The sequence below is a fragment of the Thioclava marina genome, assembly GCF_002020135.1.
GTDB classification, from domain to species: Bacteria; Pseudomonadota; Alphaproteobacteria; order Rhodobacterales; family Rhodobacteraceae; genus Thioclava; species Thioclava marina.
The window spans coordinates 843,423-953,311 of the sequence record NZ_MPZS01000001.1; the positions used below are offsets into that span (position 1 = coordinate 843,423).

The 109,889-nt window shown below is 65.0% G+C and carries 110 protein-coding genes, 2 tRNA genes, 1 pseudogene and 1 riboswitch (2 of these 114 cut by a window edge); of the genes and pseudogenes, 42 read left to right on the forward strand and 71 right to left on the reverse strand.

The window, feature by feature from the left end:
• The 4 genes in view from BMG00_RS03990 to cbiE are tightly spaced (each overlapping or abutting the next) and all read right to left on the reverse strand, a layout consistent with a single transcriptional unit that may run on beyond the window.
• Nucleotides 1-1,024 carry the 5' portion of a cobyrinic acid a,c-diamide synthase CobB gene (locus BMG00_RS03990; protein WP_078573442.1) on the reverse strand. The gene continues 296 nt to the left of window position 1, outside the view, so only the first 1,024 of its 1,320 coding nucleotides appear in the window; its start codon is at nucleotides 1,022-1,024; the stop codon falls past the left edge of the window.
• Entirely contained in the window at nucleotides 1,021-1,818 is a 798-nt protein-coding gene (cobM, locus tag BMG00_RS03995; protein ID WP_078573443.1) for a precorrin-4 C(11)-methyltransferase, read from the reverse strand. Before cobM ends, BMG00_RS03990 begins: the two co-directional genes overlap by 4 nt.
• Nucleotides 1,815-2,144, reverse strand: a complete 330-nt coding sequence (locus BMG00_RS04000) for a cobalamin biosynthesis protein (RefSeq protein ID WP_078573444.1) — start codon at nucleotides 2,142-2,144, stop codon at nucleotides 1,815-1,817. The genes cobM and BMG00_RS04000 overlap by 4 nt, the downstream gene beginning before the upstream one ends.
• On the reverse strand, nucleotides 2,141-3,331 hold the full coding sequence (gene cbiE, locus BMG00_RS04005) for a precorrin-6y C5,15-methyltransferase (decarboxylating) subunit CbiE (protein ID WP_078573445.1): 1,191 nt from the start codon (nucleotides 3,329-3,331) through the stop codon (nucleotides 2,141-2,143). The genes BMG00_RS04000 and cbiE overlap by 4 nt, the downstream gene beginning before the upstream one ends.
• On the opposite strand from cbiE, the gene BMG00_RS04010 reads away from it, so the two are divergent.
• Nucleotides 3,330-4,100 (forward strand): cobalt-precorrin-6A reductase, encoded by a 771-nt coding sequence (locus tag BMG00_RS04010; protein WP_078573446.1) that lies wholly within the window; start codon nucleotides 3,330-3,332, stop codon nucleotides 4,098-4,100. The genes cbiE and BMG00_RS04010 overlap by 2 nt on opposite strands.
• Here the strand turns inward: BMG00_RS04010 and cobJ are convergent.
• The 7 genes from cobJ to BMG00_RS04045 are packed head-to-tail and all read right to left on the reverse strand — an operon-like array spanning nucleotide 4,058 to nucleotide 12,006.
• A complete protein-coding gene (cobJ, locus tag BMG00_RS04015) occupies nucleotides 4,058-4,810 on the reverse strand; it encodes a precorrin-3B C(17)-methyltransferase (protein WP_078573447.1) in 753 nt (250 codons plus the stop codon). The genes BMG00_RS04010 and cobJ overlap by 43 nt on opposite strands.
• Nucleotides 4,807-5,562 (reverse strand): precorrin-2 C(20)-methyltransferase, encoded by a 756-nt coding sequence (locus tag BMG00_RS04020; RefSeq protein ID WP_078573448.1) that lies wholly within the window; start codon nucleotides 5,560-5,562, stop codon nucleotides 4,807-4,809. Before BMG00_RS04020 ends, cobJ begins: the two co-directional genes overlap by 4 nt.
• A gap of 3 nt (nucleotides 5,563-5,565) precedes the next feature.
• A complete protein-coding gene (locus tag BMG00_RS04025) occupies nucleotides 5,566-6,195 on the reverse strand; it encodes a precorrin-8X methylmutase (protein ID WP_078573449.1) in 630 nt (209 codons plus the stop codon).
• Nucleotides 6,195-7,331: a precorrin-3B synthase gene (gene cobG, locus BMG00_RS04030; protein WP_078573450.1), complete on the reverse strand. Its 1,137-nt coding sequence runs from the start codon at nucleotides 7,329-7,331 to the stop codon at nucleotides 6,195-6,197. The genes BMG00_RS04025 and cobG overlap by 1 nt, the downstream gene beginning before the upstream one ends.
• On the reverse strand, nucleotides 7,328-10,579 hold the full coding sequence (gene cobN / locus BMG00_RS04035; protein WP_078573451.1) for a cobaltochelatase subunit CobN: 3,252 nt from the start codon (nucleotides 10,577-10,579) through the stop codon (nucleotides 7,328-7,330). The genes cobG and cobN overlap by 4 nt, the downstream gene beginning before the upstream one ends.
• The gene (gene cobW / locus BMG00_RS04040; RefSeq protein ID WP_078573452.1) at nucleotides 10,579-11,634 is read right to left on the reverse strand and encodes a cobalamin biosynthesis protein CobW; all 1,056 of its coding nucleotides are present in this window, start codon (nucleotides 11,632-11,634) and stop codon (nucleotides 10,579-10,581) included. The genes cobN and cobW overlap by 1 nt, the downstream gene beginning before the upstream one ends.
• A gap of 3 nt (nucleotides 11,635-11,637) precedes the next feature.
• Entirely contained in the window at nucleotides 11,638-12,006 is a 369-nt protein-coding gene (locus tag BMG00_RS04045) for a DUF1636 family protein (protein ID WP_078529039.1), read from the reverse strand.
• A gap of 106 nt (nucleotides 12,007-12,112) precedes the next feature.
• Nucleotides 12,113-12,341: riboswitch (cobalamin riboswitch) on the reverse strand.
• Nucleotides 12,342-12,378: 37 nt separating this feature from the next.
• Between BMG00_RS04045 and cobO the strand changes: the two genes are divergently transcribed.
• Together cobO and BMG00_RS04055 are read left to right on the forward strand one after the other, a co-directional pair.
• A complete protein-coding gene (gene cobO / locus BMG00_RS04050) occupies nucleotides 12,379-13,005 on the forward strand; it encodes a cob(I)yrinic acid a,c-diamide adenosyltransferase (RefSeq protein WP_078528976.1) in 627 nt (208 codons plus the stop codon).
• Nucleotides 13,006-13,268: 263 nt separating this feature from the next.
• Entirely contained in the window at nucleotides 13,269-14,714 is a 1,446-nt protein-coding gene (locus tag BMG00_RS04055) for a cobyric acid synthase (RefSeq protein WP_078574244.1), read from the forward strand.
• On the opposite strand, the gene cobD is transcribed toward BMG00_RS04055, so the two are convergent.
• From cobD to BMG00_RS04075, 4 genes are read right to left on the reverse strand one after another with little or no spacing between them, the layout of a single operon-like run.
• Nucleotides 14,715-15,668: a threonine-phosphate decarboxylase CobD gene (gene cobD, locus BMG00_RS04060; RefSeq protein WP_078528978.1), complete on the reverse strand. Its 954-nt coding sequence runs from the start codon at nucleotides 15,666-15,668 to the stop codon at nucleotides 14,715-14,717.
• A complete protein-coding gene (gene cbiB, locus BMG00_RS04065; RefSeq protein ID WP_078573453.1) occupies nucleotides 15,669-16,616 on the reverse strand; it encodes an adenosylcobinamide-phosphate synthase CbiB in 948 nt (315 codons plus the stop codon).
• Entirely contained in the window at nucleotides 16,613-17,419 is an 807-nt protein-coding gene (locus BMG00_RS04070) for a hypothetical protein (protein WP_078573454.1), read from the reverse strand. Before BMG00_RS04070 ends, cbiB begins: the two co-directional genes overlap by 4 nt.
• Nucleotides 17,416-17,994, reverse strand: a complete 579-nt coding sequence (locus BMG00_RS04075) for a histidine phosphatase family protein (RefSeq protein WP_078573455.1) — start codon at nucleotides 17,992-17,994, stop codon at nucleotides 17,416-17,418. The genes BMG00_RS04070 and BMG00_RS04075 overlap by 4 nt, the downstream gene beginning before the upstream one ends.
• Nucleotides 17,995-18,075: 81 nt before the next feature.
• Between BMG00_RS04075 and cobU the strand changes: the two genes are divergently transcribed.
• From cobU to cobS, 3 genes are read left to right on the forward strand one after another with little or no spacing between them, the layout of a single operon-like run.
• The gene (gene cobU, locus BMG00_RS04080) at nucleotides 18,076-18,579 is read left to right on the forward strand and encodes a bifunctional adenosylcobinamide kinase/adenosylcobinamide-phosphate guanylyltransferase (protein ID WP_078573456.1); all 504 of its coding nucleotides are present in this window, start codon (nucleotides 18,076-18,078) and stop codon (nucleotides 18,577-18,579) included.
• A gap of 3 nt (nucleotides 18,580-18,582) precedes the next feature.
• On the forward strand, nucleotides 18,583-19,587 hold the full coding sequence (cobT, locus tag BMG00_RS04085) for a nicotinate-nucleotide--dimethylbenzimidazole phosphoribosyltransferase (RefSeq protein ID WP_078528991.1): 1,005 nt from the start codon (nucleotides 18,583-18,585) through the stop codon (nucleotides 19,585-19,587).
• The gene (gene cobS, locus BMG00_RS04090; protein WP_078573457.1) at nucleotides 19,584-20,354 is read left to right on the forward strand and encodes an adenosylcobinamide-GDP ribazoletransferase; all 771 of its coding nucleotides are present in this window, start codon (nucleotides 19,584-19,586) and stop codon (nucleotides 20,352-20,354) included. Before cobT ends, cobS begins: the two co-directional genes overlap by 4 nt.
• A 72-nt stretch (nucleotides 20,355-20,426) precedes the next feature.
• Here cobS and BMG00_RS04095 read toward each other — a convergent pair.
• Nucleotides 20,427-20,503 (reverse strand) — tRNA-Ile (locus BMG00_RS04095).
• Nucleotides 20,504-20,637: 134 nt separating this feature from the next.
• On the opposite strand from BMG00_RS04095, the gene purM reads away from it, so the two are divergent.
• The 4 genes from purM (at nucleotide 20,638) to rnd (ending at nucleotide 24,374) form a co-directional block, all read left to right on the forward strand.
• Nucleotides 20,638-21,684, forward strand: a complete 1,047-nt coding sequence (gene purM, locus BMG00_RS04100) for a phosphoribosylformylglycinamidine cyclo-ligase (RefSeq protein WP_078574245.1) — start codon at nucleotides 20,638-20,640, stop codon at nucleotides 21,682-21,684.
• Nucleotides 21,681-22,268 carry a phosphoribosylglycinamide formyltransferase gene (purN, locus tag BMG00_RS04105; RefSeq protein WP_078573458.1) on the forward strand — a complete coding sequence of 196 codons (588 nt, stop codon included), beginning with the start codon at nucleotides 21,681-21,683 and terminating at the stop codon, nucleotides 22,266-22,268. The genes purM and purN overlap by 4 nt, the downstream gene beginning before the upstream one ends.
• A gap of 67 nt (nucleotides 22,269-22,335) precedes the next feature.
• Nucleotides 22,336-23,088, forward strand: coding sequence for an acetyltransferase domain-containing protein (locus BMG00_RS04110; RefSeq protein WP_158521673.1), 753 nt, complete (start codon nucleotides 22,336-22,338; stop codon nucleotides 23,086-23,088).
• Between the two features lie 122 nt (nucleotides 23,089-23,210).
• Nucleotides 23,211-24,374, forward strand: coding sequence for a ribonuclease D (gene rnd, locus BMG00_RS04115; RefSeq protein WP_078524696.1), 1,164 nt, complete (start codon nucleotides 23,211-23,213; stop codon nucleotides 24,372-24,374).
• An 89-nt stretch (nucleotides 24,375-24,463) separates the two neighbouring features.
• Here the strand turns inward: rnd and BMG00_RS04120 are convergent, their stop codons facing one another.
• Nucleotides 24,464-24,961, reverse strand: a complete 498-nt coding sequence (locus BMG00_RS04120) for a hypothetical protein (RefSeq protein ID WP_078573460.1) — start codon at nucleotides 24,959-24,961, stop codon at nucleotides 24,464-24,466.
• 126 nt (nucleotides 24,962-25,087) lie between these two features.
• Here BMG00_RS04120 and BMG00_RS04125 point away from each other — a divergent pair, with 126 nt between their 5' ends.
• The gene (locus BMG00_RS04125; protein WP_078573461.1) at nucleotides 25,088-25,516 is read left to right on the forward strand and encodes a SufE family protein; all 429 of its coding nucleotides are present in this window, start codon (nucleotides 25,088-25,090) and stop codon (nucleotides 25,514-25,516) included.
• Nucleotides 25,517-25,755: 239 nt separating this feature from the next.
• Here the strand turns inward: BMG00_RS04125 and BMG00_RS04130 are convergent, their stop codons facing one another.
• The 4 genes from BMG00_RS04130 to BMG00_RS04145 form a co-directional block, all read right to left on the reverse strand.
• The gene (locus tag BMG00_RS04130) at nucleotides 25,756-27,231 is read right to left on the reverse strand and encodes an NAD(P)(+) transhydrogenase (Re/Si-specific) subunit beta (RefSeq protein WP_078573462.1); all 1,476 of its coding nucleotides are present in this window, start codon (nucleotides 27,229-27,231) and stop codon (nucleotides 25,756-25,758) included.
• Between the two features lie 13 nt (nucleotides 27,232-27,244).
• Complete coding sequence (locus tag BMG00_RS04135) at nucleotides 27,245-28,819, reverse strand: Re/Si-specific NAD(P)(+) transhydrogenase subunit alpha (RefSeq protein ID WP_078524704.1); 1,575 nt, start codon at nucleotides 28,817-28,819, stop codon at nucleotides 27,245-27,247.
• Between the two features lie 286 nt (nucleotides 28,820-29,105).
• Nucleotides 29,106-29,558: a methyltransferase family protein gene (locus BMG00_RS04140; protein WP_245794947.1), complete on the reverse strand. Its 453-nt coding sequence runs from the start codon at nucleotides 29,556-29,558 to the stop codon at nucleotides 29,106-29,108.
• 9 nt (nucleotides 29,559-29,567) lie between these two features.
• Entirely contained in the window at nucleotides 29,568-30,029 is a 462-nt protein-coding gene (locus BMG00_RS04145; RefSeq protein WP_078573463.1) for a hypothetical protein, read from the reverse strand.
• Between the two features lie 120 nt (nucleotides 30,030-30,149).
• On the opposite strand from BMG00_RS04145, the gene moaA reads away from it, so the two are divergent.
• The 3 genes from moaA to BMG00_RS04160 all read left to right on the forward strand — a co-directional run bounded on the left by moaA (nucleotide 30,150) and on the right by BMG00_RS04160 (nucleotide 32,109).
• Nucleotides 30,150-31,157 carry a GTP 3',8-cyclase MoaA gene (moaA, locus tag BMG00_RS04150; protein WP_078573464.1) on the forward strand — a complete coding sequence of 336 codons (1,008 nt, stop codon included), beginning with the start codon at nucleotides 30,150-30,152 and terminating at the stop codon, nucleotides 31,155-31,157.
• Nucleotides 31,154-31,615: a hypothetical protein gene (locus tag BMG00_RS04155; RefSeq protein WP_078524710.1), complete on the forward strand. Its 462-nt coding sequence runs from the start codon at nucleotides 31,154-31,156 to the stop codon at nucleotides 31,613-31,615. The genes moaA and BMG00_RS04155 overlap by 4 nt, the downstream gene beginning before the upstream one ends.
• Before the next feature lie 86 nt (nucleotides 31,616-31,701).
• Entirely contained in the window at nucleotides 31,702-32,109 is a 408-nt protein-coding gene (locus BMG00_RS04160) for a universal stress protein (RefSeq protein WP_078524712.1), read from the forward strand.
• A 15-nt stretch (nucleotides 32,110-32,124) separates the two neighbouring features.
• Here BMG00_RS04160 and BMG00_RS04165 read toward each other — a convergent pair whose 3' ends face one another.
• The 7 genes from BMG00_RS04165 to BMG00_RS04195 form a co-directional block, all read right to left on the reverse strand.
• On the reverse strand, nucleotides 32,125-33,297 hold the full coding sequence (locus BMG00_RS04165; RefSeq protein WP_078573465.1) for a M20 aminoacylase family protein: 1,173 nt from the start codon (nucleotides 33,295-33,297) through the stop codon (nucleotides 32,125-32,127).
• 89 nt (nucleotides 33,298-33,386) lie between these two features.
• Nucleotides 33,387-34,226 carry a TonB family protein gene (locus BMG00_RS04170; RefSeq protein ID WP_078573466.1) on the reverse strand — a complete coding sequence of 280 codons (840 nt, stop codon included), beginning with the start codon at nucleotides 34,224-34,226 and terminating at the stop codon, nucleotides 33,387-33,389.
• On the reverse strand, nucleotides 34,223-34,636 hold the full coding sequence (locus BMG00_RS04175; protein ID WP_078573467.1) for a biopolymer transporter ExbD: 414 nt from the start codon (nucleotides 34,634-34,636) through the stop codon (nucleotides 34,223-34,225). Before BMG00_RS04175 ends, BMG00_RS04170 begins: the two co-directional genes overlap by 4 nt.
• Nucleotides 34,633-35,016 carry an ExbD/TolR family protein gene (locus BMG00_RS04180; protein ID WP_078524720.1) on the reverse strand — a complete coding sequence of 128 codons (384 nt, stop codon included), beginning with the start codon at nucleotides 35,014-35,016 and terminating at the stop codon, nucleotides 34,633-34,635. The genes BMG00_RS04175 and BMG00_RS04180 overlap by 4 nt, the downstream gene beginning before the upstream one ends.
• On the reverse strand, nucleotides 35,016-35,717 hold the full coding sequence (locus BMG00_RS04185) for a MotA/TolQ/ExbB proton channel family protein (protein ID WP_078573468.1): 702 nt from the start codon (nucleotides 35,715-35,717) through the stop codon (nucleotides 35,016-35,018). The genes BMG00_RS04180 and BMG00_RS04185 overlap by 1 nt, the downstream gene beginning before the upstream one ends.
• Nucleotides 35,718-35,738: 21 nt before the next feature.
• Nucleotides 35,739-35,814: transfer RNA gene (locus tag BMG00_RS04190), tRNA-Thr, on the reverse strand.
• A gap of 48 nt (nucleotides 35,815-35,862) precedes the next feature.
• A complete protein-coding gene (locus BMG00_RS04195) occupies nucleotides 35,863-37,551 on the reverse strand; it encodes an ABC transporter permease (RefSeq protein ID WP_078573469.1) in 1,689 nt (562 codons plus the stop codon).
• A 105-nt stretch (nucleotides 37,552-37,656) separates the two neighbouring features.
• On the opposite strand from BMG00_RS04195, the gene BMG00_RS04200 reads away from it, so the two are divergent.
• Nucleotides 37,657-38,532 (forward strand): hypothetical protein, encoded by an 876-nt coding sequence (locus tag BMG00_RS04200; protein WP_078573470.1) that lies wholly within the window; start codon nucleotides 37,657-37,659, stop codon nucleotides 38,530-38,532.
• A gap of 27 nt (nucleotides 38,533-38,559) precedes the next feature.
• Here the strand turns inward: BMG00_RS04200 and BMG00_RS04205 are convergent, their stop codons facing one another.
• Nucleotides 38,560-38,811, reverse strand: a complete 252-nt coding sequence (locus BMG00_RS04205; RefSeq protein WP_078524728.1) for a DUF2312 domain-containing protein — start codon at nucleotides 38,809-38,811, stop codon at nucleotides 38,560-38,562.
• Nucleotides 38,812-39,097: 286 nt separating this feature from the next.
• Here BMG00_RS04205 and BMG00_RS04210 point away from each other — a divergent pair, with 286 nt between their 5' ends.
• Nucleotides 39,098-39,313, forward strand: coding sequence for a hypothetical protein (locus tag BMG00_RS04210; protein ID WP_078573471.1), 216 nt, complete (start codon nucleotides 39,098-39,100; stop codon nucleotides 39,311-39,313).
• A gap of 10 nt (nucleotides 39,314-39,323) precedes the next feature.
• On the opposite strand, the gene BMG00_RS04215 is transcribed toward BMG00_RS04210, so the two are convergent.
• Nucleotides 39,324-41,270, reverse strand: a complete 1,947-nt coding sequence (locus BMG00_RS04215) for an enoyl-CoA hydratase-related protein (RefSeq protein WP_158521674.1) — start codon at nucleotides 41,268-41,270, stop codon at nucleotides 39,324-39,326.
• A gap of 154 nt (nucleotides 41,271-41,424) precedes the next feature.
• The gene (locus BMG00_RS04220) at nucleotides 41,425-41,763 is read right to left on the reverse strand and encodes a TraR/DksA family transcriptional regulator (protein ID WP_078524734.1); all 339 of its coding nucleotides are present in this window, start codon (nucleotides 41,761-41,763) and stop codon (nucleotides 41,425-41,427) included.
• 194 nt (nucleotides 41,764-41,957) lie between these two features.
• Between BMG00_RS04220 and BMG00_RS04225 the strand changes: the two genes are divergently transcribed.
• Together BMG00_RS04225 and BMG00_RS04230 are read left to right on the forward strand one after the other, a co-directional pair.
• Nucleotides 41,958-42,383, forward strand: a complete 426-nt coding sequence (locus BMG00_RS04225) for a YeeE/YedE family protein (RefSeq protein ID WP_078524736.1) — start codon at nucleotides 41,958-41,960, stop codon at nucleotides 42,381-42,383.
• Between the two features lies 1 nt (nucleotide 42,384).
• Entirely contained in the window at nucleotides 42,385-42,897 is a 513-nt protein-coding gene (locus BMG00_RS04230) for a DUF6691 family protein (RefSeq protein ID WP_342745834.1), read from the forward strand.
• Between the two features lie 3 nt (nucleotides 42,898-42,900).
• Here BMG00_RS04230 and BMG00_RS04235 read toward each other — a convergent pair whose 3' ends face one another.
• The 6 genes from BMG00_RS04235 to BMG00_RS17575 all read right to left on the reverse strand — a co-directional run bounded on the left by BMG00_RS04235 (nucleotide 42,901) and on the right by BMG00_RS17575 (nucleotide 49,291).
• The gene (locus BMG00_RS04235) at nucleotides 42,901-44,079 is read right to left on the reverse strand and encodes a FliM/FliN family flagellar motor switch protein (protein WP_158521675.1); all 1,179 of its coding nucleotides are present in this window, start codon (nucleotides 44,077-44,079) and stop codon (nucleotides 42,901-42,903) included.
• A gap of 158 nt (nucleotides 44,080-44,237) precedes the next feature.
• Nucleotides 44,238-46,949, reverse strand: a complete 2,712-nt coding sequence (locus BMG00_RS04240) for a sensor histidine kinase (protein WP_078573474.1) — start codon at nucleotides 46,947-46,949, stop codon at nucleotides 44,238-44,240.
• Between the two features lies 1 nt (nucleotide 46,950).
• Complete coding sequence (locus tag BMG00_RS04245; protein WP_078524742.1) at nucleotides 46,951-47,271, reverse strand: hypothetical protein; 321 nt, start codon at nucleotides 47,269-47,271, stop codon at nucleotides 46,951-46,953.
• Nucleotides 47,271-47,666: a response regulator transcription factor gene (locus BMG00_RS04250; RefSeq protein WP_078524744.1), complete on the reverse strand. Its 396-nt coding sequence runs from the start codon at nucleotides 47,664-47,666 to the stop codon at nucleotides 47,271-47,273. Before BMG00_RS04250 ends, BMG00_RS04245 begins: the two co-directional genes overlap by 1 nt.
• A 61-nt stretch (nucleotides 47,667-47,727) precedes the next feature.
• Nucleotides 47,728-49,050, reverse strand: coding sequence for a helix-turn-helix transcriptional regulator (locus BMG00_RS04255; RefSeq protein WP_078573475.1), 1,323 nt, complete (start codon nucleotides 49,048-49,050; stop codon nucleotides 47,728-47,730).
• 73 nt (nucleotides 49,051-49,123) lie between these two features.
• The gene (locus tag BMG00_RS17575; protein WP_158521676.1) at nucleotides 49,124-49,291 is read right to left on the reverse strand and encodes a hypothetical protein; all 168 of its coding nucleotides are present in this window, start codon (nucleotides 49,289-49,291) and stop codon (nucleotides 49,124-49,126) included.
• A 179-nt stretch (nucleotides 49,292-49,470) separates the two neighbouring features.
• On the opposite strand from BMG00_RS17575, the gene BMG00_RS04260 reads away from it, so the two are divergent.
• A complete protein-coding gene (locus tag BMG00_RS04260; RefSeq protein ID WP_078573476.1) occupies nucleotides 49,471-50,625 on the forward strand; it encodes a mechanosensitive ion channel family protein in 1,155 nt (384 codons plus the stop codon).
• A 36-nt stretch (nucleotides 50,626-50,661) separates the two neighbouring features.
• On the opposite strand, the gene BMG00_RS04265 is transcribed toward BMG00_RS04260, so the two are convergent.
• The 8 genes from BMG00_RS04265 to BMG00_RS04300 form a co-directional block, all read right to left on the reverse strand.
• The gene (locus tag BMG00_RS04265) at nucleotides 50,662-51,126 is read right to left on the reverse strand and encodes a hypothetical protein (RefSeq protein ID WP_078573477.1); all 465 of its coding nucleotides are present in this window, start codon (nucleotides 51,124-51,126) and stop codon (nucleotides 50,662-50,664) included.
• A gap of 107 nt (nucleotides 51,127-51,233) precedes the next feature.
• Nucleotides 51,234-52,217 carry an ABC transporter substrate-binding protein gene (locus tag BMG00_RS04270; RefSeq protein WP_078573478.1) on the reverse strand — a complete coding sequence of 328 codons (984 nt, stop codon included), beginning with the start codon at nucleotides 52,215-52,217 and terminating at the stop codon, nucleotides 51,234-51,236.
• A gap of 66 nt (nucleotides 52,218-52,283) precedes the next feature.
• On the reverse strand, nucleotides 52,284-53,132 hold the full coding sequence (locus BMG00_RS04275; RefSeq protein WP_078573479.1) for an ABC transporter permease: 849 nt from the start codon (nucleotides 53,130-53,132) through the stop codon (nucleotides 52,284-52,286).
• Entirely contained in the window at nucleotides 53,129-53,992 is an 864-nt protein-coding gene (locus BMG00_RS04280) for an ABC transporter permease (protein WP_078573480.1), read from the reverse strand. Before BMG00_RS04280 ends, BMG00_RS04275 begins: the two co-directional genes overlap by 4 nt.
• Before the next feature lie 102 nt (nucleotides 53,993-54,094).
• Entirely contained in the window at nucleotides 54,095-54,883 is a 789-nt protein-coding gene (locus BMG00_RS04285) for an ABC transporter ATP-binding protein (protein ID WP_078524759.1), read from the reverse strand.
• Nucleotides 54,880-55,302, reverse strand: coding sequence for a VOC family protein (locus tag BMG00_RS04290; RefSeq protein ID WP_078524761.1), 423 nt, complete (start codon nucleotides 55,300-55,302; stop codon nucleotides 54,880-54,882). The genes BMG00_RS04285 and BMG00_RS04290 overlap by 4 nt, the downstream gene beginning before the upstream one ends.
• Nucleotides 55,303-55,308: 6 nt before the next feature.
• Nucleotides 55,309-56,760, reverse strand: coding sequence for a dihydropyrimidinase (hydA, locus tag BMG00_RS04295; protein WP_078573481.1), 1,452 nt, complete (start codon nucleotides 56,758-56,760; stop codon nucleotides 55,309-55,311).
• 88 nt (nucleotides 56,761-56,848) lie between these two features.
• Nucleotides 56,849-58,099, reverse strand: a complete 1,251-nt coding sequence (locus tag BMG00_RS04300; protein ID WP_078573482.1) for a Zn-dependent hydrolase — start codon at nucleotides 58,097-58,099, stop codon at nucleotides 56,849-56,851.
• 129 nt (nucleotides 58,100-58,228) lie between these two features.
• Here BMG00_RS04300 and BMG00_RS04305 point away from each other — a divergent pair, with 129 nt between their 5' ends.
• Complete coding sequence (locus BMG00_RS04305; protein WP_078524767.1) at nucleotides 58,229-58,897, forward strand: TetR/AcrR family transcriptional regulator; 669 nt, start codon at nucleotides 58,229-58,231, stop codon at nucleotides 58,895-58,897.
• Here the strand turns inward: BMG00_RS04305 and BMG00_RS04310 are convergent.
• Nucleotides 58,894-59,676: a hypothetical protein gene (locus BMG00_RS04310; RefSeq protein ID WP_078573483.1), complete on the reverse strand. Its 783-nt coding sequence runs from the start codon at nucleotides 59,674-59,676 to the stop codon at nucleotides 58,894-58,896. The genes BMG00_RS04305 and BMG00_RS04310 overlap by 4 nt on opposite strands.
• A gap of 165 nt (nucleotides 59,677-59,841) precedes the next feature.
• On the opposite strand from BMG00_RS04310, the gene BMG00_RS04315 reads away from it, so the two are divergent.
• Nucleotides 59,842-60,423, forward strand: a complete 582-nt coding sequence (locus BMG00_RS04315; protein ID WP_078573484.1) for a VOC family protein — start codon at nucleotides 59,842-59,844, stop codon at nucleotides 60,421-60,423.
• Nucleotides 60,424-60,668: 245 nt separating this feature from the next.
• Here the strand turns inward: BMG00_RS04315 and aptA are convergent, their stop codons facing one another.
• On the reverse strand, nucleotides 60,669-61,994 hold the full coding sequence (aptA, locus tag BMG00_RS04320) for an omega-aminotransferase AptA (RefSeq protein ID WP_078573485.1): 1,326 nt from the start codon (nucleotides 61,992-61,994) through the stop codon (nucleotides 60,669-60,671).
• A gap of 194 nt (nucleotides 61,995-62,188) precedes the next feature.
• Here aptA and BMG00_RS04325 point away from each other — a divergent pair, with 194 nt between their 5' ends.
• Both BMG00_RS04325 and BMG00_RS04330 read left to right on the forward strand, forming a co-directional pair.
• Nucleotides 62,189-62,842, forward strand: a complete 654-nt coding sequence (locus BMG00_RS04325; RefSeq protein ID WP_425443995.1) for a TetR family transcriptional regulator C-terminal domain-containing protein — start codon at nucleotides 62,189-62,191, stop codon at nucleotides 62,840-62,842.
• Nucleotides 62,843-62,963: 121 nt separating this feature from the next.
• Entirely contained in the window at nucleotides 62,964-63,512 is a 549-nt protein-coding gene (locus BMG00_RS04330; protein ID WP_078573486.1) for a hypothetical protein, read from the forward strand.
• Nucleotides 63,513-63,522: 10 nt separating this feature from the next.
• Here BMG00_RS04330 and preA read toward each other — a convergent pair whose 3' ends face one another.
• Both preA and BMG00_RS04340 read right to left on the reverse strand, forming a co-directional pair.
• Nucleotides 63,523-64,821 (reverse strand): NAD-dependent dihydropyrimidine dehydrogenase subunit PreA, encoded by a 1,299-nt coding sequence (preA, locus tag BMG00_RS04335; RefSeq protein WP_078524778.1) that lies wholly within the window; start codon nucleotides 64,819-64,821, stop codon nucleotides 63,523-63,525.
• Between the two features lie 3 nt (nucleotides 64,822-64,824).
• Complete coding sequence (locus BMG00_RS04340; protein WP_078573487.1) at nucleotides 64,825-66,168, reverse strand: NAD(P)-dependent oxidoreductase; 1,344 nt, start codon at nucleotides 66,166-66,168, stop codon at nucleotides 64,825-64,827.
• Between the two features lie 289 nt (nucleotides 66,169-66,457).
• On the opposite strand from BMG00_RS04340, the gene accB reads away from it, so the two are divergent.
• Together accB and accC are read left to right on the forward strand one after the other, a co-directional pair.
• Nucleotides 66,458-66,961 carry an acetyl-CoA carboxylase biotin carboxyl carrier protein gene (gene accB / locus BMG00_RS04345; protein ID WP_078524782.1) on the forward strand — a complete coding sequence of 168 codons (504 nt, stop codon included), beginning with the start codon at nucleotides 66,458-66,460 and terminating at the stop codon, nucleotides 66,959-66,961.
• A gap of 10 nt (nucleotides 66,962-66,971) precedes the next feature.
• On the forward strand, nucleotides 66,972-68,315 hold the full coding sequence (accC, locus tag BMG00_RS04350; protein ID WP_078524784.1) for an acetyl-CoA carboxylase biotin carboxylase subunit: 1,344 nt from the start codon (nucleotides 66,972-66,974) through the stop codon (nucleotides 68,313-68,315).
• Between the two features lie 45 nt (nucleotides 68,316-68,360).
• Here the strand turns inward: accC and BMG00_RS04355 are convergent, their stop codons facing one another.
• A complete protein-coding gene (locus tag BMG00_RS04355) occupies nucleotides 68,361-69,071 on the reverse strand; it encodes a class I SAM-dependent methyltransferase (protein WP_078573488.1) in 711 nt (236 codons plus the stop codon).
• 71 nt (nucleotides 69,072-69,142) lie between these two features.
• On the opposite strand from BMG00_RS04355, the gene aat reads away from it, so the two are divergent.
• Nucleotides 69,143-69,781 (forward strand): leucyl/phenylalanyl-tRNA--protein transferase, encoded by a 639-nt coding sequence (gene aat, locus BMG00_RS04360; RefSeq protein ID WP_078573489.1) that lies wholly within the window; start codon nucleotides 69,143-69,145, stop codon nucleotides 69,779-69,781.
• On the opposite strand, the gene BMG00_RS04365 is transcribed toward aat, so the two are convergent.
• The 8 genes from BMG00_RS04365 to uraH form a co-directional block, all read right to left on the reverse strand.
• Entirely contained in the window at nucleotides 69,745-70,158 is a 414-nt protein-coding gene (locus BMG00_RS04365; protein WP_245794948.1) for a DUF2155 domain-containing protein, read from the reverse strand. The genes aat and BMG00_RS04365 overlap by 37 nt on opposite strands.
• Complete coding sequence (mlaD, locus tag BMG00_RS04370; protein WP_078524790.1) at nucleotides 70,155-70,625, reverse strand: outer membrane lipid asymmetry maintenance protein MlaD; 471 nt, start codon at nucleotides 70,623-70,625, stop codon at nucleotides 70,155-70,157. The genes BMG00_RS04365 and mlaD overlap by 4 nt, the downstream gene beginning before the upstream one ends.
• A 12-nt stretch (nucleotides 70,626-70,637) precedes the next feature.
• Complete coding sequence (locus tag BMG00_RS04375) at nucleotides 70,638-71,012, reverse strand: NADH:ubiquinone oxidoreductase subunit NDUFA12 (protein ID WP_078524792.1); 375 nt, start codon at nucleotides 71,010-71,012, stop codon at nucleotides 70,638-70,640.
• A 46-nt stretch (nucleotides 71,013-71,058) separates the two neighbouring features.
• Nucleotides 71,059-72,168 (reverse strand): acyltransferase family protein, encoded by a 1,110-nt coding sequence (locus tag BMG00_RS04380; protein ID WP_078573490.1) that lies wholly within the window; start codon nucleotides 72,166-72,168, stop codon nucleotides 71,059-71,061.
• Nucleotides 72,169-72,284: 116 nt separating this feature from the next.
• A complete protein-coding gene (clpX, locus tag BMG00_RS04385; protein ID WP_078524796.1) occupies nucleotides 72,285-73,550 on the reverse strand; it encodes an ATP-dependent Clp protease ATP-binding subunit ClpX in 1,266 nt (421 codons plus the stop codon).
• Between the two features lie 116 nt (nucleotides 73,551-73,666).
• Nucleotides 73,667-74,296 (reverse strand): ATP-dependent Clp protease proteolytic subunit, encoded by a 630-nt coding sequence (locus BMG00_RS04390; protein WP_038072301.1) that lies wholly within the window; start codon nucleotides 74,294-74,296, stop codon nucleotides 73,667-73,669.
• A 142-nt stretch (nucleotides 74,297-74,438) separates the two neighbouring features.
• The gene (locus tag BMG00_RS04395) at nucleotides 74,439-75,716 is read right to left on the reverse strand and encodes a urate hydroxylase PuuD (RefSeq protein ID WP_078573491.1); all 1,278 of its coding nucleotides are present in this window, start codon (nucleotides 75,714-75,716) and stop codon (nucleotides 74,439-74,441) included.
• Between the two features lie 125 nt (nucleotides 75,717-75,841).
• Nucleotides 75,842-76,198 (reverse strand): hydroxyisourate hydrolase, encoded by a 357-nt coding sequence (uraH, locus tag BMG00_RS04400; RefSeq protein WP_078524800.1) that lies wholly within the window; start codon nucleotides 76,196-76,198, stop codon nucleotides 75,842-75,844.
• A gap of 323 nt (nucleotides 76,199-76,521) precedes the next feature.
• Here uraH and BMG00_RS04405 point away from each other — a divergent pair, with 323 nt between their 5' ends.
• Genes BMG00_RS04405 through BMG00_RS04425 form a run of 5 tightly spaced genes read left to right on the forward strand, consistent with a single transcriptional unit; the run spans nucleotide 76,522 to nucleotide 81,248 of the window.
• Nucleotides 76,522-77,340: a UDP-2,3-diacylglucosamine diphosphatase gene (locus BMG00_RS04405; protein WP_075777168.1), complete on the forward strand. Its 819-nt coding sequence runs from the start codon at nucleotides 76,522-76,524 to the stop codon at nucleotides 77,338-77,340.
• A complete protein-coding gene (locus tag BMG00_RS04410; RefSeq protein WP_078574246.1) occupies nucleotides 77,337-78,473 on the forward strand; it encodes a ceramide glucosyltransferase in 1,137 nt (378 codons plus the stop codon). Before BMG00_RS04405 ends, BMG00_RS04410 begins: the two co-directional genes overlap by 4 nt.
• Nucleotides 78,474-78,477: 4 nt before the next feature.
• Nucleotides 78,478-79,053, forward strand: coding sequence for a DedA family protein (locus tag BMG00_RS04415; RefSeq protein WP_078573492.1), 576 nt, complete (start codon nucleotides 78,478-78,480; stop codon nucleotides 79,051-79,053).
• Entirely contained in the window at nucleotides 79,050-79,793 is a 744-nt protein-coding gene (locus BMG00_RS04420) for a glycosyltransferase family 2 protein (protein ID WP_078573493.1), read from the forward strand. Before BMG00_RS04415 ends, BMG00_RS04420 begins: the two co-directional genes overlap by 4 nt.
• A gap of 33 nt (nucleotides 79,794-79,826) precedes the next feature.
• Complete coding sequence (locus BMG00_RS04425) at nucleotides 79,827-81,248, forward strand: dihydrolipoyl dehydrogenase (RefSeq protein WP_078573494.1); 1,422 nt, start codon at nucleotides 79,827-79,829, stop codon at nucleotides 81,246-81,248.
• On the opposite strand, the gene BMG00_RS04430 is transcribed toward BMG00_RS04425, so the two are convergent.
• On the reverse strand, nucleotides 81,245-81,997 hold the full coding sequence (locus tag BMG00_RS04430) for a beta-keto acid cleavage family enzyme (RefSeq protein ID WP_078573495.1): 753 nt from the start codon (nucleotides 81,995-81,997) through the stop codon (nucleotides 81,245-81,247). The two genes, BMG00_RS04425 and BMG00_RS04430, sit on opposite strands and share 4 nt — an antisense overlap.
• Nucleotides 81,994-83,316, reverse strand: a complete 1,323-nt coding sequence (locus BMG00_RS04435; RefSeq protein WP_078573496.1) for an aspartate aminotransferase family protein — start codon at nucleotides 83,314-83,316, stop codon at nucleotides 81,994-81,996. The genes BMG00_RS04430 and BMG00_RS04435 overlap by 4 nt, the downstream gene beginning before the upstream one ends.
• A gap of 141 nt (nucleotides 83,317-83,457) precedes the next feature.
• Here BMG00_RS04435 and BMG00_RS04440 point away from each other — a divergent pair, with 141 nt between their 5' ends.
• From BMG00_RS04440 to BMG00_RS04455, 4 genes are all read left to right on the forward strand, one after another.
• Nucleotides 83,458-84,321, forward strand: coding sequence for a MurR/RpiR family transcriptional regulator (locus tag BMG00_RS04440; protein WP_245794949.1), 864 nt, complete (start codon nucleotides 83,458-83,460; stop codon nucleotides 84,319-84,321).
• Between the two features lie 50 nt (nucleotides 84,322-84,371).
• Nucleotides 84,372-85,346 (forward strand): TAXI family TRAP transporter solute-binding subunit, encoded by a 975-nt coding sequence (locus BMG00_RS04445; RefSeq protein WP_078524812.1) that lies wholly within the window; start codon nucleotides 84,372-84,374, stop codon nucleotides 85,344-85,346.
• A gap of 108 nt (nucleotides 85,347-85,454) precedes the next feature.
• Nucleotides 85,455-88,067, forward strand: coding sequence for a TRAP transporter permease (locus BMG00_RS04450; RefSeq protein ID WP_078573497.1), 2,613 nt, complete (start codon nucleotides 85,455-85,457; stop codon nucleotides 88,065-88,067).
• Nucleotides 88,064-88,495 (forward strand): universal stress protein, encoded by a 432-nt coding sequence (locus BMG00_RS04455; protein WP_078524816.1) that lies wholly within the window; start codon nucleotides 88,064-88,066, stop codon nucleotides 88,493-88,495. Before BMG00_RS04450 ends, BMG00_RS04455 begins: the two co-directional genes overlap by 4 nt.
• 223 nt (nucleotides 88,496-88,718) lie before the next feature.
• Here BMG00_RS04455 and BMG00_RS04460 read toward each other — a convergent pair.
• Nucleotides 88,719-89,240 (reverse strand): annotated as a pseudogene (locus BMG00_RS04460) (acyl-homoserine-lactone synthase); the annotation flags it as partial.
• 72 nt (nucleotides 89,241-89,312) lie between these two features.
• Complete coding sequence (locus BMG00_RS04465; RefSeq protein ID WP_078573498.1) at nucleotides 89,313-89,918, reverse strand: helix-turn-helix transcriptional regulator; 606 nt, start codon at nucleotides 89,916-89,918, stop codon at nucleotides 89,313-89,315.
• A gap of 97 nt (nucleotides 89,919-90,015) precedes the next feature.
• Here BMG00_RS04465 and BMG00_RS04470 point away from each other — a divergent pair, with 97 nt between their 5' ends.
• The 6 genes from BMG00_RS04470 (at nucleotide 90,016) to BMG00_RS17465 (ending at nucleotide 95,668) form a co-directional block, all read left to right on the forward strand.
• Entirely contained in the window at nucleotides 90,016-90,447 is a 432-nt protein-coding gene (locus BMG00_RS04470) for an autoinducer binding domain-containing protein (RefSeq protein WP_078524822.1), read from the forward strand.
• Nucleotides 90,448-90,879: 432 nt separating this feature from the next.
• Nucleotides 90,880-91,854 carry a UDP-glucuronic acid decarboxylase family protein gene (locus BMG00_RS04475; protein ID WP_078524825.1) on the forward strand — a complete coding sequence of 325 codons (975 nt, stop codon included), beginning with the start codon at nucleotides 90,880-90,882 and terminating at the stop codon, nucleotides 91,852-91,854.
• Nucleotides 91,855-91,925: 71 nt separating this feature from the next.
• Nucleotides 91,926-93,668 carry a glycosyltransferase family 2 protein gene (locus tag BMG00_RS04480; RefSeq protein WP_078573499.1) on the forward strand — a complete coding sequence of 581 codons (1,743 nt, stop codon included), beginning with the start codon at nucleotides 91,926-91,928 and terminating at the stop codon, nucleotides 93,666-93,668.
• A 32-nt stretch (nucleotides 93,669-93,700) separates the two neighbouring features.
• Nucleotides 93,701-94,615, forward strand: coding sequence for a glycoside hydrolase family 26 protein (locus tag BMG00_RS04485; protein ID WP_078524829.1), 915 nt, complete (start codon nucleotides 93,701-93,703; stop codon nucleotides 94,613-94,615).
• A 251-nt stretch (nucleotides 94,616-94,866) separates the two neighbouring features.
• Entirely contained in the window at nucleotides 94,867-95,163 is a 297-nt protein-coding gene (locus BMG00_RS04490) for a hypothetical protein (RefSeq protein ID WP_146642554.1), read from the forward strand.
• Between the two features lie 289 nt (nucleotides 95,164-95,452).
• Nucleotides 95,453-95,668 (forward strand): hypothetical protein, encoded by a 216-nt coding sequence (locus BMG00_RS17465; protein WP_146642556.1) that lies wholly within the window; start codon nucleotides 95,453-95,455, stop codon nucleotides 95,666-95,668.
• Nucleotides 95,669-95,826: 158 nt separating this feature from the next.
• Here BMG00_RS17465 and BMG00_RS04495 read toward each other — a convergent pair whose 3' ends face one another.
• From BMG00_RS04495 to BMG00_RS04530, 8 genes are all read right to left on the reverse strand, one after another.
• Nucleotides 95,827-99,210 carry an error-prone DNA polymerase gene (locus BMG00_RS04495; RefSeq protein ID WP_078573501.1) on the reverse strand — a complete coding sequence of 1,128 codons (3,384 nt, stop codon included), beginning with the start codon at nucleotides 99,208-99,210 and terminating at the stop codon, nucleotides 95,827-95,829.
• Nucleotides 99,207-100,688: a Y-family DNA polymerase gene (locus tag BMG00_RS04500; RefSeq protein WP_078524838.1), complete on the reverse strand. Its 1,482-nt coding sequence runs from the start codon at nucleotides 100,686-100,688 to the stop codon at nucleotides 99,207-99,209. Before BMG00_RS04500 ends, BMG00_RS04495 begins: the two co-directional genes overlap by 4 nt.
• A gap of 90 nt (nucleotides 100,689-100,778) precedes the next feature.
• Nucleotides 100,779-102,005, reverse strand: coding sequence for a glycosyltransferase (locus tag BMG00_RS04505; RefSeq protein WP_078573502.1), 1,227 nt, complete (start codon nucleotides 102,003-102,005; stop codon nucleotides 100,779-100,781).
• Complete coding sequence (locus BMG00_RS04510) at nucleotides 102,002-103,612, reverse strand: ABC transporter ATP-binding protein (protein WP_078573503.1); 1,611 nt, start codon at nucleotides 103,610-103,612, stop codon at nucleotides 102,002-102,004. Before BMG00_RS04510 ends, BMG00_RS04505 begins: the two co-directional genes overlap by 4 nt.
• Complete coding sequence (locus BMG00_RS04515) at nucleotides 103,609-104,721, reverse strand: ABC transporter permease (RefSeq protein WP_078573504.1); 1,113 nt, start codon at nucleotides 104,719-104,721, stop codon at nucleotides 103,609-103,611. The genes BMG00_RS04510 and BMG00_RS04515 overlap by 4 nt, the downstream gene beginning before the upstream one ends.
• Nucleotides 104,721-105,878 (reverse strand): microcin C ABC transporter permease YejB, encoded by a 1,158-nt coding sequence (locus tag BMG00_RS04520; protein WP_078524846.1) that lies wholly within the window; start codon nucleotides 105,876-105,878, stop codon nucleotides 104,721-104,723. Before BMG00_RS04520 ends, BMG00_RS04515 begins: the two co-directional genes overlap by 1 nt.
• Nucleotides 105,879-105,910: 32 nt before the next feature.
• Nucleotides 105,911-107,731: an extracellular solute-binding protein gene (locus BMG00_RS04525; protein ID WP_245794997.1), complete on the reverse strand. Its 1,821-nt coding sequence runs from the start codon at nucleotides 107,729-107,731 to the stop codon at nucleotides 105,911-105,913.
• Nucleotides 107,732-107,973: 242 nt separating this feature from the next.
• Nucleotides 107,974-108,519: a c-type cytochrome gene (locus BMG00_RS04530; protein ID WP_078573506.1), complete on the reverse strand. Its 546-nt coding sequence runs from the start codon at nucleotides 108,517-108,519 to the stop codon at nucleotides 107,974-107,976.
• Between the two features lie 205 nt (nucleotides 108,520-108,724).
• On the opposite strand from BMG00_RS04530, the gene BMG00_RS04535 reads away from it, so the two are divergent.
• A complete protein-coding gene (locus BMG00_RS04535) occupies nucleotides 108,725-109,582 on the forward strand; it encodes a prephenate dehydratase (RefSeq protein ID WP_078524852.1) in 858 nt (285 codons plus the stop codon).
• Between the two features lie 24 nt (nucleotides 109,583-109,606).
• Here the strand turns inward: BMG00_RS04535 and BMG00_RS04540 are convergent, their stop codons facing one another.
• Nucleotides 109,607-109,889, reverse strand: partial view of an SRPBCC family protein gene (locus BMG00_RS04540; RefSeq protein WP_078524854.1) — the 3' portion only. It continues 182 nt past the right edge of the window; 283 of the gene's 465 nt are visible here — the last part of the coding sequence; its start codon lies beyond the right edge, outside the window; it ends in the stop codon at nucleotides 109,607-109,609.

Here is a 109,889-nt window from a genome sequence, read left to right on the forward strand (position 1 = left end):
GCTTTCCCTCGGCGTCGACGATCCCCGCCCCAAGCGTCATGTAACCGCCGCATTCCCCGTGAACCGGACGGGTCTGCGCGAAGCGGCGGATCCCGTCGAGGAAGGTTCCATTGCCCGCAAGCTGCCCTGCGTGAAGCTCGGGATAGCCTCCGGGCAACCAGCAGCAATCGGCACTCGGATCGGGGGCCTCATCGGCCAGCGGCGAGAAGGGAAGGATCGTGGCGCCCGCCGCGCGCCAGCCCTCCATCAGGTGCGGATAGACGAAGGAAAACGCGGCGTCGCGAGCAAGCGCGATCCGGCTGCCGGGAGGCGGCACCGGGCGGCATGGCGAGGCGTCGGGTGGCGAGGCCTTCGCGCAAGCCAGGATCGCGGCGAGGTCACAGTGCTCGGCCACGATGCGGCCGGCCTCGCTCAGGAGCCGCGCAAGACCCCCCGTCTCCTCGGCTTGCACGAGGCCCAGGTGGCGCGAGGGCAATTCGATCCCTGCCGAACGTGGCAGCACGCCCAGCACCGGCACCCCGATCCCCTCGAAACCCTGTCGCACCAGCGCCTCGTGACGGGGCGAAGCGACCTTGTTGAGCACGACCCCCGCGACCGTGACGCCCTTGCGAAACCGCGCGAGGCCCTGCGCCACCGCCGCGGCCGTCTGCGCCTGCCCCGAGGCGTCGATCACCAGCACCACCGGCCAGCCCATCAGCGCCGCGATATCGGCGCTGGCCCCGGTGCCGGTCTCGCCCTTCGAGGCCACCCCGTCGAACAGCCCCATCGAGCCCTCGGCCACGACGATATCCGCCGCGCGATCCGCAAGGCCCGCGATCTGCGCGGGCGTCATCGCCCAGGCATCGAGATTGAACGAGGCCTGTCCCGCCGCCGCGCGGTGAAAGGCCGGGTCGATGTAATCGGGCCCGCATTTGAAGGGCTGGACATCCAGTCGCTGCGCGCGCATCGCCGCAAGAAGCCCCAGTGTCAGCGTCGTCTTTCCGGTCCCCGACGCCGGGGCGGAGATCACCAGTCCCGGTGTCATTCCCCCCGCTCCGGCGCGGTTTCGGGAAAGCGCGGATCGGAGCCGACGGGGCGGTAACGGCGGTCGTAATCGCCCGCGTAAAGGCGGCTTTCATCGAAATCCTCGGCCCCGATGGAGCGTCCGACAAGGATCAGCGCGGTGCGCTCCATCTCGGCGCCGATGGCGGTGCGCAACGTACCGAGCGTTGCGCGGACCACACGTTCATCGGGCCAGCTTGCGCGCCAGACGACGGCGACAGGGCAATTGGCGCCGTAATGCGGGCTAAGATCCGCGATGACCTTCTCGAGCACATGCACCGAAAGGTGGATCGCCAGCACCGCGCCCGTGCGCGCGAAATTCTCCAGCGTCTCGCCGGGCGGCATCGCCGTCGCACGGCCCGAGGTCCGCGTGAGCACCACAGACTGCACCACCCCGGGAAGGGTCAGTTCCGCGCTGAGCGTCGCCGCTGCGGCGGCAAAACTCGGCACGCCCGGCGTCACGTCATAGGGAATGCCCAGTTCGCGCAGGCGGCGCAGCTGTTCTCCCATAGCCGACCAGACCGACAAATCGCCCGAGTGCAGCCGCGCCACGCCCTGCCCCGCCGCATGGGCCGCCGCGATCTCTTCGATGATCTCGTCGAGGCTCAGCGGCGCCGTGTTCACGATCTTCGCCCCCGCCGGGCAATGCGCAAGCAAGGCCTGCGGCACCAGACTGCCCGCATAAAGGCAGACCGGACAGGAGGCGATCAGGTCGCGCCCGCGCAGCGTGATCAGATCGGGCGCTCCCGGCCCTGCTCCGATGAAGTGAACCGTCATCCCTCGTCTCCTTCTGCGACGGCGATGGTCACGCCGCCGATGATCTTTCGTGCCTGTATCAGTCGCGCACCCTGCCCTGCGGCCACCAGCGCCGCCGCCTCGGCCACGGATCCTGTGGCGTGCGCCGCAAACGACGCCTGCGATTGCGTCGGTGTGGCGACCCCTGTCACGTCGACGCCCTCGATCTCGCGTCCAATCGCCGCCGCCAATTCCCCGGCCTTCGGCGCTGCCGTCGCGACCCGGTCCACCGGCCCGACAGATACCAGCGCGGCACGCAGTGACGCCGCAGACGCGCCGCGCTGAAAACCGATCCCCGCAACCCTCATCGCGTGACGCTCCATTGCACCACGGGCCGCGCAGCCGACCAGCCGCGCATTGAGCCGAGTGGCTCGGCGCGCGACAGTTCAATTCGCAGAAGGCTGCCGCCGTGGCGGGATTGAAGCCCCGCAAGCAGCGCCTCGGTCTCGAGCGTCACGCCATTGGCGACGATCCGTGTCCCCTCGGGCAGATGCGGCCAAAGCCAGTCATAGAGTACCGTCGAGCCGCCGCCGCCGATGAAGACCGCATCGGGCGACGCCAGATCGGCCAGCGCGTCGGGCGCGCGCCCCTCGACGGTTTCCATCTGCCGCGACAGACCGAATGTCTCGATATTGGCGCGAATATTGGCGATCCGGTCGGCGCGGGGTTCGATGGTGATCGCGCGTCCTCCGGCAAGGCACCACTCGACCGAGACCGAGCCCGATCCGCCCCCGATATCCCAGAGCAACTCCCCCGGTCGTGGTGCAAGTGCTGCCAGCGTCAACGCCCGTACCGGAGACTTCGTGATCTGCCCGTCATGGACGAAGCGATCCTCGGACAGTCCCGGCGACTTCGGCAGACCGCTACCCTGCGGAAGATCGACCGCGTCGAGCGCCACCGCAACCGGAGCCGCGATATCCTCGAAAGAGAACCGATCGGCGCGGGCAAATCGGACGCGTTCATGCGCCCCCCCCAGACGTTCAAGCACATGGATCCCGACCGCCCCGAAGCCGTGCGCAACCAGCCATGCGGCCAAGGTCGCCGGGGCCTCTCCATCGCGCAGCGTCACGACCAACCTCGCCCCGCGATGAAGCGCCCGATGCAGCCCCCCGAACCCCGCCGCGTGAAGGGCGAGCGCCGAGACCTCCTCGATTTTCCATCCAAGCCGCGCACAGGCCAGAGACACGGTGCCCGCCACAGGATAGGCGCGCCATTCCCCCTGCGCGAGATGTGCGGCAAGCGAGCTGCCCGCGCCGAACCAGAACGGATCGCCCGAGGCGAGAACCGCGACCCGACGCCCGCGCAGGGCCAGAACCGGGGCGATATCGAAGGGTACGGGCCAGGCCCTGCCACGTTCGCCCGCCGCGACCAGATCGAGGTGGCGCGGCCCGCCGAAGATCACCTCGGCCTGCGCCAGCGCGCTTCGGCTTGCATCCGAAAGCCCGCTCAGGCCATCTTCGCCCAGACCCACGATGCTCAACCACGGATCAGCCATGACGCGCCTCCTGCTGCTCGGCGGCACCACCGAAGCCAGCCGCCTCGCCCGCCATCTGGCGGAGCACGGGATCGACGCGGTCTTTTCCTATGCGGGGCGCACCGACCATCCGTTGCCGCAGCCGCTGCCGACGCGGATCGGCGGGTTCGGCGGCGTGAAAGGGCTGCGCGATTACTTCCTGCGCGAGCGCATCACCCATGTCATCGACGCGACCCACCCCTTCGCCGCGCAGATGAGCCGCAATGCAATCGAGGCCTGCGGTCAGAGCAGCCTCCCCCTTCTGTCCCACGAGCGCATGCCGTGGCAGGCAAGCCCGGAAGATCGCTGGACGCGCGTGCGCGACATGACGGCGGCCTGCGCCGCCCTGCCCGAGAGCGGCGCGCGCGTGTTTCTCGCCATCGGCAAGCAGCAACTGGCCGAGTTCGCGGCCAAGCCCGCAAATCACTACCTGCTGCGCTTGGTCGACCCGCCAGAGGGTCCGCTGCCGCTGCCCGATGCGCATGCCGTGATCGCGCGCGGACCGTTCGACGTGGCGGGCGATACCGCGTTGATGCAGGACCATCGCATCACCCATATCGTCGCCAAGAACGCAGGCGGGCGCGGCGCGGAGGCCAAGCTGATCGCCGCCCGCGCACTCCGCCTTCCGGTGATCCTCGTTGACCGGCCAGCCCTGCCGCCGCGCGAGAGCCGCGACACGCTTGAAGGCGTTATGGAATGGCTCGCGGCTCATCCGGCGGCTCCGGCAACGGAAGTGCCGCGCGGCGTGTAGACCCAACGCCCGACGCGGCGGGTCTGCGAGTTTCCGACCAGAACGACGGTGCGCATATCTGCCATCTCGGGCGCGGCCTCGGCCAGCGTCACCACCCGCAGCGCCTCGTCCGGGGTCGAGACCGCGCGGGCGAAGATGATCAGCCGTTCGGGTTCACATTCCTCGCGCAAGACCTCGAGCACGCGGGCGAACTGATGCGGGCGCGACTTCGAGCGCGGATTGTAGAAGGCCATCGCGAAATCGCCCCGCGCGGCATGGCGCAGGCGGTGTTCGACCAGATCGAAGGGCTTGAGATTGTCGCTCAGGTTGATCGCGCAGAAATCATGTCCCAAAGGCGCACCCGCGCGGGCGGCCGCCGCCAGCATCGCGGTGATACCGGGCAGGATGCGGATCTCGGTGCCAGCGAAATCGGGCGCGGTCTCGAGCCGCTCGAACAAGGCCGAGGCCATCGCGAAAACCCCGGGATCGCCGGAGGAGACGATCACGACCCGCCGCCCCTCCCGCGCCATCTCCAGCGCATGAAGCGCGCGGTCCAGCTCGACCCGGTTGTCGCTCGCATAAAGGCGTAGCCCCGCGCGCGGGGCGACGCGCGCGACGTAGGGAATGTAGCCCACCACATCGGTCGCCTCGGCCAGCGCGGCGCGGACCTCCGGCGTCACCAGATCCTCCGCTCCGGGGCCAAGCCCGGCAACCGCGACCCAGCCGCTCAAAGCGAGGCCTCGACGAGCGAACGCGCGGGCAATTCGGGTCGACGCCCCCGCCCATGAACCAGCACGATCGCGAAATAGGGGCAGTCGGCCTCGTCGGTCTCGCAAAGCCGCACGATCCGCTCGCCCTTCATCGTGCCGCGCTCGACCAGCCAGGCCTCGTCTAGCCGCCCCGCACGAGCAAGCGCGCGTTTGACCTTGGGCAGATTGCGCCCGGTCTTCATCACGACCAGCGCATCAGAGGCCGCCATGCGCGTCACCATCTCGTCTTCGGGCATCGTCCCCATCAGCACGGTCAGCACATCGTCGCCCCAGGTGATCGGCGTGCCGGTCGCGGTCCAGCAACCGGTCATCCCGGTGATGCCGGGGATCACCTCGATCTCGACCGTGCCGCGCAGGCGCGTGTAGAGATGCATGAACGAGCCGTAGAAGAAGGGGTCGCCCTCGCACAGCACGACGATGTCATGGCTGCGCGCAAGCTCTGTCAGCCGCGCCGCCCAGTCGTCGTAAAAACGCGCAAGCTGCGTGATGTATTCTGGGCTGTCGAAGGGGATCTCGGTCGTGACGGGATACTCCATCGCAAGCTCGATCGCGCCCTCGTCGATCATCCCCTCGACGATCTGGCGCGCTTGACCCTTGCGGCCCTTCTTGCGGAAATAGGCGACATGGCTGGCGCCGCGCACCGCCCGCTCGGCGCGGCGCGACATCAGATCGGGGTCGCCGGGGCCGAGGCCCGCACAGATGATCCGTCCCATCGCTTACTCCTTGCGCGAGGCGAGCGCGTTGACCGACGCCACGGTGATTGCCGATCCGCCCAGCCGCCCCTGCACGATCATCGAGGGCACCGGGGCCGCCTGCATCAGCGCGTCTTTCGACTCCGCTGCGCCGATGAAACCCACCGGACAGCCGATGATCGCGGCCGGGCGCGGACATGCCGGATCTTCGAGCATGTTGAGCAGGTGAAAGAGCGCGGTCGGCGCATTGCCGATCGCCACCACCGCGCCCTCGAGATGCGGGCGCCACAGTTCGAGCGCCGCCGCCGAGCGCGTGTTGCCCATTTCGCGAGCCAGACCCGGTACCGAAGGGTCGTGCAAGGTGCAGATCACCGCGTTGTCCGCAGGCAGTCGTGCGCGCGTGATCCCTTCGGAGACCATCCGTGCATCGCACAGGACGGGCGCGCCCGCCTCCAGCGCGTCCCGCGCGGCAATGGCCATTCCGGGGGTGAAGCGGATGTCACGCTCCAGACCCACCAGCCCCGCCGCATGGATCATCCGCACCGCGACGACCTCTTCCTCGGGGGTGAAGCGGGCGAGATCGGCCTCTCTGCGGATCGTCGCGAAGGACTGTTCGTAGATCTTCGCGCCGTCCATCTCGTAGGTGTAGGGCATCAGGAAAACTCCGGCAGATCGGGAAGGGCGGCGGGCGAAATTCGGGTGTGCGCCGGGTGGTCAGAGGCACGCCCGTCACGGACGAGATCGAAGCCTTCGAGCGTGGCGATCAGGGTCAGATCGGCAGGCGCGGGCCAGGCACAGCCCTTGGCGCAGCCCGAGACATGCAGCGTCTGACCGGCGGCGACCCGGGGCGCGAGGACGCGTGCGATCTCGCGCGTGGGACGCGCGGCCTGCGGGCAACCAGGCGCGCCGGTGCAGGCGAAGACGCGGAGGCGCGGGTCGCCCGCTTCGGTGATCAGGTCGGGCAGGCCCGGCAGCGTCGAGAGCCCCTCGATGAGCAGCATCCGCCAGGGCGTGACCCGGATCGGGCCGAGAGAGGCCAGTGCCGCAAGCGTCTCGGCGTGCATCTGGCCGAACTCGAACCCGACCAATGCGCCTTGCACGGTCAGACCCGGCTCGGGCCTTGAAAGGGCCGTCGCAGGCGCGATCTGCGGGTACAATGTCCCCTCGGGGCTCACCCCCGACGCAATCAGCCGCGCCATGCGGCCACGGCCATCGACGACCCCACCCGCGCGCACGAACCATTCCGCCAGATCCAGCGCGGCTTCTGCCGCACGGCCTTCGGTCACGGGCGCGCCGAGATCGCAGCCCGCGCAACGCAGCAAAAGCTGCCCGTCCGGCGCGCGTTCAAAGCGAATATCGGCCTGCGTATCGGCCATCACCGGCGCCGAACCGCAATCGAGGAGGAAGCCGAACTTGCCCGGAAGCTCCGGCCCTGCCGCGAGCGCCGCCTGCAAGCTCTCCGCCAGCGCATAGGTCGCGGCATCGGCGAAGGGCGTCACGATGATGTTGCGCCGCGCTTCGGTCGCGATGTCCGGGTCGATCAACCCGAGCTGCGCCAGATCCGCGATGAGTGCGGGATGGCTCTCGGGCGTGACCCCGCGCAGTTGCACATTGGCCCTGCCCGACAGGTCGATCAGCCCGTTTCCATGCGCGCGCGCGGCCTGCGCGATCCCTGCCGCCTGAACCTGGGTCAGCCGTCCCGCAACCGGGCGCACGCGCACAACCAGACCGTCGCCTGATTGCATCGGACGCAGCGCGCCGGGGCACCAGCCTTTCACGGTGAAGCTCATGCGTCGCCCTCCAACCCGGCCGCGATGGAGTTGCGCCGTGTCTGCCACAGCCCCGCCTCGGCCAGCCGCGCGAAGAGGTCGCGCATCGCCTCGAGCGCCTGCGGGTTGGCCTCTTGCAGGAAGGCCACGAGATCGGGGCGACCAAGGGTGGCCTCGTGGTAAAGGTCGAAAAGATGGGCCGGCACGACCTGCGCCAGATGCGCGAAGGCCGCGAGGTGATCGAGGGTCGCGGCGATCTCCGCCCCGCCCCGGAAGCCGTGACGCATCATCCCCTCCGCCCAGGCCGGATCGGTGGCACGCGCACGCACGGTGCGGGCGATCTCTTCGGTCAGGCTGCGCGCGCGCGGGCGATCGGGCTGCGTCGCATCCAGATGATAAAGTGCGGCTTGCGGTGTGCCGAGCCGCGCAAGCGCCGCGGCAAAGCCTGCCTCATGCGCGGCGTAATCGGATGCGAGCAACACGTCGCTTTCGGGCAGGTCCTGCGCATGAACGAAACTGTCCGCAGAGCGCAGCCGCGCCTCGAGCGCGCCCCGGTTCGCCTGAACCTCACCACTGCGCGAGATGCTGTAGGACGATGCCACGAGCCACGCCTCCCCGGCGGCGGCGCGGGCCTCCGGCGTGAACTGGTCGAGCGCCTCTCCCATTCCGAGCCCGTATCGGCCGGGGCGCGGCGCGAAGACCCGGGCGATCCGGGTCAGGTAAGGATTGTCGGCGGGGTCCTCTTCGCGCAAGGCCAGAGCCTCGGCCCCGGTCTCGAACAGCTGCGCGAGGCTGGGGAAGATGTCGCGAAAGAGGCCCGAGACCCGCAGCGTCACGTCGATGCGCGGACGGTCCAAAAGCGCGAGCGGGATCACCTCGACCCCGGACACCCGCGCGGCGTTTTCATCCCAGACCGGCTTGAGCCCCGCGAGATGCAGCGCCATCGCGAATTCCTCGCCCGCCGTGCGCATCGTGGCCGACCCCCAGAGATCGACCACCAGCCCCTTCGGCCAGTCGCCATGATCCTGAAGGTGCTTGCGCAGCAACTCCTCGGCCAGTTTCACGCCCTGCGCATGAGCCGCGCGGGACGGCACCGCACGTGGATCGACCGAGAACAGGTTGCGCCCTGTGGGCAGCACGTCCGAGCGCCCGCGCGCCGGGCTTCCCGACGGACCGGGGGCAACGCGGCGGCCCGCAAGCGCCGCGATCAATCCCGCGCGTTCCTGTGCTCCGCACGCGCCCTGCCCCAGCACATGCAGCCCGTCGCCGAACTGGCTTTCCTTGATGTCGCAGACGAAGCGGTCGATCCGGGTGATCGCCTCGGCTGCGCTCGCATCGCGCGGGATGCCCAGATCCTCCGACACGCCACTCGCCCAGGCCTCGTCCTGAATATCCGCGATCAGCCGGTCGCGCCGCGCCGGATCGAGCCCGTCGGCGGTCGAATATTCGTCCAGAAGCCGCTCGAGATGCAGCATCCCCGCAGGCACGCTTGCCGCGCGCATCGGCGGCGGCATATGGCCAAGCGTGAGCGCCCCGATCCGGCGCTTGGCCTGCGCGGCCTCGCCGGGATCGTTCACGATGAAGGGGTAAATGACCGGGGTGGCGCCCAGCAGTGCCTCGGGCCAGCAATTCTCCGAGAGCGCCACGGCCTTGCCGGGAAGCCATTCGAGCGTTCCATGCGCGCCCATATGCACCAGCGCATCGATCCCCTGCCCGCGCAGCCAAAGATAGAAGGCGACATAGGCATGGCGCGGGGTGCGCCCCAGATCATGGTATTCGTCGTCGCGCATCGCGGGATCGCCGCGTTCTGGCTGGAGCGCGAGCGTCAGGGGGCCGCGCCGAAGTGCTGCGAAATGAAACGCCCCGTCCGTCACGGCGGTATCGTCCTCGGGCGCGCCCCAGACGGCGGTCAGATCGTCTTGCAAGGCCTGCGGCAAGGCGGCGAGTGCCACGCGGTAATCGGACAGCGGCCAGGCGACGCGCGCGGTCTCGAGGGCCTGCGGTCCCGCGCCCTCGGCGATGTCATAGCCCTCGCCTCGCAACGCCTCGACCAGCGCCTCGGTCGAGGCCAGCGCATCGAGGCCCACCGCATGCGCCATCTGCCAAGCCCGGCCCGGATAGGTCGAAAGCACAACCGCCAGCCGGCGCTCTGCGGCCGGGGTTCGGGCCAGCCGATGCCAGCCGCAGATCCGGTTGAGCGCGGCCTCGATCCTCTCGGGGTCGGCGCGGTGCGAAAAGCGGGAATATTCAAGATCCGGATCGCGCGGCTCGGGGGCCTTGAACGAGATCACACCCGCATGAAGCCGCCCGTCCACCTCGGGCAGCACGACATGCATCGCCAGATCGGCAGGCGACAGACCGCGCTCGGCCTGCGCCCATTCCTTGCGACGCGCCGTCGAGAGCGCGACCTGAAACACCGGGCAGCCATAGCGGTCGAACGGCGTGGTGCCATCGGGCGATTGCGCCGAAAAGGCCGTCGCATTGACGACCAGCGACGGGGCGCGTGTGCCAAGCGACCCGGCCAGCCAATCCGCAAATCCCGGCGCCTTGAGCGAGGACGCATAGACCCCGTAGGCTGCAAAGCCACGCGCCCGGAGCCCCGCGATCAGCGCATCCACCGGGGCAGTGTCAGCGGCGGTCACGTAGGAGCGGTAAAAGCTGACAAGGGCGAGCGGCTTATCGCACTCCGCCGCCAGAACCGGTGCCGCGACCGGCCCGAGATCGGGACAGTAAAACCCCTCCTCCGGCAGCCGCTTGTCGCCCGGAACCGGCCCCGCATAAAGCCCCGAGGCCAGCGCCAACTGCGCCAGCGCCGCCTGAGACGCGACCGCGCCCCCGGCATCGCAAAGTTCCTTCAACCGCCGCAGGGTCGAGACCGGAAGCGACGACAGCTGATCGAGCCGCGCATCCTCGCGCCCATCGGCGGGCAGCACCGCAAGCGCGATCCCCCGCCGCCGCGCGAGATCCTGAAGGCTCGCGAGCCCATAGGGCCAATAGGCCTCGCCCCCGATCAACCGCACCAGAATGCCCTTCGCCCCGCAAAGCGTGTTCTCGGCATAGGTATCGACCGAGACCGGGTGGCGAAGATTGACCAGATTGGCCAGCCGCAGCGAGGGCAGCCCGCCCTGAGCGCGTCGCCAGCCCGCCGCGAAAGCCCCGAGGTCGCTATCGGAAAACGACAGCACCACCAGATCCGCGGGCCGTTGCCCCAGATCCGTCGGCACCTCGGTTTCCTCAAGGCCGTGACTTTCGCGGAAGGTGACGTGCATCAGGCGGAGGCACCTTCGCAGGCGCCCAAAAGAACGGCGCGGATCGCGGCCTCGTCCACATCGTCATGCTCGGCGATCACCACCAGCGCCGAGCGACGCGGATCGGCACCCCAGGGACGGTCGAACTGATGGCGCACCCGCTCCCCTACGGCCTGCACCAGCAGGCGCATCGGTTTGCCCGCCACCGCGATGTGGCCCTTGACGCGCAAGATCCGCTGTTCGCGCGCAAGACGCTCGATCGCAGAGACCAGCGACGCCGGGTCCTCGATCTCGGGCAGCTCGATCACCACCGTGTCGAAATCGTCGTGCTCGTGTTCGTCGGCCCCGTCATGGTGGCTCGGGCGTGCGGCCAGATCGTCCTCGGCGGCGGCCTCGAGCCCGAGAACCACCTTCGCGTCGATCACCCCTTCGGTCAGCGGCAGGATCGGCAGCTTGCGCGGCGCTTCGGCCTCGATCACCGCACGCGCCGCGGCAAGACCTTCCTCGCCCGCCAGATCGGCCTTGGACAGAAGCACGAGATCGGCGCAGCCGATCTGGTCCTCGAACACTTCCGAAAGCGGCGTCTCGTGATCGAGGCTGTCATCGGCCTGACGCTGCGCATCCACAGCGGCCACGTCGGGGGCGAAACGACCCGCAGCGACGGCCTCGGCATCGGCCAGAGCGATCACGCCGTCGACCGTGATCTTCGAGCGGATCGCGGGCCAGTCGAACGCCTTGAGAAGCGGCTTCGGCAGCGCAAGGCCCGAAGTCTCGATCAGGATGTGATCGGGCTTTTGCGCACGCGCCATCAGCGCCTCGATCGTCGGGATGAACTCGTCGGCGACGGTGCAGCAGATGCAGCCATTGGCAAGTTCGACGATGTTCTCGTCGGGGCAGTTCTCGTCCGCGCATTGGCGCAGGATCTCGCCATCGACGCCCACGGTCCCGAACTCGTTGACCAGAACGGCCAGTTTGCGCCCGCCCGAATTGGCCATCAGGTGACGGATCAGCGTGGTTTTGCCCGCGCCGAGAAAGCCGGTGATCACGGTGACGGGGATCTTGGTCAGATCGGACATGAGTTACTCCTGCTCGGGTTCGGGAAAGGGGGGAATGCGCGCAAGGCTCTGCTTGCGGAAGATCACCGGGCGTTCGCGCCAAGGCACCAACCCGTCATCGGTCGCGGCATAGGCGGCAGCGCCCGCGAGGATGTCGGCGGCATCCTCGGAACTCATCCGGCCATAGACATAGGACCATTTTCCGGGTTCGGAGAGCGCAACCGCGCAGCCATTGGAACATGCCGAGAGACATTCGACCTCGTGGATCTCAACGCCATCGGGCACGCCCTGATCGCGCAATGCGCGCAGCAGATGCGTGCCCGGCCGCGTCTCGTCAGCCGGATCGGCATCCGTGCGCTTGCAGGTCGTGCAAACCGTCAAGATCGTTGGCATCGCGCCCATCCCTTTCGCTGTCGGCGGCAGGGGATCGAGCCAGAGGGACATGGGGTCATGCAAAGCGACCGGCATTGTCCACCCGGTCGCGAAACACCCCGTTCGCCCGTAATCATCAACGCTGGCAGGTCTCCCGGCTTGCGGATCCCGGACCCTTTGTCAGGGCCCTGCGGTCTCCTCTCCTTCCCGGCCCGAGAGCCAGTGGCTTGAGGCGACCTCTCCGGTCACGGTCGCGGGGGCGGCTGCGCTCAGGACCGATCCGTTTCGGATCGCAAACCTGTCGCATTCCCTCTTCGCCTGCCGTAATGACAGGAACCAGCGCGCCCCCTGATTGGGCGAGCGCCCCCCTTTTGTCAAGCGAAGGAGCGCAGCATGAGCATCGAAACCGACAGCCCGGAAACGCTGGCCCGCCACAGCGCGAAAATGGCCAAGAAAAAAGCCGCGCGCGACAAGATCATGGCGGGAAAATCGGGCGAAAAAGGGCTGATCATCGTCCATACGGGGCCCGGCAAGGGCAAATCTTCCTCGGGTTTCGGGATGATTCTGCGCTGTATCGCCCATGAGATGCCCTGCGCCGTGGTGCAGTTCATCAAGGGCGCTTGGGACACCGGCGAGCGTCGCCTTCTAACGGAAAATTTCGGCGACCTGTGTCAATTTCACGCAATGGGCGAAGGCTTCACCTGGGAGACGCAGGACCGCGAGCGTGACATCGCAGCGGCCCGTGCGGGATGGGAAAAAGCCAAGGAACTGATCCGCGACCCCGAGATCCGGATGGTCCTGCTCGATGAAATCAACATCGCGCTGCGCTACGATTACCTACCGCTCGACGAGGTGCTCGATTTTCTGCGCGAGGAAAAACCCGAGATGACCCATGTCGTCCTGACCGGGCGCAACGCCGCCGAAGGCTTGATTGAAGCCGCCGATCTGGTCACCGAGATGACCCTGATCAAGCACCCGTTCCGCTCGGGCATCAAGGGTCAGGCCGGGGTGGAGTTCTGAGCCATCCGCGCGGCCTTCCCGATGCTACGGTCGGTTTCAGGTATTTGAAGCAAGATGAAAGGTAAGGGATTGTTAACCTCGCTCTGCAAATCTGGCCGTGCGGTACAGGGAGAGGTCCCGACGACCGCGCAAGGTGAAAGCGTCGCGCTGCCCCCGGATGATCGGGCTGTGGCGCGGCGCCCCTCCTGCCCTTTCATCTTGCCCGGAAATACCTCCGCCGGAGGCTCCCGAACGCCTCGCAAATGCACGGTCGGTGCTTCGCGATGACGGCACTGATGATTCAGGGCGCCGGGTCGAATGTCGGCAAGTCGATGCTGGTGGCGGGGCTGTGCCGGGCGGCGCGGCGGCGTGACCTGAGTGTCGCGCCTTTCAAGCCGCAGAACATGTCGAACAATGCCGCCGTCACCGCCGATGGTGGCGAGATCGGACGGGCGCAGGCCTTGCAGGCGCTGGCCTGCGGGCTTGAGCCGATGGTCGACATGAATCCGATCCTGCTCAAACCCGAAAGCGATGTCGGTGCGCAGGTGATCGTGCAGGGCCGTCGGCTGACCACGACGAAGGCGCGCGATTACGCGGCGATCAAGCCGCAGCTGATGGGCGCGGTGCTGGAAAGCTTCAGTCGTCTGCGCGCGGCGCATGATCTGGTCATCGTCGAGGGCGCGGGCTCTCCGGCCGAGGTCAATCTGCGCGCGGGTGACATCGCGAATATGGGTTTCGCACGCGCGGCGGGCGTGCCGGTCGTGCTGGCGGGTGACATCGATCGCGGCGGGGTGATCGCGCAGATCGTGGGCACCCAAACGGTGATCGATCCCGCGGATGCGACGATGATCGAAGGTTTCCTGATCAACAAGTTTCGGGGCGATGTGAGCCTGTTCGAAGATGGCTACGCGATGATCGAGGCGCGGACCGGCTGGCGCGGCTTCGGCGTGCTGCCCTGGTTCGCGCAGGCACATCTGCTGCCTGCCGAAGATGCGCTCGACCTCACGCGCGCCCCGCGAGGCAGCGGGCTCAAGGTGGCGTGCCTCGCGCTGTCGCGGATCGCGAATTTCGACGATCTCGACCCTCTCGCGGCCGAACCCGGGATCGATCTGGTGATGGTCGGCCCCGGCCAGCCGATCCCGGGCGATGCGCATCTTGTGATCCTGCCCGGCACGAAATCGACGCGCGGCGATCTGGCCTTCCTGCGCGAACAGGGCTGGGACATCGACCTGGTGGCGCATTACCGGCGCGGCGGGCATGTGCTGGGGATTTGCGGCGGCTACCAGATGCTCGGCCGCTCGGTCGCAGATCCGGAAGGGATCGAAGGTGCGCCCGGCGTGACCGAGGGGCTGGGGCTGCTGGATGTGGAAACGGTGATGTCCTCCGACAAGCGACTGACGCGGGTGACAGCTGAGCACGCGGGCACCGGGCTTTCGGTCGAGGGGTACGAAATCCATATCGGACGCACCGAAGGCCCCGACCGCGCGCGGCCTTTCGCACGGATCGACGGGATTGACGAGGGCGCGATCTCGGGCTGTGGCCGGGTCACCGGCAGTTACCTGCACGGGCTGTTCGGGGCCGACGAGTTCCGCGCCGCCTGGCTGGGCGGGCTTGGGGTCAAAGCGAGCGGGCAGAGCCATGCGGGGCGCATCGAGGCGACGCTCGACGCGCTGGCCGATCACATGGAGGCGCATCTGGACGTCGACGGGTTGCTGGCGCTCGCGCGCTGATCAGGCGAGGGCGGCCTCGAGACGCGCCCATTCCCCTTCCGAGCCGGGCAGGCCGAGGCGCAGCCAGGTCGGCGACCACGGGAAGATCCGGCTCCAGATCCGGGCACGGGCAAGGCGGTCACGCACGGCGATCGCGTCGGGTGTCTCGTAGCTGCGGAAAAGATGGGTGCCGCCGATCACCTCCCATCCGGCGCGGGTGGCGAGCGCGTCGAGTCGCTCGGTCTCGGCACTCAGGCGGGCGACGGTTGCCGCGTGCCAGTCGCGATCGGCCAAAGCCCGGCGGCCGATCTCGAGCGCGGGACCGGCCACGGGCCAGGGCCCCGCCATTTCGGAGAGCTGCGCGACGGTCGCGGCATCGGCGAAGGCGAAGCCGAGCCGCAGCCCCGCAAGCCCCCAGAATTTCCCGAAGGAGCGGAGCACGATCAAGCGCTCTCCGGCAGCCCCGGCCACTGACAGCTCCGGCACCGGATCGGCAAAGCTCTCATCGACCACCAGCCGTCCGACATCGGGCGCGAGCGCGCGCAAGGCCTGTGCGGGATGGTGGGTGCCGTCGGGGTTGTTGGGGTTGACCACGATGGCCAGTTCGGCCCCGGCTAGATCGGCGAGGCGAGAAACCTCGTCGACCTGCCACCCGGCGCTGCGCAGCGCGGCGGCATGTTCGTTATAGGTCGGGGCGAGAATGCGGGCGCGGCCCGGCGGGACGAGACGCGGGATCAACTGAATCGCCTGCTGCGCGCCGGCGAGCGCCACGACGGGCGCGCGGGTCGCGAAGGCCTCCTGCGCGGCGGCGACGAGGGCCGATTTCGCGGCCTGCGTCGGCAGATCGGTCCAGACGTTCGGCGGCAGATCGGGCACGGGCCAGGGCTGGCGGTTGATCCCGGTCGAGAGGTCTATCCAATCCTCGCCGCCCCAGAGCGCCTTCGCCCGGTCGATATTTCCACCGTGATCGCGCATTCATCCCCTCCAGATCGCCCAGGCGACAAGGCCAAGCAGCACCGCCCCAAGTCCCATGGCCCGGGCGTAGAGCGCAAGCCCTCGCGCTAGATCGAGCGGCTCCGGATCGGGTGCCGCGCCGTTGAGCCAGGGTTCCTGCGCGATCCGATCCCCATAGATGCGCGGACCGGACAGCCGGATCCCCAGCGCCCCGGCAAGCGCCGATTCCGGCCAGCCCGCATTGGGCGAGCGATGCGCACTGGCATCGCGGCGCATCACGTCAAATGCGTCCTTCGCCCGGACACCGGAGGCCAGCGCGAAAAGCGCCCCCGTCAGCCGCGCGGGCAGCAGGTTCACCCCATCGTCGATCCGCGCAGAAGCCCAGCCGAAGGCTTCGTAGCGCGCATTGCGGTGGCCGATCATCGAATCGAGCGTGTTGATCGCCTTGTAACCCGCGATGCCGGGAAGCCCGAAAAAGGCGCCCCAAAAAAGCGGCGCGACGATCCCGTCCGAGCTGTTCTCGGCCAGGCTCTCGAGGGCGGCGCGCGCGACACCGGCTTCGTCAAGCCGCGCCGGATCACGCCCGACGATCATAGCGACTGCTTGGCGCGCGCCGGCCATATCGCCCGAGAGCAGCGGCTTCGCGACGCGCGCCACATGATCATGCATCGAGCGCAGCGCAACCAGCGGCCAGGCCAGTGCACCGCCGAGCACCAGACCCAGCCAGCCCTCGGGCAGGAGCGCTTGCACAGCCGCCCCGATCCCCGCTGCGATCCCCGTCACGAGCAGCGCCGTCAGAACGCCGCGCACGCGCCGGTTCGTTCCCACCCGGTTCAGCCGGGCCTCGAGCACGCCGATCAATGCGCCAAGCCAAGTCACCGGATGACCGATCCGCTCGAACAGGGCTTTCGGCCAGCCAAATGCGAGATCGAACGCCATGGCGACCAGCATCATCGCGGCAAAATTCATCGCTCGCCTCCGCGAAACTGGCGCAATTGGCGCAAGCCCGCCGCGCGCAACAACGCTGCGGCGCCATCGGGAACGGTGCCGGGCGCAAAGATCAGACCGCGTGCCGCTCCGGTATGGGCACGAAGCCAGCCGAGCGCGCCAAGATCACGCACGAGCCGCGGTGTCGGGTCTGCCTTTGGTCCGCGAAGATCGGTGCAACGCAGGGCGCTTTGCGTGGCGAGGGCTGCGAATTCCTCAAGCCCGCGCGCTTGGCGCCACTGCGCGACAAGATCCGAAATGTCGGCGAAATTCGTATCCTGCGGATTGGTGAAGCTCGGACCACCGCAGAGACCGCCAAGGATCTCGTATCGTGGCAGCGGCGGCAGATGATCCAATGGCCGCCCGATGCGCGACGCCCAAAGCATGCGCTCGGGCGCTGGGAAGGCCAGCGGATCGGCGGCCCCCTCACTCGCGATGCAGGCGGAGGACAATGCCTCGGGCGGTCCCTGCCAGCCGGCAACCCGCGCCAATCCGACAAGCCGCGCGGTCGATACACCCGTGCCGAGACCGAGAGGCGTTTGCGCGCGCATCCTCACGATACCCCGCAGGTCGAGCCCCAGCGGCCGCAGGAACCGGCGCACCTCCACCGGCCCCAGCCAGACGCCGTGAAGGTGCAGGCCCCGGCGCTGCGGGACGTGCCAGAGACGGACGTGATCCGCGACGGGCAGCGTGATCAGGGCCACGGGGCCTTGCGCGCCAATCCGTCCCTGCATCCATTCCCCGAAATGCCCCGGCACCGAAAGATGCGTCACGCGGCCGGTCATCCGATCCCGCCCTCGTTGACGCAGCCGATCGACCAGGCCTCACCGGCGAGAGCGGTGATCCGCGTGACCGAGAGCGGATCGACGCGGAAGGTCAGCCCCAAAGCCTCCTGCCCGAGGGCCAGGGCCAGGGCCGCGCGCACCACGCCCGCATGGGCCATGACGGCGACCCGTCCCCCCTGCCCCGCGATCTCCTGCAGGGCGGGCGCCACCCGGGCGCAAAGATCGGCAAAGCTCTCGCCCCCCGGTGGCCTGTGGCGTGCCAGATCCGCACCGGACATCGCGCCGAGATCGGGCAATCGGCCAAAGGAGACCCCCTCCCAGTCCCCGAAATCCTGCTCCCACAGGCGAGCGTCGGTGGCGAAAGCGAGATCGGGCCAGAGCACGCGCGCGGTCTGGACGCAGCGGAGCGCCGGGCTTGCGACGACTCGCGACGTGCCGAGCCTGTCGCGCAGCGCCCTGAGCGTGCCCTGATCGGGCAGAAGCGCCCCCACATCGCGCCGTCCGGCCAATGCGCCGCCATGATCTGCCGGTGCGTGCCGCAGCAAGATCAGCTCTGTAGGCGCCCTCTCCGCCATGGCGGTTTTTCTCCTTCCGTAACCGCGCCTTTTCTGCTTTGTCTGCACGCCGGTAACAAGAGACAACAGCGCGAACCAGCCATGGCACGCATTCATCTGATCACTGGCGGCGCGCGATCCGGCAAAAGCGCCCTGGCCGAAGCGGTCACGCTAAGCCTTCGAAATCACGCGCATTATATTGCCACCGCCCAGGCGTTCGACGATGAGATGAAGGCCCGAATTTCCACGCATCGCGCCCGGCGCACGGAGGTCTGGAAGACGCATGAGGCCCCATTCGAACTCGCCGCGACGCTACGTGCGACCGACGACGCGCCGCGCCTGGTGGACTGCCTGACGCTCTGGCTGAGCAACCTCATTCTGGCCGATCGCGACTGGGAAGCCGAGACGCGGGACCTGCTCGCGCTGCTGCCCGCTCTCGCGCATCCGGTGGTGTTCGTGAGCAACGAGGTCGGGATGGGCATCGTGCCGGAAAACGCGCTCGCGCGGGGGTTTCGCGACGCAGCGGGGCTTTTGAATCAACGGATCGCAGCAGCAGCCGACGAGGTGACCCTGGCGGTCGCTGGCCTGCCACTAAAGGTGAAATGACATATGGAAATTCTCTCCCTCTCCGAGATCGCATCGCTTGCCGAGCGCCTGCCCGCCTTCGACACCGAGATGGCGGATGCCGCGCGCGCCCGCCAGGACAGCCTGACCAAGCCGCCCGGGTCGCTGGGACGGCTTGAGGAGCTTGCGATCTTCATGGCGGGCTGGCGCGGCACGGCGCGACCGGACATCGTCAAGGCACAGGCGGTGATCTTTGCAGGAAATCATGGCATCTGCGCGCAGGGCGTGAACCCCTACCCGCAGGAAGTCACCGCCCAGATGGTGATGAATTTCGAGCATGGCGGGGCCTCGATCAACCAGCTTTGTCGCGCGAACGGGGCGGATCTGTCGGTCGTCGCGCTCGATCTCGATCGCCCGACCGCAGATTTCACCCAAGGCCCTGCCATGAGCGAGGCTGAAACGCTTGATGCGATCAATCGCGGGATCGCGGCCGTCGATCCCGAGGCCGATGTCCTGATCCTCGGCGAGATGGGAATCGGCAACTCGACGATCGCCGCGGCGCTGGCCTCGGCGCTGTTCGGCGCGACGCCCGCAGATTGGGTCGGCCCCGGAACCGGCTCGAACGCAGAGGGGATCCAGCGCAAGATCGCAGCGATCGAGGCGGGGCTGAAGCGTCATGGCGGCGCCTCCGCGATGGCGACGCTCGCAGCCCTCGGCGGGCGCGAACAGGCCGCGATTTGCGGTGCGGTCCTCGCCGCGCGCGCCCATCGGATCCCGGTCATCCTCGACGGTTTCATCTGCACCGCGGCGGCAGCCACCCTGTACGCCGCCGATCCGCGCCTGCTCGATCATTGCCTTGTCGGGCATGTCTCGCCAGAGCCGGGCCACCGTCGCCTGCTTGACGCGATGGGCAAGAAAGCCGTGCTCGAGTTCGACATGCGGCTGGGCGAAGGCTCGGGCGCGGCGCTTGCACTGGGCATCCTTCGTTCGGCCCTCGAATGCCATAACGGGATGGCGACCTTTGGCGAGGCCGGGGTCAGCGAGGCATGATCGCGCGCCGCGTGACAGAGGCGCATCTCGCGCTCGTGCTGCTCACGCGGCTTCCGCTGCCGCGCCTGCGTGACCCGGTGCCGAGTATCGGCGCAGCGGCCTGGGCGTTTCCGCTGGCCGGTCTTGCGGTTGCTCTGATCGCCGCCGCGATCTTCTGTCTCGGCCTCGCGCTGAACCTGCCGCTTCCGCTCGTCGCGGGGTTTTGTCTCGCCGCACAGGTGCTTACCACCGGCGCGCTGCACGAAGACGGGCTGGCGGATTTCGCGGACGGGCTCTGGGGGGGCACCACCCCCGAGCGACGCCTCGAAATCATGCGCGACAGCCGGATCGGGAGCTACGGCACGATTGCACTCATTCTGGGCCTGGGGCTGCGCTGGCAGGCCCTCGCAGCCCTCACCGCTCATCCCGCGATCATGTGCCTGGCTCTTGTGGCGAGCGCGATGGCGAGCCGCGCCGGTGCCTCGATCCTCCTCGCAGCGCTCCCGGCCGCACGATCAGACGGGCTTGGACACAGTGCGCGCGACGCTGGAAAGGGAGCGGCGATCACTGCCGCCTTAATGGCCGTGCCGCCATTCCTCGGTCTCGCCGCCTGGGCGGGTCCATTGGTCCTGCCCGCGATGGTCATCGCGACTGGCGCTGTTCTCTGGCTGGTGGCCAGCCTCGCCAAAACGCGGCTGGGAGGTCAGACGGGTGACGTTCTCGGCGCGACTCAGCAACTCATTGAAATTGCGGGGCTTGCAACCGTCGCGGCGGTTGTCGCCCTCTGAAACGCAGATCGCCCCGGTTCGCGCGGCCCTAAGCGCTGGAAACCATGCTGTGCAAGGAGAGCTGGGGGAAGATGGTAGGCCCGGCAGGACTTGAACCCGCAACCAAGGCGTTATGAGCGCCCTGCTCTAACCAATTGAGCTACAGGCCCACCATTGCCCCCTCCTCTACCACGGCGCGCGCGGGCGTCAAGAAAAGGCGGCGCGGGGCGCGGCTTGGCGTTGCGAGCCGTGCGCCATTACGCTAGGGCTTCGCCCCAAGGAATCCCTGATGGAGAGCGCCGCCATGAGCGAGACAAAACCGGGCCTGACCTATGCCGATGCGGGCGTCGATATCGACGCGGGCAATGCGCTGGTCGAACGTATCAAGCCGGCGGCGAAGCGCACGCAACGCCCGGGCACCATGTCGGGGCTCGGCGGCTTCGGCGCGCTCTTCGATCTGAAGGCGGCGGGCTATAGCGATCCGATCCTCGTGGGCGCGACCGATGGCGTGGGCACCAAGCTGCGCATCGCGATCGACACCGGCAACGTGGACACGATCGGGATCGATCTCGTGGCGATGTGCGTCAACGATCTCGTGTGCCAGGGTGCCGAGCCGCTGTTCTTCCTCGACTATTTCGCGACCGGAAAGCTCGAACTCGACCAGGCGACGCGGATCATTGAGGGCATCGCTGAGGGCTGCGCGCAGTCGGGCTGCGCGCTGATCGGCGGCGAAACGGCGGAAATGCCGGGCATGTATCACAAGGGCGATTTCGATCTTGCCGGCTTTGCCGTGGGTGCGATGGAACGCGGCGCGGACCTGCCCGCGGGCGTGGCCGAAGGCGATGTGCTGCTGGGCCTTGGCTCGAACGGGGTGCATTCGAACGGCTATTCCTTCGTGCGCAAGGTGGTCGAGCTGTCCGGCCTTGGCTGGGACGCGGATTGCCCCTTCGGCGAGGGCTCGCTGGGCGCGGCGCTGCTGGCGCCGACCCGGCTTTACGTCAAACAATGCCTCGCGGCGGTGCGTGCGGGCGGCGTTCATGCGCTGGCGCATATCACCGGTGGCGGGCTGACCGAGAACCTGCCGCGCGTGTTGCCCGAGGGCATGGGCGCTGAGATCGACCTCGATGCGTGGGAGCTGCCCGGCGTGTTCCGCTGGCTGGCCGAGACCGCGTCGATGGAAGAGGCGGAACTGCTCAAGACCTTCAACTGCGGCATCGGCATGATCGTCGTGGTCGCCGCCGACAAGGCCGACGAGATCGCGGCCCTGCTGGCAGGCGAAGGCGAGAGCGTGACCCGCATCGGCACCGTCACCGCCGGTCAGGGCGTCGCCTATGAGGGCAAACTCCTGTGATCCGGGTCGCGATCCTGATCTCGGGGGGGGGGTCGAACATGGTCCGCCTCGTCGAGAGCATGGTGGACGACCACCCTGCCCGTCCGGTCCTGATCGCGTCGAATGATGCGGGCGCGGCCGGGCTGGAGAAGGCCGCGCGCATGGGCGTGCCGACCGCCGCCATCGACCATCGCCCCTATGGCAAGGATCGCGCCGCCTTCGAGGCAGAGCTGCTCAAACCGATCCTCGCGGCGAAACCCGATATCCTTTGTCTTGCCGGTTTCATGCGCGTGCTGACCCCGGATTTCGTGGGCCGGTTCGAGGGACGGATGCTGAACATCCACCCCTCCCTGCTGCCGAAATATCCCGGCCTGCACACCCATAAGCGCGCCATCGAAGCGGGCGATACCGAGGCGGGTTGCACCGTCCACGAGGTGACACCTGTCCTTGATGACGGGCCGACCCTTGGCCAGGCGCGCGTGCCGATCGCGGCGGGCGATACGCCCGATGATCTCGCCGCGCGGGTGCTGGTGCAGGAGCATCGCCTGTATCCTGCGGTGCTGCGCCGCTTTGCCGAGGGCAATCGCGAACCACTTTACCTTTAAGCGCGCTCACGCCGAAATGCACCGGGCCCCGCTTGCGGGCGGGCGCGGCTTCGCGCATGAAAGTCGCATGGCAAGCACCGAGCATACGGCCCCGCGCGGGCGGATGATCGCACCCGACCTGATCCGGGCGGTCGCGCTGATCGGCATGGCGATCTTTCACCTGACCTATGATCTGGAGAATTTCGGCTTCCTCCCTGCGGGGACGGTCTTTCACCCCGCCTTCCTGGATTTCGCCCGCACCGTGGCGAGCACCTTCATCTTCATGGCCGGACTGAGCCTCGTTCTCGCCCACCGGGGCGGATTTCGCGCAGGCCCGTTCTGGCGGCGCATCGGCAAACTCGCAGGTGCGGCGGCGCTGGTGAGTGCGGCGACCTATGTGATGATGCCGGAATATTTCATCTATTACGGCATCCTGCATTCGATCGCGGTCAGCTCGCTGATCGGCGCGGCGCTGCTGGCCCTGCCCTGGCTCGTGCTGGCAGCGCTTGGCGTGCTCGCGATCTGGGTCAATCTCTATTACGCCTTCCCGGCCTTCGATCATGCATGGCTCTGGTGGATCGGCCTCTCGACCCATTGGCGCCCGTCCATGGATTTCGAGCCGGTCTTTCCCTGGATCGGTCCTTTCCTGATCGGGATGAGCGTGGCGAAGCTGGCCGAGCGCGTGCGCTATTGGCGCCGTGCGGCGCGTTACCAGCCCACGGAGGTCACGGGCGCGCTCAAAATCGCGCTTTTCGCGGGGCGCCACACCTTGCCGATCTACCTGATCCATCAGCCCGTGCTCTATGGGCTGACCTGGGCGGCCTACCTGCTCACCCACTGAACCTTGGCGCTTCTGCCACGCTGCGCGGCGCACGACACGCGCCGCCCTTCCCTTTCGCCCTCCGAGGGGCTAGGGAACTTTCAGATGCGCGGGATGACCCCGCACCCAAGTGAAAGCGCGACATGCAGACCATCTCCACGACCGAGGCCCTCGCGGCCTTCTGCGAAAAGGCCAAGGCCGAAGCTTACGTCACCCTCGATACCGAGTTTCTCCGAGAGCGGACCTACTGGTCCAAGCTCTGCCTCGTACAGATGGCGCTGCCATCGCATGGCGATCAGGAGGGCGAGGCGGTTCTGGTCGATCCGCTGTCCGACGGTCTCTCACTCGAACCGCTTTACGATCTGTTCCGACACACGCCGACCGTGAAGGTGTTTCACGCCGCGCGGCAGGATCTCGAGATCTTCTTCACCGACGCGCAGGTCTTCCCCGACCCGCTGTTCGACACCCAGATCGCGGCGATGGTCTGCGGTTTCGGCGAGCAGGTGGGCTATGAGACTCTGGTGCGCAAGATCGCCAAGCAGTCGCTGGATAAATCCTCGCGTTTCACCGACTGGTCGCGCCGCCCGCTGACCGAGGCGCAGAAGAAATACGCCATCGCGGATGTGACCCATCTGCGCGTGATCTACGAATTCCTCTCCGACCAGCTGAAAAAGACCGGCCGCGAGGCCTGGGTCGAAGAGGAAGAGGCGGTCCTGCTGAACCCCGAGACCTATATCAACCGTCCCGAGGATGCCTGGCAGCGTGTCAAGACACGCACCAATTCCGGCCGTTTCCTCGGCATCGTGCGCGAGCTGGCGCGGTTCCGCGAGGGCTACGCGCAGGCGCGCAACATCCCCCGGTCGCGCATCTTCAAGGATGACGCGCTGCTCGAGCTCGCCTCGACCAAGCCGAGCTCGATCGACGAGCTGGCCAAGTCGCGCCTCCTTCTGCGCGAAGCCCGCAAGGGCGAGATTGCCGAAGGGATTTTAAACGCGGTGAAGGAAGGGCTCGAGATGCCCTCCGAGAAACTGCCGCGCCCGGCGGATCAGGGCCAGCAATTGCAGGTGGATACCGCGCTTGGTGATCTTCTGCGGGTACTTCTCAAATCGAAATCGCAAGAGGCCGGGGTCGCTGCGAAACTGATCGCGACCTCATCGGATCTCGACCGGATTGCGGCGGGCAAGCGCGATGTGGCGGCGCTCAATGGTTGGCGCCTCGAAGTGTTCGGCCATGACGCTCTGCGCCTTGCCAAGGGCGAGGTGGCTCTGACGGCCGATAGCGGCGCGGTGAAGCTGATCGAAGTGTGAGGCCCGCGTCGCGGCTTACGCCTTGCTGGAAGAAACAAAAAGGCTCGGGAATCGCCCGAGCCTTTTCGCTATTGGAATATGATTTGTCCTCAGCGCCGCACGGAGCGGGCGTTTCCGGCGCTTTCCACCACGATCTTGCGCACGCCTTCGAGCTTGTAATTGCTCAGGAAGGCCGCGGCCGAGACCTCGCGCGATTGCGGCGTCATCACCCGGCGCGCGGCCGCGCTGTCGGCGGGCGGCGGGGCGACCATGAACATGTAGGTGAGGGTGCCGGTTTCGTCGGGCTTGCCGTCATTGAGCGGCACCAGATCGGTATCCCAGAACCCTTGCGTCGGGGGCAGGCCCATCGCGGTGATGATCGCACCCGAGGGGATCTTCTCGACCGTCAGGCTCGAGACTTGCGCGACGGGCTGCTGATGGGCCTTGCCCACCTTCGTCGGATAGCCGCCGCGCGGGGCAAGCGTCTGGCTCTGCTCGACGCGATCCTTGCCGAACCAGTTGAACGGATTGATCTTGCTGTCGCGGATACGGCCGCAGCCGGCGGTCGCGATAGTCAAGGCAAGTGCCGCGATCAAAGCTTTCTTCATGGTGGCTCCGATACTGTCCCTGCCCTCTGGTAGCCCATTGCGTCAGTTTTGAAAAGCCGCGTCTGGACCCTGCGCGGGAGAGCCGCTACCCAAGGGACAGACGAGAAGTGCAAGGATGGCAAACCCATGGCAAGCGAAGCCTTTGAAGAGATCGCCGAGACCTTCGAATTCCTCGATGACTGGGAGGACCGCTATCGTCACGTAATCGAGCTGGGCCGCGAATTGCCGCCCCTCGACGAGGCGGTGAAGGTGCCCGCAACCAAGGTGGAGGGATGCGCGAGCCAGGTCTGGCTCCTGCCGCGCATCGAGGGCACCGGACCGCAGGCAAGCTTCGATTTTCAGGGCGAGAGCGACGCGATGATCGTGCAGGGCCTGATTGCGATCCTGCATGCGCTGTATTCGGGCCTGAGCGTCGAAGAGGTTCTGAAAGTGGATGCCACGGCAGAGCTGGGGCGTCTGGGGCTGAACGACCACCTCTCGGCGCAGCGCTCCAATGGCTTGCGCGCGATGGTGGAGCGGATCCGCAAGCTGGCCGGTGAAGCGGCTGCGGCCTGATCTTATCGCCAAGCCGCGACGAGGGACGCACCCGACCCTTGGGTGGGCGCGTTACCGTCCTGCGTGGTCTGCGCTTTATCTCAAAAGCCCGCATGCCGGGTGAACCCGCGAGACCTCGCCAATGCGCCCTCCCGGGGGGAGGGTCGGGCGCGGCCCGGGGCTGGTCGCCCCGCGCCAGAGCTCAAAACGAAAACGGCCGGTCCATCGACCGGCCGTCTCCATTTCCATTCATCCGAAGATCAGTCGATCAACGGCAGAAGCTGGTTCACCGAGTCCTTGGCGTCGCCATAGAACATCCGCGTGTTCTCCTTGTAAAAGAGCGGGTTCTCGATGCCCGAGTAGCCGGTGCCCTGACCACGCTTCGAGACAAACACCTGCTTGGCCTTCCACACTTCCAGAACCGGCATGCCGGCGATCGGCGAATTCGGGTCTTCCTGTGCGGCGGGGTTCACGATGTCGTTCGAGCCGATCACGATCACCACGTCGGTATCGGGGAAGTCCTCGTTGATCTCGTCCATTTCCAGAACGATGTCGTAAGGCACCTTCGCCTCGGCCAGCAGCACGTTCATGTGGCCCGGCAGACGGCCCGCGACCGGGTGGATCGCGAAGCGCACGTCCTTGCCCTGCGCGCGCAGCTTGCGGGTCAGTTCCGACACCGCTTGCTGAGCCTGCGCCACGGCCATGCCGTAACCCGGCACGATGATGACCGAATCCGCGTCACGCAGCGCCGAGGCCACGCCATCGGCGTCGATCGCGACCTGCTCGCCCTCGACTTCCATCGCGGGACCGGTGGTGTTGCCGAAGCCGCCGAGGATCACCGAGACGAACGAACGGTTCATCGCCTTGCACATGATGTAGGACAGGATCGCACCCGAAGAGCCGACCAGCGCGCCGGTCACGATCAGAAGGTCGTTGCCCAGCGAGAAGCCGATCGCCGCCGCGGCCCAGCCCGAATAGGAGTTCAGCATCGAGACCACGACCGGCATGTCGGCGCCGCCGATCCCCATGATCAGGTGGTAGCCGATGAAGAAGGCCAGAAGCGTCATCGCGATCAGCGCCCAGGCGCCAGCACCGTTCATGAAGGCGATCAGCAGGACGACCGACAGGATCGCGGCGCCTGCATTGAGCATGTGCCCGCCCGGCAGCTTGGTCGCCTTCGAGGTGACCTTGCCCGCGAGTTTGCCGAAGGCAACGACCGAACCAGTGAAGGTCACTGCACCGATGAACACGCCAAGGAACAGTTCGACGCGCAGGATCGACAGTTCGACCGGCGATTTATGCGCGATCAGCGCCGCGAAGCCGCGCAGGCCCTTTTCATGCAGCGCCGCCGCCATGCCCGCCTCGTTGAGCGAAGGCGACATCGAGGCCTTGATCGACATCACGTTGGCCATCTCGATATAGGCGTTGTAGCCCACGAAGACGGCGGCGAGACCGACCAGCGAGTGCATCGCGGCAACCAGCTGGGGCATCTCGGTCATCTGAACGCGGTTCGCCACGAACCAGCCGATGATGCCGCCGGCAGCGATCATCACCACCGAAATCAGCCAGAGGCCCGAGCCGGGGCCGATCAGCGTGGCGACAACCGCCAGCGCCATACCCACGATGCCGTACCAGACCGCCCGCTTGGCGCTTTCCTGCCCCGAGAGGCCGCCCAGCGAGAGGATGAAGAGAACTGCCGAAACGACATAGGCAGCGGTCGAGAATCCGTTTTCCATTGTCTCGGCCCCCTTACGATTTCTGGAACATGGCGAGCATGCGCCGAGTGACCATGAAGCCACCGAAGATGTTGATCCCGGCCATGAAGACCGACAGCGCCGCGAGCACGATCACGAGCCAGCTGCCCGAACCGATCTGCAACAGCGCGCCCAGGATGATGATCGAGGAGATCGCGTTGGTGACAGCCATCAGCGGCGTGTGCAGCGAGTGCGAAACGTTCCAGATCACCTGGAAGCCGATGAAGCAGCTCAGCACGAAGACGATGAAGTGCTGCATGAAGCTGGCAGGCGCCACGAGACCGACACCCAGAAGCACGATCGCGCCCACGGCGATCAGCGTCACCTGGCTCTTGGTCTGCGCCTTGAACGCGGCCACTTCGGCGGCGCGCTTTTCTTCCGGCGTCAGTTCCTTCGGCTTCTCGGTCGGCTTCTTCGCCGCGATCGCAGCCACTTTCGGCGGCGGCGGCGGGAAGGTGATCTCGCCCTGATAGGCGACCGTCGCGCCCCGGATCACGTCGTCTTCCATGTTATGGACGACGACACCGTCCTTCTCGGGCGTCAGGTCCGTCATCATGTGACGGATGTTGGTCGAGTAGAGCGTCGAGGACTGCTGCGCCATGCGCGACGGGAAGTCGGTATAGCCGACGATGGTCACGCCATTGTCGGTCACGATCTTTTCGTCGGCCTTGGTCAGTTCGCAGTTGCCGCCGCGCTCGGCGGCGAGGTCCACGATCACCGAGCCGGGCTTCATCGCCTCGACCATGTCCTTCGTCCACAGCACCGGAGCGTCGCGGCCCGGGATCAGCGCGGTGGTGATGACGATGTCGATATCGGGAGCCAGCTCGCGGAACTTCTTGAGCTGGGCCTCGCGGAACTCCGGCGAGGAGGGCGCGGCGTAGCCACCGGTGGCGGCCCCGTCGGTCTGCTCTTCCGCAAAATCGAGATAGACGAACTCGGCGCCCATCGACTCGATCTGTTCGGCCACTTCGGGACGCACGTCGAAAGCGTAGGTGATCGCGCCGAGCGAGGTCGAGGCCCCGATCGCGGCAAGACCGGCCACACCGGCGCCGACCACGAGCACTTTCGCCGGGGGAACCTTGCCCGCCGCCGTCACCTGACCGGTGAAGAAGCGGCCGAAGTTGTTACCGGCCTCGATCACCGCGCGATAGCCCGCGATATTGGCCATGGACGACAGCGCGTCCATTTTCTGGGCGCGCGAGATCCGCGGCACCATGTCCATCGCGATCACATTCGCGCCGGTCTTCTCGGCGGCCTTCAGAAGCTCTTCGTTCTGGGCCGGGTAGAAGAAGGAGATCAGGGTCTGGCCGGGTTTCAGGCGCTTGACCTCGACATCGGTGGGGGGTCGTACCTTGACGACGAAATCCACCTCCTTGAAGAGCGCCGCGGCGGTCTTGATCACCGTCACGTTCGCGGCTTCATAAGCTGCATCGGTGAAGCCCGCCTTGAGCCCCGCCCCTGCTTCGATGAAGCACTCATGGCCCAGCTTCTGCAATTGCAGAGCCGAGTCGGGCGTCATGGCGACCCGCGCCTCACCCTCGAAAATCTCCTTCGGAGCTCCGATTTTCACTGTAACTCCCCCTTGATAGCGGCGCATTCGCCCAGCGGCTCGCACGCCCGGAATCTGGCGATGCCTTCCTTAGCATCGCGCAATAATGTTTCACAAGCACCGATGCGCCGTAAAACCTTGTTAATCTGTCGCAGCCGAGATCACGCAGTCGTGTATACCATTGGATACCGTTTTAAATCCGTTTTTTCGCATGAATTTCAAAGCCCTAAGCCACATCCCGTCGGGAAGCGCGGCAAATCCGCCCGCGCGACTTTTTTGCACGCGCAGCATTTTCGCCACATGGCGTTCAGAGCCAGCGGCGGGTGCGGGCGCGATAGGCGGCGTAGCTCTCGCCGAAATGCGCCGCGATCCGAGCCTCCTCGCCCAGAATGTAGCGACGGGTGATGAACGCCATGAAAAGCGGCACCAGCAAGAGCCCCAGGGGCGCGTGCCAGTAAAGCGCCAGCCCCCCAAGCACCAGCGCATCCCCCAGATAGATCGGGTTGCGCGAGAACGCGAAGACGCCGGTGGTCACGAGGTCCGAGGGATCGCGACGCGGAATGAAGGTCGTATGATGGAGCACCATCTGCGCCGCCGCGATCGCCATCAGTGCAAGCCCCAGCCCGATCAAAGCTCCCCCTAGAGCCCGGTCATAAGGCAGCGGCGTCGCGGCCACCTGCGCCAAGGCCCAGGTGATCGCAGCAAAGACCGCCAGCCAGAGCGGCGGCAAATCGATTTCGCGCAGAAGCCTTCTGATCATCGCAGGCCCTCAGAGCCGGTAGACCACGAGCTCGGGCAGCTCGGTCAGAGGAACCTCGAGCAGACGCAACGCGGGCAACGACACTTCCGAGCCTGACCCTGCGGGTTTGCCCGAGGGGATCAGCGTCACCTTGGCGGATTTGCCGGTTTTCGGATCCTCGATTCGGCCCTCGGCCTCGGCGCTCACCAACCCGGTACGCACCCAGAAACCGGGTTGCGTCGGGTCTCCAAGACTTGCGATCGTCGCGCCCAGCCGCTCTTCACCGCCGGAGGGTTTCTTCGCGGCCTCGGCCCGCTGCGCGGCAGTGGTAGTGTCGAGCGCCTCGGCACTGGTCGCGGTGGGCTTGGGCATCGGGGCCACAACCGGCGCCGGGGCGGGCGCGGGCGCTGCGGTTTTCGTGCTCGGCCCGAGCCCCAGCGTCGCGCAGCCCGCAAGCGGGCCGAGCAGGGCGGCCAGAAGGAAAATACGCATTCTCATCCTCCTCGATTTGCCCCGAGCTTAGGCGGCTTGGATCGTCGGCGCCATCCCTTGCCGCGCGCAAGCCCGCTTGACCCCTTGCCGCCCTGCGGCCCTCGGCTTACTTTCCCAGCCATGGAACACGCGCCCCTCATCGACCCTTTCGCCCGCCCGATTGACTATCTGCGGGTCTCGGTCACCGACCGCTGCGATTTTCGCTGCACCTATTGCATGGCCGAGCACATGCAGTTCCTGCCGAAAAAGGAACTCCTGACGCTGGAAGAACTCGACCGGCTCTGTTCGGCCTTCATCTCGCTGGGCGTGAAAAAACTGCGCATCACCGGCGGCGAGCCGCTGGTGCGGCGCGATATCATGACCTTTTTCCGCTCGATCGCGCGCCATCTCGACAGCGGCGCGCTGCGCGAGCTGACGCTGACCACGAACGGCTCGCAACTGGCGCGCTTCGCCGATGAGTTGGCCGATCTGGGGATGAAGCGGATCAATGTCTCGCTCGACACGCTGGTGCCGGAAAAATTCGCCGAGATCACCCGCTGGGGGCGGCTCGATCAGGTGCTCAAAGGTCTTGAGGCCGCGAAACGCGCGGGGCTGAGGGTCAAGATCAACACCGTCGCGCTGAAAGGCTTCAACGAGGACGAGCTGTTCCCGCTGATCGACTGGTGCGCCGCCGAGGGCCACGACCTGACCTTCATCGAGGTGATGCCGATGGGAGAGATGGGCGAGGAGCTGCGTCTCGATCAATATTGGCCGCTCTCGGATGTGCGCAAGGCGATGGCGGAGCGGTTCACACTGACCGAACTCGATGAATCCACGGGCGGGCCTGCACGCTATGTGCGCCTTGAGGAAACCGGGCAGAAGATCGGTTTCATCACGCCGCTCACCCATAATTTCTGCGAAAGCTGCAACCGCGTGCGCGTGACCTGCACGGGCGAGCTGTTCATGTGTCTCGGACAGGAAGACAATGCCGATCTGCGCGCGCCCTTGCGTGCGAGCGCCGATGACGCGCCCCTCATCGAGGCGATCCGTGCCGCCATCGCGCGCAAGCCCAAGGGCCACGATTTCGACTATTCGCGCCAGAAGGTCAAAGGCCAGATGTCGCGCCATATGAGCCATACCGGCGGATGAGCCCCAAGGCCCAGCGTGCAGCCCGCGCGTTTGTCGCGGGGCTGATCGGGGCAGCCATCATCGCGCTCAGTCTCTGGGCGCATCTGGTTATCGGCAATTTCGACGTGCTCTCCGGGCTCGGCTATGCCGGACCGGGATCGCGCCCGGTCACCGAACTCGGGCTCTTGCTGGACGCTGGACGTTTCAGCGCGTTTCTGGTCCTGCCGCTGGCGCTGCTGGCCGCCTTTTCCGGGCCCTGGCCATTGCGGGCGCTGCTCGCGGTGCTTTTCGCTTTCGGGTGGTACTGGGCCGCCGAGCGGGTCGCGGGCGGGTTCGCCTCGGCCACGGGAGGCGGCTGGTTGCCAGGCGAGGCGTTTGCCGCGCTGATTTATCGCGACACGCTCACCCCCGTTGTCTGGACGCTCGCGGTCCTGACTTTTCTCTTCGTGATCTGGCGGTTGTGCCGACGTCCCGGCTGAACCGCCAGCCTGTACCAAGTGACCCAAATCAATGCCCGCGTCGCTATTTTGCGCGATGCTTCAGCGAAGCGAAAGGAAGCCAGACCATGTATTCCAATATCCTCGTGCCCGTGGCCTTCGATGACGAACACAATCCAGACGCGGCGCTGAACGTGGCGCGAACGCTTGCCAGCGACGGCGCGCGGGTAACGCTCCTGCATGTGATGGAGGACGTGCCCGCCTATGCAATCAGCTACATGCCCGAAGGCTATGCCGACGAACTGCGCAAGGCGATCGAGCGCGACCTGAAATCGCGCGCGGCCGAGTTCGACAATGGCGCCTGGTCGATCGTCGAGGGGCAGGCGGGCCACGAGATCCTGTCCTGCGCCGAGGAGATCGGGGCCGATTGCATCGTCATCGCCTCGCATCGTCCGGGCTTCGGCGATTACCTCATCGGCTCGACCGCATCGCGGGTGGTGCGCCACGCGAAATGCGCCGTCATGGTGATGCGCTGAGGCTGGCGGGGGACGTCACTCGGAGGGCAGCCGCGCCTCGATCATGCCGACGAACCAGCTTGCCCCGGCGGGCAGGATCGCATCGTTGAAATCATATTGCGCATGATGAAGCGGCGCGGAGTCGCCGTTTCCGATGAAGCCATAGGCTCCGGGGCGGGCTTCGAGCATATAGGCGAAATCCTCCGCCCCCATCATCGGCGCGACCGCGCGATCCACATGGCCCGCGACCGCCTCGGCCACCTGCGCCGCCGCCTCGGCCGCCTGCGGGTCGTTGCGCGTCACCGGATAGCCGCGGCGATAATCGACGGTCGCACGCGCGTTATGGGTGACCGCCACGCCTTGAGCGATCTCGCGCAGACGGGTTTCGGCCAGATCGCGGGTCGCGGTGCTCATCGTGCGCACCGTCCCGCCAAGCGTCACCGAATTGCCGATCACGTTGAGCGCCTTTGACTCGGTCGCAAGCGTCGTGACCGAGAGCACGATTTCCTCGAACGGATCGGCGGTGCGCGCCACGATGCTTTGCAGCGCGAGGATCAGGTGCGCGGCGATCGGAACCGGATCGCTCGTCTCCTGCGGCTTCGCGGCGTGACCGCCCTTGCCCTCCAGCGTGATCTCGAAGAAGTCCGCCGCCGCCATCATCGCGCCGGGACGGATCCCGAAAGAGCCCGCCGCCATTCCCGGCATGTTATGAAGCGCGTAGACTTCCTCGATTTCGAACCGCTCCATCAGCCCGTCGCGGATCATCGCGCGCGCGCCTGCCCCGCCCTCTTCGGCGGGCTGGAAGATCATTACTGCGCGACCCGAGAACGCTCGCGTCTCGCAAAGATATTTCGCCGCCGCCAGCAGGGTCGCCGTGTGCCCGTCATGGCCACAGGCATGCATCTTGCCGGGTATTTCCGAGGCATAGGCCGCGCCGGTCTTCTCCTCTACTGGCAGCGCGTCCATGTCGGCGCGCAGCCCCACGCAGCGCAGGCCGCCCTGGCGCGCGCCCTGCCCCTCGATCACCCCCACGACGCCGGTCTTGCCGATCCCCTCGACCACCTCGTCGCAGCCGAAAGACCGCAACAGCCCGGCAACCCGGCCCGAGGTGCGCGGCAGGTCATAAAGCAGTTCCGGATTGCGGTGGAAATCGTGGCGCCATTCCACCGCCTCGGGCAGCATATGGGCAAAACGGTTCTTGATCGGCATAGGCTCTCTCCGGCATTGCGGCCACCCTGCCCCGCACGTGGCGCGCGTGCAAGCGGGACCGGGGCAAGAGGGGCCGCGGCAAGCGGAGCTTAACGGAAAGTTATCGGCAGGGTGAAACTGTAACGCGCTTTCGCAAGGCCCTGCGGGGCGGCTGGAAAGCGGCCCGCGCGGCGCACCGCATCAAGAGCAGCCTGATCGAGCGCAGCATTGCCCGAGCTTTTCGCGACCGCGGCTCCCAGCAATCGCCCGTCGCGTGCTACATTCAGCGCAACGACGACGCGCCCCGCACCGGCTCCTGCGGGCGGGGTTTTGTGTCGCTCCACCCGGGCGCGGATCTGCCCGCCCCAACTGCCCATGAGCGATCGGATCTGCCCCGCCGAGAGAGTGGCCGCCGGGGCGCTTTGATTGTCGCCCGCCGCGCCATTCGCGCCCTGCCCTGTTGCAAGCTGCTTGGGCTGGGCCCGCGAGGGCTGCGAAGGTTCGGGCTGGCGCGGGGCCGGCGCTTTCGGCCTCACCGGTTTCGTCTCGGGCTGCACGGGCTTCGCCAGCGGGCGCGGCGTCTCGGGCGGGGCCGGGTCCGCTTGCGCGGGCAAAGGCGCGTCGGGGGCGGGTGGCGCGGTCAGGGCCGAAGGGGCGGCGACCCGGGGCTGGTCCTGAGGTTGTGGTTCGGCGCTTTCGGGCTGCGCCTCCGGCGGAACGGGCTCGGCCATCTTGGGCTCTGAAGTTTCAAGCGCGGGCGGACGCTCCCACTGGGCGACCATCGCCTCCATCGCCGCCGAGGCGGGTGCGAGCGAGACCAGCGCCTCGCCCCCCTCGCCCGAAGATTGCGCGCCACCCGAAGGCGCGGGCTCCCAGATCGCAAGTACCCCGGCATGCACGCCAAGCGCCGCAAGGAGCGCTCCCGCAAAGGCCAGCCCCCGCGCGGTCATTTCCCGCGCACCACGAGTTTGAGGCTCTTGAAGCCAAGCGCGCTCAATTCCGGGACCAGCTTCGCCAAGGCCTCGCCCGAAACCTTCGAATCCGCCCGCAGCGTGAGCGTGTCGGCACACCCGCCACAGGCCGCCCGCGCGCTTTGCGCCGCAGCCCCCAGCACTGCAAGCGCCGCCGCGCCGCGCGCCTCACCAAAGCCCAGCTGGCCGTCCGCACCCACAAAGAGCGTCAGGTCGCCGGGGTCGGCCTGCTCCCCGCCCATGGCCTCGGGCGGAGAGACCTCGAACGGCGTCGGCTGGGCAAGCGTCGCGGCAAGCAGGAAGAAGATCAACAACAGGAAGACCACGTTGATCATCGGCAAAAGCGGCTCGGGCAAGCTGCGCCGGGGCGTGTCGGTGAACAGCTTCATGGGATCAGCACCAGCTGCGTGAGCCCCGCACCGCGCAGCGCGTCGAGCACCTGCGTCACCGCCCCCAGATCACCGCCCTTGGGGCGCAGCACGACAGGATCGGTCGCGGCCTCCATCAACGGCGCGAGATCGGCGGCCAGATCGCTCAGTGCGACCGGCTGGCCATTGAGCGCAAGCGCGCCATCCGTCCCGATATCGACCAGCCGCGGCGGTCCCGACCATTCCGCCTGTGCGCCGCCCCCGCCAAGGGTGAGATCAAGCGTGCGCTCCACGCCGAAACGCGAGGCGAGCATGAAGAAGACAAGCAGCAGGAACACCACGTCGATCATCGGCGTGAGCGCGGGACGGCGGCGCGGGCGGGATGGCCCGAAGGCGAACATCACTCGGCTGCGGCGCGCGGCCGCTCTCTGTTTGTATCCCCGTTCTCAGCGGGCGCACGCGCAAAGATCCGGGTCGCGGCATCTTCCATGTCATGGCGCAGCCGATCGACCACCGCGTCGAAACCCGAGAGCGCGATCTGCGCCGGAATCGCCACCGCCATACCGGCGGCAGTGGTCAGAAGCGCCTCCCAGATCCCGCCCGCAAGCGTCGCCGGATCGGCCTGCACGCCCGCCTCCTGCAACGCGCGGAAAGCCGCGATCATCCCCGCAACCGTGCCCAGAAGCCCCAGCAGCGGGCCGATCACCACGGCCAGCTCCAGCCCGCGCAACCCCGAGCGCGCCCGCGCCAGCAGATTGCGCGCCACCCGCGCGGTCTCGGCCTCGGCGCCAGGCCGGTCAAGCTGCGGATCACGCAGACTCGCCATCGCGGCGCGGGCGAGCTGCGCACGCAAGGACCGGCGATCCTTCAGCTCGGCCTCGGCCGCGCCGATATCCCCGCGCGCCCAGGCCTCGATCGCGGCCTGCGTACGCGCGCCGCCCGACCAGGCACCGGCGGCGAGAAGATCCCAGAGTTTCCAGAAGATCAGCGCCAATGAAAGCACAGAGAGCGCGGCAATCGCCCACATCGCGGGCCCACCAAGCACAAGCGCATCGACCATGCGGCCCGGGAGCGCCCCGGAGATCTGAGCGGTGCTGTCCATCGCGCCCCCCGAAAGGCTGACTGGTGCCGGCGGAGGGACTCGAACCCCCGACCCCCTGATTACAAATCAGACGCTCTACCAACTGAGCTACGCCGGCGTGACCGGCCCGCAATAGCGCGGCTGGAATTTTCGCGCAAGACGGGGCTCAGCGAGAACGGCCGAGATTGGCGCGCGCGAGGATCGCCACTGCGACAAGCCCAACGGCCGAGACCAGAAGGGCTGCCGGCGATGCGTCACCGAGATTCTCGAGGCTCGCCTTCTCCTGCGTGCGCGTCGCCAGCGTCTCGAAATTGAAGGGGCGCAAGAGCAGTGTCGCGGGCAATTCCTTCACGCAATCGACGAAGACCAACAGCAGCGCCGAGCCGACCGAGCCGCGCATCAAGGGCAGGTAAAGCTCGCGCAATACGCCTCCCGGCCCCCGCCCGAGCGAGCGCGCCGCCATCGGCAGCGAGGGCGGCACGCGGCCGAAAGCGCCATCCGCGGCCCCCTGCGCGATGGCGAAGAAACGCACCGTATAGGCGAGGATGATCGCGAAGGCCGACCCGGTCAGCATGAGCCCGGGGTCATAGCCCGTGAGCGCTGCGATCGTATCGGCCAGCGCGTGATCGAGCCCGGCGAGCGGGATCAGGATGCCGACCGCCAGCACCGCCCCGGGCGCCGCATAGCCCAGCGTCGTGAGCGGCAGCACCACGCGCGGCAGGCTGCGCCCCGAAAGCCGCACTCCGTACACCATGAAGAGCGCCAGCGTCACCGTGATCGCCGCGGCTACCCCTCCGGTGAAAATCGTGTGCCAGAGCGCAAGGCCAAGGCCGCGCCCGAACCAGGCATCCGGATTGGCGAGCGCATGGCTCCCCATCACCGCGACCGGGAGCACGAACCCCACCGCAACCGGCAGCGCACAAAGCAGGCTCGCGCCCCAGCCCGCCCAGCCGGTCAGGCGTTGCGGCAGAACCGGGCGCGATTGCCGCGCGGTCTGGAAATAGCGCACCTTTCGGCGCGAGAGCTTCTCAAGCGCGAAGAGCGCGAAGACGATCCCGAGGATCACCAGCGCCAACTGCGCCGCCCCCCCGGCATTGCCACCCGACAACCATGTCGTGAAGATCCCCGTTGTCAGCGTCTGGACGCCGAAATGATCGACGACGCCGAAATCCGCCACCGTCTCCATCATCGCGATCGCGGCGCCCGCAGCGATTGCGGGACGGGCGAGCGGCAGTCCGACGCGCCAGAACAACCCGAACGGTCCGGTGCCGAGAGCGCGCGCGACCTCGTAGCTCGCCCCCGATTGCTCGCGCAGGGCCGCGCGGGTGATCAGGTAGATATAAGGGTAGAGCGCCGCGGAAAGCACGACGACGGCAGCCTCGCGCGAACGGATCTCGGGAAACCAGTAATCGCGCGCCGAGGCCCAGCCGAACGCACCGCGCAGCGCCGTCTGCACAGGCCCGGAATAGTCGAGGAAATCCGTGAGCGCATATGCCCCCACATAGGCCGGGATCGCGAGCGGCAGCAGCAACAACCACTCCAGCACCCGATGACCGGGGAAGCGATACATCACGACGAGCCATGCAGCGCCCGCCCCGACGGCCGAAGCCAGCAGCCCGACCCCGCCGGTCAGCACGGCGGTATTGGCAAGATAGCGCGGCAGGGTCGTGGCAATCAGATGCGGCCAGATATTCTCGCGCGGATCGAGCGCCATCCAACCCACCGCAAGGATCGGCGCAAGCACCAGCCCCGCGATCACGAGAGCCCCCAGCGACCACAGCCCCGAACCCGGAACGTGTCTGCGGGCCGAGGGTGGGCGCGCGCCGATTACCTGAGTTGTTTGCTCGGATTTCATCCCTCCCCTCTATCCCGAAACGCGTTTGCCTGTCCAGAACTCTACGGCTAGAGTGACGCGCAATCATAAGAGCTTGGCCAGACTGAGCATATTGAGGCGCGCAGCATGAAAGTCGTTTTCCATCTCGGGGCCCATTCGACCGATGAGGACCGCATCGTTCGCGTGCTGGCTGGCAATCGCGACGTGCTCGAAACATACCGTATCGCGGTGCCCGCGCCGCGCCGTTACCGGATGGTGCTGCGCGACGCGCTGGTCTCGCTCAAGGGCGGCCCCGCGCCGCAAGACATTCAGGACGCTCTGCTCGAAGCCTGCACCGACCGCCCCGACATCGAGCGGCTCGTCTTCAGTCACGAGTTTTTCCTGTGCATCCCCGAACGCGTGGTGACGCAAAAGGGTTTCTACGTGATGGCGCCGGGCAAGCTAGGCCCCCTCGCCAATCTCTTCCCCAGTTCGGAAACCGAGTTCCACCTCGCGCTGATCAACCCCGCGACGCTGCTTCCGCAACTCGTCAGGCGCCTGCCCAAACGCAGCTACGAACAGATCATGCAGGGCCACGATCCGCGCGATCTGCGCTGGGAACCGGTGATCCGTGACATGGCCGCGGCCGCCGGCGGACGCCGTCTGGTGATCTGGTGCAACGAGGATCTGCCGATGATCTGGCCCGAGGTGCTGCGCGCAGTCGGCGGGCTACCCGAGAGCCAGGCGCTGGACGGCGAGTTGATGATCCTCGAGCAGATCATGCCGCCCGACGGGGTGGCGCGGCTGCGCAGCTATCTCCAAAGCCATCCGCCGAAATCGATCCTGCAACGGCGCAAGATCTTTACGGTTTTCCTCGACAAATACGCACGTTCCGAGGCGATCGAGATCGAGGCGCCGCTGCCGGGATGGACCGACGAACTGGTCGCCGAGATCACCGCGCAATATGATGCGGACGTTGCCGCGATTGCACGGATGCCGGGCGTGGAGTTCATCGCGCCCTGATGCGGGCGCGAGGATGCCCGCGAGGGCTCAGGACATGCCGAGCGCGGATTTGTAGAGATCGAGGATCGCCTCTTCCTCGGCGACATCGTCCTTGTCGCGCTTGCGCAGGGCGACGATCTTCTTGAGAACCTTGGTATCGTAGCCGCGCGCCTTGGCTTCGGACATGATGTCCTTCTGCTGCTCGGCAATGTCCTTCTTCTCGGCCTCCAGGCTCTCGAATTGCTCGATGAACTGGCGCAGCTCATCGGCGGCGACATTATAGGCGGCATCGCTGGGCATCGGGCTCTCTCCTGCTGCTCGACTGGATCGGCGCCTTCACTAGCCCGCCCCGCCCCGCGCATCAAGAGGCGCCGCGCGCGCCTCCGGCGTCGAGGGGGCGCTGCCCCCGTCCGCGACACGCGGACTCCCCCGAGATATTTGGGTCAGGAAGAAGGGCGATTTTCCGCTTCTTCTTGAAAAAAAATATCTCGGGGTGAATGCCGAAGGCAGAGGGGCAGCGCCCCTTTTCCTTGCCTTGCCCCGCGCGCTCGGCTAGGGCAGGCGCGCATCATCGCAGGAGGCAAGTATGGAATTTCTGATCTGGGCCGGAGCCGGCGTTTCGGTGCTGGGGCTGATCGGCATCCTCTATTGCATCATTGCGGTGGCGAAGGCCAAGCGTGCGGCGCTTCCCGACGACGCGCTGCGGGCAAAGCTTCAGAAGGTTGTCGCGCTCAACATGGGCGCGCTTTTCGTCTCGGTGATCGGGCTGATGATGGTCGTGGTCGGGATCTTCCTGGGCTGACGCGTTTGCGTCAGCGCCGGTCGAGATCAGCGAAATTCTTGCCGTTGCGGATCAGCACGTCCCAGAGCGTGACCGGCGCAAGCGCACCTTCCTCGGCGAGGGCGCGCAGCAGTTTGCGCGTCGCGATCAGCCCGGCCCGGTCGGCCGCGAACATCACCCCTCCGAGGCTCGCCGGCAAACCAAGCGCGTAGCGCGCGGCGAGGTCGATATCGCAGGCGCGATGGGCCTGGGCGCGCTGCAACAGAGCCGCACCTTCATTGGCGAGCTCAGCCAGGATCCGGGCGCGGATCTGTGCGGTGCCCAGACGGCGCGGCGCAATCCCGGCCTCGCGGCGCAGCGCGGCGAGGGCCTCGGCCTGATCGGGGATCGGACGCGCGGCGCGGTTCGACCAGTCGTAGAACCCCTGGCCGCTCACGCGGCCTTCCTGTCCTTCGAGTTCGAGGAGCCCGAGGAACGGCCCCGGCGCGCGGTGGATCTGCTCGAGCCCGGCGCAAACCCTCGAGATCCCAATCGTGTCGGCCAGCCGCAGCGGCGGGGTCGTGATCCCCAGTTGCGCAAGCGCCTCATCGACCTGGGCGACCGAAGCGCCGGCGATCACCGTACGTTCCGCCGCAGCGATATAGGCAAGGCGCAGATGGGTGACGATGCCACCGACCCCGGGCCCGCCGATCACAACGGGCTCATCCCCGAGACGCAGCAACGCCTCCAGCCGTGCGAGGTCTTCGGGCGTGGTCTCTGCGCCGGGAACCAGCTCGGCGATGCCGCCCGCGCGGATCAGCACCGATCCCGTCTGGTGGGGCAGCGCGCGGTCGAGCACGGACAGGCGCATCGGCACCTCCGGCACCGGCTGCGGCCCCGTCGCAATCACCAAATCACAGCCGACCAAACCGTCGCGCGTCATCGCCGCGCCGAGCCGCGCCCAATCCGTGTCGCGGGTTTCGGGATCGAGGCTGCCTTCCTGCACTTGCCGTTCCTGTTCGCGGGCGATGGCCGCGAACCCCGCCTCGATCGCGCCGGGATCGCTTGCCCCGAGCACCACCGCATGGCCGGCCGCCAGAAGCGCGCCGGCAAATCCCGGCGGTTGATCCCAGAGCCCGATCCGCATCGGCTCGGGATGCTCGGCTGATCGCACCCGCGACGTACAGCGTTCGGCGTGGCGCAGCGCTTGCGACAGCGGCGCGGCGCTCAGATCCTCGAGGGCAACGGCCTCGAAATCGAGCGCTTCCTCGAGTGACAGCAGCAGCGCGCCTTCGATCACCTCAAGCGCCCGCGCGCCCGGCTCGGCAAGCGCCCCCTTGCGCAAGCCGGCGCGGCGCGGCTCGATTGCGGCGAGATAGGCGGCAGGATCGGAGAGCGCGGCATCGGCTGGCGGCACGCCCTCGTCATGGAGCAATTCGAGCGCGGCGGCGATCTCGGGCGGCTCGGGATCGGAAAGGATTATCTCGCACAACCCAAGCCCCATGGCTTCCGTGGCCCCGAGCGGCGTCTCGCGGGTGAGCAATTCGAGCGCGGTCGCGCCGCCCGCGCGCCGCGCAAGCCTGACCAACCCGCCTGCGGCCGGGATCGCGCCGAGCGAGAACTCGGGCGAGAAGAACGTCGTTTCGGGATCGGCAATGCGCAGATCGGCGGCCTGGGACAGCGCGAGACTTCCCCCGGTGATCCGTCCCGACAGTCGCGCAAGCACCGGCAGCTCGAGTGTCGCCAGAGCCTGCGCAAGCGTTGCGAGATCGGGGGCCTCGCCCACGGTCGCATAATCCTCAAGCGGGTCCGGGGCGACGGGCCAACCCGCTACATCACCCTGAACGATCACGCCGCGCAGGGAGTGGTCGCGCGCCACGAGGTCGAGGAGCCCGCCAAGTGCGGCACGCAGATCAGGCGTGTAACCAGCAGGTGCGCCGCTTGCGTCGAGACCGCACAGCGTGATCCAAGCCAGCCCGTCCTGGGTCCGAAATCTCACCCGCTTTGCCATTGCCCCCGCCACTGCATCGACCGACCGAACGCTTCGCTCGCGCCGCAAGTCTAAGGCCGACGAGCTTCAAAACAAAGGGTTTTTACCCGTTGCGAACCGCAAACGGCAAGAAGGCGCGGATCGGGACCAAGGACAGGCGCGCTCAACCGCGCCCGGTCTTGGCGCCGGGGGCATGCTTGCGGCAGAAGGGCGTGGCGGGCAGCACATCGAGGCGTGCCTCATCGATGCGCTCGCCGCAGGTGACGCAAAAACCGTATTCCCCTTCCGCGATTCGCCCGAGTGCAGCCTCGATCGCGCGCAATTCCTGCTGCGCGGACTCGCCAAGGTCTTCAAGAACCTCATCTTGTTCCTGCTCGACCGCAGCGTCGTCCCAATCCTTCTCGACATGGCTGTCGAGCTCGGATTCGACCTGTTCCATCCGCGTCATCAACTGTGCGCGGCGTGCTTCCAACTCCGCTTGGCGGGTTTCGACCGATTTCATGCGCTCCTCCATCTGCTCGGCAAATCATAGCAGTTAAAGGGCTTTTCCAACGTTGATACAAGTCAACCGGAAAAACCGAAACATATGCGGATATCAAAATCCTTGCACGAGAGCCCCGCCGGGTTCTAGCATTGCAATTCAGACGGGTTTGGGAGACCCCGTCGTGTTTCAAAGTACGAGCACAGGGAGAGCTCATGCATCAGGATTGGATTTGGGGCCTCGTCGGCGGTCTGATGATCGGCGCGGGTGCCGGAGTATATCTATTGGTCAATGGCCGCATCATGGGCGCGAGCGGCATCATCGGCGGGCTGATCGACGGATCGGGCCGCGATACGGTTTCGGAACGCGTGGCTTTTCTGGGCGGGCTCATCGCCGTGCCACCGCTTCTGGTTCCACTCTACAAGGTCGTCGATACCCACGTGACAAGCTCGATCTGGGTGATCGTCGCGGCGGGCGTGCTGGTGGGTCTGGGCACGCGGCTTGCCAATGGCTGCACCTCGGGGCACGGGGTCTGCGGCATCTCGCGCTTCTCTCTGCGCGGTATCGTTGCGACGGCTTTCTACCTGCTTGGCGGGGGGCTTTCGCTGGTGATTTTCCGCCATCTGCTGGGAGTGATCTGAGATGCGCAATTTCTTTGCATTCCTCTCGGGAGGTCTCTTCGGCGCGGGGCTTCTGGTGGCCGGCATGGTTGACACCAAGAAGGTTCAGGGCTGGCTCGACGTGTTCGGCGACTGGGATCCGACGCTCGCCTTCGTGCTGACCGGCGCGGTGGGCGTTATGTTCTTTGTCTGGATGGTCGCGCAGCGGCGCGAGAAATCCATGCTCGGCTCGCCGATGCCGGGGGCATTTCCGCGTCTCGTTGACCGGAACCTCGTGCTTGGCTCGCTGTTGTTCGGCGCGGGCTGGGGCATGGCGGGGCTTTGCCCGGGTCCGGCTATGGGCTCGCTGAGCTTCAACGGCTGGCAAGGCTGGCTCTTCATCATCGCGATGGGCGTGGGCATGGCAATTGCGCCGCGGGTCAAGGACTGGCTCTCCGCCCTCGATCGCACGAAGCTCGAAGTGCCACCCTGTGAGAACATCCCCGAGGAAGAGCGCGCACTGGCAGGCAACACCTCGCGCGCCGTGGCTCGCTGAACCTTACAAACCCGATCCGATCTTGAGCGGCGGCAGGTCTCCTGCCGCCTCTTTCTCATTCGCGAGACCGCGCAGGCCATCCATTCCGCCCATCCCACCGAGCCCGTCACCCTCTTCGGGCAAGTCTTGCCCGCCCAACCCTGCGCCAATCTCAAGCCCTCCCAATCCACCAAGCGGATCTGGCGCATTGGCTGTCGTGCCGGACAGATCGTCGGGCGCGCCGTAGGCGGCGTTCATCGGGTCGCCCAGCGGACCCGGTTCAACGGGCAGATCGACCTTCGGGAAAGGCGTCTCCCCGGTCGCGACCAGAGCGCTGGGCTTGCGTTTGGGCACGGCCTCCAAACCACCAGTCTCATCAGCCTCGACCAGCCGCAGCGCCCGCATCCCCCGGCTTTGCCCGAGCCGCGCCTGTGAAAGCTCGCGGCGCCCCTGCCCTTCCAGCGCGATCTTCTCCAGGGCGTCCTCGGGGATCGGGATTTCCATGCCGGGGGCAAACCCCATCACGGCAGCCAGAGGCAAGGTCACGCGATGAAGCACCGCGTCGAGCGTGGCGGGGGCCGAGAGCACCGCGCGTTCGAGCGCCTCCTCCCAGTCCGGGCCGGGATCGGGTGCGACAGCCCCTTGAACGTCTTGCGCCCGCGCCCTTTTCAGCGCCACGCCCCGGCCCGATTGCGGCACCGCCCAAAGAAAGCCTCCCTCACGCTCGGCGCCCGCGCCAAAGGTGATCCGCGCCGACCAGACCCGGTAGCTGATATCTTCGAGCAGGAGCCCCAGCGGACGCGGATCATCGAGATGGGAGGCGTAGCGAAACCCGCCCGCCCAGGAAATCGCGTCATCCTCGCTCAAGAACTCCTCGATCATCGCAAGCAGCGCATCGATGAAATCCGCCGCCATCGCCGCGTCGATCCGCGTCGGCTTGCGCAGCCCCGGCGCGGATTTGCCAAGCCGCCTCATCGTCTGCATCTCTATCAGGACCGACAGAGTTGCGGGCGGCAGCGCAACCAGCCCCAGCCCTTCCCCCGGCCCCTCGATCACCGCGAGCAGCGAGAGGTCCTCCAGCATCTCGGGGAGGTCGGCGAGGCCCCGGCGGGTCTCGGTCAGTTCGGTCACGCGCAGGGGTAAGCCCAACATCTCCTGCGCGACCTTGGCGAGGCTTTGCGAGATCGCCTTCTCAGAGGTCATGGGGATGCCGTCCGGGGCGATCCTCCCCGCCTCGGCCTTCCTGCGCAGCACTGAATTGTCGCGCTCCTGAGCCATAACCTCCATCCGCCCGCCAATCGGGACATCCCCCAAGCCTTGGCAGAACGAGCTTTACAAATGGTTGAAATCGCTTGTCGCGTTCAGACCTGTGCGCCCACGGGCGGAGGTGTCGCCGGATCCTTCCGCCGGAGCGGCAGGCTCACGCGGAAGGCCGCGCCGCCCTGTCCGGGCAGATAGTCGATTGTGCCACCGAGATTGGCCATGATCTCGCGGCAGATCGCGAGTCCAAGCCCCGCGCTGCCTGCGCGGCTCTGGTCGGTGAGGCGTGCGAACTTCTCGAAGATCAGCTTTTGCGACTGTTTCGGAATGCCCGAACCGTTATCGAGGAAGTCGATCTGCACCCGCTTGCCGCGCTTTTTCACCTCGATGCGCAGCACCGCACGCTCGGCGTCGCAATACTTGCGCGAGTTCGAGATCAGGTTGATGAAGACCTGCACCAGCCGGTCGGTATCGGTGAAGATCGGCATATGCTCGGTCGGAAAATCGCGCTCGATCCGGAAAGCGCGCTCGGGCTGGGTCGAGGAGGCCGCCTGCACCGCGCGATTGATCAGGTCGTGCAGGTTCGCCACCGAGATATTGAGCTGCGCGCGGCGGTTCTCGAGCACCGACAGATCGAGCAGATCATCGAGCAGCCGGGTCAGGCGGCGGGCCTCCTCGTGGATGATCTCGGCGTATTGCGCGCGCATCGCATCTGGCAGGTCCGGCTCCATAAGGATCTCGGAAAAGGCGCGGATCGAGGTCATCGGTGTGCGCAGTTCGTGGCTGATCTGGCTGAGGAAGGCGTCCTTCTGGACCGACAATTCCTTGAGCTTGTCATTGGCCTCGCGCAACGCGCGCGCGGTCCGGGCCAGCTCTTCCGATTTCGCCTCGAGCCGGGCGGAGTATTCCTTCGCCTCGGCCGTCTCGCCCGCCACCGCGATCAGATCCTGCATCGAGACCGACGAGCCGCCGGTGAGCTGCGAGATCATCGCATGGGCCGTAGCCGCCCCCACCGAGCCCGCGAGCTTCCGTTCGAGCCGCGCAAGGAAATCGGGGGTAGTGTCGGGCAGGAACCCGGCCTTGCCCTGCCCCGCGGCCTGCGCCTGGAAGAAATGCTGTGCCGGTTCCGCCCCGAGGATACGCTGCGCCATCGAGAGCAGGTCTTCGGCCTCCGCCCCGCCCTGGGCCCAGGATCGGGTTGCCGGTCCCTGATCGTAGATATTGACGAAAGCCACGCCCTGAAGTCGCTCCATCGGCCCCGGGAAGGAGGTCATCGAGAAGATCAGGAAGGCGAGCGTGTTGAACAGAAGTGACCAGAACAGCGCGTGCAGAAGCGGATCGAGCCCGCCGATCCCGAAGAGCGCATGCGGCCGCAGCCAGCCCAGTCCCAACAGCCCATGGTCGAGCACCGCCTGCGGCAAGAGCCCCGCCTCGCCCACCGAAGGCAAGAAGAGCGTGTAGGCCCAAAGCGCAAAGCCAGTGATCAGCCCCGCCGCCGCGCCGACATGGGTGGCCCCGCGCCAGAACATGCCACCGAGCAGCGCGGGCAGGACCTGCGCCGCACCGACGAAAGCGATCAGGCCGATCGCCGCCAGCGCCTCGGAGCCGCCCGACATCCGATAATAGGCATAGCCCATCGCAAGGACCACGATGATCGAGACTCGCCGCGAGGCGAGCACAAGCCCGCGCACATCGCCCGGCGCCCGCGCATCCGAACGGCGCAGCGCCAGCCAGAGCGGCGTGACGATATGGTTCGAGACCATCGTGGCCAGCGCGATCGCGGCCACGATCACCATCGAGGTCGCCGAGGAAAATCCGCCGAGGAAAGCCAGCAGCGCGAGCTTGCCCTGCCCCTCCGACAGCGGCAGCGTCAGAACGAAGAGATCCGGGTTTGCACCCTCGGGCATCCGCTCTAGCCCCATCACCGCGATCGGCACGACGAAGAGGCTCATCAGCATCAGATAGGCCGGGAAGGCCCAGCTCGCGGTGGCAAGGTGGCGCTCGTCCACATTCTCGACCACCAGCACCTGAAACATCCGCGGCAGGGTCAGGATCGCTGCGGCGGAGACAAAGGTGAGACCGGCGAAACGGCCCGGGTTCAGCTCCCATTCCGCGATCTTCGAGGCGTCGATGCGCGAGAGCATGTCCACCGGCCCGCCGCCCAGCCCCCAGACCACGAAGACCCCGACCGCGACCAGCGCGACCAGCTTCACCACCGCTTCGAGCGCGATTGCCGTGACCACGCCGTGATGGCGCTCATTGGCGTCGAGATTGCGGGTGCCGAAAAGAATGGTGAAGATCGCAAGCCCGCCCGCGATCCAGAGCGCCGTCGCGCCCTGATCGGGAAGCGCCCAACCCTCGGGCGTGCCTGCCGCGAAGACGCCAAAGCTCAGTGTCACCGATTGCAGTTGCAGCGCGATATAGGGTGTCGCCGCGGCGACAGACATCAACGTGACGATGACACCAAGCGTGTTCGATTTACCGTAGCGGCTGGAGATCAGGTCGGCGATTGAGGTCACCCGATGGGTCCGGCCGATCCGCACCAGCTTGCGCAGCACCCACCACCAGCCGACGAAAACCAGCGTCGGGCCTAGGTAGATCGTGAGGAATTCCAGCCCCGAGCGCGCCGCATAGCCAACCGCACCATAAAACGTCCAGGCGGTGCAATAGATCGAGAGCGACAGCGTGTAGATCACCGGCGAGCGCAGGAAGCGCAACCGGCGGCGTTGCGCGCGGCGCTCTGCCACGAAGGCCACCGAGAAGAGCACGATCACATAGCCGAGGCAAACCGCGACGAGGATATTGAAGGGCATCTCAGCCCTCCGCTGCGTCGTCGGGATCAGCCCCCCGCACACGCCCGGCCGTCGCGAACCCTTCCGGCAGTTCCTCGACATCGAGCACCGGCCCGAGCCCGCGCGCGATCAGGAAAGCCGCGAGGATCAGCCCGATCCAGACCGCAAAGAGATAGAGACCTCCCCGACCGGTGTCAGGCGCCACGGTCTCCGCCGGATGCCAGAGCCCCGGCAGCAGGATCAGCACCACGCCCAAAACCGGCAACAACCGCGCCGCATCCATCAGGCGGCGGCGGCGATAGGATCTTCGGGCAAGAAAGAGCGGTTGGCCCGTTTGCGGCATCAAGCAGGCTCCCGGCGGGCCTCGCCGCCCCCGGTGATCGCCTCGAGCCGGGCCAGCACATCGGCATTGGCGAAAGGCTTGGCGAGGAAGGCGGTGGCCCCCGCGCGCTCGGCTGCCTCGCGGTCACGGCCCTGCCCGCGCGCGCTCAGCATCAGCACCGGCAAGCGCGAGAGATCGGCATCCGCGCGCAAATCCGACAGGATTTCGAGACCGGAACGCCCCGGCAGCATCAGATCCAGAATAATTGCGTCGGGCAGCACCTCGGCGATGCGCGACATCGCCTGCGCCCCGTCGCCCAGAACCGACACCGCCCAACCCGCGCGTGACAGGATGAAACGGATCGCCTCGGCGATATGCGGCTCGTCCTCAATCAGCAAAACCTGTTTATTCGGCATCGCCACTCCCCCTCGCCTGACTATCGCGGGCGGGCTGCGTGGTGTCAAACCCTTGCAGGGCTTATCCTGCACCAGAAACGATCGAGGGCTCACGCCGACCCGGGCAATCCGCGCGTGGACAGATCCGGCAGGAGGCACCGATCGCGCGGGCCGGAGCCTCGGTCGCCTCCGCCGGCGCGGGGAGGATCAGCATCGTCGCGCGCATCAGCAAAGGCCCGTCGAACCCGGTCGGGCGCGGCTCGCTGACCGCATAGGTCAGAAAACGTTGCGGCAAGCGGCCCGCCATGTCGACCAGTGCTCGGATCGGCTGGGTGGGACGCGCCAGCGCCTCGTAAAGCGGCCAGAGCGGACAAGCTGCGGCAAAGCGCGGCGGGGCGAAACCGGGCGCGGGACGGCGGAAGGTCAGGGTTCCCGAGCCGTCACAAATCACCAGCCCCGGCTGGCCGAGCCCCGGCTGACCGGGCGGTAGCGCCGCAAGGCGACGCAAAACCTGCGCCAGGAGCGCGCCGGTGCGCGCAACGATTGCACCCGGATCGGGGCCGAGATCGGCCAGCGCCGCGTGCATCGTCTCGAGCGGCAAGGCGCGGGCATCGTTGGTCAGCTGTGCCAGATGCTGCTCGGCCAGCGCCCGCGCCGCCGCCGACGCCAATTCCGGCGCACCCGCGATCAGATCGGGCACCGATGCCTCACCCGCCTCGATCTCGGGGAAATGCCATGCCCGCGCCTCGAGCCAGGCTTCGAGCTGTTCTTGCGGCGAGGACAGCCCCGTCTCCGCCGTTTCTATCTCGTCGAGATAGCCCACCAGCGCCTCGGCGGTGCCCGAAAGACGCAGGCTTTCCTCCTGGATCGTCTGGAGAAACCGCGCGCGCCACTCGGGCTCGATATCCTCGGTCTCGACGAGAATAGCCGCGGTCGAGCGCAGGCTCGTCACCGCCGAAAGAACCTCATGCAACGAGGTCAGCAGGAACGGGTCTTGCGCCATGCGCTCGGCATAGGCCTCGACCACACGCTCAAGCGCCGCAAGCCGCGCCTGACGCGAAGCGAGAAGCGCGGCCCAAGCCGGAAAACGACCTACGAATTCCTCGATCCGGTCGAGATCGGGGGCCTGATACAGCGCCCCCCCTTCGGATTCGGCCGCGGCCGCGGCCTCGCGAAGCCCGTCGAACAACGCCCCTTCCGCGCCCTCGCTGAGCGCGACCGGATCAACGCCCATCGCCTGCGCGATGCGCTCCATCAACGCATCACCCACCCTGCGGCGGTTATGTTCGATCAGGTTGAGATAAGCCGCCGAAATCCCAGCCGCGCGGGCGAGATCGGCCTGCTTTAGACCCAGCGCAGTGCGCCGTTCGCGAATGCGGGTGCCGGTAAGAGCGGAACGGGCCATGCCAAGTCCTCCTGCACCAGCTTTACAGCCAAGCGCAGGAGGGCAAAAGGCATTTACCAGCCTTTACACGCGATCAGCAGGGGCCGGTGCCCGCAGGCGCAACCGTCGCCATGCCCGAGATCGACTCGACGCCCGGCTCACATTGGCCGACGTCTTTCTCGAGCTGGGCGCAACCGGCAAGTGCGGCAAGCGCCAAGACCGCAAGCAGTTTCACAGCTCGGAAGTTGTGATGGTCTTTCATGATTTTCTCCTTCTCTCCATGTGCGAAGGATCTCCCTTTGCGAGTGTGAATTTACACTGGAGGCACCGCTTGCGCCCTGATCCGTGTCAAGATCGCCACCGTTTTTCGCGCCCCGATTTGACAGCCGACCGGAATGCGCCATTCTCAATGCGGCAGCGCAGCAATTTTCGGGAGAGACAATGCAACCCGAGCAGATCGAGACAGAACTGCAACAAGCGATCGGCGCCGCACAGCGCGTGCTGCCCGATTGGGCGGTGGCTCTGGCGGCCTATTTGATCGCGGCATTCCTGGCGTTGGTTCTGTTTCGCGTCGTCTTCTCGATGCTGACGCGGGCGGTGGCGGAGCGCGACCTGTTCTGGCGCTCGCTGGTCACCCGCGCGGCGCGGCCCCTACGGCTCGTGCTGCTGATCATGGCGCTCGGTTTCGCCAACGGGCTTGCTCCGGCAAGTGCGGCCACGACCACGACGATCACCCATGTCCTGCTCGTCGCGCTGATCCTGAGCCTTGCCTGGATCGCCTATACCGCCCTTTATATCTGGACGACGATCCACCTTCGGCGCTTCAAGCTCGATGCCGAGGACAACCTGCTTGCGCGCAAGCACGTGACGCAGACCCGGATCCTGATGCGCGTCGCCAAGGTGATGATCGTGATCCTTGCCGTGGCCGCTGCCTTGATGACCTTCCCCGCGGTGCGCCAATACGGCGTCTCGCTGCTGGCGGCCGGAGGAGCTGCCGGGATCGTCGTCGGTCTTGCCCTGCAACCTGTTTTGAAGAACCTCTTCGCAGGCATTCAGCTTGCGTTGACCCAGCCGATCCGCATCGACGATGCCCTGATCGTGGAAGGAGAATGGGGCAATGTCGAGGAGATCACCTCGACCTATGTGGTGATCCGGATCTGGGACTGGCGGCGATTGGTCGTTCCACTGAGCTATTTCATCGAACAACCTTTCCAGAACTGGACACGCGAGAGCGCCGAACTGATCGGGACGGTGATGATCTATCTCGATCATACTGCCGATATAGAGGCGGTCCGCGCCAAGGCCCGCGAGATTACCGAGGCTGACCCGCTCTGGGATGGCAAGGTCTTTGCGGTGCAGGTGACCGATTTCCGGGAGCGGGTGATGGAGGTGCGCATCCTCGCCTCCGCCCGCAACGGCCCGCGCACCTATGATCTGCGCTGCAATATCCGCGAAAAACTCGTGAGTTGGTTACAGGCCGAGATGCCGAGCGCCCTGCCTCGCACCCGCGCGGACCTCTCTTCCGGCGAAGCCGTGCAGTTTGCGGTGCCCGAGATCAGCGGCCCCAAGCCACCGCCCGAGACAGGCGGGCTTTGACCCACTCATGTTCTCACAGATCGCCCGTCGCTGCTGCTAGTCGAAGGCGCGGAACCGCGCCCCGAAATTGATCGCTTTGTTCGAGCAGGCATCCATCGCGTCGATCAGCCAGAGCCGGTCAGGCGCTTTCCCTACCAGCAGATGACGCCCCAAGGCTGCCTCTCCCTTGGCGATATTGCCAGCGAGATCGCCCCTGAACCCCATCAATCGTTTCAGCCAGAAGTCCTGCGCCTCTCCCACATAGCCGCCACCGCCGCCGCCCGGTGCGATCGTACGGGCCACGGCAAGACAATATCCCGCCTCGACCCCTTCCGTCTGCGTATCGAAGAGATAGCCAAGCGGTGCCGCGAATTGGCTTTTCCAAGTAAGCCAAAACAGGCCCGTCAGGAAAACCGCCCCCAGTACGAAGGCGAGATAGACACGCAGCGGCAAGACCGTATCGGCCGGCGCCCGATAGCGCCCGTGCCTTCCTGCGCGAAGATGATTGCCTTGATCGATCATGCGGACCTCCTTGGGCGCAGCAAAACCGATTCTCGTTAACAAAACGTCGAAAAGAAAACGCCCTCCGGCGGGGGCCGGAGAGCGCAAGCGTTCAAGACAGGATCAACTCAGAGGCCAGCCTTGTCGGTGACCTCATGCGTCCAGGCGCCATCCGGCTTCTTGGTGATGACCGGATCCGAACCGCCCGACATCAGCACGTCCACGGTGCGCTCGTAATCGGCCGGATCAAGCGCGCCATTCGACCCTTCGGTCAGCTTGGCGACCTCGGTCATCATGCGCTCCTGATGCTCCATCGTCTGCGCGCCGGTCTCGTCATATTCGAGCACGATCTCGGCGGCTTCCTTCGGGTTCGCCTCGGCGTATTTCCAGCCCTCCATCGAGGCCTTCACGAATTTCGCCATCTTCTCGACGAAAGCCGGGTCCTTGAGGTTGTCTTCCATGACATAGAGGCCGTCTTCCAGCGTCGCGACACCCTCGTCCTCGTATTTGAAGGTGATGAGCTGATCGGGCGAGATACCCGCGTCGATGACCTGCCAGTATTCGTTATAGGTCATGGTCGAAATACAGGCCGCCTGCTTTTGCAGGAGCGGATCGACGTTGAAGCCCTGCTTGAGCACGGTCACGCCATCATCGCCGCCCTCGGTCGAGATGCCCAGATGGTTCATCCAGCTCAGGAACGGGTATTCATTGCCGAAGAACCACACGCCCAGCGTATGGCCGGGGAAGTCCTTGGGGCTCTCGATGCCCGATTCCTTGAGGCAGGTCAGCATCATGCCCGATTTCTTGTAGGGCTGGGCGATGTTGACGAGCGGCAGGCCCTTTTCGCGCGCGGCGAGCGCGGCCGGCATCCAGTCGACGATCACATCGGCACCACCGCCCGCGATCACCTGCTCGGGCGCGATATCGGGGCCGCCCGGCTTGATCGTCACATCGAGGCCCGCATCCGAATAGTAGCCCTTCTCGAGCGCCACATAATAGCCCGCGAACTGGGCCTGCGTGACCCATTTGAGCTGCAGCGTCACATCCTCGTTGGCCCAGGCGGCGCCCGCCATGGTGAGGCTTGCCGCCACCCCCGCGATCAGTTTCTTCATCGTTTCACTCCACTGTTGGCCCCGGATCTTGCGCCCGGGATTTTGGTTATTTCTCAGGCTCGTGCCCTAGGTTCGGGCCCGTTGCGACGGGTGCCAGAACGTCACCAGCTTCTCGATCAGGGCGACCAGCCCATAGAAGCCCGAGCCCGCAAGGGCCGCAACGGTAATTTCCGACCACACGAGCGGCAGATCAAGCTGCCCCACGGCGGTCGAGATACGAAAACCCATCCCCATCGTCGGGCTGCCGAAAAATTCGGCAACGATCGCACCGATCAGCGCCAGCGTCGTCGCGATCTTGAGCCCGTTGAACAGGAACGGCATGGCCGCGGGCAGGCGCATCTTGAACAGCCCCTGCCAGTAGCTGGCCGAATAGGTCGCCATCAGGTCGCGCTGCAGCGCATCGGTCGCGGCCAGCCCCGCCACCATGTTCACCAGAACCGGGAAGAAGACCATCACCACGACGACCGCCGCTTTCGACTGCCAGTCGAAGCCGAACCACATCACGAGGATCGGCGCGATGCCGACGATCGGCAGGGCGGCCACGAAATTGCCGATCGGCAGCAGACCGCGCTGCAGGAAGGGCGAGCGGTCGATCAGCACCGCCACCACCACGGCCGCCCCGCAGCCGATCAGGTAGCCCGAGAGCGCGCCCTTCAGGATCGTCTGCACGAAATCCTCGCGCAGGATATCGGTCGAGGCGGCGAAGCTTGCCGCGATCTGGCTTGGCGCGGGCAGGATTACGGGGCTGATATTGAGTCCCAGGACCAACCCTTCCCACAAGATCAGGATCGTGAGCCCGAATAGAGCCGGGATCAGGAACCGCGCCCAGCGCTCGGCCCCATGCGCCTTCGCGAGCCAGGAATTCAGCGCCCAGGCCGCGAGCCAGAAGACAATCGCGAAAATCAGCCAGCTCATCGCACCATCCCCATCCGCTTGAGCGTGATCTGCTCGATGATGCCCACGACGACCACGAGAATCGCGGCAAGCGCGGCGGCGGCAAACAGAGCCGACCAGATCTGCACCGTCTGCCCGTAATAGCTGCCAGACAGAAGCCGCGCGCCAAGACCGCGCGTGGCCCCTGCGGGCAGCTCCGCGACGATCGTGCCCACGAGGCTCGCCGCCACGCCGACCTTCAGCGAGGCGAAAAGGTAAGGCATCGAGGAGGGCAGCCGCAGCTTCCAGAAGGTCTCGCCCTTGGAAGCGTTATAGGTCTTCAGCAAATCAAGCTGCATGTGGTCGGGCGCTCGCAGCCCCTTCACCATCCCCACCAGAACCGGGAAGAAACTCAGATAGGCCGCGATGATCGCCTTGGGCAGCAAGCCGGTGATCCCGAGGCTCGCCAGAACCACGATCACCATCGGCGCGATCGCGAGGATCGGGATCGTCTGGCTGGCGATCGCCCAGGGCATGACGCTGAGATCCATCGCCCGGCTATGGGTGATCCCCACCGCCAGCAAGATCCCCAGCCCCGTGCCCAACGCAAACCCCGCCAAGGTCGCCGAGAGCGTGATCCAGCCGTGATAGACGAGGCTGCGCTTCGAGGTGATCTTCTGCCCCGCGACGCCTTCCCAAAGCCCGACCGCCACCTGATGCGGCGCAGGCAGCACGGGGCGCTTCTGGTTCATCGTATCGACGACGACCTCCGAGAAACTCACCTCCTGCCCGGCCCGCGCGGCCTGGTCATAGGTCCATTGCGAATTCAGCCAGACCGTCGCCCCGTACCAAAGCACGATGATCGCGGCCAGAACGGTCAGAACAGGCGCCACCATCTTCATGAGACGACCCTCCGCTTCGACTTGGCCGAAATATCCTCGGGGGGTGAATGGCGCAGCCAGAAGGGGGCAGACAGCCCACCTGCCCGGGTCGCGATCAGCGCATCACTCATCATAGGCATGCCCCGCCCGCAGCCCCTCGCGCACCCGGTGCGCGATTTGCAGGAATTCTTCACTGTCGCGAATATCAAGCGGGCGCGGCCCACGCGGCAGGGTGCTCTCGATCACCTCGTGGATACGGCCCGGACGGGGCGACATCACCACGATCTTGGTGGACAGGTAAACCGCCTCGGGGATCGAATGGGTGACGAAGCCGATCGTCTTGTTCGTCGCCGACCAGAGCTTCAGCAGCTCCTCGTTGAGCTTGTCGCGCACGATCTCGTCGAGCGCGCCGAAAGGCTCGTCCATCAGCAGGATCTCGGCGTCGAAGGCAAGCGCCCGCGCGATCGAGGCGCGCTGCTGCATGCCCCCCGACAGCTGCCAGGGAAACTTCTTGCCGAACCCCTCCAGATCGACGAGCGAGAGCACTTTCTCAACCCGCGCATCCATTTCGCTGCGCGGATAGCCCATGATTTCCAGCGGAAGTTTCACATTTCCAGCAATCGTGCGCCACGGATACAGACCCGCCGCCTGGAACACATAGCCATAGCTGCGCGCCTTGCGCGCCTCCTCGGCGCTCATCCCGTTGACGCGCAATTCACCCCCCGTGGGCGTCTCGAGCGCCGCGATACAGCGCAGGAAGGTCGTCTTGCCGCAGCCCGAGGGACCGATGAAGGAGACGAAATCGCCCTTCTCGATATCGAGATCGATATCCTTGAGCGCGTGGACAGGCCCGTCATTCGTTTGGAATGTCAGGTTGAGCCCTCGGGCCTTGATCACCGGAACAGCCGTCATCCGCGCCTCCAAAGGGTTTTGTCCGCGATTTCGACGCTATTGCCCGCCGGATCGCGCAGATAGATCGAGCGCGCGCCGTTCGGCCAGAAGAAATCGGCCTCAATCTCCACGTTGTTTTCCCTCAAGTGTCGTTCCCATTCATTCATTTCTTCGGCTTTCGCGGCGAGACATACATGGCCCGGACCGATCGCGCCATGGGGCGGAACCGGCAGGGCTGACGCGTCATCGGAAGGCACGCGTGTCGCCTCGGCGATGAAGGTCAGGATCACCCCCTCGCCGCAGCGAAAGAAGACATGCCGTCCGTCGCGCCGCGTCAGCCGTTCGAGCCCCAGCAACCCGCCATAGAAAGCCTCGGTCGCGTCGAGATCCTCGACATAGACCGCGGCCTCGAGAAGGCCGGTGCTGACCGGGGCCCCCATCTGGCCTCAGACCCCGCTCGCCGGAATGCCCGAGCGCTGCACAGGGCGCGGCGCGGTCAGCTCTTTCCAGGTGGAAAGCGCCTTGGTGACCGGCATGCCCGCATCGCGCGCGACAAACTCGCCATGGCCTTCCGTCGACTGGATCTTGCCATCGCCCCAGGCCACGGTGCCGCGGCTGAGCGTATAACGCGGCAGGCCCTTGACCTCCTTGCCCTCGAACACGTTGTAATCGATCGCGGATTGCTGCGACGAGGCCGAAATCGTCTTGGTGGCCTCCGGGTCCCAGACCACGAGATCGGCATCCGCGCCCACCAGAACAGCGCCCTTCTTCGGGTAGCAGTTGAGGATCTTGGCGATATTGGTCGAGGTCACGGCCACGAATTCGTTCATCGTGATCCGGCCTTTGTTCACCCCTTCGGTCCAGAGCATCGGCATCCGGTCCTCGAGCCCGCCCGTGCCGTTCGGGATCTTGGTGAAGTCGCCCACGCCATAGCGTTTCTGATCGGTGGTGAATGCGCAGTGATCGGTCGCCACGCAAGACAGCGTTCCCGAGGAAAGCCCCGCCCAGAGGCTGTCCTGATGCTGCTTGTTGCGGAAGGGCGGGCTCATCACGCGGCGTGCAGCATGGTCCCAATCCTTGTCGAAATACTCGCTCTCATCGAGGGTCAGGTGCTGGATCAACGGCTCACCCCAGACGCGCTTGCCGTTCATCTTCGCGCGCCGGATCGCCTCATGCGCCTCCTCGCAGGAAGTATGCACGACATAAAGCGGCACGCCCGCCATATCGGCGATCATGATCGCCCGGTTCGTGGCCTCGCCCTCGACCTGGGAGGGGCGGGAATAGGCATGCGCCTCGGGGCCGGTATTGCCCTCGGCCAGAAGCTTCGCCGACATCTCGGCCACCACATCGCCGTTCTCGGCATGAACCAGCGGGATCGCCTCGAGTTCGGCGCAGCGCTTGAACGAGGCGAACAGCTCGTCATCGTTCACCATCAGCGCGCCCTTGTAGGCGAGGAAATGCTTGAAGGTGTTGATGCCGCGATCCGTCACCTCCTTCATCTCGTTGAAGACCTGCTCGCCCCACCAGGTGATCGCCATGTGGAAAGAGTAGTCGCAATGCGCACGGGTCGACTTGTTGTCCCATTTCTTGAGCGCATCGAGCAGCCCCTCGCCCGGAGAGGGCAGCGCGAAATCGATGACCATCGTGGTACCGCCGGCCAGAGCGGCGCGCGTGCCGCTCTCGAAATCATCGGCCGAATACGTGCCCATGAAGGGCATTTCGAGATGGGTATGCGGATCGATCCCACCCGGCATCACATAGCAGCCGGTCGCGTCGATCACCTCGTCGCCCTTCAGGTCCGGACCGATCTCGATGATCTTGCCACCGTCGATCAGCACATCGGCCTTATAGGTCAGATCGGCGGTGACGATGGTTCCGTTCTTGATGACTTTGGTCATGGTTTGGCCTCCTAGGACGGGTCTTTGCCCTTCCTCTTGGTTCAAATATCCCGGGGGTCCGGGGGCAGAGCCCCCGGCGCGCTCTCCGTCAGCTCACGATCTCGGCCGTCTCCAGCACCGCGTGGAACAGGACATCCGCCCCTGCTGCCGCCCAGTCCTTCGAGATTTCCTCGGCCTCGTTATGGCTCAGCCCGCCTACGCAGGGACACATCACCATCGTCGTCGGCGCGACCTTGGCCGCCCAGCAAGCATCGTGGCCCGCGCCCGAGATGATGTCGAGATGGCTGTAGCCCAGACGCTCGGCGGCGTTGCGCACGTTCTCGACCAGTTCGGGGGTGAAGGTGACCGGGTCGAAATGGCCGACCGGGTCGATCTCGCAGCCTACGCCAAGGGGTTCGCAGATCTCGGCGGCGCGTTTCTCGATCTCGGCGCGCATCCCGTCGAGTTTGGCCTGATCGGGGGAACGGATATCGACGGTGAAGACGACCTTGCCGGGCAGCACGTTGCGCGAATTGGGCGAGAAGGTCACCTGCCCCACGCCACCGACGGCATTGGGCTGGGCCGCCATCGCGACCTCCTGCACCATCTCGAAGATGCGCGCCATCGCGAGACCCGCATTGGTGCGCATCGCCATCGGCGTAGAACCGGTATGCGCTTCTTTTCCGGTCAGGGTGAATTCGAGCCACCACAGGCCCTGGCAATGGGTCACGACGCCGATCGTCTTCTCTTCGGCCTCGAGGATCGGGCCCTGTTCGATATGCAGCTCATAGTAGGCGTGCATCTTGCGATCGCCCACTTTCTCGTCACCCTTCCAGCCGATCCGCTCGAGCTCATCGCCGAAACGCTTGCCCTCGAGATCGACGCGATCATTGGCGTATTCGAGCGTATGGATACCTGCGAACACACCGGAGGCGAGCATGGCGGGCGCGAAACGCGCGCCTTCCTCATTCGTCCAGTTGGTGACCACGATCGGGTGCTTGGTCTTGATGCCGAGATCGTTCATCGTGCGCACCGCTTCGAGCGCGCCCAGAACGCCAAGCACCCCATCGTATTTCCCGCCCGTGGGCTGGGTGTCGAGGTGGCTGCCCATATAGACCGGCAGCGAGTCGGGATCGGTCCCTTCGCGGCGCATGAACATGTTGCCGATCTCGTCGAGCCCCATCGTGAGCCCAGCCTCGTCACACCATTTCTTGAACAGCGCACGCCCTTCAGCGTCCTCGTCGGTCAGCGTCTGACGGTTGCAACCGCCCGCGATGCCCGGGCCGATCTTGGCCATCTCCATGAGGCTGTCCCAAAGGCGGTCGGGATTGATGCGGAGGTTTTCTCCGGGTGCTGCCATGTCAAAACTCCCTGTCGACATTTGCGGGGGTTATCCCCTCTTGCGACGAATCTTTTTCTGACCGTATGGTCAGGTTGAAGTGGGCCATGGCCTGACCATCCGGTCAATAAAAATCAGGACGCTTTTTGAATGAAAGATAACGAGACCGGCAAACGCACAAAAAATGGGCGAAACACCAGTGGAAGCCGGGCCGAAGCCCGCCGGGCGACGGAAGATGCGATCCTGAAAGCGGCCGAAACCGTCTTTGCCGAAGCCGGGTTCGGCGGGGCCACGATGCAGCTCATCGCGGATATGGCGGGACTGCCGAAAGCCAATCTCCATTACTATTTCGAGACCAAGGAAGCGCTCTATCGCCGCGTGGTCGAGCGCATTTTCAACATCTGGCTCGAGGCCGCGGATGTCTTTGACGCGGCGGCGGGTCCGGCCGAGGGGATCGGTGCCTATATCGACGCCAAAATGGAGATCTCGCGCCGCCATCCGAACGGCTCGAAGGTCTGGGCGTCCGAGGTGATGCACGGCGCACCGGTGATTCAGGACTACCTAGAGACGACCCTGAGCGACTGGACCGAAGGGCGCGCCACGATCATCCGGCGCTGGATCGCGGAAGGAAAAATGGCGGATGTGGACCCGCGCCACCTGCTCTACATGCTTTGGGCCACGACCCAGCATTACGCCGATTTCTCGCATCAGATCGAGACGCTCAACGGTGGCAAACCGCTCTCGGATGCGCAATGGGAAGCCGCGAAGACCAGCGTGAAACAGATCGTCTTGCGCGGAATCGGCGTTATCGAGACCTAATCGGCAGCCTCCGGCACCGGCGCCGTCTCAACCGCCTCTGGCAGGTCTTTCGTCTCGACCGGACGCAGCGGCGCGCCGTTCACACCGGGCGGCAAATGAGTGACAGGCAGTTCAGAGCCGAGGATTTCCGCGCCATTGTCAGGTTCGGGCATCGGCTCGGCCTGAACGCCCACCCCGTCCGCCCCTTCTTCGGAGCAGACATAGACCGCGCCGCCGACCACCACCGCCGTCGCCGCGAGCGCGGGCGTCGAGGCCCCGGCCAGAACTGCCAGCCCGGCATCGACCAGCCGCTTTTGCAGCCGGTCGGCCTGATCGGAGACGATCATCCCGCCGATCTTTTCACCAAGCACCGTCCCGACCGCGCCGCCTGCTGCATCAATCGCGCCGTCGCGCAGCTTGCCTGCCGTCTCGGCGCTCCCGGTCAGCCGCTGGCAGATGCTCTTCGAAGGTTTCCGGCAGATCCCGTAGGCGTCACGTTCACCCCGGTCATAACCGAGATAGGTTTCGCGCTTGGCGTCCCACTGCAGGCAGAAGGGTGCACGCTGCGCATCGTTCAGCTCTGGCGTGATCGCGCGGAGCGTCACCAGCGCCGGACAACTCACCTCCCCCTTCTCGCCGAAGATCTTCTCGCGCAGCGACCGGCTCTCCTTGAGCGCCGCATTGCCGGGGTCGTAGCGGAACTCATAGGTCTTGCCCCGGATCGACGTCTGGCAGGAAACCAGTTCCGCCATCGCGGGCGCGGGCAGTATCAGCAAGAGAATCAGCGCGGCACGCCACATCGGGTCACCTCCGGGGGAATCTCGCGCAAGATAGGCGCAAGGCTTTCTCCCGCAAGAGGGCGCGAAGCTCTCGGCAAGGTTTCGCGCGCGTCTGCACAGGGTTTGCGCCTTCGGCTCGATCGCCTTTCGGGTTACCCTTTGCCTCACCGAAGACGGGAGGAGACCATGCGCAAATTGCAGACCCAAGGGGTTCATCACATCACGCTGACCGGAGCGGATCGTCAAAGCTCGATCGATTTCTGGGAAGGCGTACTGGGCATGCCCTTTGTCTTCGACCAGCCCAATCTCGATAATGAGAACGAGGGTCATCTCTATTTCGATCCCGGCGACGGGCGGCTGATCACCATCTTCACCGACGAGAACCGCAAGCCCGTGCATGATCGCACGCCGAGCGATCCGGGCTGCGTGCATCACATCGCCTTCAACGTCTCGATGGCAACCCATCGGCAGGTGGTGAAGCGTCTCGATGAGCGCGGCATCAAGCATTCGGGCGTGAAGGATCGCGGCTTCATGGACTCGATCTATTTCAAGGATCCGCTTGGGCTCCTGATCGAGCTTGCCTGCTACAAGTTCGAGCCCCCGCGAGGACATGCCCATGCAGATGTGATGATCGAAGCTCACCGTATCCGAGTGGCGCGAGGCGACCGGGCGATCGGGGAAGAGCATTTGGCGGATGCGATCGAGCTTCTGGTAAGCCGTTCGCAACAAACGCTGAGTTCGGATCGAGGCGCGAAGAACCCGTATTGAGACGATAGGGCTTTGGGCCGACGTGGAGCGGATAAGGGCCGTGCACGGCCGCCGCGCGCAGATCTGCCTCAGAATTCAGGGCTCGAATGGAGCGACCAGCCCCTGCCAGGAAAGGTCGCTCCAGACGCCCGGCGATATCGGGCCACGCCCGCAACATCTTTTCCGCTCTCGCGGACTGACACGTCGTCAAAAGAAAACCGGCCGCGCAATTCGCGCGACCGGTTCAAACCTCTCGGAGAGCTCGATCAATCGATCGTTTCGAGAACCTCTTTCAGCGTCCCGATCAGCTGGTCGATCTGCTCTTTCGAGATGATCAGCGGCGGGCTCATCGCGATGATGTCGCCGGTGGTGCGGATCAGGATCCCCTTCTCGTAAGCCTTCAGGAAAGCCGAGAAGGCACGCTTCGTCGGTTCGCCCGCGATCGGTTCCAGCTCGACCGCGCCGATCAGGCCCTCGTTGCGGATGTCGATCACATGGCGCGTGCCCTTGAGCGAATGCAACGCGTCCTCCCAATAGGGAGCAAGCTCGGCGGCGCGCTCGAAGAGACCTTCTTCCTTGTAGGTTTCAAGCGTCGCGATCCCAGCGGCGGCCGCGATCGGGTTGCCCGAATAGGTATAGCCGTGGAACAGCTCGATCATGTGCTCGGGGCCGTTCATGAAGGCGTCATGCACCTCGGCCGAGGTCAGGACCGCGCCCATCGGGATGACGCCGTTGGTCAGGCCCTTGGCGGTAGTCATGATATCGGGCGTCACGCCATAATGCTGCGCCGCGAAGGCTGCGCCCAGACGCCCGAAACCGGTGATCACTTCGTCGAAGATCAGCAGGATGCCGTGCTTCTTCGTGATCTCGCGCAGCTTCTGGAGATACCCTTTGGGCGGCAGCAGGACGCCGGTCGAACCCGCCATTGGCTCCACGATCACGGCCGCGATGGTTTCAGCGCCATGAAGCGCGACGATACGTTCGAGCTCGTCTGCCAGATAGGCGCCGTTTTCGGGCTGGCCGCGGGTGAAGGCGTTCTGGTCGGGCAGATGGGTGTGCGGCATGTGGTCGACACCCGGCACGAGCGGGCCGAACACCTTGCGGTTGGTCACGATGCCGCCAACCGAGATGCCGCCGAAGTTCACGCCGTGATAGCCGCGCTCGCGCCCGATCAGGCGGGTGCGCGCACCGTCGCCGCGGGCGCGGTGATAGGCGATCGCCAGTTTCAGCGCGGTCTCGACCGACTCGGACCCGGAGTTGGTGTAGAACACGTGCTCCATGCCCTCGGGCGCGATGTCGATGATCCGGTTGGCAAGCTCGAACGCCGCCGGATGGCCCATCTGGAAGGCCGGAGCGTAATCCAGTTCGGCGGCCTGTTTCTGGATCGCTTCGGTGATCTTCGGGCGGCAATGGCCCGCGTTGCAGCACCACAGCCCCGCCGTGCCGTCGAGCACCTGGCGCCCGTCCGAGGTGGTGTAATGCATATCCTTGGCGCCCACGAACATGCGCGGGCTCTTCTTGAACTGCCGGTTCGCGGTGAACGGCATCCAGAAGGCGTTCAGGTCGTTGGGGGTCTTGCGGTCGAGTGCCATGGCTAACTCCGGTCGGGCGGCCGGAGCTCCGGCCGGGAAGAACAGTTTGACCAATCGGTCAGGGTCACGCTAGCACAGCAAAAAGGCCAGTCAAGCTTGGCCTGCCGATGCAGCTTTTCCATCCATAAGCTTCACATCCGATTGATCAAGCCTTGGGCAATCGGTTACCGTGGTGGCCCATCAGGAGATACGCATTGGCCGAAGAACAGAACGCGCAGGATTTCACCGAAGACGGGGATGAAGGCAAACGCCCGCTGACCCGGATCCAGAAGGTCAATCGCGGCAAGATCCTCGAGGCCGCCCTGGAGGTGTTCTCCGCGCATGGCTTTCGCGGTGCGACGCTCGATCAGATCGCGGCCGAGGCGGGCCTTAGCAAACCCAATGTGCTCTATTATTTCCCCTCGAAAGAGGCGATCCACGAAGCTCTTCTCGCGGGGCTTCTCGATATCTGGCTGGCGCCCTTGCGCAAGATGGATCCCGAGGGAGAGCCCCGCGAGGAAATCATGCGCTACATGCGCCGCAAGCTCGAAATGAGCCGCGAGATGCCGCGCGAGAGCCGTCTCTTCGCCAACGAGGTGCTGCAAGGCGCCCCGCGCATCGGTGCTGGGCTGAGTACCGATCTCAAGACGCTGGTGGATGAAAAGGCCGCCGTGATCGACACCTGGATCGCGCAGGGCCGCCTCGCGCCGGTCGATCCGCATCACCTGATCTTCTCGATCTGGGCGCTCACGCAGCATTACGCCGATTTCGACGTGCAGGTGCGCGCGGTACTCGGGCCGGGCAAGGACCCGATCGAAGGGGCTGCGCCCTTCCTCGAGTTGCTCTTCACACGCTTGCTGACTCCCTGACCCACCAGGTCGCTTCGGCCCTTGTTAACCCTCGGGCACGAAACCGGCTCCTCTTTACGTTTGATAAACCTCGGAAGCGCAGAATCGCTTCCCGTGGGGGTGTTTGGAAACGGAGTTGGGGATGGACCGCATTTCGGGGCTGATGCCCCAGATCGGTTGGTCGCCGCTGCTAATGGCCGCGACACCGAAAACAGCGCCTGCCAGTACGGTGGAGCCTGCAATGAAATCAGCCGATACGAATGGCGGCATGGGCGCGGATGTGGACACGCAGACGCCGCAAGATCATGCGCAACAGGTGCGTGCGCTCGGCGCGATGGCCGAACTGCGCGCGAACGCGGCGGCGCGCGGCTCGCACGGCACAGCGGACGGGCAAGGCCTGCCGCCACCCGATCCCGATCCGCTCACCGGACCGCTGCCGACCTTCGAGGTGACGCCGCTCGAGGCGAAGGCCGCCGCATTGAAAGCCGCGCCCGAGCTGATCGAGCCGAAAGCGACCGAGGATGAAGAGACGACAGAACAAACTGGCCCGAGTGCCGCAGCCCAGCCCGAAACGGAGGCGCTCGGGACCGCAACGAAAGACGCGCCGCCCGATGATCGGGGCGGCGCGCTTAGAGAGGGCTGGTCACAGGTCGCCGCGCTGCCCACGCCGAACCTCGACGTGACGCGCTAGGCCCCTGCCCTTACTCGGCCGCAGCGGCCGAGGGGTTGTTCGGATGGGTCGTCCAATTGGCGTAATCGCCGATCGTCTCACCCGTACGCGGGTCCACCTCGCCCTTGTCGAGCTTGCGCATGGTGATGCAATCCACCGGGCAAACATCGACGCAGAGGTTGCAGGCCACACATTCCTCGTCCTTGACCGAATAGACGCGATCATCAGACACCGCGATCGCCTGGTGCGAGGTATCCTCGCAGGCGGCGAAGCAGCGGCCGCATTTGATGCAATCGTCCTGATTGATCTCGGCTTTGGTGACGTAGTTGAGGTTGAGATATTGCCAGTCGGTGACATTGGGCACCGCGCGGCCCACGAGCTCGGAGGTCGAGGTGAAGCCCTTGCGGTCCATGTAATCCGACAGGCCCGAGATCATTTCCTGCACGACCTTGAACCCGTAGGTCATCGCCGCGGTGCAGACCTGAACGTTGCCCGCGCCAAGCGCCATGAACTCCGCCGCGTCGCGCCAGGTGGTCACGCCACCGATGCCGGAAATCGGCAGGCCCGCCGTCTCGGGGTTGCGCGCGATCTCGGCCACCATGTTGAGCGCGATCGGCTTCACCGCCGGGCCGCAATAGCCGCCATGGGTGCCCTTGCCGTCGATCGTGGGCTCGGGTGCGAAATCGTCCAGATCGACCGAGGTGATCGAGTTGATCGTGTTGATCAGCGACACCGCATCCGCCCCGCCGCGTTTGGCAGCTTCGGCAGGGCGGCGGATATCGGTGATATTGGGCGTGAGTTTCACGATCACCGGCATGCGGGTGTATTGCTTGCACCAGCGCGTCACCATCTCGATATATTCGGGCACCTGCCCCACCGCCGAGCCCATGCCGCGCTCGGCCATGCCATGCGGGCAACCGAAGTTCAGCTCGATCCCGTCGGCACCTGTTTCCTCGACCAGCGGCAGGATCGCCTTCCAGCTATCCTCGTCACAGGGCACCATCAGAGAAACGATCAGCGCCCGGTCGGGGTAGTCGCGCTTGACCGATTTGATCTCGCGCAGGTTGGTCTGGAGCGGACGGTCGGTGATCAGCTCGATATTGTTCAGACCCAGCAGGCGACGATCCGCGCCATAGATCGCGCCGTAGCGCGGGCCGTTGACGTTGACGACGGGCGGGCCTTCGGACCCGAGCGTCTTCCATACGACCCCGCCCCAACCGGCCTCGAAGGCGCGGCGGACGTTATATTCCTTGTCGGTCGGCGGCGCGGAGGCGAGCCAGAACGGGTTGGGGGATTTGATACCGATGAAATTGGAAGTCAGATCGGCCATCTCTCAGCCCTCCATCAGGAATTGGTGGATCTCTTCGGCTGCATCGCGCCCCTGCGAAACCGCCGTCACGGTCAGGTCTTCGCCGGCATGGGTGCAATCGCCCCCGGCCCAGACACGCTCAACCGAGGTCCGGCCAGTGCCGTCCACCTTGATCTTGCCGCCCGCGATCTCGACCTGCGCGGGCATGTCGCCCAGCGTCTGGCCGATCGCCTTGAAGACCTGATCGGCCCTGAGACGGAAGGTCGCGTCGGTCAATTCCAGACCGTCCGGCCCCTTCTTCGTATAGGCGAATTCGACCTCGCGCACCGCGCCATTGCCGTGGATGGCGATGGGGGCGGCGTTCTCGATGATTGTCACACCATGGGTCAGCGCATGCTCCTGCTCGACCGTGCTCGCGGGCATCTCGGCGCGCGAGCGGCGGTAGACGAGGCTCACATTGAGCGCGCCCAGCAGCTTCGATTGCACCGCAGCATCCACCGCGGTCATGCCGCCGCCGATCACCACCACGTCGCGCCCGATCGGCAGCTCGGCCAGATCGGAGGCCTGACGCAGCTCGGCGATGAATTCGGTCGCCGGACGGATGCCGTCCTTGTCCTCACCCTCAAGGCGCAGCGCGTTCACGCCCGAAAGCCCCATGCCAAGAAAGACCGCATCGAAATCGCCCAGCAGTTCGGCCAGATCGCCATCACCTTCGCGGCCCAGCTGCCAGTTCTCGACCAGCTTGATCCCGCCGATCTGCATCAGCCAATCGACCTCGGCCTGAGCGAAACCGCCCGGCGCCTTGTAGCTGGCGATACCGTATTCATTGAGCCCACCCGGTTTGGCGTGCGCATCATAGATCGTGACCTCATGGCCCTTCATCGCAAGGCGATGCGCGCAGGCCAGCCCCGCAGGTCCGGCACCGACCACCGCCACCGATTTGCCCGAGCGCTCGGCGCGGGCGAAGGGATGGCTTTGTTTCGCCATGAGCGTGTCGGTCGCGAAGCGCTGAAGCGCGCCGATCTCGACCGGCTCGCCTTCCGCATCCATGCGCACGCAGGAGCCTTCGCAGAGATTTTCGGTCGGGCAGACGCGGGCGCACATGCCGCCGAGGATGTTCTGCGCGAAGATCGTTTTGGCCGCTGCCTCGGGAGTCCCCGTCGCGATCTGCCGGATGAAGAGCGGCACGTCGATCGTGGTCGGGCACGCCTCCATGCAGGGCGCGTCATGGCAGAAATAGCAGCGATCAGCCGCGATACGGGCCTCTTGCGCGCTCAGGGGCGGCGCATGATCGGCGAAGTTGGAGCAATAGCTTTCCGGGTCGAGCCGTCCGGGCACGATCCCTTCGGTGAGCTGGCTGGTGGACACTTGCGGGCTCCCTGTCAGTTTTTCGTTGTTTCCACGCTGACACAGGATTGAATTTTATCAAGTGGTAAAATATGCCGCGCCGCGGCGACCGATTTTTTCGGGCGCCCTGCCCGGAAGTTGAGCACGAAACCCCTCGAGCGCCAAACTTTCGGGCAGTCACGAGATTGCGAGTCCATGACGCAACGACAGCCGATCCGCCTTTTCACCGCGCGTGACCTCGCGTATAAACCCTCCGATCCACAAGGCCCCGCAGAACGGGCCATCATCAAAAGCACCCTTCGAGGACCGCATGACCAAGAACACCCGTGACAATGACGTGGCCTTCATCCAGGCCCTGGCCGAGCTTCTCAACGCCAACGATCTGACCGAGATCGCGGTGACCCGTGATTACGCGCAAGATGACAGCCTGAAAGTACGGGTGTCGAAGCAGACCAACATCGTGCACGCCGCAGCACCCGCCGCAGCCGCGCCTGCTCCAGTCGCCCATGCAGCTCCTTTCGCGCAAGCTCCCGCCCCCGAACAGCCCGGCCCGGTCGCGGCCGAAGATCCGGCGAACCACCCCGGCGCTGTCGCCTCGCCGATGGTCGGCACCGCCTATCTCTCGCCCGAGCCGGGCGCATCCGCCTTCGTGAAAGTCGGCGATCAGGTCAAGGAAGGCCAGACGCTGATGATCGTCGAAGCGATGAAGACCATGAACCACATCCCCGCGCCGAAATCTGGCACGGTGAAGCGGATCCTCGTCGATGACGGCCAGCCGGTCGAATACGGCACGACCCTGATGATCGTCGAATAAGGGGGCCACCATGTTCGACAAGATCCTGATCGCCAACCGGGGCGAGATCGCGCTGCGTGTGATCCGTGCCTGCCGCGAGATGGGGATCGCGAGCGTTGCGGTCCATTCCACCGCCGACTCGGATGCGATGCATGTGCGCATGGCCGATGAATCGGTCTGCATCGGCCCCAACAGCTCGGCGCAATCCTATCTCTCGATCCCCGCCATCGTTGCGGCCTGCGAGATCACGGGCGCGCAAGCGATCCACCCGGGCTACGGCTTCCTTTCCGAGAATGCCGCCTTCGTGCAGGTTCTCGAAGATCACGGCATCACCTTCATCGGCCCCTCGGCCGAGCATATCCGGCTGATGGGCGACAAGATCACCGCCAAGGAAACCGCGAAGAGCCTGGGCATCCCGGTCGTTCCGGGCTCGGATGGCGGCGTCCCCGACATCGAGACCGCGCGCAAGGTCGCGGCCGAGATGGGCTATCCCGTGATCATCAAGGCCACCGCCGGCGGCGGCGGGCGCGGCATGAAGGTCGCGAAATCGGAAGAGGACATCGAGGTTGCCTTCCGCACCGCGCGGTCCGAGGCGAAAGCCGCCTTCGGCAATGACGAGGTCTATATCGAGAAGTATCTCCAGAGACCGCGTCACATCGAGATCCAGGTCTTCGGCGACGGCAAGGGGCGCGGTGTCCATCTGGGCGAGCGCGACTGCTCGCTCCAGCGCCGCCACCAGAAGGTCTTCGAAGAAGCTCCCGGCCCCTGCATCACGCCCGAAGAGCGCGCCCGCATCGGCGGCATCTGCGCCAAGGCGATCGGCGAACTGGGCTATTCGGGCGCGGGCACGATCGAGTTCCTCTATGAGGATGGCGAGTTCTATTTCATCGAGATGAACACCCGCCTTCAGGTCGAACACCCCGTCACCGAGGCGATCTTCGGCGTCGATCTCGTGCGCCAGCAGATCAAGGTTGCCGCCGGAGAGCCGATGGAGTTCGAGCAGGACAAGCTCTCGATCCGCGGTCACGCGATCGAAGTGCGGATCAATGCCGAGAAGCTGCCGAATTTCGCGCCCTGCCCGGGCAAGATCACCCATTACCACGCACCGGGCGGCCTTGGCGTGCGGATGGATAGCGCGCTTTACGACGGCTACACGATCCCGCCCTATTACGACAGCCTCATCGGCAAGCTGATCGTGCACGGTCGCGACCGCCACGAGGCGCTCCAGCGCCTCCACCGCGCACTTGGCGAGCTGATCGTGGACGGGGTGGATACGACCGTTCCGCTCTTCAATGCGCTTTTGCAAGAGCCGGATATCCAGTCGGGGAACTACTCGATCCACTGGCTGGAGAAGTGGCTCGAAAAGAACCTCTGATCGGTTCCAAAGTTACAAAAACGCCCTCGGTTTCGGGGGCGTTTTTCATTTCGGTGTCAGAAGGCAGGTGCCGCGTCGCTTCGCCTGATCGGCCGGACGGTAGTAATCGCCGATGTGGCGACGCTTTCCCGGCCCGATCTGATCCCAATCGAGCCAATGACAATCGTAATCGAGCACATCGGCCATCGCCTCCATCGCCGGGAAGGACGGAATGCCGATCAGCGCCTTCTCCTGTCCCTCGATCTGCGGGATCGAGTTCAGTTCGTTATCGGTGCGCTCGCGCATGAGCAGGATCACCGGCCCGGGACGCTGCGCGAACTCGCTGTCCACGATGACAAGCTCGGGGCCGAGCTTGCGCACCAGCTGGAACAGGCGGAAGTGATCCATCACGTGGTAAAGGATGCCCAGCACCCCCACGACATCGAATTTCTCGCCCGCATCGATCAGCTTTTGCATGCCGTCATAGATGTCGTCGCAGACGAGCTTTACCTTTTCGAGCAGATGGGCGCGGGGGAATTCCTCGAACCGGTCGATCAACTCCTGCCGGCCTTCAATGCCGATCACCTCACGCGCGCCCGCAGCCGCAAAGGCATAGGCCCAACGCCCGTCATGCGCGGCCAGATCGAGCACACGCTTGCCCTCGATCTCCGCCTCGAGAGGCTTGATGATCATCCTGTGTCGCAGGTTCATCCGCTCGACCGTGCCAGGATCCTCGGCATAGCGCCCGATCTCGGGAAGAAAATCATAGAAACCCATGTTTGCGCTTGGCTCTGCTCTGGTTCATCTTGGCGCGGAGCCTAGGCGTAACGGGAGAACCGGGCAAGAAAATGACGGACAGGTTGAGCGCGGAACTTCTGCTTGCAGGCTATGCGCAAGGCATCTTTCCGATGGCGGAAAGTCGGGAAAACCCGCAGCTGCACTGGTTCGATCCGGCGATGCGGGGCATCGTACCCTTGGAGAATTTCCACATTTCGCGGTCTCTTGCGAAACATATTCGCCGCGGAAATTACACTATTTCAACAAACCGGGCTTTTCGCGCTGTCGTAGAGGGCTGCGCCGATCGCGACGAGACATGGATCAACGGGCCGCTCTTCGCGCTCTACGACCAGCTCCACGCGCCAGGGTTCGCGCACAGTCTCGAGGTCTGGCAAGACGGCGACCTCGCAGGCGGTATCTTCGGGATCACCCTTGGCGGGGCGTTCTTCGGCGAGAGCATGTTCTCTCGCCGCACCAATGCGTCGAAAACCGCGTTGGCCTATCTCGTGGATCGGTTACGGCAGGCGGGCTTCTCGCTGTTCGACACGCAATATATCACCCCGCATCTCGCAAGCCTCGGCGCCGTCGAAATTCCGCGTGCCGACTATCGCGCGCGGCTGGCACGCGCCTTGCGTCAGGAAGCGGATTTCGATGCGCCGGAGCTGCCGGGCCCTCACTCGCTCTTGCAGCGAATGACCCAGACGTCGTAGCGCGGATGATCGAGTGCCGAGAGCGCGGGGCTAGAAGCGATCATCCAGCCGGAAAAATCGGGCTGCGGCTTGCCTTTCTCGGTGACGGTCACGAACGCATAAGCATCCGACGAGGGGTCATCGGCCGGATAGCGGCATTCGCGCAGGCTGATCGTGATGAAGCCGTAATCGACACTCTGACCGACATTGAGCGAGATATCCGAGCTGACACCCGACACCTTGTCGAGCCCGCGCAGCATCGCACCGGTCCCATCGGCAAGCCCCTTCGCGGGCTCATCCACCGGGATCTGGTCGTCCGGCGTCGCATCGGGCAGCATCTCCTGTGCCCCCGCAACCATCGGCAACATCGCAAGCGCAAAGGCCAAAACTCGGATCATTGCGCGCTCTCCCCTTCGCCGCCGTTGCTGCCGCCGCCCGCGAATTTCATCATGAGGTTCAGGACCGAGACCGCGCTCTGCGTATCGAGGATCTCGTCGCCCGGCTTGAGATTGTCCATCGCGCCGCCCGGGATCAGCTCGATATAGTTCGACCCCAAGAGACCATCCTGCGTCACGGCTATCACCGTATCCTCGGGCAGCTCCACACCATCACGCACCGAGATCGTCGTGTCGGCAAAGAAGGTCTGGGGGTTGAGCTTCACATCCGTGACGGTGCCCACCTTGACACCTGCAAGGCGCACATCGGTGCCCGGAACGATCCCGCCGACCGAGCGGAACGACGCGTGCAAAGGATAGCTGCCGCCGTCCGGACCCAGACCGATTCCCTTGCCTGCCCAGACCAGAAAGCCCAAGGCGACGACCAGCACCAAGGCGCCAGTGAGGATTTCGGTGCGATTTTCGCTCATCGCGCGCCTGCCTTATTCGGGCTGCCAAGCCTCGTAATCGCGGCGCTCCACCGGGTGAGCCAGACGGATCGAGCCCGGCGGCACATAGGCAGCCTCGGTGCCGGTGTAATTCTCGTGATGCGGCTTTTCCCAGGGCTTGTGAGCCAGCGGCTTGTCGGTCGGCGGCTCGTCATAGGTGAAATGAATCCAGCCATGCCAATCCGGCGGAATGCGGCTTGCCTCGCTCTCGCCGTTGTAGATCACCCAGCGCTTCTTGCCGTCGCGGGTCTGGTAATAGATGTTGCCCTGTTCATCCTCGCCCACTTTCACGCCTTTGCGCGCGGTGAACACCTGAGTGCCAAGGGTCTGACCGTTCCACCAGGTGAGAATTCGAAGCAGAAACTTCATGGGACAACCTCCGCAATGCGTCCCGCCTGTTATATCCAACAGCGCGTCAAGGTCCAGTGCTCAGGTGCCCTGACGATGCGCTCGGCGTGGAAATCTGCGGCTTCACCTGGCCTCGGCGACGAATGGCGCGCATTGCGGGACGTTCGACCCAGTGCCACGACAAGACCGCAAGCCCCAGCGTAATCGGCGCCGAAATCGCGATATTCTCAACCGGGCTCATACCACCCCAAAGCGCAATCACCATCCCCTGCACGGGAAAGGCGTAAATATAGGTTCCGTAAGAGTAATCTCCGACCTGGTTCCAAAGGCGCAACGGCCCCGACTCGCGCCCGGCCAAGTAAAGCACCGCATACGAAACCGCGAGAGCCATGGTCACATAGCCCAAAGGACCATGCGCACAGAGCACGGAGACGAGAACCAAAGCGAAAGCGATGATCGACGAAGCTGGAAGCCGATTGCGCGCGAGATACATCGCCATGCCCAGAAAGAACGGAAGCCCCGGATACCACAGCGAACGAAGAGCGTGGGCGCCGCGAAATTCGAGCGAACCGCTGAAGGAAACCACCAGCAGCCCCAAGCCGCAGGTGAGAGCAAGCAAGACCGGCCTGCGAAACATTCCAAGGAGCCCCAGGAGCGCGACAACGACATAGAGACGCATCTCGACCGGCAGCGTCCAGAGCGATCCCTGCACGGTTTTGTAGGGCGTGTCTTCGAACACGCCCGGCAGGTGATAGTGAAGACGCAGCAAGCTCGAATTGCCGAAGAACGCTTGCCAGGTTTCGCTCGCCGCGAAATACGACGGCACAGGCAAAGTTGAGAAAATCGGCCCCAGCCCAAGTGTGACGAGAGCAATCGAGACGATCAACCCAGGATAAATTCGCGCGGCGCGCGCCCGTAGATAGGTCCAGAGTCCATCGGAACGCTCGAAACTCGCAGAAATCAGGAACCCCGAAATTGCGAAAAACGTGAAGACGGAAAGTGCGCCGAGACTGAACCCTGTCAGGGCCTCGAGCGGCTCGACAGCTCCCGGGCCGAGCGTAATGGGCCAGGCGTGCGACACCAATACGCTCAGGGCTGCGATCAACCTGATAAGATTGAGATTATTTGAATGCTCCGCCGCCAAAGGCGCGAAATTCTGCCTCATCGTCATGCCCATCTGTGGGTCGTGTTGATCGATCCCTAGCCGATCGCGCGTTTTTCAGGAAGCGATTTGAGCAAAACGAAAGGGGCGAGCCATCGCCCGCCCCTTTATTCCGTGCCTATCCGCGCTGGTCAGCTGGCGGATTTGCCTTCTTTCTTGGCCTCGGCATAGATCAGAAGCGGCTTGGCTTCCGCCTGCGTCACGGCCTCCTCATTGACGACGACCTCTTCGACCTCTTCCATGCCGGGAAGTTCGAACATCGTGTCGAGCAGGATGTCTTCCATGATCGAGCGCAGGCCGCGCGCGCCGGTCTTGCGTTCGATCGCCTTCTTGGCGATCGCGGTGAGCGCGTCGTCGGTGAAGCTCAGTTTCACATCCTCGATCTCGAAGAGGCGCTGGTATTGCTTGACCAATGCGTTCTTCGGCTCGGTCAGGATGGTGACCAGCGCTTCGGCATCGAGATCGGTCAGCGTCGCGATCACCGGAAGACGGCCGACGAATTCCGGGATCAGGCCGAACTTCAGCAGGTCCTCAGGTTCAAGCTCTTTGAAGAGTTCCCCCACGCCACGTTCGTCATTGTCCTTCACATCCGCGCCGAAGCCGATCGCGGAGCCCTTGCCGCGCTGCGCGATGATCCGGTCGAGGCCCGCAAACGCGCCGCCGCAGATAAAGAGGATATTCGTGGTGTCCACCTGCAGGAATTCCTGCTGAGGATGCTTGCGGCCGCCCTGCGGCGGGACGCTTGCCACGGTGCCTTCCATGATCTTCAGCAGAGCCTGCTGCACGCCCTCACCCGAGACGTCGCGGGTGATCGAGGGGTTGTCGGACTTGCGCGTGATCTTGTCGACCTCGTCGATATAGACGATGCCGCGCTGCGCGCGCTCGACGTTGTATTCCGAAGCCTGCAGAAGCTTGAGGATGATGTTCTCCACATCCTCGCCCACGTAACCGGCCTCGGTCAGCGTGGTTGCATCGGCCATCGTGAAGGGCACATCGAGGATGCGCGCCAAGGTCTGCGCCAGAAGCGTCTTGCCGCAGCCGGTCGGGCCGATCAGCAGGATGTTCGATTTCGCCAGTTCGATATCGGTCTTGGTACCGTGGTTGAGGCGCTTGTAGTGATTGTGCACCGCCACCGAGAGCACGCGCTTGGCGTGTTCCTGACCGATCACGTAATCGTCGAGCACCTTGCAGATATCGCGCGGGGTCGGCACGCCGTCGGTCGATTTGAGACCGGCCGATTTCGTTTCCTCGCGGATGATGTCCATGCACAGCTCGACGCATTCGTCGCAGATGAACACGGTCGGACCCGCGATCAGCTTGCGCACCTCATGCTGGCTTTTGCCGCAGAACGAGCAGTAAAGCGTGTTCTTGCTGTCGGAGCCGTTCGAGTTCGCCATCTATTACCTCTGCCTGCCCGGTCGCCCGGGCTTCGTGATTTGGCCTGTCTTTGTAAGAGTAGGACAGGCCAACCGTCACCTCAATGTCAAAATCACCCGGCGGTTAAGCAGGGAGATCACTTTTCGCCGTCTTCGCCGCCGCGGCTTTCGAGGATCTCGTCGATCAGGCCCCAGTCCTTCGCTTCTTGCGCGGACATGAAGTTGTCGCGTTCCAGCCCGGCCTCGATCGTGTCGTAATCGTTGCCGGTATGCTTGACGTAGATCTCGTTCAGGCGGCGCTTGAGCTTCTCGGTTTCGCGGGCGTGGATCATGATATCCGTCGCCTGACCCTGATAGCCGCCCGAGGGTTGGTGGACCATGACGCGGCTGTTCGGGAGCGAGAAGCGCATCCCCTTTTCGCCCGCGGTCAGCAGCAGCGAGCCCATCGAGGCCGCCTGCCCGATCACCAGCGTCGAGACCTTGGGCTTGATGTATTGCATCGTGTCGTAGATCGAGAGGCCCGAGGTCACCACGCCGCCCGGCGAGTTGATATACATCGCGATCTCTTTCTTCGGGTTCTCGGCCTCGAGGAAGAGAAGCTGGGCGCAGATCAGCGTCGACATGCCGTCATGCACCGGGCCCGACAGAAAGATGATCCGCTCCTTCAGGAGGCGCGAATAGATGTCGTAGGCCCGCTCGCCGCGCGAGGTCTGCTCGACCACCATCGGCACCAGCGTGTTCATGTAAAACTCGTGGGGATCTTTCATCTGCGGTGCCCTTCCTGGTCTTGCGCGGAATTCATATCGTCAGTTCTTTACAGAAGTCTTAGTGAGGCCGCTCGGGAGCTTCAAGGGCGCGCGGGCAAGGAACCTGTCCGACCCGACGAAAGACGTAGAGCGCATTGCCCGCTCAACCTTGCGTATCCTCGCCCTTGCCAGCAGAGGCCTGCACGCGTTCGCCCACCGCGCCCGCGCGATACCACGCCCGGATCGCGGCGCGCTCTTGAGGCTCCATATAGGAGAGATTCGCGGGCGGCATCGCATCGGTCAGCCCGGCCTGCACATAGATCAGGCGCGCGGCGGCTGCGACCTCGCGCGGTGTCTCGAGGTGGATGCCTTTCGGCGCACGCCCGATTCCCTCGAAGCCCGGCTCGCTCGCATGGCACATCGAGCACCGCCCGAGCACGATGTCGCTCACATCCTGAAAGCCCGGCGCCTCTGCGAAGCGCTGCTCGTATGGGGTAAGCATCGCGCTGTCTTCCGCATCCTCACCCGCATCGGGTTTCGGAATCGAGGACAGCCAGATGATCGCCAAAAACAGCAAAGCGGTCACACCCCAGGTCCACCACGGATTGCCCTTGTGGGCGTGATGGGTGTTGAAGAAATGCCGGATCGTCACGCCCATCAGGAACACCAGCGAGCAGATCAGCCAGTTGTATTCGCTCGCGAATGCCAACGGGTAATGGTTCGAGAGCATCAGGAAGATGACCGGCAGCGTCAGGTAGTTGTTATGCGTCGAGCGCTGCTTGGCGATCTTGCCGTATTTCGGATCGGGCGTGCGGCCCGCCTTGAGATCGGCCACCACGATGCGCTGGTTCGGCATGATGATGAAGAAGACATTGGCTGTCATGATCGTCGCGGTGAAGGCGCCCATATGCAAGAGCGCGGCCCTCCCGGTGAAGACCTGCGTGTAGCCCCAGCTCATCAGGACGAGCAGCAGGAACAGCCCGATCATCAGCTTGTTGTTGTCCACCCCGAAGCGCGACTTGCACAGCCAATCATAGAACAGCCAGCCGATCGTGAGCGATCCTGCCGAGATCAGGATGCCCGCCCAGACCGGCATCTCCATCACCCGCGGGTCGATCAGGTAGAATTGCGCCCCCGCCCAATAGAGCAGGACCAGCATGGCAAAGCCCGACACCCAGGTCATGTAGCTTTCCCATTTGAACCAGGTGAGCCGGTCGGGCATCCGCTCGGGGGCGACCATGTATTTCTGGATGTGGTAGAAGCCGCCGCCATGAACCTGCCATGCGGCCCCGTTCACGCCCTTGGGCGCACCGGGTTCGGGCGCAAGGCCCAGATCAAGCGCGATGAAATAGAAGGAAGACCCGATCCACGCGATCGCGGTGATCAGGTGCAGCCAGCGCACCGCGAATTGCGCCCATTCCAGCCAAAACGTGTAGTCCATCGGTCATCCCCCGGTTTGCGCCAGAGTTTCCCAAGCTTTGTCCGAGCGCAAGCGATGGCGCGACGGAAAAGCCTGAAATTTACCCGGTCGCCCAAAATCGAGGCAGAGCGCGTCTGCCGGCGCTTTCAGCTGCCCCGATAGGTCGAGAAACTGTAGGGCGAGAGCAGAAGCGGCACGTGGTAATGCGCCTGCGGATCGGACATGCCGAAGCGGATCGGGATCTCGTCGAGAAAAAGCGGCTCCTCGCCCGCCTGCCCGCTGGCGCGCAGATAGTCGCCCGCAGCGAAGATCAGCTCGTAGGTGCCGGTGGCGAAACAGTCCGCCGGCAGGATCGGCGTATCGGTGCGCCCGTCGGAATTGGTGGCGGTTTCCGCGATCAGTTCGCGACGTTGCCCCTTGATCGCGTAAAGAGCGATGCGGAGCCCCTCGGCGGGGCAACCCCGCGCCGTGTCGAGCACATGTGTCGTCAGATATCCCGCCATCACCGCTCTCCTTTGGCCGTCATGCAACTCTCAACCACTATGCGTCCGCAGGCACCCGACCGCAAGATATCGCGCGATCACCGGAATTTGCTTTCTGTTACAGCACCCTGCGGTTGATCGCATCTCTACAGGGTTTACGTGACATAGGAGTTTCATGCAGTCGTCACATCCGCGTCACGCACAGGGGCGATGCGCAGCAGAAGAAAAGAATTGAAGAGTTCCCATGGCACAGGCTGATCGCTTCGCCACCCTCTCGCATCCGACACCTACCCGCGCCCCGGGCGGGCGCTTCGAGCCCAAAGCGCCGTAACCGGAGACGCGACATGACCCTCCCGCAAGACCGATCCACCAGCCTGCGCCCCCCACAACAGTTCCGCAGCCTGTTCCTATCCGATTTCCATCTCGGCGCGCGCGGATGCAGCCCCGGCCCGATCCTCGAATTTCTGCGCAGGGTCGAGGCGGAAACGATCTACCTCGTGGGCGACATTCTCGATCTGTGGCATGGCGGGCAGGTGCAGTGGGATGCCAAGCACAGCGAGATCATCGAGGTCCTCGAAGCTCAAGCCGCCTCAGGGACGCGCATCGTCTATCTGCCGGGCAACCATGATGCGCCGATGCGCGCACCCGGAATGAACTTCCTCAATTTCGAACTGTCCGAAACCGAGATCCATATCGGCGCAGACGGGCAGCGCTACCTCGTACTGCATGGCGACCAATGCGACGCGCGGATCCTGCGCTGGCACGTGATGACTCGCTTTGGCAGCCGGATGGACGCGCTCTTTCGCGGCATCGATTCCTGGCTTCGGCGCAGGCTGGGCCGGAGCGAGACCGAACGCAGCCTGATCCTGCTCGCGATCTCGGGCGTGAACCATCTGCTCGCACGCGGGGGCGGCTATGAGAAACGCCTCATCGCGCTCGCCGAAAGCGCCAAGGTCGACGGCATCATCTGCGGCCATTCACACAAGCCCGCATTGCGAGCGACGAGCGGGCTGACCTATGCGAATTGCGGCGACTGGGTAGACAGCCTGACCGCGCTGGCGGAAGATCACACCGGAGCGCTGCAACTTCTGCAATGGAGCGCGCAGCGCGCCCCGGTTTCGGTTCAGAGCGCGACGCCCGCCGTCGCGAAGGTGCCCGTATGACGATCCTTGTGACTCTTCTCGCAGCCCTTCTGGGCCTCACCCTCGCCGCGCATCTCTTGAGCGCCGTGATGACCGCGTGGCGCGAAGCACAGCCCCCCAAACCGGTACCCGACGATCTGCCTTTCGTGGCGCTCATGCGTCCGGTCTGCGGGCTCGATCCCTTTGACGCAGAGACTTTGGCCTCCTCGTTCACGCTCGATTACCCCGATTACGAAGTGATTTTCTGCGCCCCCTCCGAGCGTGACCCGGCCTGTGCGCTGGTCCGCCGCCTGATCGCCGAGCATCCCCACGTGCGCGCGCGCCTGCTAACCGGCCTTGATCCGGTCTCGGCAAATCCAAAACTCAACAACCTGCACAAGGGGCTGGCGGCGACGGAGGCGGAGTGGCTCGCGATGGCCGACAGCAATCTGATGCTGCCGCGCGACTACCTGCAGCGGCTGCTGGCCGAATGGCGCCCGGGTACCGGGCTCGTCTCGGCCCCTCCCGTCGCCGAGAGGCCCGGCAACCTCTGGGGATCGGTCGAGGCGGCTTTCCTCAACACCAATCAGGCGCGCTGGCAGGTGGCAGCCGACATGATCGGACTTGGCTTTGCGCAGGGCAAATCTCTTTTCTGGCGGCGCGATATCCTGATGGCGGGTGGCGGCTTCGAAGCGCTCGGGCGCAACATGGCCGAGGACGTGGCCTCGACCAAGCTCGTGCGCCGCCAAGGGCTGAAAGTCCGCCTAACGCGTCATCTTTTCGCCCAGCCGATCGGTGAACGCTCGGCGCGCGCGGTCTGGGATCGTCAGCTGCGCTGGTCCAAGGTGCGTCGCGACGGGTTTGTCGCGATCTTCGCAGCAGAGATCGCGCAAGGTCCGTTCCTGCCCTTCCTGAGCGCGATCGCTCTGGCGGCACTCGGCGCCCTTCCCTGGATCGCACTGCCGCTTCTGGCCGCGCTCTGGTACGGCGCCGAAGTCGTTCTGGCGCGCATCGCGGGCTGGCCTGCCAGCGCGCGCGACATCGCCGCCTTCGTCATTCGCGACGCGATGCTGCCGGCGCTCTGGGTCAAGACCTGGTTCGGGCGCGACTTCAACTGGCGCGGCAATGACATGTCGCATCGCGAGGTCACCCGCGACGTCCCGGCAGCGGAGTGATCCGATGATCGGCCTCGAGACCCTAACCGCATTGATGGCGAAACACGGGCTGGCCGTGATCGCGCCGATCGCGGTGCTCGAAGGCCCGATCGTGACGGTGATCGCCGCATGGCTCGCGAGCCAGAACCTGTTCTCGGTCTGGTCGGTCTCGGTCATCGTGATCCTCGCCGACGTTGTGGGCGATGTGGGGCTTTATTCGCTGGGCCGATGGGGCCTGAACCGGATGCCCAAACGCTGGCGCGACAAGCTGGGGCTGAACCGCGCGCGCCTCGTCAGTGCGGGGCGGCATTTCCAGAACAAGGGTGTGAAGACGCTGCTCTTCGGAAAATGGACCCACTCGGCAGGCGCGCCGGTTCTGGTTGCGGCCGGGGTCGCGCGGATGAATATCTGGCTCTTCACGCTGACCAACCTGATCGCGACGATCCCGAAATCGCTCGCCTTCGTCGCGCTCGGCTATTGGCTGGGTTCCTATTACGGCAAGATCGACAGTTGGCTCACCAAGGGGTCGATCATTCTGCTGGTGCTGATCCTGTTCGGAGCCACGATCTGGTTCTTTCGACGCAAGAGGCAGCACGGATGACCACGATCAGCTGCATCATTCCCGCCTATAACGAGGCACCGCGGATCGGGGCGGTGCTGGATCGCGTGCTGGGGCATCCGCAGATTGCCGAAGTGATCGTGATCGACGACGGTTCGCGCGATGGCACGCCCGAGATCGCCGAAGGCTACCGGGACGCCTATCCGCATCTGCGCGTGCTGCGTCAGGCACAGAATGGCGGCAAGACCGCCGCCGTGGCAGCCGGGATCGCCGAGGCTACGGGGTCGCATCTGATGCTGCTCGACAGCGATCTTCTGGGGCTGACCCATGGCGATCTCGGCGCGCTGATCGCACCTGTGACCAGTGGTCAGGCCGATGTCACGATCAGCCTGCGCCGGAACGCGCCACGCACATGGCGGGCGATCGGGCTCGACTACATCTCGGGAGAGCGGGTGATCCCCCGCGAGATGCTGGCGACGCGCCTCGACGCGCTGAACGCCCTGCCCCGCTTCGGGCTGGAAGTCTTCATGAACCGTCTCTGGATCGCGGACCGCGCGCGCATCGCCGTCGTGCATTGGCCCGGCGTCGACAGCCCGATGAAATCGGCCAAGCTCGGGAACTGGCGCGCGGGGCTGGCGGCCGATGCAAGGATGATGCGCGATATCTTCCGCACCATTGCGCCGCATCGCGCTCTGGTCCAAATCATGACAATGAGAGCTTTGCGGGTGCGGGCGAGCACACATCCCACCCTGCGCACACAAGCGGAACGGATGCCGCGCTGACGGGTTCGCTCCGAGAGAGAGATCGGAGGCCCCATGTCCCAACATAAACGCGTCGTCATCATCGGCTCCGGCTCGGCCGGGATCTCGGCCCTGCGCGAAGTGCGCCGCGAGACCGAGGATTTCCTTATCGTGAATGCGGGCGATTGGGGCACGACCTGCGCCGCGCGCGGCTGCATGCCCTCCAAGGTTCTGATCGAGGCTGCCAATGCCTATCACCGCCGTCACGATTTTGAAGCCTTCGGGATCGGCGGGGCAGACGGGCTGAGCATCGACATCCCCGCCCTGATGGAGCGCGTGCGCCGGATGCGCGACGGCTTCACCCGCTCGCCCCGGTCGATCCCCGACAACCTTGGCGACAAGGCGATCTCGGCGCGCGCAAAGCTGCTCGGGCCGAACCGGGTCGAGATCGAGGGGCATGGCGAGGTGACGGCCGATGCGATCATCCTTGCCACCGGGTCATCCCCCGTGCTTCCCAAGCCGTGGGAGGCGTTCGGCAACCGCATTCTGACGACCGACACGCTCTTCGAATTGCCCGACCTGCCGCGGCGCATCGCGGTGATCGGCATGGGCGCGATCGGGGTTGAGCTGGCGCAGGCGATGGCGCGGCTCGGGATCGAGGTGCATGGGTTCGACGCGCTCGACACGATCGCGGGCATGACCGATCCGGAAGTGGGCGCGGTGCTGCGCGAACGCATCGCCGCCGAGCTGCCGCTGCATCTGGGCGCGGGCGCCGAGATTTCCGAAGGCGACAGCTGCCTGATCGTGAAGGGCGGTGACGGGGTGAGTTTCGAGGCCGATGCGGTGCTGGCCGCGATGGGGCGCAAACCCAATATCGCGGGTCTGGGACTTGAGAGCCTCGGCGTGCCCCTCAGCGATCGCGGCATGCCCGAGGTCGATCCCCGCACGATGCGTATCGGCGATCTGCCGGTCTTCATGGCGGGCGACGCGAACGGCATCCGTCCGATCCTGCACGAGGCCGCCGACGAGGGTCATATCGCGGGCCGCAACGCGCTCGCTGCCAGCGACACCGCCTATTGCCGCCGCACCTCGCTCGCGATTGCCTTCAGCGCGCCGAATGCCGTGCGCGTGGGCAAGACCTTCAAGGAATTAGAGGGGCAGGAAATCGTAATCGGGGCCGCCGATTTCTCGAAACAGCCGCGCGCGCGGATGGCCGAGACAGCCCACGGGATGATCCGCACCTACGCCGAAGCCGGTAGCGGGAAGCTTCTCGGGACCGAGATGGTCCTGCCTGCGGGCGAGCATTTCGCCCATCTCTTCGGCCTCGCGATCCAGGCGGGGATGGATGTGCATGACATGCTGGCGATGCCCTTCTACCATCCCGTTCTCGAAGAGGGCCTGCGCGGCGCGCTGCGCCAGATCGCGAAAGAGCTGCCCGATCCGGGACGCTCCGATCTGGCCGATTGCCCCGAGACGGGGCATCCGGCGCTCGATTAAAGGGCTGCGATGGCGGCCACGCGCGCGGCATTGTCGCGCGCTGTGCTGCCGTCTTCCATCACGAGCGAATTCTCGAACCCGACCCGCGCCTTGCCGCCTTTCTCCAACGCATTGCGAAGACAGGCTGTTTCCCCCTGACCGAAGGCGCAGATCGCCCAATCGGGGGTGATCGCCTCGGCCTGCATCCAGCTCAGGAACGGGTCGAGCATCGCGGGGGTAGAAACCTGCCCCTCGACATAGCGGCCCATCACGAAGATCAGTTGCAGCCCCGGATCCTGCAGCAGGCGATCGGGCAGCACGCGGGTCAGCGCCTCAGCATCCTCGCGCGAGTAGAGGATATGCTGGACCCTGACGCCGCGCTCGGCCGCCTCTTCGAAGAATTTCGTGGCCAGCGGCTCGGGATCGCGCAGCATCTCGCGGGTCGAGACCGAGACCATCTCCGCACCCGAATTCAGCGCCACATAACGCTGATGGCCCGGCTCGTAGCGCCCCGATGCCTCGGTCGTGATCTGGACCGCCATGTCGCCCAAGCGCGGTCGCAGATGGGCCAGCGCCTCGCGGTAAGCTCCGGTATCCAGCAGATGCCCCTCGGCATCGTCGCGCAGATGCAGGTGCAACGCCCCTGCCCCTGCGGCTTGGCACGCCAGCGCAGTCTTGGTGATCTCGTCGAGGGAGATCGGCAGCGCCGGGTGATCGACCTTGGTCTTGGTCGCCCCGTTCGGCGCGACCATGATGCGCGGCAGGCTCATCCCAGCACACCCCGGATCGCGATGCCGAGCTTGTCCACCAGTTCGCCGATCTGGTCGTCACTGATGATGAAGGGCGGCGCGAGCAGGATGTGATCGCCCCGCCGCCCGTCGATCGTGCCGCCCATCGGGTAGCAGATCAGCCCGGCCTCGAAGGCCGCTGCCTTGAGCTTCTTGTTCACCGCCTTGGCCGGGTCCATCGGCGCCTTCGTGGCGCGGTCAGCCACGATCTCGAGCCCGCGGAACATGCCGCGCCCGCGGATATCACCGATATGGGGATGCTGGCCGAAAGCCTCGCGCAATGCCGCGTCGAGCTTTTCGCCCTGCTGCGCCGCGCGCGCGACCATGCCGCCCTCGGTGAGTTTCTTCACCACCGCATCGCCGGCGGCGGTCGCGGTCGGGTGGCCGATATAGGTATGACCGTGCTGGAAGAAGCCCGAGCCGTTGACGAAAGCGTCGTAGATCTCGGCGGTACAGAGCGCCGCGCCGATGGGCTGGTAACCCGCGCCGAGCCCCTTCGCGATGGTGACGATATCGGGCGCGATCCCGTCCTGTTCACAGGCGAACAGGGTGCCGGTCCGGCCCATGCCGCACATCACCTCGTCGAGGATCAAGAGGATGCCGTATTGGTCGCAAATCTCGCGGATGCGCTTGAAGTAGCCCGGCACCGGCGGCACCGCACCCATCGTCGCGCCCACGATAGGCTCGGCAATGAACCCGATGACATTCTCGGCCCCGAGGCGCTGGATTTCCGCCTCCAGCTCATTGGCGACGCGCAGACCGTACTTTTCGGAGGTCTCGCCCTCTTCGCGCCAACGGTATTCATGCACGGGCGCGATATGGCTCACATCGATCAGAAGCGGGTTGAACTGCGCGCGGCGCCATTCGTTGCCGCCCGCAGCCAGCGCACCCAAGGTGTTGCCGTGATAGGACTGGCGACGCGCGATGAAATGCGACCGGCTCGGCTCACCCTTCTCCACGAAATATTGCCGCGCCATCTTCAGCGCGCTCTCCACGGCCTCCGATCCCCCGGAGGTAAAATAGACGCGATCGAGGCTCCCCGGCGCGTGAGCGATGAGCCGATCGGCCAGCCGCTCGGCGGGCTCGGAGGTGAAGAAACCGGTATGCGCGAAGGCGATAGCGTCGATCTGGTTCTTGATCGCCGAGATCACGTCGGCGTCAGAGTGACCGAGGCAGGAGACCGCAGCGCCGCCCGATCCGTCGAGATAACGCTTCCCGTTGGAATCGAAGATGTAGACGCCCTCGCCCTTAACGGCCAAGGGCGGATTGGACTTCGTATGACGCGGAAATACATGGCTCATGTCGGTCCCTCCTTCGGGACAAGAAAGCGTGAGGATCGCTGACCACAAGGTGAAACATATGTTTTACGAGTTGACAATATATGAAACAAATGAAACGGTCACTCCAACGCGATAACTGGTGATGGAACCTGGGGAGGAACATTGACCGGCAGCTTCGAACAGCGTCTGGCCGCACAATATGGAACCCTGTCCACGCGATTGCGTGAGGCGGGAGATTATATTGCGGACAATCCTGTGAACATCGCGACGCGCTCGCTGCGCACGCTTGCAGCCGATTCGAAACTTGCCCCGGCCACCTTCACCCGCCTCGCCCATGCGCTCGGCTACGAGAATTTCGAAGAGCTGCGCGAGGTGATGCGCGACCAGATCGGACGGCGCGTTCTGCCCTTCGCCGATCGGGCCGACCGCCTGCAAAAGGACGTCTCCGCACCCGACAAGGGATTTCTCAACCGCTATGCCGCTGCCAGCCAGGCGAATATCGCGGCCCTCGCGGGCATGATCGAACCCGGTCGGCTCGAGGCGGTGGCCGATCGTCTCGCCAAGGCGCGGCGTGTGGTCCTGCTGGGGGCGCTCGGCTCCACCGGCATCGCTGAATATACCGCCTATATCGCCAATTTCCTGGGCGACAACTGGGAGCTTGCGGCGCGCTCGGGGGCATCGTTGGGCTCGACCCTTGCCGGGCTCGACGAACGCGATGCGGTTCTGGTCATCACCAAACCGCCCTTCGCACGCTCCTCGATCCGGGGCGCGATTCACGCGCATGAGCAAGGCGCCCATGTTACACTGATCACCGACAGCCGCAGCTGTCCGGCGCTGCACGCTGCGGACGAGGTCTTCATCGTCCCCACCGACAGCCCGCATTTCTACACGAGTTACGTCGCCACGCTGTTCCTGCTCGAAGCAATTCTGGCGCTGGTGGCGAAACGCGCGGGGCCCCGCGCAACCGAACGGATCGCCGAGGTCGAGAGGCGCAACAGGCTTCTCGAGGAAGTCTACGCCCGCTGACCACGGCGCGACCGTAACCCAAGACCCAAAACGACCAACGGGAGTCAGAAATGAAAAAACTCTTCAAACTCGGCCTTGCTGCCGCTGTCGCGGGGGCGCTGAGCGCACCGATGGCGATGGCGAAGGATGAAACCTTCATCACGATCGGCACCGGCGGCGTCACGGGTGTCTATTACCCGACCGGCGGCGCGATCTGCCGTCTGATGAACAAGAACCACAAGGAAACCGGCGTGCGCTGCTCGGTCGAGTCGACCGGTGGTTCGGTCTACAACATCAACACCATCCGCGACGGCGAGCTCGATTTCGGCATCGCCCAGTCGGACTGGCAGTATCACGCCTACAAGGGCGACTCGAAATTCGCCGACAAGGGCGCGTTCGAAGGCCTGCGCGCGGTGTTCTCGATCCACCCCGAGCCCTTCACCGTCGTCGCGCGCGCCGATAGCGGCATCAAGAACTTCGCCGATCTCAAGGGCAAGCGCGTGAACATCGGCAACCCCGGGTCGGGCCAGCGCGGCACGATGGAAGTTCTGATGGACGCGATGGGCTGGAAGACCTCCGACTTCGCGCTCGCAACCGAGCTGAAGGCCTCGGAGCAGTCCAAGGCGCTGTGCGACAACCAGATCGACGCGATGGTCTACACCGTGGGTCACCCCTCGGGCTCGATCCAGGAAGCCACGACCTCCTGTGACGCGGTGCTCGTCAACGTGACCGGCGATGCGGTCGACAAGCTCGTCGCCGACAACCCCTATTACGCCACCGCGACCATCCCGGGCGGCATGTATCGCGGCAACGCCGATGACGTGCAGACCTTCGGCGTGCGTGCGACGCTGGTCACTTCGGCAGACGAGCCCGATGATGTCGTCTACGCTCTGGTGAAATCGGTCTTCGACAATTTCGACGAGTTCAAGAAACTGCACCCGGCCTTCGCGCACCTCACCCCCGAGGAGATGGTGACCCAAGGTCTTTCGGCACCGATCCATCCGGGCGCTCTGAAATACTACAAAGAAAAGGGTTGGATTAAATAAGCCCTTCACAACTTGGGCGGGCGCGCTTGCGTGCCCGCCCTTTTTCGTTTCGTATTTCAGAATATCCCGCAGTGAGCGGACGGCCGACACGGGCCGCGAGGGGGAACGATGGCGGAAAATCGCGCCTTGAACGAACAGGAACTGCAAGAGCTCGTCCAGGCTTCCGACAGCGGGGCACGAAGCCCCAAGGGTTGGGTCGGGCTCATGGTCGCCATCGTGGCGCTGAGCTGGTCGGTGTTTCAGGTCATGTTGGCCTCGCCGATCGGGCCCTATGTGCTGCCCGGCGATCTGATCAACAACGCGCGCCAGATTCACCTGGCCTATGCGATCTTCCTCTCGGCGATGGCCTATCCGCTGTTCAAGGGATCCCCCAAGAGCTACGTGCCCTGGTATGACTGGATCCTCGGCGTCGGCGGCGCGCTGCTCGCCATGTACGGCTATTTCTTCTACCAGAAGATCGTCGACAACGGCGGTCTGGCCGATGCGACCGACGCCTATGTCTCGCTTGTGGGGCTGGTGCTGCTGTTCATCGCGGCCTATCGCACGCTTGGCCCGGTGATGGTCGGGCTCGCGATCTTCTTCCTGTGCTACGTGTTCTTCGGCTCGTCGGACTTCTTCCCCGAGCAGATCCGCTGGGCCGGCGCGAGCTTGCGCAAGGCGATGTCGCATATGTGGATCACCTCCGAGGGGGTGTTCGGCATCGCGCTTGGGGTCTCGACCAAGTTCGTCTTCCTCTTCGTCCTCTTCGGCGCGCTGCTCGAGAAAGCCGGTGCAGGCAACTACTTCATCCAGATGGCATTCGGCGCGCTCGGTCACCTGCGCGGCGGTCCGGCGAAAGCCGCCGTCGTCGGCTCGGCCGCGACTGGCCTGATCTCGGGATCGTCGATTGCGAACGTGGTCACCACCGGCACCTTCACCATTCCGCTGATGAAACGCGTGGGCTTTTCCGCCGAGAAAGCGGGCTCCGTCGAGGTGGCCTCCTCGGTCAACGGCCAGATCATGCCGCCGGTGATGGGCGCTGCCGCCTTCCTGATGGTGGAATATGTCGGCATCTCCTACCTGGAGGTCATCAAGCACGCCTTCGTCCCGGCGATCATCTCCTACATCGCGCTGTTCTACATCGTCCACCTCGAGGCGGTGAAGAGCCGGATGCCGACGATCGGCGACCGCGTGGTCTCGGTCTGGCGCACCGCCTTTGGCATGTTCGCCTTCTTCGCGGGCTTCGCGGCTTTGTGCTACGCGGTGCAATTCCCCGTGCAGCTGATCACCTCACTCGTGCCTGAAGGCGCGGGGTGGATCCTCGCGGTGCTCGTTGCTTTGGCCTATGTCGCGCTCGTCTGGATCGCCGCCAAGGCGCCCGAGCTGGAACCCGACGACCCGAATTCGGAAATCGTCAAGCTGCCCGACATCAAGGAGATCTACACCGCGGGCCTCTATTACCTGCTGCCGATCGTGGTTCTCGTCTACTTCCTGATGATCGAGCGCAAGTCTCCCGGCCTCTCCGCCTTCTGGGCGTCCTTCCTGCTGTTCTTCATCCTGCTGACCCAGAAACCGCTCAAGGCAATGTTCCGCGGCGAGAGCGCCCCGATGAGTCGCTTCAAGGAGGGTCTGTTCGACCTGATCGGCGGCATGATCGACGGCGCACGCAATATGATCGGGATCGGCCTTGCCACCGCCACCGCAGGGATCATCGTGGGCACCGTCTCGCTAACCGGGATCGGTCAGGTGATGGCGGACTTCGTCGAGTTCCTTTCGGGCGGCAACCTGATCCTGATGCTGATCTTCGTGGCGATCCTGTCGCTGATCCTCGGCATGGGCCTCCCGACCACGGCGAACTACATCGTGGTCTCCTCGCTGATGGTGGGCGTCGTCGTCCATCTGGGCGCGCAATCGGGCCTGATCGTACCTCTGATCGCGGTGCACCTGTTCGTGTTCTATTTCGGCATCATGGCCGATGTGACACCACCGGTGGGCCTGGCCTCTTTCGCGGCCGCGGCCGTGTCGGGCGGCGACGCGATCAAGACCGGTTTCACCGCCTTCTTCTACAGCCTGCGTACCGTCGCTCTGCCCTTCGTGTTCATCTTCAACACCGACCTGCTGCTGATCAACGTGACCTGGTATCAGGCGATCTTCGTTTTCATCATCGCCACGATCGGCATCCTCGTCTTCACCGCAGGCACGATGAACTGGTTCATCACTCGCTCGAAGCTCTGGGAAACGGTAGCGCTGCTTCTGGTCGCCTTCACCCTGTTCCGTCCCGGCTATTTCATGAACATGGTCGAGCCGCCCTATACCGAGATCCCGCCCGCCAACATCGTGCAGCGTCTCGAAAAGGCGCCGGTCGGGCGAGAGCTGCGTCTCGTCTTCTCGGGCCCGGATTACGACACGGGTGTTGCGAAGGACACGACTGTCCTGGTGAAGGTGCCCGAGGGTACCAACGGTCAGGAAAAGCTCGACAAGCTTGGCCTGAGCGTGACCGATACCGATGGCAAGATGGTCGCGGACGAGCCGATGTTCGGCACGGAACTGCAACAGAAACTGCAGGGCTTCGACTTCTATGGCGATACGCCGGTGACCCTGTCGAATGTGAAGGTGCCCAATGACCAGCTCCCGAAAGAGCTGATGTTCATTCCCGCCTTCCTGCTGCTCGGCCTCGTCGCCTTCCTGCAATATCGCCGCAAGGAAGACGACGAGGCCTTTGCCCAAGGAGAAACCGCATGACCAAGACCATTCTCTGCGCGATCGACATCAACCGCCCCAAGACCGAACGCAAGGTTCTCGAATGGGCGGAGAAACTGGCCACGATGGAGGGCGCCCAGCTCGACGTGATCACCGTGGTGCCCGATTACGGATCGGCGGTCGTGGGCGCGTTCTTCTCGGACGATCACACCGCCAAGGCCAAGGAACACGCCCATGACTTGCTCGCAAAATTCGTGAGCGAGGTGATCGGCGCCGAAGCAAATTCGAAAGTGCGCCATATCGTCGGCGTCGGCACCGCCTATCACGAGATCATCAGCGTCGCGGAAAAGGACGGCGCGGATCTGATCGTGCTCGGCGCGCATCGCCCGGATCTCAGCGACTACCTGCTCGGCCCGAATGCCGCGCGCGTGGTGCGCCACTCGAACTGCTCGGTCTTCGTGGTCCGCTGAGGTTTCCAGCGACGGCAATTGACGGGGCGCAGCGCGAAAGCGTTGCGCCCCGTCCGCGTTCTGGCCATCGGTGCACCAGCTAGGCTGCGGGCTGATAGACCGCGGCCTCGCCTCGCCCGGCAAGCACGCAGGCTCCGGCCAGCTCGGCGCGGCGATGGTTCGAATACTCCGCCGGCATCCGCAACGCCGCATATTGGCGCCCGTCCTCATCGTTGCGATAGGTTGGCCCCATGCGGCTCACATCATAGCCGAGCTGGCGCAGAGCCCGCATCAATGCAAGCGACGACAGGCAGATCAGCTCGCTCGCACCGCGTGCAAGCGCCCGTTCCACCAATCCGTCGACGATCATCCGCAGGCAGGCGGCACGCTCGGCATGGGTCGTCAGCGTCTCCGAAATCACGAGGCGGGTACATTCCCAGACCTCGGGGCTGGCGATCTCGTCGGGCAGGATCTCTGGCGGGATATGAGGCAGCTTGCCCAGATGCGCGTCGCGCAGCATGTAGGTGCTGCCGCCCCAGATCGCAGCCGTCGACATCGCCCGCGCCCCGCCGACCACCCGCCCATCCTTCAGAACGAGCGAGTAATGGGCAAGCGGCGTGTCGTACTGGTCCATTTCCACGTCGTCGTTATGGGGTACATCCCAGCCCAGTTCGTCGACGAAGACTTGCTTGCGCAGCCGCAGGAAATCGTAAAACGCGGTGCCGAAGCGGTGAAGTTCCGAAAATTCAAAGGTGCAGTTTTGCATTGGGTTCTCCTTCTGGATACCCAATCGAAACCATGAATTTATGAACAATACACCATTTTAGGTTGCGTTTACCTAAATCAATCGCCTCGAAGTGGCAATAGCCAGCATCTCGATGGCATTCTTTGCACCAAGCTTGCGCGAAGCCGATGTCAACCGCGCCTTCACCCCGCTTTCACTGATGTCGAGCTCTGCCGCTATCTGCTTGATCAGAAGCCCGTCCGCCCGGTAGCGGATGGCCTCCAGCTCAGCCGCGGTGAGCGAGCGGTGCGAAGCATCGAGATGCAGCTCGCGCAGCATCGCGAACACCTCGTCGAGTTCCTCATCGGTGAAATCACGATCCGAGCGGAACAGCACGGCATAGCTGCGTCGGCCAACGTCATGGGGATCGTTGAAAGAGACCGTCGCACCGAAACGCAGCCCCATCTGCCGTGCCATCTGGCGCACGCCACGCGGATCTTCGAGCCTCATGTCATCCCAGCGCACCCAGCCGAGATTGCCGTAGACCCAGCGCATCGAGGGATCCTGGACCACCAGCCCTTCCTGGGTGTAGCGATCCACCCATGTGCTATCCAGTCGGTTGAGCTCGGACTCGGGAAAAGCATAACCTACGCGCAGCGCAACATAAAAGCCGGCTGGTGCGATGGCCTGTAGACGTGTATCGCAGTCCCTGATGTCCATCAGTTGGTCAAATCACTTGCGCTCCGAATGCACTCGCCCTACCGTTCCGGGGTCGCAGTCGGGCCAGACAGGAACAACCTAAAGACGAAAGTCGGCGATGAAAACAGCAAACCGTAAAGAAATAGCGGCAACACTCGACGAGTTGAGTGCGATCTGCGACACCGGCTTCGCGCTCGCCCTGCACATTCGCTTCACGCGCCCGAACATCCTCTATCGCACCTATCCGCAGAAATGGCTCGACCATTACAGCGAACACGGAATGATGATCGAAGATCCCGTGGTGCTCTGGGGGCTGCGCGAAACGGGCATGGTCCGCTGGGCTGACCTGCCCGACCCGCTGGGCATCGTCTCTCAGGCGGAGGCCTTCGGATTGCGCAACGGGCTGACCTGCTCTGTCGGCCCGAACAGCTCGCGCTCGATTTCGGGTTTCACCCGGAGTTCGGGCCCGTTCAGCGACAGCGAGGCCGAACATCTTCTGGCCCTGACCCAGAGGCTGCACGACATGACGGAAAACCTCTCCGATCTCTGAGTGCCGCTGCCGCGCGCATCCCGAAAAGTTCCGGCTTTCAGCCGCTTGCGGCGTGTCGCGCGGATCAGGCCAACTCGTGCGTTCCGCAGCGCCGCGAATCGTTAAGGGGCGCCGGGAAGGAAAATCGAAACACGATGGCGCTCAGACAATACAACCTGAGCGTGTTTTTTTCATCATTCCGAATACCACTTTCAGACAATCCCACGTGATTGCACCCGAGCGCCCTCTGTTTTCCTTGATCTGCATTAAAGACGTTACCTACCCTATTGAATATTGTTAACTCAGGGATTTTACGGAGACGCCGTTATCCTCCTTTGCTGCCAGCAGGAGTGGCGTTTATTCTGTGGGGTACCTGTTCTTTCTGTGGGGGGAAGGACAATGACGGAACTGCCGCGTTTCAACGCGCGAGATCGCGCGCGACGTGAAAGAGGGATGGCGCTGCGCTGTCTCGTAACGGGTGGGGCGGGTTTTCTCGGATCTCATCTCAGCGATCGGTTGATAGAGAGGGGGCATTCGGTGATCTGCGTCGACAACCTCCAGACGGGCCGGTTGAGCAACATCGCCCATCTGCTGGGAAATCCCGCATTCGAGTACCGACAGCACGACGTGATCGCGCCGCTCGAGATCTCGGGCCGGATCGACCGGATCTACAATCTCGCCTGCGCGGCCTCGCCGCCGAAGTACCAGCGTGATCCGATCCATACCTTCCAGACCTGCGTGTTCGGCATCCTGAACATGCTCGGGCTGGCCCAGCGCGAAGGTGCGCGTATCCTGCAAGCGTCGACGTCAGAGGTCTATGGCGACCCCGAGATCAGCCCGCAGCCCGAAAGCTATCGCGGCGTGGTCAATACGGTCGGCCCGCGCTCTTGTTACGACGAGGGCAAGCGCGCCGCCGAAACGTTGATGCATGATTTCCACGAGGCGCGCGGCGTCGATATCCGCATCGCGCGGATCTTCAACACCTACGGCCCGCGCATGGACCCGGGCGACGGGCGCGTGGTGTCGAACTTCGTCACCCAAGCGCTCTCGGACAAGCCGATCACCATTTACGGTGACGGCATGCAAACCCGCTCGCTGTGCTTCATGGACGACCTGATCGAGGGGCTGATTGCGCTGATGGAAAGCGAAACGGTTGGCCCCGAGCCGGTCAATCTCGGCAATCCCGGCGAGTTCAGTGTCGGCGAGATCGCACGGATCGTGCGCGACATGTGCAATTCGCGCTCGCAGATCGTCCATTCTGAACGCCCTGTTGACGATCCGCACCAGCGCTGTCCAGATATCGGTCGCGCCAGGCGCATGCTAGGCTGGGCGCCGACGGTCAGTCTGACCGAGGGGCTTGCCCCGACGATCGCCTATTTCCGCTCGGAGTTGGGTCTCGTCGGGAGGGAGATTGGAGGCGTTGCGTGATATTAAGGCCTGAGATACGCGCCGCGCAGGCGGCAGGTTATCTCGCTCCGGTACTGAACCGGTCGCAATCCATGCGATACCGCACGCTGATCGCTCTGTGGCTTCTCGCAACCGTCTATTTCTGGAGCTGGTGGCTCGACCCGGTTCACATCCTAAGTTGGCCACCCTTCCTGATCATCACGGCAACGCTGGCGTGGCTGCTGGCGATGCAGCTCTATTTCATGGTCGTCTTCCTGCAGGCGCAGCGCGCCGTCTCTCCGGACCCTGAGCCGGGCAGATGGCGGGTTGCGATGATCACGACGAAGACGCCCTCCGAGCCGTTCGACGTGGTGCGCAAGACGCTGGAGGCGATGCTGGCGCAGGACTATCCGCATGACACATGGCTTGCCGATGAAGACCCGGCGCCGGAAACTCTCGCATGGTGTGCGGCGCATGGGGTGAAAGTCTCGTCGCGCAAGGGTGTGGACGCCTATCATCAGGCGACATGGCCACGTCGCACGCGATGCAAGGAAGGCAACCTCGCCTATTTCTATGATCATTGGGGCTATCGTGACTACGACATCGTCAGTCAGCTCGACGCCGATCACGTGCCAAGCCCGGGCTATCTCCTTGAAATGTTGCGCCCCTTCGCCGATCCCGACGTGGGCTATGTCAGCGCGCCTTCGATCTGTGCGGCCAATGCCGACAAGAGCTGGGCCGCGCGCACGCGCCTCTATTTCGAAGCCGCCTTCCATGGCGTGTTCCAGGCTGGTTACACCGGCGCGCTGGCCCCGATGTGCATCGGCTCGCATTACGCGGTGCGCACGACGGCTTTGAAAGAGGCCGGCGGTCTCGGGCCGGAATTGGCCGAGGATCACTCGACCACGATGCTCATGAACGCAGCGGGCTGGCGCGGTGTGCACGCGATCGACGCGATCGCGGTGGGAGACGGGCCCGCCACCGTGACCGATCTCGTGACGCAGGAGTTCCAGTGGTCGCGCTCGCTGCTCAGCCTGCTTCTGCGCTACACGCCCTGCTATCTCGGCAAAATGCCGTTCCGGCTCAAGTTCCTGTTCGTGCTTTGCCAGAGCTGGTACGTCTTTTTCGCGTTGTCGATGTCGATGATGTATATAGCACCGATCATCGCCGTGACCTTCGACCTGCGCTTCGCGGATGTGACCTATCCCGCCTTCATCGGCCATGTGCTGCCTGCGGGCATTCTCACCCTGATCTTCGCCTTCATGCTGCGCCACGATCAGTTTTTCCGCCCCAAGGACGCCAAGATCATCGCCTGGGAGAAAGCCCTCTTCGTGATGATGCAATGGCCCTGGGTTCTGTCAGGGGTCCTAATGGCAGTGTACGATCGGCTCTCGGGGAAATTCGTCGACTTCCGCATCACGCCAAAGGGCGAAGCGGCGTCGCTCGTACTGCCCGAGAGGATCATCGCAGTCTATGGCGGGCTCGCCCTTGGCGCCCTGCTTCCGGTGCTGCTCGTCGGCAATGTGACCGAAGCGCGGGGGTTCTACCTGCTCTCGTTTTTCAACGCGGCTTTCTACTTTGTCCTGCTCAGCGTCATCTTCGGCGCGCGCGCACGGCATGTGCAGATCGATTGGCGGGGCTGGCCCCGTGACATGGCGGTCCAGATGGGCACGTTGAGCATGATCGTCGCACTCGGCTTCAGCGCGCTTTGGCTGCGCGGCAGCGAGAGCCTTTATGCATTGATGGTCGGACTGAAATCGGTTCAGCTGGCCAAAGTCGAATACATCGTTTCGGGCGCCGGAATGGGCGCGCCGGGACAACCGAAATTTCGCGTAAGCCCTGCTTGGAAAGACTAGGTGGGGACGCGAATTTGAAGGAGGGAAATGGTATGAAACACCACAACATAACGCGCCGAGGCGTGATGGCCGGAGCGGCGGCTCTGGGTCTGTCCCTGTCAATGCGACAGGCACAGGCAGCAGCCCCCGTCGAGGTCCCGCCCGGCACCCTCCCCTTTGGCGTCTATGACCCCGACGGGGATTTCGCCGACAAGACGGGCGTCGTCATCGAACACCTCTTCCTGCCGTGGGAAGACGTATACCTGCCCTCGCTCAACGATGCGGACGAATATGCGCTCGCGCGGAACCGCGCGCTTCTCGTTACGCTCGAGCCCTGGACCTGGTCGCGCTCCGAGCGCAACACCGCGCAATATCTGCGCCGTGGCATCGAGCGCGGCGAATACGATCCGAACATGATCGCGATCGCGGAAGTTCTGGCGACGCTCAAAAGCCCCGTCACGCTGCGTTTCGCCCATGAGATGGATGACAAGACCGGGCAGTTCATCTGGTCGGATTGGAAACCCGATGATTACATCTCGGCCTATCGCCGGATGACCGATCTCGCCAAGCAATACGCGCCCGACATCTCACTGATGTGGTCGCCGCTCGGTGACGAGAACATGGCCGATTACTATCCGGGTGACGAATATGCCGACATCATCGGCCTGACCGTTTTCGGCCTTCAGGCCTGGGACAAGGCGAAATACGGCCGCGACCGGACCTTCGACGACATCTTCCGTCCGCGCTACGAGCGCGCCGCGGCCTTCGGCAAGCCCGTTGCGGTGGCCGAGCTCGGTTATGTGGGCGATCAGGCCTATGTCGACATGTGGAAGAACCGCATACGCGAAGAGAAGCCCGATTACCCGAGCCTCGTCGGTGTCAGCTATTTCAACCAGATCGAGGTTTATCCCTGGCCGGAGGGCTTCGGCACGCCGGATTGGCGAATCAAGAACCAGGTCCTGAGCTGACCTACCACCCCTAGCGGCAATTTTTTGCCGACACGGGGCGATCACGACAAGATGTTGATGCCGCGCAGGAAATCCAGCTGCGCGGCATTTTCAGTTTGCGCCATCAAAGCGCCACCTTTGCGCCGCGGGAATAACAACCTTGACCGGTAACGTTTGATTAACCAAACCTGCGCCTAATGAGAACGGAACGGACCGGGCTCGCGCGACGCGGGACTGGCCTAGTGATCGCAACTCGGCAGAGCAGGACAATGATGCAGAACACGATCTTTCGTGCCGCAGCCGCCGGCCTTTTCGCGGCTACTCTGGTGATCGCCGCGCCTTTCGGCGCAGCCAATGCACAGCAGGCGGGGATGCTCGAAATCTCTCCGATCAAGGTCGCGGTGAAAAGCGTCGCCGGCAAGGGAAGCGCTCGTTTCGACTGGCTCGCAGGCGGCAAGAGCGATGACCGACCCGCGGAGCGCGTCGCAAGCCGTCGTTCGCCCGGCACCGGCAGCTGGATCTGCTCGCCTTCGGGCTTCGGTTCGAAATCGCGCTGCTATCAGCGCTGATCCGGCTCCCCACAGCACCATCAGCTTTGCGGCCCCCTCGGGGCCGTTTTGCATTCCCCCTCAGGGTTGGGGGGAAACTGACCGTGCAATCGATCCCGGCGGGTAGCTTGCCCTCGGGATTGGCCGGCACCAGACGCACCCCGAACGTATCCGAGCCCGCGTCGAAGACCTTGTCCCCCACGATCACCATCGCGTCGTATTCCCCGCTCAGAGGCGCCGCTGGACAGACCTTTTCCACCTGCCCTTTCGCGACCTGGTCATACATCGCGGTCGGCAGGAACACCTCGACATGAAGCGGGTCGATCTGCGCAAGCTGCGCCACGGGCGATTACGAAGAGACATATTCCCCCGGCCCCATCATCCGCGTGATGACGAACCCGTCGATGGGCGAGCGGATCTCGCGTCGTTCGAGCTGCGCCTGCACCCGTGCGAGATCGCGCTTGGCAAGGTTCTGGTCGAGCTCGGCCGCGCGATGGTGGCCTTGCCGGTTCCGCACACCTTATGACGAGGGGCGCGAGAGGAGGTTTGCGAGGTCTCGTGACCATGTCGAGAGGCATCTTCCCAAGGCGCGATCCGCCCTCTTTCAGGGAGAGAGGAGCGCATTGCGGGTCATCGACATGCCACTGCGCGGGGGCCCTTCTGCCCTTCCGTTCAGATTGGCGATCAGTGGAAGTCCCGACTGGGGAACAGCCGTTTTGCCTGTTCTCTGGGATGGCGTGCGGTGGTCTGCGGGCGGGGGCGCGGAGCATCGTCGGCCTGCGGTGCGGTCAGCCCCAGAACATCGTCGAGCGGGTGTCCCAGATCGGCCAGCCGGGGCGAGAGATCCTCGATCCTCTCGGCGATCAGATGGACCACGATCCCCTCGCGCTCCAGCCGCCCCGAGACGCACAACAATCGCCCGCCCATGACCGCCCGGCGGAAGCGTTCGTAAAGCTTCGGCCAGACCACGACATTGCTCACGCCGGTCTCGTCCTCGAGCGTGATGAAGATCACCCCCGAGGCGGTTCCGGGGCGCTGGCGCGTAATCACGAGACCGCAGACGGTGACCCGGTTCTGCCCCGTCCCGACCAGTTCGCAATGCGGCGTAAGGCCGGGGATCGAGGGGCGCAGCAGCTCCATCGGATGGGCGCGCAGGCTCAGGCGCAGGGCCACGTAATCCTCGACGACCTCTTCGCCCAGATGCATCGCGGGCAGCTCCACCACAGGTTCGCGCCCGCCTTCGCCATCCATCGGATCGCTGAACAAGGGCAGCGGCGCGGGTGCCCGGATCGCCTTGACCGCCCAGAGCGCATCGCGGCGCGTCAGCCCGATCCCGGCGAACCCGTCCGCCTCGGCGAGCCGTTCGAGCACATGCGGCGGCGTGCCAGCGCGCAGCCAGAGGCTCTCCGGGTCGGGGTAACCATTCCCGCGCGCCGCCACGATCCAGCCCGCATCCTCTTCGCGAAACCCTTTGATCTGGCGAAAGCCCAGGCGCAGCGCCAAGGCCCCGTCGGCGCGGCGCTCGAGGCTGTTGTCCCAGCCCGAATGGTTCACGCAGACGGGCCGCACCTCGACCCCGTGTTCGCGGAGGTCGCGCACGATCTGGGCAGGCGCGTAGAAGCCCATCGGCTGTGAATTCAGCAGCGCGCAGGCGAAGATCGCGGGGTGGTGGCATTTGAGCCAGGACGAGACATAGGTGAGATGCGCGAAGGCCGCGGCATGGCTCTCGGGAAAACCGTATTCGCCGAACCCCTCGATCTGGGAAAAGCAGCGATCGGCGAAATCGGGCGTGTAGCCGCGCGCCAGCATCCCTTCCACGAACCGGTCGCGGAAGGTGCCGATCGTGCCCATCTTGCGGAAGGTCGCAAGCGAGCGGCGCAGGCGGTCGGCCTCTTCGGGGGTGAAGCCAGCCGCGACCACGGCGATCTGCATCGCCTGCTCCTGAAAGAGCGGGACGCCGAGGGTCTTGCCCAGCACCCCCTCCAGTTCCCTGGAGGGGAAATCCACCTTCTCGCGCCCCTGACGGCGGTTGATATAGGGGTGCACCATCCCGCCCTGAATGGGACCGGGGCGGACGATGGCGACCTCGATCACGAGGTCGTAGAAGGTCTGCGGGCGCATCCGGGGCAGGAAGTTCATCTGCGCGCGGCTCTCGACCTGAAACACCCCCACCGCATCGGCCCGGCAAAGCATGTCATAGGTCGGCGCGTCCTCCTGCGGCACCGTGGCGAGCGACATCTCCAGCTTCTCGTGTCCGGCCAGCAGATCGAACGACTTGCGGATGCAGGTCAGCATCCCGAGACTCAGCACATCGATCTTGAGGATGCCCAGCGTGTCGATATCGTCCTTGTCCCATTCGATGCAGGTCCGCCCCTCCATCGCCGCGTTCTCGATCGGGCAGAGCGCATCGAGCCGCCCCTTGGTGATCACGAAGCCGCCGACATGCTGGCTGAGATGGCGCGGAAAGCCGATGATCTCGCCGATGAGCCGGAGCGTCTGCGCCAGCCGTCGGTCGGTCGGGTCGAGACCCAGTTCACCCAGCCGCGCGTGATCCGGCCCCTTGCCGGAGATGCCCCAGATCTGCCCTGCGAGCCCCGCCGTCACATCCGCACTCAGCCCCATCACCTTGCCCACCTCGCGGATCGCGGCGCGGGTGCGGAAATGAATGACGGTGGCGCAAAGGCCCGCGCGGTCGCGACCGTAGCGCTCGTAGATCCACTGGATCACCTCCTCGCGGCGCTCATGTTCGAAATCGACGTCGATATCGGGCGGCTCGCCACGGTATTTCGAGATGAAGCGCTCGAAGACCATGCCGATCTGATCGGGGCTGACATCGGTGATCCCGAGCGCCCAGCAGATGATCGAATTGGCCGCGGAGCCCCGCCCCTGACACAGGATCGCGCGGCTGCGCGCAAAGCTCACGATGTCATGGACGGTGAGGAAATAGGCGGCGAATCCCAGTTCGGAGACGAGGCGCAATTCCTTTTCCAGAAGGGCCGCGTGACGCTCGGGGATGCCGCCCTTGCTGCGCCGCGCCAGCCCCCCGCGGGCGAGCCGCTCGAGCCGGTCCTGCGCGGCCTCCCCTTGCGCGACCTCGTCGGGATATTCGTAGCTGAGTTCCGACAGCTCGAAGCCGCAACGCGCCGCGATCTCGCAGCTGCGGCGCAGCGCGGCGGGATGGCGGCGGTAGAGCCGCGCCATGTCCTCGGGCCCTTTCAGGCGGCGTTCGGCATTGGGCAGCGCACGGGTGCCGAGGCTGTCGATCGTGCAGCCTTCGCGCAGGCAGGTCAGCACATCGGCCAGTTGCCGGCGCGCGCCGCGATGCATCAGCACGTCACCCACCGCCACCATCGGGGTCGAGGCCCTCAGCGCCAGCGCGGCGCAGGCATCGAACCAGCGCTGATCCGAGCCGTCATAGCGCGGCGGCGCGCCAAGAAAGACCTGTCCCGGATAGCGCCGCCGCATCTCTTGCAGCGGCGGGAAAGCGCGTGCCAGATCGGCGGGGGGAAGCGCGATCAGGATCATCCCCTCGCAGCTCTCCAGCAGATCGGCGCGGGTCAGATGGCACTCCCCCTTCCCCGCCCGGCGCTTGCCACGGGTCAGCAGCTGGCTCAGCCGGTGATAGGCCGCGCGATCGGTCGGCAGCGCCACCCATTCGACCGGGCAATCGCCCAGCACCAGTCGTGCGCCGGTGATCAGTTTCGGCAGCCGCGCGGTGACGGGACGCAGCAGCTCCTGCGGTGAGCCGATGGGCTGGCGGGAGCTTTCATCGCGTTGCAGTTCCGAGCGGATGCGCAGCGCCTCATCCGCCGCGCGCCTCAGCTCCTTCAGCGCCGAATAGGCCCGCACCACGCCCGCGAGCGAGTTGCGATCGGTGATCGCGATTGCCTCCAGCCCCAGTTCGGCGGCGCGCACGATCAGCTCCTCGGGATGCGAAGCGCCGGTGAGGAAGGTGAAGTTGGACGTTGTGCAAAGCTCGGCATAGCCGGTCGGGAGGGAGGGGGCGCTGCCCCCGCGCCCGTCGGGCGTCCCCCGAGATATTTTCGTCAAGAAGAAGGGGCGGCTCATGCGAAGACCCCTTCCACATACCAGCCCGGATCCTGCGGGGTATGGAACATCCAGAGCCGCCAGCCCTGCCCGGTCTCGACCCGCCAATAGTCGCGCATTCCGCCGCGCCAGTTCGGATCGTCGAACCACCATTCGGGCAAGAGCCGCTCCGGTCCTTCGATCCGTTCGGCGGTGAGCGACTGGCGGCGCCAGCGGAAGCGGCGCGGCGGGTCGGGGGTGTCCGCGTCGACCGGTTCGGGCGGGAAAAGCCGGAGCGGGCGGGGATGCGGCTGGTGCCAGTGACCCTCGGGATCGGCAAAGGCGGCAGGCGCGATCAGGAAGCTGCGTTCGGGAATGTGGCTGTCGGCGGGCAGGTAGCGCTGGACGTTGTCGAGCCCGATGCGCAGCCCGATCCGGGTGATCAGATCGCCCAGCCTGTCACGCCGCTCGGTTGCGATGGCGCCGATCTGGCGGGCGGGCAGCGGCTCGACCTGGGTGGCGGCGAGGCGCAGCTGGTCGATGCCGAAGCCTGCATCGATATCCTCGATCCCGCGCGCGAAGAGGGCCGCGATCCGGGCCGGATCGCTGAGGGGGGCGGCAAGGCGCAGCTCGACCTGCTGGCTGGCCTGATCGACCCGGCGCAACGTGAGACTGAGCACCCGCGCACCAGCCTCGTTCTCCCTGAGTTTGGCACAGAGCCGCGCAAGAAGCCGCTCGATCCCGGCCATCACATCCGCCTGCTGACCGATCGGTTCGGGCAATGTCAGGCGGGTGCCGTAATGGGGAGGATCGGGTTCGGGGGAGATCTGTTCGGGCAGATCGCCCAAGGCCTGATCGAGCCGCGCCATCAGCCCCGCCCCGAACCGTCGCGCAAGCGGCGCGCGAGGCGTGCGGATGAGATCGCCGATCTCGCGCAGCCCCAGACGTTGCAACCCTGTCACCGTCTCATGTGGCAGGCGCAGCGCGGCGACGGGCAGCTTTGCGAGCGCCGACAACCGCGCGCCCGGCGCGGCCGCCCGACCAGGGGCAAAATGCGCCAGCGCCCAGGCTGCGCCCCGGGTATCGGCCAACCCCAGACGCGCCGCGATCCCGGCGCGCTCGAGCCGCGCGGCCATCTCGGCCATCATCGCCTCTTCCCCGCCCCACAGATGATCCGATCCGGTGATGTCGAGCACCAGACCATCCTCGCCATCCAGTCCCACCCAAGGGCAATAGCGTGTGGCCCAGCGGCGCAGGGTCTCCAGAAATTGCGTCTCGCGGGCGGGGTCGGCAGGGGCGGTTTGCAGGTCGGGGCAGAAGGCGCGGGCCTCCGAGAGCGCCATGCCGCGGCCGAGACCCTGCGCCTCAGCCGCGGCGTTCAGGCAATGCAGCCGGTCTGTATTTCCCTCGCGCAGGACCAGCGCGAAGGGGGCCTCAATGGGCCGCGCGCGCAGAACCCGGTCGCTGGCCAGCCGGGGAAACCAGAGGGAGAGGATACGCCGCGCGCGCCCGTCGAACATCTCGCAGAGCCCAGGATTCGAGTCATTTGTTCACATTTTGTTCTTTTTAATTCCGCCCCCTTTCGGAGTCGAGTCTGCAAAGCCGGCGGATCAGTCTTGCGCCACCGCCCCTTCCACGAAGGCGATCAGCCGCGGCAGGCAATGGGTGCGCAGATCGTAGCGATCGAGGATATGGGCGCGGGCGGCGGCACGCATCGGCGCGAAACGCTCGGGCGCTGCCAACCCCTCGGTCAGCGCGCGTGACCAGCCGGGGATATCGAAGAAATCCACCAGCCGCCCGGTTTGGCCATCGGTGATCACCTCGCGCACGGGGGCGGTGTCGGAGGCCACGACCGCGCAGCCCGCCGCCATCGATTCCATCAGCGACCAGCTCAGCACGAACGGATAGGTCAGGTAGGCATGGGTGCGGCTGACATGGAGCATGTCGATAAAATCGGCATAGGGGATGCGACCGAGGAAATGCACGCGGCTGAGATCGAGACGGTCGCGCACCTCGTCGAGGAATTTCTGTTTCCAGCTCGTCGCATCCTTGGGGGCGCCGCCGTAGCTCTGGCCTTCCTCGCCCACGATCAGCACATGGGCGTCGGGCCGCGCGGCCAGCACATCGGGCAGCGCGCGCATGAAGGAGTGATAGCCCCGATAGGGTTCGAGCGAGCGGTTCACGAAGGTCAGGACCTCGTCGCCGGGGCGGAAGGTGAGCGTGGTTTCGGGCACGCAAAACCGCGCGTCCGGGTTCGGCGCGAGACGCGCGCAATCGATCCCGTCATGGCAGACGGTCAGCTTGGCGCGCAGCTCCGGGGGGAAGGTCGCGGCCTGAAACCCGGTCGGAGAAAGACCGGCATCGGCCTGCACCATCGCCTGGATCAGATGGGCCGAGCGCGCGGTGGTCGAGATACGGCTCTCAAGGCCGGGATTCTGGAATTCCGCGTCGAAATCGGTATCCATCCCGGTCGTGCGATACATCAGCTCGGCATAGATCAGCAGTTTCGCTTCGGGCCAGACCTCGCGCAGGAACAACGTCTCGCCCCAGCCGGAATGGCCGAAGATCACGTCCGGCACGAAACCGTGCGTATCGCGCAGCTGCCGCGCGGCGAAGGCCACGCGCGCGCCGCGCTGCGCGCTTTCGGCATAAAGACGGGTGAGCCGCGACGAGAGTTTCACCTCCTCGGGCTTGCGGTACTTCATGACCTTCACCGGCGAGGGGCGCTGGTTCGTCTCCACCGTCAGCGCGAGCACCTCATGCCCGCGCGCGGCCAGCGCCGGGGCGAGATGCACGAATTGTGCCGGAAAGTTCTGGTGGACGAAGAGGATCTTCATGCGGTCTCGGGTTCGAGCGCGCTCTTGCCGAGCGCCGCAGCCATCAGTTGCCGCGTGTATTCGGTCTGCGGATTGGCGAAGACCTCTGCCGCCGCGCCCGCCTCGACCACGTCGCCGCGCTTCATCACCATCACCTTGTGGCTGAGCGCGCGCACCACCCGCAGATCGTGGCTGATGAAGAGATAGGCGAGCCCGTGGCGTTTCTGCAGGTTGCGCAAAAGCTCCACGATCTGCACCTGCACCGTCATGTCGAGCGCCGAAGTGGGCTCGTCCAGCACCACCACCTTGGGCCGCAGGATCATCGCGCGCGCGATGGCGATGCGCTGGCGCTGGCCGCCCGAGAACTCGTGCGGGTAGCGCTCCATCATCGTCGGATCGAGCCCGGTTTCCTCCATGATCTCGGCCACCATTTCGCGCCGGTTGCGGCCCGGATCGACGCCGTGGACGGTCAGGCCTTCGCCGATGATCTGCTCGACGGTCATGCGCGGCGAGAGCGAGCCGAACGGGTCCTGGAAGACGATCTGCATGTCGCGGCGCAGCGCGCGCAGCTGGCGCGCCTGCCATTGCGAGATGTCCTCGTTCTCGTAGATGATCGGCCCTTCGGAGGCGATCAGCCGCATGATCGCAAGCGCGAGCGTGGTCTTGCCCGAGCCGGATTCCCCGACGATCCCCAGCGTTTCCCCTGCCCTGACCGACAGCGAGGCGTCATTGACCGCCTTCACATGGCCGATGGTCTTGCGCAGCAACCCGCGCTGGATCGGGAACCAGATCTTCAGATGCTCGGTGCGCACCAGTTCCGGCGCGTTCTCGGGCACCGGGTCGGCCATGCCGGTGGGCTCGGCAGCGAGCAGTTTCTTGGTGTAGGGGTGCTTCGGGTTGGCGAAGATATCCTCGGTCTTGCCCTGCTCCACGATCTCGCCATTCTGCATCACGCAGACCCGATCCGCGATGCGCCGCACCACGCCGAGGTCATGCGAGATGAACAGCAGGCTCATCCCCATGTCGCGTTTCAGATCGGCCAAGAGTTCGAGGATCTGCGCCTGGATCGTCACGTCGAGCGCGGTCGTGGGCTCGTCCGCGATCAGCAGATCGGGCCCGTTCGCCAGCGCCATCGCGATCATCACGCGCTGGCGCTGCCCGCCCGAAAGCTGGTGCGGATAATCGGCCAGACGGCTCTCGGGGTTCTGGATGCCGACCTTGTCGAGCAGCTCGATGATACGCTTTTTCGCCTCCTCGCCGCGCACGCCCTGGTGCAGCGCGAGGCTTTCGCCGATCTGCTTTTCCAGCGTGTGCAGCGGGTTCAGCGAGGTCATCGGCTCCTGGAAGATGAAGCTGATATCGTTGCCGCGCACCGCCATAAGGTCGCGTTCCGAGGCGCCGATCATCTCGCGCTCCTCGTAGCGGATCGAGCCTTCGAGCTTGGCGTTGCCGCCCACCAGCGCCACGGTCGACAGCGCCGTCACCGATTTCCCCGAACCGGACTCGCCCACGAGCGCGACTGTCTCGCCCGCGTTCACGGTGAAGCTGACGCCCTTCACGGCCGGGGTGTATTTGCCCTCCGACCGGAAAGAGACCTTCAGGTTTTCGACCTCGAGAACCGGTTTCATCGGAACACCTTTCTGGGGTCGAACGCGTCGCGGATGCCCTCGAAGACGAAGACCAGAAGCGAGAGCATGATGGCGAAGGTGAAGAAGGCCGAGAAGGCGAGCCACGGCGCCTGCAGGTGCTGTTTGCCCTGCAGCGCGAGTTCGCCGAGGCTGGGTGCGGAGGACGGCAACCCGTAGCCCAGATAGTCGAGCGAGGCGAGCGCCCCGATCGCGCCGGTGATCACGAAAGGCAGCATCGTCAGGGTCGCCACCATCGCGTTCGGCAGGATGTGGCGGAACATGATCACGCGGTCCGACACGCCCAAGGCGCGCGCCGCCCGGACATATTCGAAATTGCGCGCGCGCAGGAACTCGGCGCGCACCACGCCCACCAGCGCGGGCCAGCCGAAGAGGATCGAGACGAAGACCAGCAGCCAGAAACTGCGCCCGAGGATCGCGAAGAGAATGATGATGACGTAGAGCGACGGCGTGGAGGACCAGATCTCGAGGATACGCTGGAAAATCAGGTCCGTCTTGCCGCCGAAATAGCCCTGAACGGCCCCCGCCGCGATCCCGATCACCGAGCCGATCCCGGTCACGATCAGCGCGAACAGAACCGAGGTGCGGAAGCCGTAGATCACGCGGGCCAGCACGTCGCGCGCGGTGTCATCCGTGCCCAGCCAGTGCGCGGCATCGGGGGCCGAGGGCGCGGTGCCCACATCGTTGATCGTGTTGTAGCTGTAAGGGATCGGCGGCCAGAGCATCCAGCCCTTGTCGATCTTTTCGCCGTCGATCTCGCCGGTCTTCAGCGCCTCTTGCGCCAGCGCCTGCGGGTCGTCGGCATCGAAACAGGTCTCGCTCCCGCCGGTCTCGATCAGGCATTGCACGACCGGGTCGCGATAGATCGCCTCGGTGCGGAAATCGCCGCCGAAAGCGGTCTCGGGGTAGAATTTGTAGATCGGGAAATAGAGCTCGCCACGATAGCTGACGACGATCGGTTTGTCGTTCGCGATGAACTCCGCGAACATCGAGGCGACGAACAGGACCGAGAAGATGATCGCCGACCAGAAGGCGCGCTTGTTGGTCTTGAAATTGCGCCAGCGGCGTTGGTTGAGAGGGGAAAGCGCCATCAGCCCGCCCTCTTCTCGAAGTCGATGCGCGGATCGACGAAGACATACATCATGTCCGACAGGATATTAACCACGAGCGAGATCAGCCCGAACATGTAAAGCGTGCCGAAGATCACCGGGTAATCCCGCTCGACCGCCGCCTGGAAGCCCAAGAGGCCCAGCCCGTCGAGCGAGAAGATCGTCTCGACGATGATCGAGGCGCCGAAGAAAATCCCGAGGAACTGCGCCGGGAAACCCGCGATCACGATCAGCATCGCGTTGCGGAAGACATGGCCGTAAAGCACCTTCTTTTCCGCGAGGCCCTTGGCGCGGGCGGTCATCACATATTGCTTGTTGATCTCGTCGAGGAAGGAGTTCTTCGTCAGCAACGTCATCGTGGCGAAGCTCGCGATCGTCGTTGCCGTGACCGGCAGCGCGATATGCCAGAGGTAATCGAGCGCCTTGCCCACCATCGTGAGCTGATCGAAATTGTCCGAGGTCAGGCCGCGTAGCGGGAAGATCTTGAAATAGCTGCCGCCTGCAAACAGCACCATCAGCATCACCGCGAACAGGAAGCCGGGGATCGCGTAGCCCACGATGATCGCGCCCGACGTCCAGGTGTCGAACGGCGTGCCGTCGCGCACCGCTTTGCGGATGCCGAGCGGGATCGAGATGATATAGGCGAGGATCGTCGACCACAGCCCCAGCGTGATCGAGACCGGCATCTTGTCGAGCACGAGGTTCACCACGCTTTCATTGCGGAAGAAACTCGTGCCGAAATCGAAGGTCAGATAGCCCTTCATCATCAGCGCGAAACGCTTCCAGGCGGGGATCTTCTCCTTGTGGCAGGCGGGGTCCTTCAGGTCGGGCGTGCCGGTGAAGCCCTCGTCGCAGACGACGCGCGCAAAGCCCATCTGCACTTCCAGCTGATTGAGCAGTTCGGGAGAGATCCCGCGTGCGCCCTGATAGCCGCTATCCTCCACGCCGCCCTGGTTCTGCGTGCCAGCATCGCCGCCGCCCGAGATGTTGCGCATCGAATCCGCCTCGCCCTGCACGCGGGCGATGACCTGTTCGATCGGCCCGCCGGGGACGAATTGCGTCAGCGTGAAATTGATGATCATGATCCCCAGCAACGTGGGGATCACCATCAGCAATCGCCGCAGGATATAGGCACCCATGTCCGGCCCTCTGCTCGTTTATCGGCGGTCGCTCAGAGCGCGCCGCTCGCTTTCAGTTTCTTGGCCTTCTCGGCGTCATACCACCAGAAATCCAGCTCTCCCAGCGAATAGGGCGGCAGGGTCTGGGGGTGATCATACATGTCGTAGTACGCGACGGTATAGGTGGGCTTGAACCATTGCGGCACCCAGAAGCGCATCGCGCGCAGGGCGCGGTCGAGCGCATGGACGCGCGGCAGCAGTTCTTCCTGCGTTTTGGCCTCCTCGACCATGCGGATCATCTTGTCGACGGCCGGGTTCTTCAGCCCCATCGCGTTGAACACGTCATCCGCGCCGCCCGAGCCGAAATATTGCTGGAGATCGGCGCCCGGAATGTAGTCCTGCCCGAGATGGGTCGTGATCATGTCGAAGTCGTGGCTGCGGCGGCGGTTCTCATATTGGCTGTCGTCGACACGCTCCATCTTCGCGTCGACACCCAGCGCGCGCAGGTTCTGGACGTAAGGGTTGATGACCCGGTCGAAGGTCTGGCTGTCATTGAGGATCGAGACGGTGAGGGTCTCGCCCTTCGCATTGCGCCGCATTCCGTCATCGCCCACGACCCAGCCGGCCTCTTCGAGAAGGGCGGCCGCCTTGCGCATGTTCTTGCGGTCGAGCTGACGTTTGCCCGAAATCGGCGGGATCACCGCATCCTCGGTCAGGACGCCCTCGGGCAGATCCTTGGCGAGCGGTTCGAGGATCTTCAACTCCTCGGGCGACGGCTTGCCCTGCGCCTGAAGCTCCGAGTTTTCCCAGATACTCTCGACCCGGTCATAGAGGCCGTAGAATAGGGTCTCGTTCGACCATTCGAAGTTGAACATCAGCCCCAGCGCCTCGCGCACGCGGATGTCGTCGAATTTCGCCCGGCGCAGGTTGATCGCGAAGCCCTGCCCCGAGGCGATATTGCCATTGGGCAGTTCCGCCTTGACGATTTCGCCCGTCTGCATCGCGGGGAAATCATAGCCCGTGGCCCAGATGATCGAGCTCGCCTCGTTGCGGAAGGTGTAGGTGCCCGATTTGAACCCCTCGAAGGCGGATTGGTAATCACCGAAATACTCGATCCGGATCTTGTCGAAGTTCGCGCGGCCCTTGTTGATCGGCAGATCCTTTCCCCAGTAATCGGGATTGCGCGTCCAGGTGATCGAGCGGTTGTCCTTCACGCTGCCGAACATGTAGGGCCCCGAGCCGATGAAGGGCACATCGGAGGTCTGCGACAGGTCGATCTTGTCGCGTTCGAACTGCGCCTTGGAGAAAACCGGAAGACCGGCGACCGACTGGATGATGTCGCGGCGCGGGTAATCGGGCTGGAACTCGAAGCGCACATGCTTGTCGTCGAGCGCCTCGGCCGATTTGACCTGCTGGGCGATCACGGCGCGAAACGAGCTCAGCCCCTTGTCGCGCAGCTGCTCGTAGGAAAAGACCACGTCCTGCGCGGTCAGCGGCGAGCCGTCCGAGAACTTGATCCCGTCGCGGAGGGTAAACACCACCCAATCCTTCGACCCGGGATATTCGAGGCTTTCGCAGAGAAGACAGTAAAGCTCGCCTACCGTATCGGCGGTGCCTTCCATCAGCGATTCCATCGGGGCCGAGGAGAGTGCCGCCGCGCGTCCCTGAATCGAATAGGGGTTGTAATTGTCGAAACCGCCCGGCGCCCATTCGGAAATTTCGCCGCCCTTGGGTGCATCCGGGTTGGCGTAATCGAGATGGGCGAAATCGGCCGGGTATTTCAGAGAGCCCAGCGTCGCGATGCCGTAAGAGGTGATCGTGTCTTGCGACGTGTCCTGGGCATGGGCTCCGAAGGCCAGCGCCGCCCAGATCATCCCCGCCGCGATCAGACCGTTCAGGGCGCGCGGCCCCTGATCCAGCCAATTCGCCCCGATCGCCCTGCTCGCCACGCACGTCTCACCCATGCACACCTGCTCCCTGATCCAAACCGCTTTCCGTCCGACCAAGCTAAAAGCCTATGGCCCTGTCCGGCAAGTTACGAATCTGTAAAGGGGCGCGCGGAAATGTGAAAGGGCCGCCCCGAAGGACGGCCCTTTATCTGCCGATGCAACTGCGCTCAGTTCGAGTGCTCTTGCAGATAGGCGATCACGTCGTTGCGGTCCTCGGCCTTTTTCAGACCAGCGAAGGACATCTTGTTGCCCGGGATGTAATCTTTCGGGTTCGCAAGCCATTCGTTGAGTGCTTCGAGAGTCCACTCGCCGCCATGGGCCTTGATCGCGTCGGAATAGCCAAAGCCGTCGACCGAAGCGACTGCGCGGTTGACCACGCCATCAAGATGCGGACCGACGCCGTTCTTGCCTTCGAGGCTGTGGCAGGCCTTGCACTTGCCAAAGATCTTCGCGCCCTTGGCCGCATCGCCGGTGCCCAGCTCGACCGTTGCGACCTGCTCTTCGGCGCCCGCGTTGCCGCCTTCTTCCTGAGCATCCAGAAGCCCGCCCGGAGCCGCGGACATCATGTCGGCCTGCGCATGTTCGCCGCCCGAGTGATCCTCGGCTTCGCCCACCGTGTAGAGCGCGCTCGAGGCCCAGGCCATGAGAAGGAAGAACAGCAGGCTGCCCAGAAGCGCGCCGGCTGCCTTTGTGAGGGTCATGGTGTTGAACATGTCTCGTCCCTAGATATGCGTCGTCGTCCCGCGCATCTATCCGCACGGACCCCTTTAGATCAAGGGAACTTTACCGAAAGTGAACGGAATTCCCAAGCGCCGTTGTGATAACGCCGCGTGAGCGATGCGCGCCCCTGCCCTCTTCCCTTCGCGCCCCTCACGGGCTAGGCAGTCGCAACGGGACTGATGGTCGGAGGGTGAAGCGATGAGCGGGACAAGTCAGGCAGGACGCACGGGCCGCATCGCCTTTCAGGGCGAACCCGGCGCTTACTCGCATCAGGCCTGCCGCGACGCGCGCCCCGGTCTCGAGGCCGTGCCTTGCCACACCTTCGAGGATGTCATCGACACGGTGAAGCGCGGCGAGGCCGATCTCGCGATGCTGCCGGTCGAGAATTCGACCTATGGCCGGGTGGCCGACATTCACCGCCTTCTCCCCGAGTCGGGGCTGCATATCCTCGACGAAGCCTTCGTGCGCGTCCACATTAGCCTGATGGCCCTGCCCGGCGTCCAGATCGAGGAACTCGAGAAGGTGCGCGCGCATCTGGTGCTGTTGCCGCAAGCGGCGAGCTTCCTGTCGAAATACGGCATCAAGGGCGAGGCCGCAGCCGACAGCGCAGGCGCTGCTGCAGAGCTTGCGCAGACACAGACGCGCTCGGTGGGCGTGCTCGCCTCCGACATGGCGGCCGAAACCTACGGGCTCAACATCCTCGCGCGCCACATCGAGGATCACGCCCACAACACCACACGCTTCCTGATCATGGGCAAACAACCCGACCGGACGCGGCGCGCCGACAAGATGATGACCACGTTCGTCTTCCGCGTGCGCAACATTCCGGCCGCGCTCTACAAGGCGATGGGCGGGTTTGCGACGAATGGCGTGAACATGACCAAGCTCGAAAGCTACATGGTGGGCGGCAACTTCACCGCGACCCAGTTCTATGCCGATGTCGAGGGCCATCCCGACGATCCGGCGCTCCAGCGTGCGCTCGAAGAGCTCGATTATTTCACCAGCTATCTCGAGATTCTCGGGGTCTACCCGGCCGATCCCCAACGCGAGGACTGATCGGACGCGCGCGGTTCCGACGTATCAGGCCTTCTCGGCCTGACGCTCGATATCCTCGGCGAAAAGATCGACGCGCTCCTTGAAGCGGCGTTCGAGATTGCCCTTGCCGAGCTTGGCCGATTGCACCATGAGCCGCGCGCCGAGCGAGCGCGGTTTCACCTCGAGCCCGACCATGAGGCGCGTGCGGCTTTTCGAAAGTTCGGTCAGTGCGCATTCGAGCACCGCCTCGAAACTCTTGGAGGCGCCGGCATATTCGATCATTTCCGGATGCTCGAAGCGGCGGATATCCGTGATCAGCTGGCGCTGC

Bases quoted from the DNA above. Each gene is read 5' to 3' on its own strand.
- BMG00_RS04175 (WP_078573467.1), bottom strand. From the start codon at position 34,636: ATGAAGCTGTTCACCGACACGCCCCGGCGCAGCTTGCCCGAGCCGCTT.
- BMG00_RS04110 (WP_158521673.1), top strand. From the start codon at position 22,336: ATGGCAAGCACCGAGCATACGGCCCCGCGCGGGCGGATGATCGCACCC.
- BMG00_RS04275 (WP_078573479.1), bottom strand. From the start codon at position 53,132: ATGAGCTGGCTGATTTTCGCGATTGTCTTCTGGCTCGCGGCCTGGGCG.
- BMG00_RS04485 (WP_078524829.1), top strand. From the start codon at position 93,701: ATGAAACACCACAACATAACGCGCCGAGGCGTGATGGCCGGAGCGGCG.
- aptA (WP_078573485.1), bottom strand. From the start codon at position 61,994: ATGGCACTCGACCGCAAGACCCCCAACGACCTGAACGCCTTCTGGATG.
- BMG00_RS04445 (WP_078524812.1), top strand. From the start codon at position 84,372: ATGAAAAAACTCTTCAAACTCGGCCTTGCTGCCGCTGTCGCGGGGGCG.
- BMG00_RS04075 (WP_078573455.1), bottom strand. From the start codon at position 17,994: ATGGCGGAGAGGGCGCCTACAGAGCTGATCTTGCTGCGGCACGCACCG.
- BMG00_RS04010 (WP_078573446.1), top strand. From the start codon at position 3,330: ATGACGCGCCTCCTGCTGCTCGGCGGCACCACCGAAGCCAGCCGCCTC.
- BMG00_RS04465 (WP_078573498.1), bottom strand. From the start codon at position 89,918: ATGGACATCAGGGACTGCGATACACGTCTACAGGCCATCGCACCAGCC.
- BMG00_RS04145 (WP_078573463.1), bottom strand. From the start codon at position 30,029: ATGCGTATTTTCCTTCTGGCCGCCCTGCTCGGCCCGCTTGCGGGCTGC.
- BMG00_RS04260 (WP_078573476.1), top strand. From the start codon at position 49,471: ATGCAACCCGAGCAGATCGAGACAGAACTGCAACAAGCGATCGGCGCC.
- BMG00_RS04495 (WP_078573501.1), bottom strand. From the start codon at position 99,210: ATGAGCCGCCCCTTCTTCTTGACGAAAATATCTCGGGGGACGCCCGAC.
- accB (WP_078524782.1), top strand. From the start codon at position 66,458: ATGACCAAGAACACCCGTGACAATGACGTGGCCTTCATCCAGGCCCTG.
- BMG00_RS04300 (WP_078573482.1), bottom strand. From the start codon at position 58,099: ATGGCAGCACCCGGAGAAAACCTCCGCATCAATCCCGACCGCCTTTGG.
- BMG00_RS04390 (WP_038072301.1), bottom strand. From the start codon at position 74,296: ATGAAAGATCCCCACGAGTTTTACATGAACACGCTGGTGCCGATGGTG.
- clpX (WP_078524796.1), bottom strand. From the start codon at position 73,550: ATGGCGAACTCGAACGGCTCCGACAGCAAGAACACGCTTTACTGCTCG.
- BMG00_RS04470 (WP_078524822.1), top strand. From the start codon at position 90,016: ATGAAAACAGCAAACCGTAAAGAAATAGCGGCAACACTCGACGAGTTG.
- BMG00_RS04055 (WP_078574244.1), top strand. From the start codon at position 13,269: ATGACGGCACTGATGATTCAGGGCGCCGGGTCGAATGTCGGCAAGTCG.
- cbiE (WP_078573445.1), bottom strand. From the start codon at position 3,331: ATGGCTGATCCGTGGTTGAGCATCGTGGGTCTGGGCGAAGATGGCCTG.
- BMG00_RS04520 (WP_078524846.1), bottom strand. From the start codon at position 105,878: ATGGGTGCCTATATCCTGCGGCGATTGCTGATGGTGATCCCCACGTTG.
- BMG00_RS04415 (WP_078573492.1), top strand. From the start codon at position 78,478: ATGATCGGCCTCGAGACCCTAACCGCATTGATGGCGAAACACGGGCTG.
- BMG00_RS04410 (WP_078574246.1), top strand. From the start codon at position 77,337: ATGACGATCCTTGTGACTCTTCTCGCAGCCCTTCTGGGCCTCACCCTC.
- BMG00_RS04025 (WP_078573449.1), bottom strand. From the start codon at position 6,195: ATGCCCTACACCTACGAGATGGACGGCGCGAAGATCTACGAACAGTCC.
- cobO (WP_078528976.1), top strand. From the start codon at position 12,379: ATGAGCATCGAAACCGACAGCCCGGAAACGCTGGCCCGCCACAGCGCG.
- BMG00_RS04195 (WP_078573469.1), bottom strand. From the start codon at position 37,551: ATGAAATCCGAGCAAACAACTCAGGTAATCGGCGCGCGCCCACCCTCG.
- cobW (WP_078573452.1), bottom strand. From the start codon at position 11,634: ATGTCCGATCTGACCAAGATCCCCGTCACCGTGATCACCGGCTTTCTC.
- BMG00_RS04170 (WP_078573466.1), bottom strand. From the start codon at position 34,226: ATGACCGCGCGGGGGCTGGCCTTTGCGGGAGCGCTCCTTGCGGCGCTT.
- accC (WP_078524784.1), top strand. From the start codon at position 66,972: ATGTTCGACAAGATCCTGATCGCCAACCGGGGCGAGATCGCGCTGCGT.
- BMG00_RS04305 (WP_078524767.1), top strand. From the start codon at position 58,229: ATGAAAGATAACGAGACCGGCAAACGCACAAAAAATGGGCGAAACACC.
- cobT (WP_078528991.1), top strand. From the start codon at position 18,583: ATGGAAATTCTCTCCCTCTCCGAGATCGCATCGCTTGCCGAGCGCCTG.
- moaA (WP_078573464.1), top strand. From the start codon at position 30,150: ATGGAACACGCGCCCCTCATCGACCCTTTCGCCCGCCCGATTGACTAT.
- mlaD (WP_078524790.1), bottom strand. From the start codon at position 70,625: ATGAGCGAAAATCGCACCGAAATCCTCACTGGCGCCTTGGTGCTGGTC.
- BMG00_RS04310 (WP_078573483.1), bottom strand. From the start codon at position 59,676: ATGTGGCGTGCCGCGCTGATTCTCTTGCTGATACTGCCCGCGCCCGCG.
- cobU (WP_078573456.1), top strand. From the start codon at position 18,076: ATGGCACGCATTCATCTGATCACTGGCGGCGCGCGATCCGGCAAAAGC.
- purM (WP_078574245.1), top strand. From the start codon at position 20,638: ATGAGCGAGACAAAACCGGGCCTGACCTATGCCGATGCGGGCGTCGAT.
- rnd (WP_078524696.1), top strand. From the start codon at position 23,211: ATGCAGACCATCTCCACGACCGAGGCCCTCGCGGCCTTCTGCGAAAAG.
- BMG00_RS17465 (WP_146642556.1), top strand. From the start codon at position 95,453: ATGAAGCGGGTCGATCTGCGCAAGCTGCGCCACGGGCGATTACGAAGA.
- BMG00_RS04380 (WP_078573490.1), bottom strand. From the start codon at position 72,168: ATGGGCATGACGATGAGGCAGAATTTCGCGCCTTTGGCGGCGGAGCAT.
- cobG (WP_078573450.1), bottom strand. From the start codon at position 7,331: ATGAGCTTCACCGTGAAAGGCTGGTGCCCCGGCGCGCTGCGTCCGATG.
- BMG00_RS04240 (WP_078573474.1), bottom strand. From the start codon at position 46,949: ATGCCCTTCAATATCCTCGTCGCGGTTTGCCTCGGCTATGTGATCGTG.
- BMG00_RS04140 (WP_245794947.1), bottom strand. From the start codon at position 29,558: ATGATCAGAAGGCTTCTGCGCGAAATCGATTTGCCGCCGCTCTGGCTG.
- BMG00_RS04435 (WP_078573496.1), bottom strand. From the start codon at position 83,316: ATGAGCCATGTATTTCCGCGTCATACGAAGTCCAATCCGCCCTTGGCC.
- uraH (WP_078524800.1), bottom strand. From the start codon at position 76,198: ATGGCGGGATATCTGACGACACATGTGCTCGACACGGCGCGGGGTTGC.
- BMG00_RS04160 (WP_078524712.1), top strand. From the start codon at position 31,702: ATGTATTCCAATATCCTCGTGCCCGTGGCCTTCGATGACGAACACAAT.
- BMG00_RS04505 (WP_078573502.1), bottom strand. From the start codon at position 102,005: ATGAAGATCCTCTTCGTCCACCAGAACTTTCCGGCACAATTCGTGCAT.
- BMG00_RS04375 (WP_078524792.1), bottom strand. From the start codon at position 71,012: ATGAAGTTTCTGCTTCGAATTCTCACCTGGTGGAACGGTCAGACCCTT.
- BMG00_RS04510 (WP_078573503.1), bottom strand. From the start codon at position 103,612: ATGAAACCGGTTCTCGAGGTCGAAAACCTGAAGGTCTCTTTCCGGTCG.
- BMG00_RS04330 (WP_078573486.1), top strand. From the start codon at position 62,964: ATGGACCGCATTTCGGGGCTGATGCCCCAGATCGGTTGGTCGCCGCTG.
- BMG00_RS04500 (WP_078524838.1), bottom strand. From the start codon at position 100,688: ATGTTCGACGGGCGCGCGCGGCGTATCCTCTCCCTCTGGTTTCCCCGG.
- BMG00_RS04130 (WP_078573462.1), bottom strand. From the start codon at position 27,231: ATGGAAAACGGATTCTCGACCGCTGCCTATGTCGTTTCGGCAGTTCTC.
- BMG00_RS04365 (WP_245794948.1), bottom strand. From the start codon at position 70,158: ATGATCCGAGTTTTGGCCTTTGCGCTTGCGATGTTGCCGATGGTTGCG.
- BMG00_RS04280 (WP_078573480.1), bottom strand. From the start codon at position 53,992: ATGAAGATGGTGGCGCCTGTTCTGACCGTTCTGGCCGCGATCATCGTG.
- BMG00_RS04045 (WP_078529039.1), bottom strand. From the start codon at position 12,006: ATGCCAACGATCTTGACGGTTTGCACGACCTGCAAGCGCACGGATGCC.
- BMG00_RS04490 (WP_146642554.1), top strand. From the start codon at position 94,867: ATGCAGAACACGATCTTTCGTGCCGCAGCCGCCGGCCTTTTCGCGGCT.
- BMG00_RS04430 (WP_078573495.1), bottom strand. From the start codon at position 81,997: ATGAGCCTGCCGCGCATCATGGTCGCGCCGAACGGGGCGACCAAGACC.
- BMG00_RS04405 (WP_075777168.1), top strand. From the start codon at position 76,522: ATGACCCTCCCGCAAGACCGATCCACCAGCCTGCGCCCCCCACAACAG.
- hydA (WP_078573481.1), bottom strand. From the start codon at position 56,760: ATGACCAAAGTCATCAAGAACGGAACCATCGTCACCGCCGATCTGACC.
- BMG00_RS04000 (WP_078573444.1), bottom strand. From the start codon at position 2,144: ATGAGGGTTGCGGGGATCGGTTTTCAGCGCGGCGCGTCTGCGGCGTCA.
- cobM (WP_078573443.1), bottom strand. From the start codon at position 1,818: ATGACGGTTCACTTCATCGGAGCAGGGCCGGGAGCGCCCGATCTGATC.
- BMG00_RS04125 (WP_078573461.1), top strand. From the start codon at position 25,088: ATGGCAAGCGAAGCCTTTGAAGAGATCGCCGAGACCTTCGAATTCCTC.
- cobS (WP_078573457.1), top strand. From the start codon at position 19,584: ATGATCGCGCGCCGCGTGACAGAGGCGCATCTCGCGCTCGTGCTGCTC.
- BMG00_RS17575 (WP_158521676.1), bottom strand. From the start codon at position 49,291: ATGAAAGACCATCACAACTTCCGAGCTGTGAAACTGCTTGCGGTCTTG.
- BMG00_RS04420 (WP_078573493.1), top strand. From the start codon at position 79,050: ATGACCACGATCAGCTGCATCATTCCCGCCTATAACGAGGCACCGCGG.
- BMG00_RS04315 (WP_078573484.1), top strand. From the start codon at position 59,842: ATGCGCAAATTGCAGACCCAAGGGGTTCATCACATCACGCTGACCGGA.
- BMG00_RS04480 (WP_078573499.1), top strand. From the start codon at position 91,926: ATGCGATACCGCACGCTGATCGCTCTGTGGCTTCTCGCAACCGTCTAT.
- BMG00_RS04515 (WP_078573504.1), bottom strand. From the start codon at position 104,721: ATGGCGCTTTCCCCTCTCAACCAACGCCGCTGGCGCAATTTCAAGACC.
- BMG00_RS04200 (WP_078573470.1), top strand. From the start codon at position 37,657: ATGAAAGTCGTTTTCCATCTCGGGGCCCATTCGACCGATGAGGACCGC.
- BMG00_RS04530 (WP_078573506.1), bottom strand. From the start codon at position 108,519: ATGTTCAACACCATGACCCTCACAAAGGCAGCCGGCGCGCTTCTGGGC.
- BMG00_RS04210 (WP_078573471.1), top strand. From the start codon at position 39,098: ATGGAATTTCTGATCTGGGCCGGAGCCGGCGTTTCGGTGCTGGGGCTG.
- BMG00_RS04395 (WP_078573491.1), bottom strand. From the start codon at position 75,716: ATGGACTACACGTTTTGGCTGGAATGGGCGCAATTCGCGGTGCGCTGG.
- cbiB (WP_078573453.1), bottom strand. From the start codon at position 16,616: ATGAATTTTGCCGCGATGATGCTGGTCGCCATGGCGTTCGATCTCGCA.
- BMG00_RS04180 (WP_078524720.1), bottom strand. From the start codon at position 35,016: ATGTTCGCCTTCGGGCCATCCCGCCCGCGCCGCCGTCCCGCGCTCACG.
- BMG00_RS04185 (WP_078573468.1), bottom strand. From the start codon at position 35,717: ATGGACAGCACCGCTCAGATCTCCGGGGCGCTCCCGGGCCGCATGGTC.
- BMG00_RS04355 (WP_078573488.1), bottom strand. From the start codon at position 69,071: ATGGGTTTCTATGATTTTCTTCCCGAGATCGGGCGCTATGCCGAGGAT.
- BMG00_RS04225 (WP_078524736.1), top strand. From the start codon at position 41,958: ATGCATCAGGATTGGATTTGGGGCCTCGTCGGCGGTCTGATGATCGGC.
- BMG00_RS04525 (WP_245794997.1), bottom strand. From the start codon at position 107,731: ATGATCTGGGCGGCGCTGGCCTTCGGAGCCCATGCCCAGGACACGTCG.
- BMG00_RS04285 (WP_078524759.1), bottom strand. From the start codon at position 54,883: ATGACGGCTGTTCCGGTGATCAAGGCCCGAGGGCTCAACCTGACATTC.
- BMG00_RS04270 (WP_078573478.1), bottom strand. From the start codon at position 52,217: ATGAAGAAACTGATCGCGGGGGTGGCGGCAAGCCTCACCATGGCGGGC.
- BMG00_RS04230 (WP_342745834.1), top strand. From the start codon at position 42,385: ATGCGCAATTTCTTTGCATTCCTCTCGGGAGGTCTCTTCGGCGCGGGG.
- BMG00_RS04235 (WP_158521675.1), bottom strand. From the start codon at position 44,079: ATGACCTCTGAGAAGGCGATCTCGCAAAGCCTCGCCAAGGTCGCGCAG.
- BMG00_RS04120 (WP_078573460.1), bottom strand. From the start codon at position 24,961: ATGAAGAAAGCTTTGATCGCGGCACTTGCCTTGACTATCGCGACCGCC.
- cobN (WP_078573451.1), bottom strand. From the start codon at position 10,579: ATGCACGTCACCTTCCGCGAAAGTCACGGCCTTGAGGAAACCGAGGTG.
- BMG00_RS04245 (WP_078524742.1), bottom strand. From the start codon at position 47,271: ATGCCGCAAACGGGCCAACCGCTCTTTCTTGCCCGAAGATCCTATCGC.
- BMG00_RS04155 (WP_078524710.1), top strand. From the start codon at position 31,154: ATGAGCCCCAAGGCCCAGCGTGCAGCCCGCGCGTTTGTCGCGGGGCTG.
- BMG00_RS04265 (WP_078573477.1), bottom strand. From the start codon at position 51,126: ATGATCGATCAAGGCAATCATCTTCGCGCAGGAAGGCACGGGCGCTAT.
- BMG00_RS04450 (WP_078573497.1), top strand. From the start codon at position 85,455: ATGGCGGAAAATCGCGCCTTGAACGAACAGGAACTGCAAGAGCTCGTC.
- BMG00_RS04070 (WP_078573454.1), bottom strand. From the start codon at position 17,419: ATGACCGGCCGCGTGACGCATCTTTCGGTGCCGGGGCATTTCGGGGAA.
- BMG00_RS04290 (WP_078524761.1), bottom strand. From the start codon at position 55,302: ATGGGGGCCCCGGTCAGCACCGGCCTTCTCGAGGCCGCGGTCTATGTC.
- cobD (WP_078528978.1), bottom strand. From the start codon at position 15,668: ATGCGCGATCACGGTGGAAATATCGACCGGGCGAAGGCGCTCTGGGGC.
- BMG00_RS04020 (WP_078573448.1), bottom strand. From the start codon at position 5,562: ATGGGACGGATCATCTGTGCGGGCCTCGGCCCCGGCGACCCCGATCTG.
- BMG00_RS04535 (WP_078524852.1), top strand. From the start codon at position 108,725: ATGAGCGGGACAAGTCAGGCAGGACGCACGGGCCGCATCGCCTTTCAG.
- BMG00_RS04165 (WP_078573465.1), bottom strand. From the start codon at position 33,297: ATGCCGATCAAGAACCGTTTTGCCCATATGCTGCCCGAGGCGGTGGAA.
- BMG00_RS04455 (WP_078524816.1), top strand. From the start codon at position 88,064: ATGACCAAGACCATTCTCTGCGCGATCGACATCAACCGCCCCAAGACC.
- BMG00_RS04220 (WP_078524734.1), bottom strand. From the start codon at position 41,763: ATGAAATCGGTCGAAACCCGCCAAGCGGAGTTGGAAGCACGCCGCGCA.
- BMG00_RS04475 (WP_078524825.1), top strand. From the start codon at position 90,880: ATGGCGCTGCGCTGTCTCGTAACGGGTGGGGCGGGTTTTCTCGGATCT.
- BMG00_RS04425 (WP_078573494.1), top strand. From the start codon at position 79,827: ATGTCCCAACATAAACGCGTCGTCATCATCGGCTCCGGCTCGGCCGGG.
- preA (WP_078524778.1), bottom strand. From the start codon at position 64,821: ATGGCCGATCTGACTTCCAATTTCATCGGTATCAAATCCCCCAACCCG.
- BMG00_RS04255 (WP_078573475.1), bottom strand. From the start codon at position 49,050: ATGGCCCGTTCCGCTCTTACCGGCACCCGCATTCGCGAACGGCGCACT.
- BMG00_RS04250 (WP_078524744.1), bottom strand. From the start codon at position 47,666: ATGCCGAATAAACAGGTTTTGCTGATTGAGGACGAGCCGCATATCGCC.
- aat (WP_078573489.1), top strand. From the start codon at position 69,143: ATGACGGACAGGTTGAGCGCGGAACTTCTGCTTGCAGGCTATGCGCAA.
- BMG00_RS04205 (WP_078524728.1), bottom strand. From the start codon at position 38,811: ATGCCCAGCGATGCCGCCTATAATGTCGCCGCCGATGAGCTGCGCCAG.